This window comes from Bacillus sp. A01H (assembly GCF_045277205.1).
Classification (GTDB): domain Bacteria; phylum Bacillota; class Bacilli; order Bacillales; family Bacillaceae_G; genus Bacillus_A; species Bacillus_A paranthracis.
Window position 1 is genome coordinate 3,999,292 of sequence record NZ_CP117702.1, and the last position, 115,343, is coordinate 4,114,634.

A 115,343-nucleotide genomic window follows, 5' to 3' on the forward strand; every position below is an offset into this window, starting at 1 on the left:
GCCACGTATGCCCAATTACACCATACGGTCTAAAGTGTAGGAAATATTCAAAGTCAGGCGCCATACTACCTAATATAAGAGCCGTTACTGAAATATGTTGAGAATACTTTTTTGCAAAAGGAAGAACTGCTGCTGGATGTGCAAATGTAAACGGCATGTTTTAACTCCTTTTTATAATTACAATAGATTACATACTATCATAACGACATGAATAATCTCCATGCAATATTTATTTTCACATTGGAATATGATAGTTTAAATGATATAATCCACATAAAATATTCAGAAAATAAGGAGGGATTCACGTGTCATTAACACTTGTCTTTTTTCTTGTTCTGTTTACCTTGTTTTTAAGTACATACATTGGCTTCTATCTATGGAAGCACTACAAAATTATAAAATATATACCTGCTCTCGTTGGTTTTATAAGCATTCTTTTTATTTTCATATGGAAGAGAATGACTTTCGGCTGGGAAGGTCTTGGCTTTGGCGCACTTCAATATACAATACTATTTGCAAGTTGTCTTACCCTTGTATTTGCTGCTTTTTTAGAATCAAAATCCGTTATGAATTGAGGTTTCTATATTGATTGACGTACCCTTTTTACAAAATGTCACATTAAAAAAAGAAAATATCCCTAGTTTCTCCGCATATCCTTACTGTTTACCCGCTATTCGAACATTACAATCACTAGCTTTCCATCCAAATGTAACATTCATTATTGGAGAAAACGGAACGGGGAAGTCAACATTACTCGAAGCGATTGCAATTGCTTTAGGATTTAATGCAGAAGGTGGAACGAAAAACTTCCGTTTTAGTACAAACGATTCACATTCATCTTTACATGAACATCTTCGAATTTCCAAAAGTTTCAATACACCAAACGATGGTTTCTTTCTTCGTGCTGAATCGTTTTATAATGTTGCTTCTTATATTGATGAAATGGATGCCGATTCAGAAGCACGTGGAAATCCAATTATTGACTCATATGGTGGTACTTCACTACACGCCCAATCACACGGTGAGTCATTTTTCTCCTTATTTATGAATCGTTTTTCAGGACAAGGCTTATACATTTTAGATGAGCCCGAGGCCGCTCTATCACCAATGAGACAACTTTCTATGCTCATTCGAATGCATGAACTAGCGGAACAAGGTTCACAATTTGTTATCGCAACGCATTCTCCTATTTTAATGGCTTATCCTGAATCCACTATATATTCTTTAACACAAGAAGGGATTCATGAATCCACATTAGAAGAAACTGAGCATTACCAAACGACGAAACTTTTCTTTGAAAATCGTGATCGATTATTTCATCATTTATTTGAATCATAAAAAAAGAAGCAGCGATTGCTGCTTCTTTTTTATAGTGCTTCTATAAATAATGCTACTCCAATACCGCCGCCGACGCATAGAGAGGCAATTCCTTTTTCTAACCCGCGTCTTTTTAATTCATGAATTAAACTTACAGTAATACGAGCTCCTGTACAACCGATTGGATGTCCAAGTCCTACACCACTACCGTTTACATTCACTTTTTCACGATCTAAACCTAATTCTTTCTCTACAGCTAAGTATTGTGCAGCGAAAGCTTCATTAATTTCCAGTAAATCTGCATCTTCTAATGACCAATCTACTTTTTCTAACCCTTTACGAATTGCTGGTGCTGGTCCAATACCCATAATTTTAGGATCTACTCCAGCTACTGAATATCCAACAATTCTAGCTAACGGTTGTAAGCCTTTTTCTTTCGCTTTTTCTTCGCTCATTAATACTAGAACCGCACTTCCGTCATTCAGGCCAGATGCATTCCCTGCCGTTACAGATCCGTCTTTACGGAAAGCTGGTTTTAATCCTGCTAATTTTTCTGCTGTAATGTCAGCACGTGGATGTTCATCCTTTGAAAATACTACTTCTTTTCTACGTTCTTTTATTGTAATAGGAACAATTTGATCGTCAAAGTATCCAGACTCGATTGCCTTCAATGCCAATGTATGACTACGAAGCGCAACTTCATCTTGTTCCTCTCTTGTAATTTCATATTGTTCAACTAAATTTTCCGCTGTTTCCCCCATCATAATATGATGAATTGGATCTTCTAATACTTCCCACACCGTATCACGAATTTCTCCGTGTTGTAGGCGTTGTCCCCAGCGGTGTTGTTTTAATGCATAAGGGCTTGAACTCATTGCTTCTACTCCACCTGCAACGACAACTTCACTTACACCTAATTGAATTTGCATTGCAGCCGACATAATTGCTTGCATACCTGAAGAACATTGGCGTTGGATTGTATAACCTGTAACTGTGTCAGGAAATCCTGCCGCTAATGCAGCCGTTCTTGCCGTATTTGCTTCATCAGTTCTTTGAATACAATGACCTAAAATCACTTCATCAACTTCGTGTGGTTCTACCCCGCCTCGTTTTACAGCTTCCTGAAGTACAGGAACAGCTAATTCTACTGGCGTTACATTTTTTAGCGCTCCCCCAAAAGTTCCAATTGGCGAACGAACTGCAGCTGTAATAACAACATTATGCATTTTGCACTTGCCCCTCTCTTATGTACCCTAGTCAGTTTTTAGGTGAAATTCCATAAGATGTATGTCTACACTTATCATACTATAAACATACTAAAAAATCAAAATATTTAATATAATAAAAATAGAAGGAATTAACCTTCTATTCTGTTAATGCATATAGAAATTTTTGTAAAATTCTCTCAGTTGTTTTATTCAAATTCGGTAACTTATCTACAGGAAAATATTGAAGCTGTAATCCTTCATGGTCAAGCCTTAATTCCCCGCTCACATGATGCCCCTGATACAGATGAATGACATTAAAAATTTCATCTCCATTTGGATATTGGAAGTACACTTCTTTTCCCGAAAGAACCCCGATAAATTGCATAATTTTCGCATTTAGTCCCGTCTCTTCAAATAGTTCTCTACGAGCAGTTTCTTCTGTAGTTTCTCCTAGCTCCATCGCCCCGCCAGGTACACCCCAATCATATGTATCTGAACGATATTGAAGCAATACTTCTTGATTATCATTTAAGATAATAATTGCTGATCCTACTAGAATAAGCGGCCTTGTACCAACGACTTTGCGTAACTCTTCAATATACCCCAATATGTAAACTCTCCTTTCCTCACCCTCCCTTATCATAACAAAATTTTTCTCCTTTTGTTGATGTAATTTTAAAGAAAAAAGGAAGCTTTCGCTCCCTTTTTTCACCTTTATTTCTTAAAACTTTCATATTTTACAGCTTCAAAAGCTTCTTCTATTTCATCATTACGATAATGGACATATGTAAAACGCCCTAATTCTACTAATCTTGCTATTTCTTGTAACGCTTTATGTTGCTCATATGTTTCCTCAAGCTTAATATGTACATAAAATTTCATTAAAGGATGTTCATATAAAGGTTCTCCCACCTCTACATATACATCTTCCACCCCTTGTACAACTCTTACATAACTTGCAAATTGATACAGTGCTTCTCTGTCTGAAACGATTTTTAATGTATACATATATTCTCCCCCTTTCCTTTACTATATCAAAAAGACAGCCAAACCATGTTATAGAACTATGAAATTTTTTCGACTTGTAATAAACAAGGCGTTTATCCATACATAGGATCTTTTCCCAACATATATTATAGAAAGAATTTTTTCAGTTGAGGTGTTCCTTATGGATCCATACGTCAATATATGTATTTGCATTACGCCAGGCGCCGATATTTCTGATGACCGTATTGCAAAAGATTTAGCAGTTGCAGAATCAATTTGGCACCCCATTACATTTCAAATTCAAGAAGTAATTGTTTTAAATGAACTTTTTCGTTTTTCTGACCGTGAAATTAGTTATAAAGATTCTATTCAAAGTCAGGAAAAATTAGCATCCTTTTTTCAAACTTGTGTAAATGAAGCTCCTGAATGCGACCTTTACATTTGTTATATTGGCAGTGATTATTTCAAAGAAACAGCAGTAATTGCCTGTGCCTACTCTTTAGCAAAACAACAGCAACTTACAGGGTATATCGTTTTAACAAACTCGGCTGCTCCTATGAAAAATATATATACGCTCGCTCATGAAATTGGTCATATTTTATTTACAAGACGTGTTCACGGAAAACTTACTCACGCAGATCCTCATTCCCCAACTGGCTCGGAGCACCATCCTTCTCCAACAAATCTTATGTATCCGATCGTCCCTCGCCCTGAAAATGTCCATATTCAGTCTCTATTAACGAACGAACAAAAAGCTCTCTCTTTACAAAGCTCTTTATTGCAAAGAAAAAAACAGTAACGATTTTGTTACTGTTTAAAACAATAGATTCCAATTAATAAACTACATTCCGGCTGCAACGGATGCAAATATACAACTAAACATAAATACAATTACTTTAAAAATCTCTATATAATATTTCTTTGGAAATAATTTTTTGCATATCCGGAGCAGCCACTTTCCTATTAAACTGAAGAACAAAACATAACCTGATGTGTCATCTAATAAAGTATCGAAATAGTCATCGTGTACCTTTTTAGAAAAGGTAGTATATAGCCCAAAAATCGTTAAACCTAAAAATGTAATAGACAATATACCTAGAAATATACTTTGCATATTTGTTCTCCTCTTAATAAAAAATTCAGTTCGTTCGCTATTAATATAAAGCTAGCTTACAGTTTTTTTCTCCTCAATTTTCAAAGACCATCTCATTAATACATATAAACTTCCGTACAGAAGTAACGGCTCTAACATTCCCCAATATGGGTTGTTCTTCCCTAATTCTTTAAATACAAACATAATGAATAGCGGGACAATAACAGCTAATATCCCAATCCAGCCAAGTATGTACGCTTCCCCAATTAACAGTACTAACAAGATAACTCCAGCTAGTATATAACTTTGTATAGTCGTTAATTGTAATACAGGTGTCCCATACCATTTATTCATAAACATTAATAATACTAGTAATAAAATTGGTAGCAAAGATGCCACATAAAGAATGCTAAACTCTTTTATTTTACTCTTAAATGAAGACATTTTAAAAGCAAATATAATTCCTACAATCGTAATCATTAAAACAATTGGGTATCCAATTAATTGTACATTCGTTAATGTAAATTCATGATTTGGGCTTTCAAATAAAATATTTGTAAGTAACCAATACCCGCCAATACCAATTATCATTCCTAAAATATTCTTTATACTCCCGCCTTTATCTTTCTCCATCTCTTTCGCTAATTCTTCCGCATACTCTTTTGGTGAATCACCAAATATATCACTTACCGTCTTTCCCTCTTTCTCACCTTCTATTAAATGAAGCTCTGCATCTTCTAAAAAGGCATCCACATCTTCTTCTTTCATTCCTTTTGTTGTTAAATACACTTTCGTATCGATTAAAAACTTTTCTCCTTCTTTAGAAATCTGCATGATACTCCCTCCCTTATTTAATCGCTTCTCTTCTATTCGTCTTCATCATAATTTCAACAAAAATTAAAATAAACAAACTTCCGTATAAACATATAATTTGAAATAACATTGGAACAAGGTCTTCTGATGTAAATGTTTTAAACACTAACATAATAGAAAGCGGGATGATTAAATATAAGTTTTTAAACCATCCATTAAAATATATATTTATTGCTACTGTAATGATGAAAATACTACCAGCTAATATATAACTTTGCATTTGGGTGAATATAAACATTTTTGTAGGATAAATCACATCTAATATCGTTACAGCCCCTATTAGAAACATTGGTGTGATTATGACTAACGACCACATAGCAAACCATGTTTTTGTAAAACTTGTTACGAAAGTCATTTTGCGAAGTAGAAAATTAGGACCTATCACAACTAAAATTAATGACAAACTATATCCAACGCACTGAATAAGTGACATCTGTAATAGTCCGTTATTTACTATTAGAACAGAAGCAATAATCCAAAACGATACGATATTCATTACTGTAAAACCAATTTGCTTCCACGTTTCCTGTCTATCTCTTTCCATCACTTTTACAAGTTCATTTGCGTATTCTTTCGGTGAGCTTCCGAAAATTTCTTCTACGCTTTTTCCATTACTCTCACCTTCTATTAAATGAAGTTCTGCGTCTTCAATAAAGCTTTCAATATCGCTTTCTTTCACACTCTTTGCAGTCAAAAACAACCTCATATCTAATAAAAACTTTCGTGCTTCATTTGATAGCATTATTTTCTTCTCCCCTTCCCTTCAAGTAGACGTTCCACACTACTTTGCATCGCTTCCCAGCGATCCATAAATTCATCCAGTGCATCTTCGCCATCTTCTGTTAACGTGTAATACTTCCGTTTTGGACCAGATGGGGATTCCTTCATTACACTTTTTATGAATCCTTCTTTTTGCATTCGTATTAATAACGGATAAATACTTCCCTCACTCGCCATTGTAAAGCCATACTTTGCTAGCTTCTCACTCATTTCATAACCGTATATTTCACCTTCAGAAATAATAGCAAGTAAGCATCCTTCTAAAATCCCTTTCAGCATTTGACTTGTCGACATAATTCAAATCCTCCTACTATCTTGTTTTACAAGATAGATAAGCGTAAGTATCTTGCTTTACAAAATAGTATAGCAGAGACTATTTTGCAAAACAAGATAGCTAACAATATTTTTCCAAATCTTTGCAGGATTTTTCTTATCCACTCTCTAAATAGAGCAATATGAGAACTTTATTACGAAGGGATGTTTTTCATCATGGTTACAAATCGAGTTGTTTTTTTAACAGGTGCTGCAAGTGGTATTGGATATGAAATGGGAAACGCTTTTGCAAAAGAAGGGGCAAAAGTTGTTATTACCGATCGTCTTGAAGAACGTGCAAAAGAAGCTGCTGAACAACTACAAAAAGAGGGCTTTCAAGCTATCGGCTTAAAATGTGATGTTACATCCGAAGAAGAAATAGAAGCATCCATTTCTCAAACTGTTACTCATTTCGGTTCATTAGACATATTAATTAATAATGCAGGCATGCAACACGTTTCACCAATTGAAGATTTTCCAACCGAAAAATTCGAGCTACTAATTAAAATTATGCAAATCGCTCCTTTTATCGCCGTTAAGCATGCCTTTCCCATTATGAAAAAGCAAAAATATGGCCGAATTATTAATGTAGCTTCCATTAATGGCCTCGTTGGATTCGCTGGAAAAGCTGCTTATAATAGCGCAAAACATGGTGTAATTGGATTAACAAAAGTTGCCGCTTTAGAAGGGGCTACTCACGGAATTACTGTTAATGCGCTTTGTCCCGGTTATGTCGATACCCCTCTCGTACGGAATCAATTACAAGACTTGGCCACTACACGAAATGTACCACTTGAAAATGTTTTAGAGGATGTCATTTATCCACTTGTCCCACAAAAACGCTTATTACAAGTACAAGAGATTGCTGATTATGCGATGTTTTTAGCGAGCGAAAAAGCTAAAGGTATAACTGGACAAGCTGTCGTTATCGATGGTGGTTATACTGCTCAATAAAAAATAAAGTTTGCTCACGAAGAGCAAACTTTATTTTTTATCGCGAGGATCATCATACTGTAGTAATTGCCGTGGCAACTTCTCTATTGCAACAATTACCCCATCTAATTTACTTTCAATTCGATGAAGTAAATATAATGTTACAACAATTGGAAACCCTACATTACCTATCATCTTGATCCACTCTTCCATCTTTTTCTCCTCCTTTCATTATATAAATAAGAAAAAAGAACACATTTAGGCATAGAAAAACAAGCTATTATGTATTAGCTTGTTTTTTCGAACAATGATGCAATTTCTCGCTTATAATCTCCACGTATAATACCTTGCTCAGTAATAATACCTGTAATTAATTCATTCGGTGTTACATCAAATGCAGGATTATAAACAGTAGTTCCAACTGGCGTTACCTGTTTCCCAAAAATTTTCGTAACTTCTGTTTCATCTCTTTCTTCAATAACAATTTCTGCACCTGTTTGTTTCGTAATATCAAATGTAGATAGTGGAGCTGCAACGTAGAACGGGATATCGAAATACTTTGCTAATATAGCTAAATTCATCGTTCCGATTTTATTTGCTGTATCCCCATTTGCGACAATTCGGTCCGCTCCTACAATAATTGCGTTGATTTCTTTCGTTTGAATAGCATGAGCTGCCGTATTATCTGTAATAAGTGTTACATCAATACCTGCCTGTTTTAATTCCCAAGTCGTTAAGCGACCGCCTTGTAAAACCGGTCTCGTTTCACATGCATATGCATGTAAATGTACACCTTTTTCTTTCCCAATATAAAACGGTGCTAATGCAGTACCATATTTAGCAGTTGCAATACTGCCAGCGTTACAAATTGTTAAAATGTTATCACCGTCTTTAAAGCATGTTAATGCATGTTCTCCAATACTTCGGCATACCGCTTCATCTTCTTGCTGAATACGAAGCGCTTCTTCTTCTAATATTTTTTGCGCTTCTTTTATTGTAGTAATTTCTTGAATAGATTCTCTCATACGATCGATTGCCCAAAATAAATTGACTGCTGTCGGGCGTGACGTCCCTAAATAATTACAATCTCTATTAAACTTCTTTTGAAATTCTTCAATATGTAAAGTAGTATATTTTTTTGATGCAAGCGCCAAGCCAAATGCAGCTACAATTCCAATTGCAGGTGCTCCTCGTACTTCTAGCATGACAATACTTTTCCATACCTCTTCAATCGTCGTTAATGTTTTGTATTCTGTGCTATGCGGCAACTTTGTTTGATTTAATACTGCAATGGCATCACCTTTCCAACTGACAGACCTCGGAATCGTAACAACTGTACTCATGCTTTTACCCCTCCAGAAACTGTCTGTTGGAATAATGATCGGAACAGTTGAATATCAGCGTTTTTAGATTCATATTTTATTAGTTCTCTACCTAAGGATAACGCTTGTTTCTTAGCTTGAATTCTCGTTTCTTTATTTGCTATTTCATCTAAATCAGCTACATGTGCTAAGCCAATTGTTCTTCGGATAAGCTCACATCCAGCAAATCCGACCACATCCGTAAAAATATTTTGCAAAATAATCGGCAACCATTGTTTCTCTTTCGTATATGCTTCTACACCTTCTCCAATCCATAACTTCGTAAAAGTGTCTACGAAATAGCTCCATGTTTTCTCAATATGGAAAAATAGCACACTTCTCTGTTCTTCCTCTCTAGATAGAGCATTTAATAATAGATTTGCAATAAATTGCCCGATGTCAAATCCAAATGGACCGTACGTTGCAAATTCTGGGTCAATCACTTTCGTTTCAGAAGGTGATGAAAAAATACTTCCAGTATGTAAATCTCCATGAATGAGTGCCTCTTTTCTCGTTAAAAATTTATATTTATATTGCGCTACTTTTAGTTTTAAAGTTTTATCACTCCATAGTTCATCTACAGCCAATTGTAACTCCGACTCATAATCATTCGTATCGTAATGCCCAAACGGATCTGTAAACACTAAATCTTCTGTAATTTTGCAAAGGTCTGGATTTACAAATGTACCTTCTAGTACCCTTTTCTCTTCTGACTGTAAACCAAAATCTGAAGTATAAAATAAAACATTCGCTAGAAAACGACCGATATGCTGGGATAGAAGTGGATACTCTTCTCCATCTATTAATCCTTTTCTTGTAATAGTTAATTTTGATAAGTCTTCTATGATTGTTACCGCTAATTCTTCATCATGACTATACACTACCGGCACATATTCCGGCACATACTTTGCAAAAATTTGCAGCGCCTTACTTTCAATCGTCGCTCTTTTTATAGACAACGGCCAGCTCTCACCAACTACTTTCGCATATGGTAGTGCTTGTTTTGTTATAATAGACTTCTCTCCATCATCTAATTTGAACACGTAATTTAAATTTCCATCTCCAATTTCATGACAAACTACATTTGCTTTCTTTTCAAAATAGCCATGTTCTTTCGCATATTGTACAGCGGTTACTTCTGTTAATGAATAATATCCCATCGTCTTCTCCCCCTTTTTTTAATTCAGAGGTTTTTCTAACACAAAAAAACCTCTTTCCACTAAGAAAGAGGTTTGAAGTTTATCTTCTCCCCTCTTATCTGCCAGAAAGTTTTACTTTCTGCTGGAATTAGCACCGTGCCTTTTGGCGTCATAAACGCCCCATTTCACAATGGTATTACGGTCGGTTGCTGGGCTTCATCGGGCCAAATCCCTCCACCTGCTCTTGATAAGAGTTGTATAATTTTTTAGAATTTTTAACTTTATGTTGAAGACTATACCAAGAATAAAAATCACTTGTCAACATTTTATTTGTATAATTCTGGACGTCGATCCGCAAAAACTGGAATTCCTTTGCGTACTTCTTTAATTTTCTCGAGTGTAAACTCTCCAAATAGAATTGATTCTTCTTCATTTGCTTCTACAACAACTTCGCCCCAAGGATCGACAATTAAAGAATGGCCAGCAAACTCATTATTTGGATCCTTCCCTGCCCTATTACATGCTACAACATAACACTGATTTTCAACTGCTCTTGCTTGTAATAGTAAACGCCAATGCGCTAAACGAACTAATGGCCATTCAGCTACAACAAATAAAACTTTTGCACCTTTAGCAGTATGAACGCGCATCCACTCCGGAAAACGAATATCATAGCAAATGGTGCCGGCGCACTCTACATCATCTAACTTAAATTCACCAGTACGATTTCCAGCGATTAAATATTTATGTTCATCCATAAGCTGAAATAAATGCACTTTACTATATTCATTGACTAGTTCTCCTTTATTCGTTACAACATACATTGTATTTGTAACACCTTGTTCTGTTTGCCTTGCTATAGAACCACCAACAATATGTACACCATATTGTTTCGACCATTCTATCAACTTTTCTTTCGTTTCCAATCCATCCCTATCTGCAATTTCAGAGAGTCTCGTTAAATCATAACCTGTTGTCCATAGTTCTGGTAAAACAATAACATCTGGTCTTTCTTTCATCGCTTCACTTATTTTATTTTTAGCATTCTCAATATTTTTTTCTACATCTCCAAAGACAATATCCATTTGAATACATGCGACTTTCATTTTTTCAGCCCCATTCTTATTTTTTTCTTTACAAAATACTGGAAAGATTATATCATTTGTCACTAGAATTGTAACAACTTTCAAAAGAGGTGGAAAGTATGAAATCATTTCAACCTTCTGAGATAGTAACATCATTGCCAACACAATTTTTCGCTTCACTTGTTGCAAAAGTTAACAAAGTTGTAGCAGCTGGTCACGATGTTATTAATCTAGGTCAAGGTAATCCAGATCAACCAACACCGCAGCATATCGTAAAAGCTTTGCAAGATGCTGCAGAAAAGACCATTCATCATAAATATCCGCCATTTCGCGGACATGAAAGCTTAAAAGAAGCCGTGGCAACATTCTATCAACGTGAATATGATGTAGTAGTAAATCCGAAAACTGAAGTTGCTATATTGTTTGGTGGAAAGGCTGGATTAGTAGAATTACCAGTTTGCTTTACAAACCCTGGTGATACAATTCTCGTTCCCGATCCAGGCTATCCAGATTATTTATCAGGAGTTGCTTTAGCGAAAGCACAATTTGAAACAATGCCGCTTATTGCAGAAAATAAGTTTTTACCAGATTATACAAAAATTGACGACTCTATTGCCGAGCGTGCAAAATTAATGTTTTTAAACTATCCAAATAATCCGACCGGTGCTACTGCATCAAAAGATTTCTTTGATGAAACCATTCATTTTGCTAATAAACATAATATATTAGTCGTTCATGATTTTGCTTACGGTGCGATTGGATTCGATGGTCAAAAACCTGTTAGTTTCTTACAAGCAGATGGTGCCAAAGATACAGGAATCGAAATTTACACATTATCGAAAACTTTCAATATGGCTGGCTGGCGCATCGCTTTTGCGGTAGGGAATGAAAGTGTCATTGAAACCATTAACTTATTACAAGATCATATGTATGTTAGTATTTTTGGTGCCATTCAAGATGCTGCCCGCGAAGCACTATTAAGTTCACAGTCTTGCGTCATAGACCTTGTAAATAGTTACGAATCTCGAAGAAACGCTCTTATTTCAGCTTGTCACTCAATTGGTTGGAATGTAGACATTCCAACAGGGTCATTTTTTGCATGGCTTCCTGTTCCAAAAGGATATACTTCTGAGCAATTTTCTAATATTTTACTAGAAAAAGCACATGTCGCAGTTGCTCCTGGTGTTGGATTTGGTGAGCATGGTGAAGGGTACGTCCGCGTTGGTCTCTTGCATACAGAAGATAGATTACGAGAAGCCATTAATCGAATCGATAAATTAAATTTTTTCAAAAAGTAATTGACAACATGAAAAATATCTGACAAAATTCAGTTATCTTAAAAATTTAAACATTTCTAAATACTTCTTATCAAGAGCAGGTGGAGGGACGAGCCCGACGAAACCCGGCAACCGATCTACAATTGTAGACACGGTGCTAATTCTCGCAGCATTACGCTGACAGATAAGGAGCTGGTTGTAAAAAAACCTCTCCTTAGCTGAGAGGTTTTTTTATTTAACTAGGAGGTTATAACAATGAGCGGAATTATAGCGACATATTTAATCCATGATGATTCACATAACTTAGAAAAAAAAGCTGAACAAATTGCACTCGGTTTAACAATTGGCTCTTGGACTCATTTGCCGCATTTATTGCAAGAACAATTAAAACAACATAAAGGCAACGTCATTCATGTTGAGGAATTAGCTGAACATGAACATACCAATTCGTATTTACGTAAAAAAGTAACACGCGGGATTATTAAAATTGAATATCCGTTATTAAATTTCAGTCCAGATTTACCAGCTATTTTAACAACTACATTCGGAAAGCTATCCCTTGATGGCGAAGTAAAATTAATTGACTTAACTTTTTCAGACGAGTTAAAAAAACATTTTCCTGGTCCAAAATTCGGGATAGATGGTATTCGAAATCTTTTACAAGTACATGATCGTCCCCTTTTAATGAGTATTTTTAAAGGAATGATTGGACGAAATATTGGGTATTTAAAAACGCAATTACGCGATCAAGCAATTGGTGGTGTAGATATCGTAAAAGATGATGAAATATTATTTGAAAATGCATTAACACCACTTACGAAACGCATCATATCTGGAAAAGAAGTTTTACAATCCGTATATGAAACGTACGGACATAAAACGTTATATGCCGTAAATTTAACAGGACGAACTTTTGATTTAAAAGAAAATGCGAAACGTGCAGTGCAAGCTGGAGCCGATATTCTATTATTTAACGTATTCTCTTACGGACTAGATGTACTACAATCACTTGCAGAAGATGATGAAATCCCAGTTCCTATTATGGCACATCCTGCTGTAAGTGGTGCTTATTCAGCATCCAAGTTATATGGAGTTTCATCACCATTATTACTTGGAAAGCTACTCCGTTATGCTGGGGCTGACTTTTCATTATTCCCATCTCCATACGGAAGTGTTGCGCTAGAAAAAGAGGAGGCTCTTGCTATCTCAAAATATTTAACTGAAGACGATGTATTTTTCAAGAAGAGCTTTTCTGTTCCGTCTGCTGGTATTCATCCTGGTTTCGTTCCCTTTATTGTACGAGATTTCGGTAAAGATGTTGTTATTAATGCTGGCGGCGGGATACATGGACATCCAAATGGGGCGCAGGGCGGCGGTAAAGCTTTCCGTGCTGCAATTGATGCTACTTTGCAAAATAAACCACTCCATGAAGTAGATGACATAAATTTGCATAGCGCACTACAAATATGGGGAAATCCCTCTCATGAGGTGAAATTATGAGTATTCAAGTATTTTGTGATTTCGATGGCACGATTACAAATAATGATAACATTATGTCCATTATGGAAAAATTCGCACCACCAGAAGCTGAAGAAGTAAAGAATAAAATTTTATCACAAGAGCTATCTATTCAAGAAGGTGTTTCTCAATTATTTCAATTCATACCTACTAATCTGCACGATGAAATTATTCAATTTTTAATAGAGACTGCTGAAATTCGTAACGGTTTTCATGAATTTATACAATTTGTAAATGAAAACAATATTTCCTTTTATGTTATATCAGGTGGAATGGATTTCTTCGTCTATCCACTCTTACAAGGACTCATTCCAAAAGAGCAAATTTACTGTAATGAAACAGATTTTTCAAATGAATACATTACGGTGAATTGGCCTCATCCTTGTGATCGTCTTTGTCAAAATCATTGCGGATTATGTAAATCATCACTCATCCGTAAATTGAGTGATACGAATGACTTCCATATTGTAATTGGAGATTCAATTACCGATTTACAAGCTGCGAAACAAGCGGATAAAGTGTTCGCTCGTGATTTCCTTATTACAAAATGCGAAGAAAATCATATTTCTTATACAGCATTTGAAACGTTTCACGATGTTCAAACTGAATTAAAACATTTGTTGGAGGTGAAATTATGAAACAACTTTTTCGTCAATGGTATGACTTAAGCGAGATAAAAAAAGAATTAACAACACGAAATTGGTTTCCAGCAACGAGTGGTAATATTTCTATAAAGGTTAGTCATGAACCACTCACTTTTCTCATTACAGCAAGCGGTAAAGATAAAACAAAAACGACTCCAGATGACTTTCTACTAGTAGATCATCTAGGGGTTCCCGTATTAGAGACTGAATTACGCCCTTCAGCAGAAACAATCTTGCATACACATATTTATAACAATACGAATGCTGGGTGTGTCCTTCATGTTCATACAACTGATAACAATGTTATCACAAATTTATATAGTGATGCAGTCACACTTCAAAATCAAGAAATTATTAAAGCTCTCGATATTTGGGAAGAAGATGCAACAATTCACATTCCTATTATCGAAAACCATGCTCATATCCCAACGCTTGGAGAAAACTTCCGCAAGCATATACAGGGAGATTCGGGGGCAGTATTAATCCGTAACCATGGTATTACCGTATGGGGCCGAGATAGCTTTGATGCAAAGAAAAGATTAGAAGCTTATGAGTTTTTATTCCAATTTCATATAAAACTATTATCAATTCAAGGAGGCGTTTCTAATGGCGCAAATTCGTATTCATGAAGTAAATACTCGCATTGAAAATGAAGTGGAAGTATCTAAATTTCTACAAGAGGAAGGCGTTTTATATGAGAAATGGAATATTTCCAAACTTCCTACTCATTTAAAAGAAAATTACTCATTAACAGATGAAAACAAAGCTGAAATATTAGCTGTGTTTTCAAAAGAAATTGCTGATGTTTCAGCACGCCGAGGTTATAAAGCACATGATGTAATTTCACTTTCAAATAGCACACCTAACCTTGACGAATTATTAATTAATTTTCAAAAAGAACACCATCATACTGATGATGAAGTTCGCTTTATTGTTAGTGGTCATGGCATCTTTGCCATTGAAGGAAAAGATGGGACATTCTTTGACGTTGAACTTGAGCCAGGCGATCTCATATCTGTTCCTGAAAATGCAAGACATTATTTTACCTTGCAAGATGATCGTCAAGTTGTAGCTATTCGTATTTTTGTTACAACTGAAGGTTGGGTTCCAATCTATTAAGGTAGTTAGTTGAATAAAAGGTCTTGGACCCCCTTTTCCAACCTTTTATTCACTCTACATATATACATCCTCCTATGGAACAGGCTTATTTCATTTTGAAATAAGCCTGATTTTTTATGGTTCTAACCGTATTATTCCTTCTTTTCAGTACAATCTCTCCCTTCAATTTTTCAAGTATATTTATTAATACTTTTTGAACATTTATTGAACTTTTTTTGAATTTTTTCTGAAAATTCTGTTTTATATATGATATACTACAATTAACTAAGAAGGAAAAAATATCGCAAACAGAGGGGGATAATCATGAGTTTACTTATCGCACTTATACTAGGGGTTACGTGTGGAGCACTTCCTATTATTCTAGGAGCTATTATGGAAGAATTAGAAGTTGGTGTTTTAGGTTTTGTTGCATCTTGTGTAAGCGCTTTATTTTTCGGGTTGTTCGGTGCTATTCCTGTTTCAATTCTGTGTGCATTTTATATAATACGCCATGCTCGTACAAAACAATTTGGTCCTAATCACATCGCGCAAGTTATTCCATTCCCAATGGAACGATGCCGCCGGGCTTCTAGCTTATAATTACAAAATTAAAAATAAAAGTCCTCAAATGAGGACTTTTATTTTTTTTCTTCTAGAAATTGAAACAATTCTTGTAGGTGCAAAGCGTCTTCACTATAGCTAACAGATACATGATATATACCATCAATCTCCGCTTCCATGTAAAGGTCAACTCCATCTCGATCATATTTCAATGCCAAATAAAATTCCATTTCTTCTAGCATCTTTTTTGAAGTTCGAATAACGTAATGCCCTTTCTCATCTCTTCCATATTCGAAATTCGGTTCAAAATCATATTTTTGTTTAAAAGCTTCTTTTTGTTTTTCATTAATTTGTATACATGTTGCTCTTTGTACAGTATCAATCATCTCATCAAATTTTTGAAGATCCATCTCATTTACCCCCTTACATATTTTTTGTATAACACTTGTGTTCCGCTATTTTCTTCCCCATCTTTTATTAGCTCTTCATACAATTCCTTCGCCAAACTTAAACCTGGTACTGGTAATTGTAATCTTTCAGCCTCATCTAACGCGATCTTCATATCTTTCATAAAATGCTTTACATAAAAACCTGGTTCAAAATCTCCCTTTAACATTCGAGGAGCTAAATTACTTAATGACCAGCTACCTGCTGCTCCCGTTGAAATACTCTCCAATACTTTATCAGGATCTAATCCAGCCTTTTTTGCATAAGCAACAGCTTCACATACTCCAATCATATTAGAAGCAATCGCAATTTGATTGCACATTTTTGTATGTTGTCCACTTCCAGCAGTCCCTTGCAACTGAATATTTGTTCCTAGTTTTTCAAATAACGGTAAACATCTATCATATATTTCTTTCTCTCCACCGACCATAATTGCGAGTCTTGCTTCTTTCGCACCAACGTCTCCTCCAGATACAGGTGCATCTAACGTATATACATTCTTACTTTTACCGGCTTCATTAATACGTTTTGCCAATGTTGGTGTAGATGTCGTGAAATCAATTGCGATCGTACCTTCATTTGCATTCTCCAAAATTCCATCTATCCCAAAGTACACTTCTTCTACATCATGTGGATACCCAACCATAGTCATTACAACATCAACTTGCTTTACTAACTCTTTCGGTGTATCACACCAATTTGCACCATCTTGTACTAAAGAGTCTGTTTTCGATTTTGTTCTATTATATACATATACTGTATGACCGTCTTGCATGAAATGACGCACCATACTTTTTCCCATTACACCAATACCAATGAAACCAATTGATACATTTTTATGTTTCATTTTCTCATCCCCTTTGTTCTAATAAATCACTTACCATCTTTCGGAAATCTTTATTGAAGTCATCATCCATACTATTTTTCACATTTGAAAATAAAATAACAAAAGTCCCTTTTTCTTTATTAAAATTATTGAAAGTGTTCCAACCAGATAGTACACCATGATTATGAAAATAATCCGGATATATGTAAAAACTAAATGCATATTTTCGTTCTGTTGAAGGTGAAAACATCGCTTGTATACTTTGTTCAGAAAGAAGTTTTCCATTTATAATTGCTTCGTCTAATTTCTTCATATCTCCAACTGTCGTATACATCTCACCACAACCATATAGCCAATCTATGCCTACCTTCTGCGCTGGTACAAGCTCTTGATTTTTTTTCACATAACCCTTTGTAAAATTTTTATCTCCAGGTACCATATTTCCCATACCAGATTCATACATATCTGCTTTTGTAAATATATTTTCTTTTATATAATCTCCTAAAGGTTTTTTCGATATATGTTCTATTATATAGGCAAGCACCATATAATTATAATCTGTATATCTCCAACCTGTTCCTGCAGGAAATTCTAAATTTTGACGTCCAATCCAATTAATTAACTGTAAACGGGAAGCAGCATTAACATTGCCTTTTGCGTGTTCAGGTAAACCAGAGGTATGCGTTAATAAATGATATAACGTAATATTTTTATTCTCCGGAAATGAAGGAATATATTTATTTACATTATCTTGAATATTTAGCTTACCTTGATCCTGCAGTTGTAAAATAGATGTAGCCACAACTGTTTTCGTAATAGAACCGATACGATATTTTGTGTGAGGCGTATTTTCTATTTTATTTTGAACATCAGCATACCCATATCCTTTATTCAATATAACATGCTCTTTATCTGTTACCAAAACTGTTCCATTGAATTGCTTTCCGACTAAATATTGATCTAATTTTTGAGATATGCTAGCGTAATCAATTTGCTTTTCTTTTTCTTCTTCTATATTCTCTTGTACTTCTGATTCAACAGCAGGATTCACCTTAGTTGTTAATTCTTTATTTTCCTTTATATTAGAATTATAGAGAAAATAGTATACTCCTCCACAAACTAAAGCACATATTGAAACTATCATCATTATTTTTTTTATCATTTTGTTCCTCCATAATTCCTTCGTTCAAAATCCCCCCTACACTCTATTATCAAGTAATAAAAAAAAATCGCAACAATTTGTTGCGAAAAATCACTTTTTTTCTTTTCTATATACACACACTTGATTTTTCCCATTTTTTTTCGCTTCATATAATGCAATATCCGCTCGTTGCATTAATTCTTCTCTTGTAATCCCTTTTTCATATAATGCAACTCCAAAGCTCGCTGTTAATTTCGAAATCCCTGAGAATTGCTTTGTTTCAATGAAAAATCGTAATGATTCCGCAACTTGAAATGCTTCTTTTTCTACTGTATTCGTTACTAAAATAATAAATTCTTCTCCTCCCCACCTAGCAAATACATGTTGCTGCTCCACTTTAGATTTCATGAGCTCTGCAAGCTCAATTAATGCTAAGTCACCAAAATCATGGCCATACGTGTCATTTACTGCTTTAAAATTATCTATATCAAATAAAATAAGTGCTATGTTTTCATTATTACGCATCGCATTATCCCATTCTGCCTCGAGTATTTGTTGGAATTTCAAACGATTATAAATCTCTGTTAACGAATCTATCATAGCAAGTCTTTCTTGTTCTTGATAGATTTCATCTAATTCGGTAATCTCTGTACACTTCACAATAAATCTTGATAAATCTTCTGGCAATGGTGTCGCACGCAATAAAAAAGTTGACACTTCCCCTTCATAGTTGGACATCTTAATTCTTCTATCATATGATAATGTATCATCTAACCATGTTATATCATGAGTTGTTGAATAGTATCCATTTTCTCTAATAAGATGTTCAGCAAATACTAAATGTTGCTCACGATAAGCAAACAAATTTTCATATCCGAAAAACTCTAAAAAATTTGTATTACAATCAACAATCTCATCGTCTTCTACTATAAATAATAGATCATTTCGAAAATCAAACATCGTTTGAAGTAGTTCTTGTTGCAAACTTACTTGCCGCACTAAAGAAAGCTGATATAAACTTTTATTTACTTCCTCTAACACCATTTGCGGAGTCACAGGGGCTATCACAATATTACGTATTCCTAACGTAAGTACCTCTGCAAACTCGCTTGTTATTTGTTGATCCCAAATGACAATAAATGTACTCTGTGGATTATACATATTCTTTATATATTTTATTTGAGAAAAATCTGTTACATACATAATTACAATATGTGGTTTAGTCCTCTGAAATAATACTTCTCCTTCTTCAAAACTATTTGCTATAAACATACATTTTGGATGGATATTTTCTATCGTTTGTTGATGTGTGCATCCATTTTCTATATAAAGGACATTTAACTGAAGATCTTGTAATACATTTTGGAAAACCGTATTCTCTAATAAAAAATGTAGTATGTTCATCACTAGTCTTCACTCACTTCATATATCTTGTTCTACAGAATTCCTCACAAACATTTTATAAAAAACTGTTCTCTAAAAACTTTAATGAGTGAGGGATACATGTTAACAAGCTAATTGAGAATGTTATCTTTGCTTTTTCACTCTATAAATTCCTTTTTTAGTGTATGATTATAGGAATTGTATCGTTTGTATGAATGCCCTAGCTTCCGCTTGAAAACTTGACAATTAAAATAAAGATATTATATTCTTAAATTCGATAACTTACAAAATGTAAGTAGAATATATTACATGTATTTTTTTCATAATTTGATATGTAATTTGGAGGATATATAATGACAAATGAAAACTTTTTTAATGTTTTATATGAACGCACATCTACACGTGCATTCAACCCAGAGAAAGAAATTTCATCTACAGAGTTACACGAGATTTTAAAGGGAGCTGCTCAAGCACCTTCCGCTTGGAATTTACAGCATTGGAAATTCCTTGTATTCCAAGGTGAAGATGTACAGAAACGATTACATCCAATTGCTTATAACCAACAACAAATTCTTGATGCTTCTGCTGTAGTCGCTATTTTAGGTGATTTAGAAGCTTATAAAAACGTTGAACCCGTTTATGGTCCAATTGTAGAACAAGGATTTATGAAAGAAGAAGCAAAAGAACGCTTAGCTAAAAATATTGAGTCTGCATATGCCCGTGAGCAATTCCCAAGAGATGCAGCCTTTTCAAATGCATCTTTAGCAGCAATGCAACTTATGCTTGCAGCTAAAGCAACTGGCTGGGATACTTGTGCGATTGGTGGTTTCAACCCACAAGCACTTACAGAAGAATTCAATGTTTCATCTCGCTACGTACCAATTATGCTTATTACAATTGGGGAATCAACTTTAAAAGGCCATCCTGCACCACGAATGAGCGTAGAACAAGTGAGTGAATGGGCAAAATAATAAAGTGAAACTTGAATCAGTGTGAGGGTCTTACTGCCCTTTCATACGAATAAAAAAGAAACGAAGGTAATTTCATTACCTTCGTTTCTTTTTTTATTCTGTCACACATCCGTAATACTAAAATGTATGATTCGACATCCACACATAAAAAACAGTAAATTTCAGCTATTCGCATACATATAAATGACGTTTCGTGTCGAATTTTGTTAAAGTATCGAAATATAACCGTGTGTTTTTGTTACAATTATGATACAATGATAACAAATAGATAACAAGAGAGGGATTTTCATTGAGTTCATACGGAAGCTTTATTGCACTTTTATGTTACATAGTAACTGTACTGCTTCTATATTTTATTGGCGATGCTGCAAATATTTCAGTTTTACAATTTCCAAAAGAAGAAGCATTCCAATTAGAATCAGAAAAACATACTGCACGATCCATTGTACCGCTACTGTTAGCTCTTCCTGTATATATCATCGTTTTATATAAAAGCAAAAAAGTGTAAAGGCTACCTATTTCATTCATTTCGGTGGTCTTTACACTTTTTTGTGATATCTATCCTATTTTAAACATCATTCCGTAATAAACACCCAGCTAGTCTTTTAAAATGAGAAATTCCCCTAGAAAAAATTCCACTCTCTGTCCAGTCACTCACTACCGAACTTACATAGATTATAAGTGTGAAGGGGGTGATGAGGATTATGTTTGGATCATTTGGATGCTGTGATAACTTTAGAGACTGTCATCATCATGAAAGAGAGTGCAGACATCATGAGAAAGAGAAAGAGAAAGAAGTAGTTAGACCACAACAACCAGCTGTATGTAACGTACTTGCTAGCATTTCAGTTGGAACAGAGCTTTCTCTATTAAGCGTTAAAGGTGTTGGATCTTTCAACAATGTAATTTTTGAAGGTTTCTGTAACGGTGTTGCTCTTTTCTCTGCTTTAGCTCGTAATAACAATGACAAAGATAACAAAGATAACAATAAAGACGATAAGCACAATCAAAACCGAAATACTTTTACTGGTATTTTACGTGTATGCCCAGCTGATATCGTTGCTATCGCTATCTAATTTTGTTCCTTATCTTCAAAAGTAAGAAAATAAGTTTTACTTTTCTCATAGAAAAAACCTGAGACCGATTTCAAATCGACTCAGGTTTTTTTATTGATTATATACTTTTAACTAGTTCAACAACTTCTTCAGCAGTTGACATCATTAATGCTTTTTCTGCTAATGTTTCCATTTCTGCTTTTGACAACTTGCTTAGTTGTGTTCTTGCAGGAAGAATAGATGTTGCACTCATACTGAACTCATCTAAACCTAATCCTAATAATAATGGGATCGCAAGTGAATCTCCCGCCATCTCACCACACATACCAGCCCATTTGCCTTCTTTATGAGCAGCATCGATAACCATTTTTACAAGACGTAAAATAGATGGGTTATATGGTTGGTATAAGTAAGATACTTGTTCGTTCATACGGTCTGCAGCCATTGTGTATTGAATTAAGTCGTTTGTTCCGATAGAGAAGAAATCAACTTCTTTTGCAAATTGATCTGCTAATACTGCTGAAGCTGGGATTTCAACCATCATACCCACTTCAATAGAATCAGAAACAGTTGTACCCGCTTCTACAAGTTTCGCTTTTTCTTCTAATAGGATTGCTTTCGCTTGACGGAACTCATCAAGAGTTGCAATCATTGGGAACATAATTTTTAAGTTACCGTATACGCTAGCACGAAGTAATGCACGAAGTTGTGTACGGAACACATCTTGCTCATCAAGACATAAGCGAATTGCACGGTATCCTAAGAATGGGTTCATTTCTTTTGGTAAATGTAAGTATGGAAGCTCTTTATCTCCACCGATGTCAAGTGTACGAACAACAACAGGTTGACCTTCTTTTACACCTTCAAGAACTGCTTTATACGCTTCGAACTGCTCTTCTTCTGTTGGAAGATTATCACGGCCCATGTATAAGAATTCTGTACGGTATAAACCAACGCCTTCTCCGCCATTATCGATAATACCTTGTACATCATTTGGTGTTCCGATATTTGCAACAAGCTCAACGTGATGTCCATCACTTGTTACAGTAGCTTGATCTTTTAATTTTGCCCATTCAGCTTTTTGCTCTTCAAATTTCGCTTTCTTTTCTTCAAACGAGCGAAGAGTTTCTTCTGATGGATTAACAATTACTTCTCCATCTAAACCATCGATGATTACGATATCGCCGTTTTGGATTTTCTCCATAACAACTTTCGTACCAACAACAGCTGGAATTTCCATAGAGCGAGCCATAATTGCAGAGTGAGATGTACGTCCACCGATATCAGTTGTAAAACCTTTTGCATACTTACGGTTTAACTGAGCTGTATCAGATGGTGTTAAATCTTCAGCAATAATGATTACTTCTTCAGAAATTGTACCAGGATTTGAGAAGTTAATGCCTAGTAAATGTGCAAGAACACGTTTTGTTACGTCACGAATGTCCGCAGCACGTTCTTTCATATATTCGTTATCCATGTTTTCAAACATAGAAATAAACATTGATGCAACTTCATCCATTGCAAATTCAGCATTTACTTTTTCACTATTTACTTTATCTTTTACTGGGTTTACTAGTTCTGGATCATTTAACACTAATAAATGTGCTTCAAAGATCGCAGCTTTGTCAGCACCTAGCTCAGCAAAAGCGTGGTCTTTAATAGCTTCTAATTCAGTTTTTGCTTTCTCAAGCGCAGCTTCTAAGCGTGCAATTTCTGCAGCTTCGTTTGTAATTGATTTCTTTTCGATGTTAAATTCAGGATTTTCAAGTCTGAAAGCCTTTGCAATAGCAATCCCACTTGATGCAGCGATCCCTTGAATGTTAAGAGTCATTATTCTCCTAATCCTTCGTTTTTCATAGTTTCTTCGATAGCTGCTAGTGCTTGAGCTGCATCATCACCATTTGCAGTGATTTTAATTTCCGCGCCTTGTTGAATACCTAAAGACATAACGCCCATGATTGATTTTAAGTTAACGTTCTTTCCGTTATACTCTAAGTTAATGTCAGAACCAAATTTGCTTGCAGTGTTTACAAGTAGAGTTGCTGGACGAGCATGAATTCCTGAGTCGCTAGTTACTTTAAAGATTTTTTCCATGATAATTTATCTCCTTTAAATTACAGTATTTTTTTAGTTGTATAGACGTGAGTACTACATCATCTATTGTATATAATAGGCGATGTTCGGTCAACCACATCACCTATTATAATTATAAACATTTTGCGTCAAATTCCTACTGAATGTCAATAATAGCGTTTTCGCCCTTCTTAACATTTCCATCTTTTTTCAATTCGACTTGCTGCCCTTGCTGTAAATTCGTAAATACAATTGGTGTAATGATAGATGGTGCATTTTCTTTTACAAATGCAAGATCTACTTTTAATAATGGTTGTCCTTGTTTCACTTTGTCACCTTGCGCTACAAGTGCTTCAAAACCTTCACCATTTAATTTTACAGTATCAATACCGAAGTGGATTAAAATTTCTTTTCCACCTTCAGATTGAATACCAATTGCATGCTTTGTAGGGAATACGTTGACAATTTCACCATTAACTGGAGAAACTACTGTTCCTTCTGTTGGCTCAATTGCAAATCCATCTCCCATCATTTTTCCTGAGAATACTTGATCCGGCACTTCTGTAATAGGTAGGATTTTCCCTTCAATTGGTGAAACGATTGTTTCGTTTTCATCAACTTTTTGAGGAGCTTCTTCTACTTTTACAGGCTCTGCTTTTTCAACATGAGATGTACGACCTGACATAATATCATGAATTTGTGATTTTAATGTGTCAGATTTCGGTCCAAAAATAGCTTGAATGTTATTTCCAACTTCAAGTACACCAGCTGCTCCAAGTTCTTTCAAGCGATCTTTATTTACATTCTTTTGTTCGTTAACTTGAACACGTAAACGAGTAATACAAGCGTCTAAAGAAGCAATGTTTTCTTTACCACCAAGTGCTACTAATACTTCACGAGGAAGTTCACCAGCTTCTGCTTTTCCTGCACCTTCATTCGCATTTGCAACTTCACGGCCAGGTGTTTTTAAATCCCATTTACGGATTGCAAATCGGAATCCGAAGTAGTAAATAACCGCTAGTACAAGACCAACAATAATTACCCACCACCATGCCGTACGGCCTGGTAGTACACCGAATAATAGGAAGTCGATTAAACCACCAGAGAATGTCATACCAATTTTAACACCTAAAATTTGCATTGTCATAAATGATAGACCAGCGAATACAGCGTGAATTCCGAATAATACTGGTGCTACGAATAAGAATGAAAATTCAAGTGGCTCTGTAATACCTGTTAAGAAAGATGTTAATGCAGCAGAACCTAAAATACCAGCTGCTAATTTTTTATTTTCTGGACGTGCTTCATGGTACATTGCTAAAGCTGCCGCTGGAAGACCGAACATCATGAACGGATACTTACCAGTTGTAAATGTACCTGCTGTTAATTCTACACCGTCTTTTAACTGTGCCATAAAGATTTTTTGGTCACCACGAATTAATTCGCCAGCCGCATTTGTATACTGACCGAATTCGAACCAGAACGGTGAATAGAAAATGTGATGTAATCCAAATGGAATTAATGAACGTTCAATTAAACCGAAAATAAATGCTGCTAACGTTCTATTTGCATCAATCATTTGATGTGAGAACGTGTTTAAGCCACCTTGAATGTATGGCCAAACGAAGCACATGATAATACCTACTATTAAAGAGAATGTTGCAGTTGCGATCGGTACGAAACGCTTACCTGCAAAGAAACCTAAGTATGATGGTAATTCAATGTTGAAGTATTTATTATAGCAATATGCCGCTACTATCCCGACGATAATACCACCAAACACTCCAGTTTGTAGCGTTGGAATTCCTAATACGTTTGCATACGCTGGATCTGCAAATCCAACTTTTACTGGGTCTGCTCCAGAACTTGTTACTTTCACTAGCTTATCTACTTCTAAGAACACACTCATCGTTTTGTTCATAATTAAGTAGCCAACGAATGCTGCTAAACCAGCTACTCCGTCTCCACCAGCTAAGCCAATTGCTACCCCAACTGCGAATAGTAATGCAAGGTTAGCGAAAATAATATCACCAGATTGTTCCATAATTTTTGCTACCATTACGAACCAATCTGCTTTTAAAGCAGGAATAACATTTGTTAACTGTGGATTTTGAAATGCATTACCAAATCCAAGTAAAATACCTGCTGCCGGTAAAATCGCTACTGGAAGCATAAGCGCTTTTCCGACTTTTTGAAGAACACCAAAGATCTTCTTAAACATGGAAACCCTTCCTCTCTTATCTATATTGATACCTTCCGACAAACGCCAAAAAGGCATGAGGAAAAAAAGATAGAACGATAGCTATACAAAGGGTAGTATATCCCTTTCTCTAGCTTACATTCCTTACTTTTCTCCACTCATGCCTGATCGAATCAGTAACACGTGTCAAAAATAGGTTTACGTATAAGTTCACTATAATTAAGGCAAACGTTTTCGTTTTATACCTTAATGTGTTTGTCGAAATTTGTATAACTTTGCAATAGTTATTATACATAACTATTGTAAGCGATTCAATGATTTTTTTTAACGTTTTCATTTTCGACAAAAATATATGTCATTTTACACATGCTCTGCCTTCACTAAGCGCTGCAGGTGCATCGTTAAATATATACTCTCTGCTTCATAAACAGGAAGTTGCAATTCTTTTTGCATAACCTTAACTAGCTTCCAAGCTAAATTATAACAGACAGGATATTCCGCCTTTAATAAATCAGCAAAACTTTGCGATTCCTCTACTTTTTCTCCTTTTTTCACCCTCTCAATAGCATATTGAAGATGACGAATAAGGCGTAAATAGTGAATACTTTCTTGGTCTAATGTAATTTGTAAGTTCGTCTCAATTAAAGATACAAGCTGTGCGATGAGACGGGAGTTTTGATTAACTGAAGATAAATCTGAATTTGTAAGTGAACTGTAAATATGCAGTGCAATAAACCCGATTTCTCCTTCTGGCAATGTAATTTGCAAACGAGAATTTAAAAGGTTTACAACACCTTCAGCAATTTTATATTCCTCTGGATAGAGCATTTTCGTTTCAACTAAAAAAGGATTATCAATTGTAAACCCTTGTTTTAAACGCTTAATTGCAAAAGAAACATGATCTGTTAAAGCGATATGAATATGTTCATTCAATGGGGATTTTGCTTTTTCTTGAATATAGAACATAATATCATTCATTAATTCAATTAATTTTTCACTCACATGTGGAACTAGCAGTTTGTATTGTTCACGATCACGTTCATTTTTTAGAACAAACATTTTTTCAATTTGTTCTTGCTCCAATACATCTTTCGCTTTTTTCCCAAATCCAATTCCTTTACCAATCACTACTACTTCCTCATGTTCAGGATGGCTAGCAATGATGACATTATTATTTAAAACTTTTTTAATTTCTAGATAATTACTCATATAACACCACCCTCGTACTTAAATAGCCTGCTTTTATGTTACAGAATATTCTTCTTTGTCGTCAATGTAAAACATCTACCATTTCATAAAAATTCATTTTTTAGACATGTTTATATATGATGCGTATAATGTAAGAGCAACTGTACATAGAAAGGAGATAACAACATGATTAAAATGTTTGTAAGTGATATCGACGGTACAATGATGCAACACGGAGGTTTAATTGACGAACAGGATATTGTAGCACTTCGTAGTCTTGCTGAACAAAATGTGATTCTTTGTTTCGCTTCTGGCCGACTTGATAATGAAATTGCAGACTTAATGAAAGCTGTAAATACAAATTTCCACCGCATTAGTGTTAATGGTGTTTTTGTATATACAAATGAAAATAAGCAGCTATTATCTGCAACTTTTGATTCCAGCATTCTTCCTGAATTGTTACACATGACGAATGAAGATCCTTATTTCCGTTATGTTAGTGATGAACATAATTACTACATTGAAGAAAAAACACCGTTTATTCACGAACTTGAGCAACAAGTAACGATGACTTCTGTCGAAGAACCAAATTTATTACAGAAAATAGATGATACAATTTTCCCGAATAAAATTTCTGTCGGTGGCACAAAGGAGAGCTTACAACTCCTTCAGAAAAAAATTGATGAAAAATTTCATGGAAAAGTTAGTACGTTCATTTCAGCAGAACAATGCTTAGATGTAATGCCACCTAATATTAGTAAAGGTTCTGCTATTTCTGTTTTATTAAAAGAGTTTCAATTACAACCAGAGGAAGTTGCTTGCATAGGGGATTCTTATAATGATATTCCAATGTTTGCTCTAACTCCTCACAGTTTTGCTATGGCTCAAGCAGATGACGCAGTAAAAGAACACGCTCACTATGTAGTAAATACAGTTAAAGAAGCTGTTAACCACGTAATTGCTCATAATAAAAATACGACTCACTCCTTGTAAGGATGAGTCGTATTTTTTCTTTACATGTTAAACAATTTGACATTTACTGTACTTCACAAACTGAAATATATTATTTGTTACGTGCGATGTTTGTAATAAACTTATAACGATCTCCACGATAAATACATTTCACATACTCTAACGGTACTTCACCTTCTGAATATGACCATTGACGCATGACAAGCACTGGCGCCTTTTTAGGAATATGCAGATGTTCCGCTTCATTATCCGTTGCAATTGAAGCTTCAATTGATTGAGTAGCGCTAACAAGTTTGAAGCCCAGTTTTTTCTCTAAATGTTCATATAAAGATTGTTGCAATATTTCTTCGTTAATATCTTTTACAAGAGCTGGCGACAAATATGTCGTCTCAAAAGCAATCGGTTCATCGTCAGCTAAGCGAATACGCCTCACTTCATAAACCGACTCTCCCTCCTGTATTCTCAGCCGGTCTGCTATTTTCACAGTAGCTGGAACTAGGCGGAAACTTAATAATTGACTACTTGGGTTCATCCCACGAGAAATCATATCTTCCGTGAATCCTGTCATTCCTTGCAGTTTTTGTTCCACTTTCGGAAGTTGGACAAACGTACCGATTCCACGTTTCCGATATAAATAACCTTGTTCCACTAAATTATTAATCGCCTGTCTGATTGTCATACGACTCACTTCGAACTTATCGCAAAGTTCATTCTCAGATGGGATTTTATCTCCCGGCTTCCATTCGCCGTCCTCAATTAGCTGTTTCACCCACTCTTGAATCTGATAATAGATCGGAAATGGTGAATACTTGTCGATGTTCATCAGCAATCGCCTCACTGCATAAAGATAGAGCTTCTTGATCAGCGATTACGGTTACATTCGGATGACGTTGTAAAACTGTAGCAGGACACGCTTCACTATATGCACCTTGCAATAATTCTTTAACAGCTTCTGCCTTTTTAGAACCCATAGCAACAAGTAGAATTTGTTTCGCTTTCATAATGCTTCCAATTCCCATTGTAATTGCATGAGTTGGCACATCTTCTTCTTTTTCGAAGAAGCGAAGGTTTGCTTGGCGTGTAGATTCTGTTAATTCAACAATGTTTGTTGGAGAATTAAACGGTGTTCCTGGTTCGTTAAATCCGATGTGACCGTTTTCACCGATTCCAAGAATCTGTAGGTCAACTGGGTTAGCAGCTAGAATGCCCTCGTAACGTTTGCACTCTTCCTCTAAATCACTTGCCATCCCGTTTGGTACATAAGTTTGTTTAAATGGAAGATGATCAAACAACTGTTCTTGCATGAAATAGTGATAGCTGTTTTTATCTTCATGTGGTAAATTTACGTACTCATCTAAGTTTACAGTGGTTACACGGCTTGTATCAAGTTTATTTTTTCGCATTTCTGCATAAATACCTAATGGAGAGCTTCCTGTAGCCATTCCTAATGTTGGATTTTCTTTTGTTTTTACAACTTCTTCAATTAATTTATAACCTGCTTCTGCTAGTTCTTCTGGAGTTTTTACAACAAGAATATTCATTTCATTACTTCCCTTCCTTCATATGAATTCCTAAACGAACCGTATCATATACATGTAAATCTTCATTCATCACAACAAAGTCTGCATCTTTTCCTACCGCTAATGCACCTTTATTATTTAATCCAAACTCTTCTGCTTGGTTCACTGATGTCATTAGTACTGCATCTTCGATTGAACAACCTGTAAATTCAATTACATTTCGGAAAGCTTGATCCATTTTTAGAATACTACCAGCTAACGTTCCATCTTCTAATCGAGCACTACCATCTTTTACATGTACTGGCTGTCCGCCAAGCTCATATAATCCATCTTCAAGACCTTTTGCACGCATTGCGTCAGTAATAACACTTACTTTTTTCGGTCCTTTTAATTTATATGCTAATTTCACCATATCTGGGTGAATGTGAATACCATCTGTAATTACTTCAACCATTACATCTGGATTTAATAACACATGACCAACAACTCCTGGTTCACGGTGATGTAATCCACGCATTTGATTGTATAAATGCGTTGCATGTGTAATGTTTCTATTTTTTAGTTGCGCATCAATTGCATCTGTATGCCCCATTGTGCCGACAACACCAGTTTCAGCAAGATACTGCTCAAACTCTAACGCTCCTTCTTCTTCAGGTGCGTATGTTACTAATTTAATTAAATTTCCGCTTGCTTCCTGCCATTGTTTAAATTGTTCAATATTCGCAGGAACAATATGTTCAAGTGGTTGTGCACCTGCACGTTTTTTTGAAACATACGGTCCTTCTAAGTGAATATATTCGAAATGCGCTCCTTTTTCTTTCGCTTCCTTCGCAGCATGTAGTGCTGCTTCAATTGCTTCTGGAGCTTGTGTCATTGTTGTTGGGAAGTAAGTTGTAACTCCTTCTTTTAACATTTCTTTCCCTAGAGTTACTAACCCATCGCTATTTGCATCCATCGCATCAATATCGTATCCACCATGAATATGAACATCAATCATACCTGGAATCACAATTTTCCCTGCCGCATCTAAAACAGTTTCATTTTCTTGTGATACATATTGAGCCATCAAACCAATTTCTTTAATTGTTTCTGCGTAACGAATAAATCCGTTTTCTACTACTTCTTGACCTGTATAAATTTTGGCATTGATGACAACTTGCGTTTTCATTTTCATCGATCCTTTCCCATGAAATACCTACTTGTTATTATTACCTTATTCGCCTAATTCCATCTTAATATATGCACGAGTAGTTGTCTATACATTCTAATGAAATTTCCTCTTTGCTTAACAAAAAGGAAGCTTAGTACGTCTCTCGCAATTATAATATATGTTATTCATTTTTTCCAAAAAGGAACTATATCATCTAACGTATGAATCACTTAAGTAATGGCATTAATCCGCTAGACCCTATTGTAATATGTTCGCCGTCTGTTTCCATTTCTACCGTACGTCTATTTGTTCCATACATCATTATACCACGCCGTTTTAATCGTCTCACTACACTTTGATGCGGATGCCCATACGGATTTTTGCTACCATAAGAAAGAATCGCGAACTGTGGTTCTACCTTCTTTATAAACCTTTCACTTGTTGAAGTATATGAGCCATGATGTCCCACCTTTAGCACATCTGCATGTACATCAAATTGCTTTAATATTTCAGTTTCCGTCCGCACATCAGCATCACCCATTAGTAAAAAATCTGCCTTACCATACCGAACCTTTAATACAATTGAAGATTCATTATTTTCATCTTTGGACTTCCCATTGTTTAATACTTGTATGGAAACATGCGGATCTAGCGGTATGTATTGGCCCTCTTTTACTGAAATGAAAGGGATTCCCCTTTTCTTTATATGATTTCGATACGTATGATAAGTAAGAGAACTATATGTTTTTCCACTATCTAATATAAGTGATACCGGCATTTGCTCTACAATCGGAATGAGCCCTCCAATATGATCCATATCAGGATGAGTACTGACGATAGCATCTAAATGGTTAATTCCTTTTTCAATTAGCTTTTGGATGATAACCTCACCAGCTTCATAAGGTCCTCCATCAATTAACATCGTTTGTCCATTTGGCAATATAATAAGTGTTGCATCACCTTGCCCAACTTTTAAGAAACTCACTTTCATTTTACCAAAATGTTGCCGCTGCATATGTAAAGGAGACGCGGTATGAATAGACATCATATACCTTTTTGCCGATACACTATTTAAAGAAAAGCATAACAAAACAGAAACTAATAATAAAATACTTCGTATACCTCTCATAACTCGTCTCCTTTTTTCAATTAGTATGGCACGGTATATAATTGATATACAAAAAAAGCTTAGCAAAATGCTAAGCTTTTATTTCGATATCTCTTGTAAAGAACCAAAGAATAAATCCGCTTCATTCATTTGTTCGTTTTCTTCAGAAAGCGGAGGTAAATCATCTAATGTTTTTAATCCAAATGTGTCTAAAAATTCTTTCGTCGTTCCATATAAAATCGGACGCCCAGGTCCTTCTGCTCTTCCCATTTCTTTTATAAGTAAGTGTGATACTAACGTTTGTAACGCCTTATCAGTTTTTACTCCTCTAATCTCTTCCATTTCAGTTCTTGTAATGGGTTGACGATATGCAACAATTGCTAACGTTTCTAGCGCAGCCTGAGAGAGTGAAGCAGCTGTTGGGATATCTATTAGTTTTTGATAGTACGACGCATGTTCTTTCTTTGTAGCAAAACGATATACTTTTGCATACTGTACAATTTGCAAACCTCGGTGTGCACCTTCACATTCTTTTTGCATTTCTTCTAAAATATCGATTACTTCGTTTCCTTCAATTTCAAGGACTTTTGCTATTTGTTCAGGAGAAATCCCTTCATCACCAGAAACAAATAAAAGCCCTTCAATGATTGATTTCTGTTCTGTTCTATCCATCTTACGAGCTCCTTCCTCCTATTTTCTCCATAAAAATACACATCAAAAAACCGAATCACAATCAATGCGTTCGGTTCAATATTTTTTCTCTTGTTCCAAACGATACATTCAAACCTAGCATGAGATATACTATTTCTATCCCATTTTCCATACTAACTCTATGCAGATTTAGTATAGCTTGATACGAAAATTTCATCAAAATTATGTTCTTGTTCAATTACGATTTGTTGATTTTTCATAAGCTCAAGAACCGCTAAAAATGTTACAACCATTATTTCCCGTTCATCATCAACAAACAAATCATAAAAACTTTGACGACCACCTTGTATTTCTAACAGCTTTAAAATATCCGTCATACGCTGTTCAATTGGTATTTCTTGACGAGTAATACGTGTTGTCACAGGTTTCTTTGCTTTTTTACGGCGCATTAATTTTTGAAATGCCGCTAGCATATCATATAACGTAACATCAAGAGGCAAGCTTGTCTCCTCTTCTTGTTGCAACGATGTAAAATCAATTGGCGGACGTGTATATAGCTGTGCTCTTTCTTGTTCTCTTTCTTTTAGTTCAGTAGCAACTTGCTTATATTTCTTATATTCAATTAACCTCTCCATCAATTCTTGACGAGGATCATCTATAAAGTCATCACCGTTATCAAGTACATCTTCTTCATGTTTCGGCAACAACATTTTACTTTTAATTTGTAATAACGTTGCAGCCATTACTAAATACTCACTTGCAACATCTAATTGTAGTTCTTTCATCGTATGAACATAAGATAAATATTGCTCTGTAATTTCCGCTACAGGAATATTATATATATCAATTTCATAACGATGTATTAAATGTAACAATAAATCTAAAGGCCCTTCAAAAGCCTCTACTTTAAAATTATACTGCACAAAGCATCCCACCACATTTTTTCTATAACAACATAAGTATAGAGCATACTCATGTTCTATCCAACCTTTTTAAGAAATTTAATTAAAAATAGACCTATGCCTATGGCATCATGCCCACCACTTCATATGATAACAGTGTAGTAAGAACAATGTAGGAGGTCAAAAAACTATGGGTCACGTTGATTGTGGTTTTAGCGGTGGATTCGCATTACTTGTTGTATTGTTTATTTTACTCATTATTGTAGGGGCAGCTTGCTTCTGCTAATATGAACAATAACGACTAGGGAGAAATTCCCTAGTCGTTTATTGTTCATATTTCTATGATAAACTTATACTTATAACCGTTAGATAGGGGCGAAGAAAATGTATCCTACGGAATACATACAGTTTTTAATTCATTTTCACGGAGATTATGATTATTTTGAATGCCACGAAATACTGGAAGAATATTGGAAAACAAAACCGAGAGGAAATCGGGATCATTATTTAGTCGGCCTCATTCAAATTGCAGTTTCTTTATACCATCACAGACGCTCTAACTGGAATGGCGCAGAGAAGATGATGAAAAGCGCCATAACGATTTTAGAAAAAAACAGTGCACATTTACTTCGTTTAGGAATAAATGAGGCACAACTTCTGTTCTTACTCAAAGATAAATTGCAATCTATCCAGAAAAAAGAAAGTTTTACACCGTTATTTTTACCATTGTCGGATACAACATTAGAAAAGTACTGCATAGAATTATGTCAGAAACAAAACCTTCCTTGGAAAGACGTGAATGCTACTTCTAATGAATTTATAATACATAAGCACACATTACGTGATCGAACAGAAGTCATCGCTGAACGAAACGAACAATTACAAAAAAGAAAGCAGAGATAATAAACTACTTATCTCTGCTTTCACGAATGTATATTTTGTTCAAGCCCTTTACACTTTTTGCAAAAACTTGCTGTTTGCTCATTTCCGCAAATTGTAAATTCAAGAAATTTACTCTTTAACTCTTGAACCATCTTCGTCCCAATACCCATATGACGGTGAGATGGATTCACACTCAAATGCTGAATTTCCAAAACTTGATTCTCTTTTTTTACAATCCCCATTATCCCAACAAAATCTTCGTTTTGTTTCCACAAATACAATTGCCAATCATCCTTTGCTTCATAATCTTTCATAGTCAATTGTAATGTTTTCACATCTTTTTCAGTTGGCATAAATGAAAGAAGCCCCATTGCAATCTTTTCATAACTTTTTTTAAAACGAATTAACATAACCCTTATCCCTTCTTACAAAAGTTACAAACTATTAAATCCCCTCAATCACTCTTTTCATATCACATTCATTTTACAATATTTTCAACAGAGTGAGAAGAGCTTAAAACAACTTGATAATCATACAAAGCGAAAAGAAGAAAGTCAAATATACGTTTCATTACTATTTTTGTTAAGTAGATAAAAGAAGAAACACTGTTATATGAAAGTGAAAAAAACATCCACCGCTCATTATCACTTCACTATTCATCACCTTAGAGCAGATGAATTCTAGCAAAATGAATGTAATAAACAACTTTTATTGAAATGTGGAATCTAATGTATTCTATGTAATTTGTTAATATTTTGTTCTCATAAGCGACTTATTTTCACTACAATCACATTACTACTTGTATCATGTACCGTAAACGAAATACCCATTCCTATTAAAAAAAGAGAGCAATAGCTCTCTTTTCTCATTCACTTATTCTTCCCAAACTTTAACTTCTTTCATTACATCACCTTGACGCATGTTTAATACTGTTTCAATACCGCTTGTTACTTTACCGAATACAGTATGTACACCATCTAAGTGTGGCTGTGGCTCATGAACGATAAAGAATTGGCTACCGCCTGTGTTACGGCCAGCATGAGCCATAGAAAGTGATCCTACAAGGTGTCTATGAGGATTTCCATCAGTTTCACATGGGATAGAGTAACCTGGGCCACCCGCACCCGTTCCTGTTGGGTCTCCACCTTGGCTTACGAAGCCAGGAATAACGCGGTGGAATGTCACACCATCATAAAATCCTTGCTCTGCTAGTTTTTTAAAGTTTTCTACTGTTTTTGGTGCCTCTTCTGGGAAAAATTCCAAATCGATTTTTTCACCATTTTCCATTACTATGTATCCTAAAGTTTTCATACGTATATGTCTCCTTTCAACTATCTCAGCACTATATTACCACATTCATGACTAGAAACAAAAAGAATCCGACAATCTACATACTTCTTTTTTGAAATGTGGAAAAAGCTAGGTGACAAATAAGAAATATATACTATAATAACTGTGTTGCCCGAAAATTTTAGAAAGAGAAAGGGAGCGATTTTTCGTGAAAACGAAATTACTAGCTCTGCTATTAGCTGTAGCAGTATTTATTATGCCAACAGCTTCGTTTGCAGACATCATCGAAGGAGAATCAATTGTTACACTAGGAGAAAACTTGTCTGAACAACAAAAACAAGATCTGTTAAAAGAAATGAAAGCACCAAAAGATGCTACAATTATTACTGTGTCTAATGCGGAAGAACATAAATTTCTAGAAGGGATTGTTCCAAAAGCGCAAATTGGTACGAGAGCAATTTCCTCTTCTATGATCACATACACAAAGCCAGGTTCTGGTCTCATTGTACGTTCAAAAAACATTAATTCAATAACAGATGCAATGTACACAAACGCACTTATTACAGCAGGTGTGAAAGATGCAGAAATTCAAATTACTGCACCATTTAAAGTTTCTGGAACTGCTGCTTTAACTGGTTTAATGAAAGCCTATGAGACAACATCAAACAAAGCAATTCCTGAGGAAGTAAAAAAAGTAGCCAATGAAGAAATGGTGCAAACATCCCAGCTCGGCGATAAAATTGGTGAAGAAAAAGCAGTTCAACTTGTTGCGAAAATTAAAGAAGAAATTGCGAAAGAGCAGCCAAAAACGACTGAAGATTTACGTTCATTAATTAAAAAAATTGCGGATCAACTTGGTATTACATTAACGGATGAACAGTTAGATAACTTAGTTGCTCTATTTGATAAAATGAAAAATCTTAACATTGATTGGAATCAAGTTGGCAGTCAGTTAAATAAAGCAAAAGAACACGTTTCTGCCTTTTTAGGATCTGAAGAAGGGCAAAGTTTCCTAGATAAAGTGAAAGATTTCTTCTCAAGTATCATTGATTTTGTTAAATCGTTATTCAAGTAAAAAGAAGCTCGCTAGTAGCGAGCTTCTTTTTTATACAAGTAACGGCAATTTCATAATAGCTTCTTCAACCGAACGAACAATATGATTCGCTTTCTCCTTCACATATGGATGAGCATGGTGCAGAGTAAATGAATGCGGGGTTACTTCAAACATAGAAATATCATTGAAAGAATCTCCAATGCATGCAACTTCATTTGCTTCAATTTGCAAATGTTCCATTAGTCGTCTTAAAGCACTCCCTTTACTTACTCCCCTTGGCATAATGTCAACATAGCGTTTACCAGACATAAAAACTTCCGCTTCATTCTGAAATGTATCTCGTAATTCTTGATCTAATGCTTCAATTGTCTCTTCTTCCCCAAAAACAAACAATTTCGCAGGATGTACAGTTTTACCAAATTCCTCTTCTAACGCTTCAATTTCAGCGATATGCACGCCCATATACGCTTCAAAATTATGGTGATGTTCATTCTTCCTTTTTGTATATCGCTGCTCATTTGCACAAACAATATCCGCTAGTCCTTTTTTATGTATATATCGATATATTTCCTGGGCAACCGTATTTTCAAAACTCGATTCATAAAACAAATTCCCATCCGGAAGTAACATTGTCGCTCCATTTAAGCCAGTTGTGTAATATGGGAATTCAAACCTATTTACGACTTCATCAATTCGATGAGTAAAGCGGCCTGAGGCAAAACAAATATTTGTCCCTTTTTCAGCTAACCAACAAATTGCACGTTCATCTTCTTTTTGCATATGATTTACATCGTAAACGAGCGTGTCGTCTAAATCACTTACAAATAATTTAATCATGTCCTCTTCCCCTTCCATACACAATATCTACTCTAAGTGTACACAAAAAATGTTTGATTTTTGTTAAAAAACAATAAATTTTTGCTAAAAAAATAAACGGGTTTATAATCCCGTTTATTTTTGTCTTTTTACATTTTGAGGTCTTACAATACTTGGTCGTACTTTTAAACTAGACATCGTCGGACGGAGTAGAATTTTTGTTAATGCGCCCCAATCAAATGGTAAAAACGGCCATAAATAAGGGGTTTGCAAACTTTTTATAGACGTTAAAAATAAAATCAATATCGTCATACCAATTACAAAGCCCATCTCATGGAAGAGACCTGTTAAAATAATAACAAATAATTTTCCAACCTTATTCCCTAGCCCTAATTCATAGCTCGGTGTTGCATAAGCACCGATCATAGAAACTGCTACATACAAAATAACTTCTGGTACAAACAAACCTACATCGATTGCTATTTGACCAATTAATATGGCAGAAATTAATCCTGCTGCTGACGATAACGGCGTTGGAGTATGAATGGCTGCCATCCTTAAAAATTCAAGTCCTACTTCTGCCATTATCACCTGTAATAAAATTGGTAAATGTGTCATCTTAGTCGGTCCAATAAAAGCAAGATTTTCTGGTAAAAGAGTTGGATCAAATACAAACACTAACCAAAACGGTAGTAAAAACAAGGAGAATAAAACACCTAAAAAGCGTACCCAACGTAAAAATGTTCCGACAGCTGGATTTTGTCTAAACTCTTCTGCATGCTGTAAATGATGAAAATATGTTGTTGGCGTAATCATAGCACTCGGTGATGTATCAACTAGTACTAGAACATGTCCTTCTAATAAATGATTTGCTGCTACATCCGGTCTTTCTGTATATCGAATAAGCGGGAATGGATTATAGCTTTGCTTTACAACAAATTCTTCCACTGTTTTATCCGCCATCGTAATGCCATCGATATCGATGTTATTTAATTCTTGTTTTATAATCTTTACTAAATCTGGATTTGCAACATCTTGTACATATGTAATACAAATATCCGTTTGCGATCGATCCCCTACTCGAATAATTTCATTTCGAAGACGTGGATCTCGAATTCTTCTACGAATTAACGCTGTATTTACAACGATATTTTCAACAAATCCATCCCTCGCACCGCGTACTACTTTTTCAGTATCTGGCTCTGTCGGTGTTCGTCCTGGATAGCTACGAACATCTATCACGAACGCTTCTGTTTCGCCTTCCACAAATATAACAATAAGCCCTGATAACGCTTGAAGCATTACTTCATCCATCGTTTTCACTTTACTTACTTGCTGATGAATTAAACGATTCTCTAAAAGCTTTACAGTATCTTCTTCAACATCCCTTATTTCATTCGTATCCACAGCTTCTTCTAAAATAGGAATAATATAATTTGTATCACAAAGTCCATTTACGAATAACACTGCAATTTCTTTATTCAAAATTTGAAATTTACGAATACCAACATCAAATGTGACGCCTAATCCAGCCGTTTGTTTTAAATAATTTTCATTGTCACTTATGAAAGTTGAAATCGGAATATCTATTTTTTTAGGCTTCGTCATAAAATCCACTCCTTTCCAAAATTAACTGAATTGCTTTTTTCGTAATTGGTGAGCCTCTCTCCCATTCATCGTTTCCACACATCTTACCAATATCACCCACACCAACAATGACGGGAACATTCAAATCATCTAAACAATAAATTGTATCTCCGCTAATTCTGCCAATTTCACCATCTGGAAGTCCAAATTTATCAACACCATATTCCGTTAAATTCCCGTTCCGATCTACACTTACATCTACACGTGCCCATTCCCAATGGTGTGTATTAGACGCTACTGCCAAAATCCCAAGTACATCAATTTGTTTATGCGTGGCTACATATTTTAAAGCTTTTTCACCAGATCCTTCTCCAATAAATCCACTGTCATCAAACATGACAAATACAGGGTCATATGGCGTTTGCATAATAAGCTCAACAACTTTCTTCCCTGTCAATTTGGTTGGATTACTTTGTGATGCTGAAATACACCTTCCCCCAAATTCCTTCGTTAAAAGCTCAATTGTTCGCTTTGCATATTCATCTCCATCTGTGACCAAAACAACCCTTCGTCTCATTTGATTTATCCTTTCGGTTTACATATAAGTGCTACAAAAAATGAAAATAATATTGCTGCTGAAATACCTGCAGACGTTAAACTAAACATACCCATACCAATCCCTATATATCCGTGTTTCTCTGCAGCATGCATTGCCCCGTGTAATAGGGAATGTCCAAAACTTGTAATAGGAACTGTCGCCCCAGCACCAGCAAACTTTATAAGCTTATCGTACAATCCGAATCCATCTAAAACTGCTCCTATCACTACAAAGGTAGCCATTAAATGGGCTGGTGTTAACTTTGCGAAATCTAACAATACTTGCCCAACTACACAAATAGCGCCTCCTACAAGAAATGCATATATATAATCCACAATTCACTCTCCCTTCACTCTCTCAAATACGACACCATGTGCAATTGTTGGAATTGTTTCTTTTTGCTGCATCATCATCGGGCTTAATAACGCACCAGTAGCAACGACAAAAATTCGTTGTAAATTCCCTTTTTGCATCTCGCTTAATAAATGACCATATGTGACAACAGCTGAACAAGCACAACCACTACCACCAGCAAATACTTCTTCTTGACCGGGATCATAAATCATTAATCCGCAATCGTTATATATATGCCCAATATCATAACCTTCTTCCAGTAACAGTTGTTTCGCAATTGGTGTCCCAATAGCTGATAAATCACCGGTAACAATCAAATCGTAATCGGCTGCACTTCTCTTCAAATCCTCAAAATGTTGCTGAATTGTATGAGCTGCAGCAGGTGCCATCGCCGATCCCATATCTAAAGGGTTCGCAATTCCTAAATCTTGCACTTTTCCAATCGTAGCCGCCTTGATTTTAATGGCACTTTTTTCTTTACTAATTAATATGGATCCCGCACCTGTAACAGTGGAATTTGCTGTTCCTGGTTTTTGTCCCCCATACTCTGTTGGATAACGAAACTGTCTTTCAGCTGTTGCATTATGACTACTTACCGTCGCTAAAACACGATTTGCGAATCCGCCATCTATAAAGGCTGATCCGACCGCTAAAGTCTCCATCGAGGTCGCACAAGCACTAAACATGCCTAAAAAGGGAATTCCCCACTTACGCGCAACGTAATTTGCTGTTACTGTTTGATTTAATAAGTCACCCGCTAAAAAGAAATCAATTTGTGATGTTTCTACATTTGCTTTTTGCATGACTTGTTGAATAGAATCTGACATTAATCTTCGTTCCGCAAGCTCCCAGTTTTCCTCTCCGCAATGTAAATCATCATATGAAATATCAAATTCCTTTCCAAGAGGGCCTTCAGCTTCTTTTGGACCGACGGCAGTACCGGTTGCATTCACATAAATATCATTTTGAAATACCCACGTTTGTTTTCCTGTCAACCTCATACTAGCCCCTCCTTTAAGACATAAAAATTTTAAAAGTATATCTTATTAACCCAATAATGTACGCACCGACAACACCAAAAACGATTACACTTCCCGCTAGCTTAAACATGTTTGTAGCAACCCCAAGTACAATTCCTTCACTCTTATGCTCTAACGCAGCACTTGCCATAGAATTCGCAAATCCCGTAACAGGTACGGCCGAACCTGCTCCAGCAAATTGACCGATTTTATCATATACACCACAACCTGTTAAAATCGCCGATAATAGTACAAGAGTTGCGACTGTTGGATTCCCTGCCTCTTGTTCACTAAAATGAAAATAATGTATATAAAATTTCATCAATACTTCTCCGATTGTACAAATGAATCCACCTACAAAAAATGCCTTAACACAATTTATAAAATAATTTGGCTTCGGATGGTATTCCTTCACTTTATTTACGTAATCGTCCTTTAGTTTTCGCCCTGTCATTTATATATTGCCTCCTACTTTACGAAATAAATCCAGTGAAACAACGAGCCTATTACTTTTCCAAGTACAAGAGCAACGAGTAAAACAACAATCTTCCCCTCTACCCCTACTCGTTTCGCTAAAATAGGTAGAACATTTAACACTTCCGTTAATGCGGCAGCGAGCATTCCAATGAATGTACCACAAAATATTCCTAATATAACAAGCCAATATTGCGACGTTTGAAATGTAATGTTTTTCAAACTACACCAAGCTCCTGTTAACGTACCTGCAATAACTGCCCACTCAAAATATTGAATGTGCTTTCCACTTCTCGTTAATTGAGCTAGACGAGGGATTATACCAAGTACAGCTAAAAACGCAACATATCCGCTACCTACAGCAATTCCTCCTGCTAAAGCAATTAAAATAACGAATCCAGACTCAATCATCGGTAAGTTGTTTCATATTATCCTTGTTTTCATGAACAATTACATATTGGTCAAGTGATTGCTGGTATTGGAACATCTCCACTTCTAACGGACTCGGCTCTTCATTAATACGCTTTTGAAATACATGATTAAAAAATAAAACCATGCCTAGCCCAAGACCTAATGAATAAGGAATTTGAAATAAAAGTGGTTGCGCCTTAAATTCTCCCGTAATCATGTAATATAACCGTTGGTGCACTTGTTGCATGCTTACATCTTCATGAAAATATATGATGGCAAGAGCTGCTCCAATGAAAAGTAACAACCATACAAGTCCGAAAAAAATCGGATGTACTTTCTTTTTTTCATATATAATTTCAACAAGAGTTTGTCCAGAACCGAGTAAATTAATTTGTATATGAGCGGTTTTTCGCCTAATAATCTCAATTATTTTCATAACATCAATTACAACATGCGTTTTATCACGCGCTGTAATTTTATAAATTACCTCATCCTGTAACGACTGAACTACTGCAGCATCTCCGGCAAGTTGAGCAACATCTCCCAGCTTTACTTCATACGTAGGAGAAACTTTTAATCGATTACGCATTTTAATATAAATTGTTTGTTCCAATTTCCATTCACCTCTTCACTCTTCCTCGTAGTTGTAGTATGGTTATTCAATTTTTTTCTAATACAATTTTTTCATAAAAAAACATCTGTACCATTTCGGTACAGATGTTTTTTAGTTTATGCTTTTTTCTTAAATAAATTTGCAATGCTTAATGCGAGCCCTCCCCAAATGACTACTATTCCAATAACCATCATCATAATCGCTGATCCACTCATTATGAAACACCTCGATCTTTCCATTCTTTTTCAAGCTTAGCAGAATCTGAATGTATTTGTGCATTCCATTTCTTTAAACTAATGATTAGCGCAATGATAAGGAACGCTGCTGCAATTGACCAACCATATGTTACGACAAACTCCGTTGGGTAACCTCCATAGTTCTTTTTAATATTTTGGATTGTACCATCAATTAACATGTACCCTAACATAAGCGGAGTAATAACGAGTAAACTCACTCTCCAAAACGTCCCTAACTTAATATCAGATACGAAGTTTGCGTGATTTTGATAAACTGGTAAACGACGTAAAATGAGTCCTATCGTAACTACTTCCGCTAGAGCAATTGTAATTAATCCGAAGTTATTAGCGAAGTAATCCACAACATCTAGGAACATAAGCCCGCCACGTGTCGCAAAAACGAGAGAAACGAGTACGAGAAGCGTCCCCATAATTCCAATTGTTTTTTGGCGACTTAAGCTGAACTTTTCAGATACAGCAGCAAAACATACTTCCGCAAGCGAGATGAGGGATGTAATTCCGGCAACCGTTAATGATAAGAAAAATAATACGCCAAATAAAGGTGACATCGGTAATTCATTAATAATTTGCGGGAATACTACGAACGCAAGCCCTACACCAGCACTTGCCACTTTATCAACTGGTACTCCCATATTATTTGCCATAAATCCAAGAGCCGCAAAGACCCCAATCCCTGCTAATAATTCAAATCCTGAGTTTGCAAATCCAGTAATAAAGGCATTATTTGTTGTATCTGAGTTTTTCGGTAAATAACTAGAATACGTAATCATAATTCCAAATGCTAAAGATAAGCTAAAGAAGATTTGACCGTAAGCAGCAAGCCATACTTTTCCGTCAAAAATACGACTCCAATCTGGTTTAAAGAATGCATCTAATCCTTGCATTGCACCTTCCATCGTCACTGCACGAACTACGATAATAAGGAACATAACAACTAGTAAAGGGATGAAAATACGGTTCACAACTTCGATTCCTTTTTTAACTCCTTTAAAAGCAACACCAAGCACAATAATCCAAACGAGAGCTAGTGGAATTAATACTTCCGGTACGAGCCCTCCAAACTGTCCCGGTTTATCTGCAACATGTAAATACTCTTTAAATAAAAATGATTCCGTATCTTTCCCCCATGCGCCAGTAATTGCAAAATACGTATATGAAATAGACCAAGCAATAATTACTGCATAATATGTTGAAACGATAAATGTTACACACATTTGCCACCAACCGATAAATTCAGCACGCGGATGAATACGGAAGAACGTAAGTGGTGCTGAACCACGGTGACGGTGCCCAAGAGCAAATTCAAACGCCAATAATGAAATACCAGTCGTTAATAATGCGAATAAGTACGGTAAAAAGAATGCGCCTCCCCCATTTTCATACGCCGTATAAGGAAAACGCCATATGTTTCCTAATCCAACGGCAGAGCCGACCGCTGCAAAAATGAATCCAGCCCTCGTTCCCCATTGTTGCCTCGTTTCCATATTTCCTTCCCCCTTTGTGACAAGTTCATAATTGGATTATATTTTAAATTTACTAAATTATCAATAAATTCTGTTAATTTTTAAGAAAGTTTACAATCTCCTCCTATTAAAGTCATAAAAAAAGATCGAATAGATAACTATTCATCTATTCGATCTTTCATCTGTTTTAATATTTTCTTTTCAAGTCTTGAAACTTGCACTTGCGAAATACCTATTCGCTCTGCTACTTCTGATTGAGTTTGGTCTTTATAATAGCGTAAATATACAATTAAACGCTCTCTCTCATCTAATTCTCTAATTGCTTCTTTTAAAGCAATTTTATCAAACCATTTCGTTTCAGATTGATCTGCAATTTGATCTAAAATAGTAATTGGATCTCCGTCGTTTTCATACACCGTTTCATGTATGGATGAAGGGGCACGACTTGCTTCTTGCGCCAGAACCACTTCCTCTGGCGTTAGTTCTAACGCTTCAGCTACTTCATTAATCGTTGGAGCCCTTCCGAATTCTTTCGAAAGCTCATCTCTCATCTTTCGAATTTTGTTTCCTGTTTCTTTTAAAGACCTACTTACTTTCACTGATCCATCATCACGTAAAAACCGTTGTATTTCGCCAATAATCATGGGAACTGCATATGTTGAAAATTTCACGTCGAAAGATAAATCAAATTTATCTACCGATTTTAAGAGTCCAATACATCCAATTTGAAACAAATCGTCTGGTTCGTATCCGCGATTAAGAAAACGTTGCACAACCGACCATACGAGACGCATATTACTTTGAACAATTGTATCTCTTGCTTGTTGATCTCCATCTTGACTTTTTTGAATTAACGCTTTTAGCTCGTGGTCCTTTAACTGAGGTTTCTTCTTCTCATTTTTGACCTCTATGTCCATAGGCTATTCTCCTTAATTGCATAGAGCGTTACTATTTGATAAGTATTTTGTCAAATGGATTGTTGTCCCGAAAGATTCGTTTGAAATAACTTCTACTTCATCCATAAAATTTTCCATGATAGTAAATCCCATTCCGGAACGCTCTAATTCAGGTTTAGTTGTAAAAAGGGGTTGTCTCGCTTCATCTAAATTAAAGATACCAATCCCTTCATCTCGAATCGTGAGTTTCACCATTGCTTCTTCCAAAATTACAGAAATATAAACAACACCTTCTGCATTTCCTTCGTACCCATGAATAATTGCATTCGTAACCGCTTCTGACACAACTGTTTTAATCTCTGTAAGTTCTTCCATCGTAGGATCTAGTTGTGCAATGAAAGCAGCTACTGTAACGCGAGCGAACGATTCATTTTGACTTAACGCTGAAAATTGAAGGTTCATTTCATTTCTCATTTATGCCACCCCCAACGTCGCGAGCGCATGCGCTTCACTTTCTTCTAAGCGAACAATTTTAAATAAGCCCGACATTTCAAATAAACGTTTAACAGGCGGTGAAATTGCACAAACAACCATTTCTCCACCTAATCCCTTTACATGCTTATATCGGCCTAATATAACACCTAAACCAGAACTATCCATAAACGATAAGTTCTCTAGGCTCAAAACAATATGATGAACACCATGTGTCTCAATCATATCTGTTACTTTCGTTCGCAACTCTTCAGCAGTATGATGATCTAATTCACCCGCTAGCCTCACACATAGGACGTCACGTTTTACTTCTAATTGCATGGAAAGACTCACACGATTTCCTCCTTATGCTCAAACTTTACTCATTTACATACATAAAGATTTTCGTGATACAACATAAGAATCCTTCCTACTGACAAAAGAAGAACTATTTCGCCATAAAGTGAAACCATTCAGCAATTATTTACTTACATACGAATAGAAAAGCGGCAAAATGTTTGCCGCTATTTTGATGTTGAAAACATCCCAAAACTTCTTTTAAATAACTCCCACCAGCTCGCTGCAGCAACATCTTCTTTTGCTACAATTGTTTGTTTTAATAAAACATCTTGATCTTTTTTTATAACAAGTGTACCAAGCGCATCGCCCTTTTTAATCGGCGCTTTCACTTTCTTTTCAGCAATTACTTCTTGCTTTACCTTGTCCATATTTTCGCCCTTCTTCATAAGAAGAGATACATTATCTGACGCAACTAAATCTACTTTTTCTTTTTTCCCTTTTCCTACTTGGACAGTCTTAATTTTTTCGCCTCGTGTATACAATTTCTTTGTCATATATTGACCAAATGCGTAGTCAAGAAGCTTCGTTACTTGATTGTTCCGTTCTTTCGATGTAGGTGCTCCCATAACAACTGAAATAACACGCATCCCATTCTTTTCAGCCGATGCTGTTAAACAATATTTTGCTTCTGTCGTAAAACCCGTTTTTACACCATCTACTCCAGGATAAAAACGCACTAACTTATTCGTATTAACGAGCCAAAACTTCTTATCCGTATCTTCACGTAAATAGTCTTCGTATTTTCCTGTGTATTTGCGAATAAGTGGGTACTTCATCAATTCTTTCGCCATTATAGCCATATCATTTGCTGTGGAATAATGATCTTTAGCCGGAAGACCTGTCGGATTTTGAAAATGAGTATTTTTCAGTCCTAAATCTTTCGCTTTTTTGTTCATCATATTTACAAAACCTTCTTCTGAACCAGCGATATGCTCTGCTACTGCAACAGACGCATCATTTCCAGATGCAATTGCAATACCCTTTAGCATTTCATTTACGGTCATCTCTTCTCCAGGCTCTAAAAAGATTTGTGATCCACCCATTGAAGCTGCATGCTCACTTGCTCTCACTTTATCGGTCAGTTTTAGTTTTCCTTTTTCAACTTGTTCCATAATTAATAGCATTGTCATAATCTTCGTCATACTAGCAGGCGGTAATTTCTCATTTGGATTTTTATCAAACAAAACTTTACCTGTATCTTGTTCAATTACGATTGCTGACGACGCTTGTTCTGCTAACTTCGGCGTTGTTTCTTCTGTTTTATCCTGCTTCGTCTTCTCAGATTGTGCGAAACTAACTGAAGTACCAGAAAGCAATAACATGAAACAAACAAGTATTCCAAAAACTCGCTTCATGACTAACCCTCCATTCTATATCAAACCTATTTTTTCCAATTCACTGTTTTTTAATACCATATTTTTCTAACATTTTCAGTTGACAAACAAATTCATCACCTTTATTGTATTAAGTGTATTATTCGCAATAGTACACTTAATACAAGTTAGAAAGGAGACATTGCTCTTGCATATTCAACTTGATCCAAGAAGCAACACTCCGATATGGGAACAAATTGTTCAAAATATAAAAGAACTCGTATTAAAGAACATGTTAGCTCCAAGTGACAAACTACCTTCTGTACGAGAACTCGCTTCTTTACTCGTTATCAATCCAAATACAGTGAGTAAAGCGTATCAAGAGTTAGAGCGACAAGGGATTATTGAAACATTACGAGGAAAAGGAACATTTGTATCCCAATCGATTACCCCAACATTAGACGAAAGGAAAATCGCTATGGTTGAAAAGCAATTTCATCAATTACTATTAGAAGCCTCTTATCTTGGTGTTACGAAAGATAAAATTCATGATTGGATAGATTCATACTATAAAGAGATTGGAGGAAATGCGGATGCTGAAAGTGACAAGCTTGAAGAAAACAATTGATAATCAAACGATTTTAGATGATGTTTCTTTCACATTGCAAAGAGGGAGTATCATCGGATTACTCGGAAGAAACGGTGCGGGGAAAACAACTTTATTACGAACGATGGTCGGCATTTTAGACCCTGATGAAGGGACTGTTACATATGAAGATACAAACGTGCATCAGTGTCCTGAAATAAAGCAAAAAATCGTATATGTTCCGGATTCTACTAACATATTGAACGGATATACAGTAAAAGAAATTGTAAAGTTTTACAAAGAGGTTTATACCGCATTTGATGAAGCATATTTCTATGAACTGTTAGAACGTTTTAACTTACCAAACAAAAGAATTCGTAGTTACTCAAAGGGAATGAAAGCACTGCTCGCCATCATTTTAGCTGTTTCTACAAAAGCAGAATATATCATTTTAGATGAACCGACAAATGGACTTGATCCTATCGTGAAAAGGCAAATTTTACAGTTTCTCGTTGGAGAAGTTGCAGAAAAAGAGATTACCATTTTCATCTCCACTCACCATTTAGATGAAGTGGAACAAATTGCAGATACAATTATTATATTAAAAGGCCATACTATAGCTTCTATTACATCACTAGACGATGCAAAATCACGATTTGCCAAAATACAAGTTGCTTACGAACGTTCATTACCTCAAAAACTAGAAAACTTAAGCAATATTAAAATATTAAATCAAACAGGAAAAGTATATACAATCTTAATCGAGGGAAATGTAGCTACAACACTGGAAAAGTTTTATAAAGAACAACCACTGCTCATTGAAGAATTAACAATGTCGCTTGAAGATGTCTTCGTTACGACACTGGAGGAGGATGGGTATGTTTCATAAGGCGTTATGGATGTGGAATTGGAAGCGCGGGAAATATGCTGTGTTACTATTCTTCTTTAGTTCGCTTTATCTTTTATCTTTAGGATACTATAGAAGTGCTCAGATGGAACTCGATAAATATTACGAATTACAAGAAAAAGGTAAACAGTATTATTATTTTTATATCTTTTCTTCAGGAGAAGGTAATAGTTTTTGGTTAACTGTTCTTATCATTGCTTTAGCCTGCTTATTGATAGGATGGGAACGTAGCAACCAATCTAATACACTACTTATGACGATGCCGTTTAAAAGAAAAGATGTTTTCTTATCTAAATGGGCTTTTGGTTCATTTTGTATTTTAGTCTCGTTACTTATCAATTGGATCCTTATGTATGTTATTTATAGAACAACGATTCATTTTGATTATCAATCTTTTAGTCCATTTCATCGATACTTTCTTTATGCGATTGTTTCTTATGTAGCAGTATACACAGCTGCATTATGCATCGGTACTTTTACTGGAAGTGTTGTTTCACAGCTTGTTTTTTGTATTCCGTGGCTACTAATGGGACTTACATTTATTCCGCTAATATACACTTTTACGCTAAACCATTTAGAGGCTACCAATACTAAAAGTAATAAATTAGATCAACACCTTTATGAATTCAACCAAAAAACAAATATAGTTGCACCAATATATCGTTTTTCTATTGATTATAATTATAATCCAGAATACCGAAAGCAGGACAACGATTCAACTACTTTAAGAGATCCAGCATCTCATCACTATTATTCAGCTAAATCGATGTTAGTCCCTATTTTTTATACAATAGTTTACTTACTACTTGGAACATATTTATATACACGATCGCCAAATGAAAACAGTCAAAAGATATTTATTTTCCAAAAGCATTTACGAATATGTATATGGGGGACAACCATTTACTTTGCATTACTAGGTGGCTATAAAATCAATCAATTTTTTTTCTTACCTAACTACTATATCAGTTTGTTTCTCGCTGGAATCATTACTTATATTGCATTATCACGCTTAACAAATTATAAAGTTTTTTAAAGGAGAGATCCTATGTTTCAAAAAGCACTGTGGCTAAGAACGTATCAACAAAGTAAATATGTTATATGGTTATTTTGGCTCGTCAGCTTCTGTACTTTATCATATAAATACTATATGACTTCTATTCAACAGCAATATTTTCTAAATATGAACAAAAAATGGAAAGCTATATATCATTACAATTTTGATTTAACACTTCTAGATTCTATCATGCTGTTAGGTAGTTTGCTAATCGTTCTAGCTTGTACGTTAATTGGATGGGAAAGACAAAATAACGCTAGCGACTTGTTATGGTCTATGCCCTTTAAACGTTCGCACCTTTATATAACAAAGTGGTTGTTTGGAATCTGTAATATCGCCGCTGTTGTCGTTCTAAACTGGGGACTATTTGCTATTATGAAAAAGTTGACTTTTCATAATAAATATCAAGTATTCTCCCCCTTTCATCGTTACTTTATATACATGTTAATTGTATTAATTGCTATTTATACACTTGCCTTATGTATAGGAACAATCGCTGGAAATGTGATATCGCAAGGATTTCTTACTGCAGCTATATTAATCTTCCCAGCGTTACTTCCATCTCTAATATCAGGAGTCATTGCTGTTCACTCGAGTGCCGACTTTCATGAGAACAATGGTATTATACATAATGTTATGGAAAACATACGTATTTCTAGTCCAGCAGAAGATTTTAATATTTACTTTAATTATGATCCACAAAGCGCTTATACTGATCAAAATGGAGTACGTCATAACGAACCAAACTTTACAAAGATTCCACCGGCAAAAACATTGATTGGACCTATTGCACATATTATTCTTTTATTACCACTCGGTATATATTTATATGCCCGTTCAATCAATGAGCGAAATGGTAACTACTTATTATATCCAAAACTACAAAAAGTAGTTTTGGCTTGTGCGATTTTCTTTGGGGGGATCGTTGGAGGTTTAATACTAAGTCGAGCGCACTCATTGTCCAGCTTTTACATCGGATTTTTAGTAACTAGTTTCATTACGTATTTCTTCCTACCTAAAATATTAAAATGGAAAGTCTCTTGGAATTTTAAATAAAATAGCCTCCTCTCGATGAGGAGGTTATTTCACATTTTCTCTTCTTTTCCCATACTCTTTTTCTTGTTTCGTTCCAAACCCGTCACCATTTGCGACAATTTGATCTGTTGGAGCAACTATACTTTCAGCAATTCTCCATTCTCCACCTTGTTGAATAAACACTTGCATAAAATAATTCATTCCATTTAATTGATACGGATTTTCTTTTTTTACTTCATAACGCGCTGCAACATAATACACTTGCACATTCTCAGCCTCAAACTTAGAAATATATTGTGATAATCTCGGGATGTACTGTGATGCTTTCTGAAGTGGAAGTTGTTTTACTTTTACAAGAGAAGATTTCGTTACATTGCTTATCGTATCTTCATGCCGAATGTTATCACTGTGATGAAATAAAATAGCATTCTGCATAGAGCGAATCCATAGTTTTGAATATAAAACAGGTTGCTTATTTGAAATATGTTGTAATTCTTTTTGAACGACTTGAAGAGGTGTTGCGGCATCCGCGAATTGATGAAAGCAGAAAAAACTTCCAATCATAATGAAAAGCGTACAAATACGTTTCATTATTTTTCACTCCGATTCTTTTTAATTAAAGTATTGGAGTTTCAAAATGTTTTTATTCAAAAGAAAAAGGATAGGAAAGCTGTCGCTCCCTATCCTCATTTATTATAATACGCGGCCAAATAGCTCTAACACCATTTCTATTTCTTGGTCGCTCCAACCTTTAAATCTCTCTTTATAATATTCTTTTCGTACAGCTTCTAGTTTTTCAGTTACTTCTCTTCCGTGTTCTGTAATTTCTAAGTACACGATACGACGATCTGAATTAGAACGTTTTCTTTCTACTAATCCTTTTCGTACAAGACGATCTGTAACAGCAGTAATATGACTGGAGGTTACGTTTACTTCACTCGCAATTTGCGAAGCCATCTGTGGACTGTTTAAAAATAACGCGCGTAATACAGAAAATTCATTATATGGCATATGTTCTGCAAAACGTGTATTAATATCATTTTGTAATAAACGTATCATCTTTCGAAATGATCCGGATAACTCTAAAATCAGTGTTTCTCTTTTTTCGTTCACTAGCCTCGTCCCTTTTTTATCATATTTACACATATTATAATCTATAAATACCCTCGTTGTATATGCTTTCTTTCTTTAACATTCCCATTTATGTAACTTTTTCATACAAATTTCTTTTTTGTTCACACATATACATATAAAAAGGATGGTGATGGAAGATGCAAGGTGGAATGAATCCTTATTTACACAATGTACGCACAGCTAATACTGGTAAAGAAGCGACTATTACTGTACAAGGTGAGGGTGTTGTCAAAGCGAAACCAAATGTTGTTATACTAACACTTGGCATTCGAACTGATAGTAAAAATGTGAAACAAGCGCAAGAAGAAAATGCAGTACAATCAAAACAATTGCTGGATGCACTTAAACAGCTTGGTATCGCTGATAAAGATATAGAAACGATTTCTTATACGATCACTCCTCAATACGAGTATGTAAATGATAAAGCATTACTACAAGGATATCGGGTGGAACATTTGTATGAAATTACCGTTTTAAATGTACAAAAAGCAGGGGAAGTATATGATATAGCCGTTTCAAATGGAGCAAACGTAGCAAAAGGTTTACGGTTTCGAATATCTCACCCAAATAAATATTATGAGCAAGCTCTCATTCAAGCCCTGCAACAAGCTGTAGAAAAAGCTCGTGCTATTGCGAGTACATACAATTTAAACATTAATCCCGTTCCACTCTCATTCGTTGAAGAATCTGCTCAATTACCAAGGGAAGTCGCGTCCTATGCTACTTTACATGCACAAGCGTCTCCTCCCATTCAATCGGGAGAATTAGAAATCATTTCTACAATACGGGCGATTTTTACGTATTTATAAATAATTTCATTTATAAGTAAACGTTATCATTTTCCTTGTTGTAAAAACATGATGTTCTGATATAATAAAGGACGGTGAGCTCTTACGAAAGAGATATCACGGGTGGGAGAGGGATATGAAAAAGAAGGTTTAACATGAAAGGAATACTTGAAAGAACATTTAAATTAGGTTTACACGAAACATCACCAAAACAAGAAGTTTTAGCTGGAGTTACGTCATTTTTTACGATCGTATATATTATGATTGTAAATGCATCCATTTTATCCGATGCTGGCATTCCTCTTGAAGCTGGAATTTTAGCAACTGTTTTCAGTTCATTTGTCGGATGTCTGCTCATGGCATTTTGGGCAAATGCACCTGCTATTCTTGTCCCTGGTATGGGTGTAAATGCATTCTTCACGTACACTGCTGTCCATACGCTCGGATTAACTTGGCAGGAAGCATTAGCAGCTGTCTTCATCTCTGGTATTATTTTTGCAATTGCTGCGTTTACACCAATCGCTCGCGTGCTTTCAGTATCGATTCCAAAGTCACTAAAGGAAGCTATCACTGTCGGCATCGGATTATTTTTAGCATTTATCGGATTGCAAAAAGGTGGTTTAGTCGTTTCGAATCCAAATACTGCTGTTGCAATGGGTAAATTAAGTAGCCCTGTCGTTCTTGCGACCGTGCTTACTCTTATCGTTGCACTCGTATTATTTATTCGTAACGTACGTGGAAACTTTTTATGGACGATTGCAATAGGAACTGGTATTGCATGGCTGTTTGGCCTTGTTGATACAAGTCAAATCGGAAATAGTTCATTCTCATTCGCTAATTACGGCGATGTGTTTGGGGCTATGTCATTTGGCAAACTTTCTTCCTTACCATTTTGGATTGCAACATTCTCCTTAAGCATGGTGCTTATTTTTGAGAACATGGGACTTCTGCACGGTTTATTAGAAGATGACCGTAAATTCCCACGTGCTTACCAAGCCAATGCAATTTCAGCAATGACATGTGGTCTATTTGGCACAAGCCCTACCGTATCAACAGTAGAGAGTGCCGCAGGTATTACTGCAGGCGGAAAGACAGGTCTGACGTCTATCGTTACAGGGTTGTTATTCTTTGCATCACTGTTTGCACTTCCGTTTGTCAAACTAATTCCTGATAGTGCCATTGCACCAATCTTAATTATTATTGGCGGCCTGATGATTACAAGCATTCAACAAATTCCTCTGAACGATTTTTCAGAAGGATTTCCAGCGTTCTTAATTATCGTCATGATCCCGCTCACATATAGTATCGCTGATGGCATTGCGTTCGGATTTATTGCTTATCCTATCTTAAAAGTTGCTCTTGGAAAGCGTAAAGAAGTCGCACCGTCTATGTATATCATTACATGCTTATTCTTAGCCATGTTCGTATTACATGCTATTGGTTAAGTAAAAACACCGAGGAATTTTCCCTCGGTGTTTTTTACTTAAACCATCCTTTTTTATAAAACCAAGCCATCATGCCGCCACCAATTAGTGCCATAATAAGTAAACAAATAAAATAACTATATTGTCCACCGAGCTCTGGCATATGCGTAAAGTTCATTCCATATACTCCCGCAATAAATGTTAATGGCATGAAAATAGTCGAGAATACAGTTAATGTTTTCATAATGTTATTCATATGATGCGAGTTTAATGAAAAATAGCTATCTCGAATATCTGCTGTTAACTCCCGGCTTGCTTCAATCATTTCGGTCAATTTAAGCAAATGATCATGTATATCTTTAAAATAAATTTCATGATCACTTATACCGTAAAAACGAGTCGAATTTAAAATACGATACAATAAATCACGCATCGGAATAATTGTACGTCTTAACTTCGATAAATCTGCACGTATATCAAATACTTCTTCTAGTACACTTCCTGCCGTTTCACCCGTTAAATTATCATCAATTGCATTTAAATGATCCTCAATGTAATATACAGGCGCAAAATAGTCATCTACAATTTGATCGATAATTGTATGCGCTACGTGCAGGGGACTATTTTTAATACGCTTCTTTTCTCCAAGCGTTTTCCATACTCTTTCAATTGCATTGTTATGAGAAAAGTGGAAAGAAACAATATAACGATCACTAATAAATAAATCAATCTCGTGAGGTTCTAATCCATCCTCACCAAATGCATGAAGAACTAAAAAGTTATATCCATCATAAAAATCAACTTTTGGCCTCTGTACATATTCTATGCAGTCTTCAATTGCAAGGGGATGGAACTTAAAATGATCTTGCAAAATGTATGTATACTCTTCTTTCGTTGGCTTATATAAATCTAGCCAATACCATACAATATGGTCTTTCTTTGTTTCCTCTAGCGAAACATCATATAATACTTCATCTGTTTTTGTTATTGCACAAATTCTAATCATATTTTCACCCATTATTATTATAAACAAAAAATAGTAAAAAAAGCCAAGGAGAAACACTCCCTGGCCCTTCTTTATTATTCAGTAACGATGCCGTGCACTAATGTTGGTGCATCTACATGCTCTTTAGAGATCTTCATGTTCTCATAAATTTTTGCTTTTACGTCTTCTACATTTTCACGGTTTGCGTAAATGGTAACAAGGGATTCACCTTTTTTCACGCTGTCCCCTACTTTTTTACGAAGCATTAAGCCAACTGCTAAATCAATTTCAGATTCCTTCGTCGCACGTCCTGCTCCTAAAAGCATTGCTGCTGTTCCGATTTCATCTGCAACGATTTCTGATACATAACCGTCTTCCTTCGCTTCCACTTCAATTTTAAATTGTGCTTGTGGTAATTTAGAAGGATCATCAACAACAGATGCATCGCCGCCTTGCGCTGATAAAAACGTTTTAAATGATTCTAGCGCCTTACCGTTGTTCATTACTTCAATTAATTTCTCACGTGCATCTTCTAGAGATGAAGCTTGTCCAGCAAGGTATACCATTTGACTTCCAAGCGTTAAACATAACTCTTCTAAATCTTTCGGTCCTTTACCTTGTAATGTATCAATTGCTTCTTGTACTTCAAGTGCGTTACCAATAGCCTCACCAAGTGGTTGACTCATATCAGAAATAACAGCCATCGTATTACGACCAACGTTATTACCAATGCGCACCATTGCTTCTGCTAAACGTTTTGCATCTTCATCTGTTTTCATAAATGCACCTGCTCCAGTTTTTACATCAAGAACAATTGCATCTGCACCAGCAGCAATTTTTTTACTCATAATTGAGCTTGCAATAAGCGGAATTGAGTTTACTGTTGCCGTGACATCACGAAGTGCATACAATTTTTTATCCGCAGGTGTTAAGTTTCCACTTTGACCAATAACTGCGATTTTATTTTCATTTACAAGACGCATGAATTCATCATTTTCGATTTCAACATGGAATCCTGGAACTGCTTCTAATTTATCAATTGTACCACCAGTATGTCCTAGACCACGTCCAGACATTTTTGCAACCGGTACACCTAAAGCGGCTACTAATGGACCTAATACAAGTGTTGTTGTATCACCAACGCCACCTGTCGAGTGCTTATCTACTTTTACTCCTTCAATAGCTGATAAGTCGATTGTATCACCGCTATTTACCATTGCCATCGTTAAATCTGCACGTTCTTGATCGTTCATATCTTGGAAGAAAATTGCCATTGCAAGTGAACTTACTTGATAATCAGGAATATCACCATTTGTATATCCTTCAACAATAAAGTTAATTTCTTCTGTCGTTAATGCATGTCCGTCACGTTTTTTTGCAATTAGGTCCACCATTCTCATTGTGAGGTCACCCCTTCATTTGTTTTACGATTGCTTTTACTAATGCTAAGAAGTTAGCTTTAACACGTTCTGTCGTTTCGATTACTTCATCGTGGTGAAGTGGCTGATCTAAAATACCAGCTGCCATATTTGAAATACAAGAAATACCAAGTACTTTCATACCAGCGTGACGCGCTACAATTACTTCAGGTACTGTTGACATACCAACTGCATCTCCACCAAGTGTGCGAAGCATACGAATTTCAGCAGGTGTTTCATATACAGGACCTGTCATTCCAACGTATACCCCTTCTTGTACTTTAATATTTAAGTCTGCTGCAACTTGTTTCGCCATTTCGCGAAGCTCTACTGTATATGATGTAGACATATCAGGGAAACGTACACCCATTTCAGAATCATTTGGTCCGATTAATGGATTTGTACCCATGAAGTTAATGTGATCTGAAATTAACATAAGATCGCCTGGTTCGAATGATGTATTTACACCACCAGCTGCATTTGTTACAACAACTGTTTCTACTCCTAGTTCTTTCATAACACGAACTGGGAATGTTACTTTTTGCATATCATATCCTTCATAGAAGTGGAAACGTCCTTGCATTGCTACTACTGTTACACCTTGAAGTGTACCGAATACTAGTTGACCTGCATGGCCTTCTACAGTGGAAACTGGGAATTCAGGGATTTCACTGTAAGGTACTGTTACTGCATTCTCGATTTCATCCGCTAATACACCTAGTCCAGATCCAAGGATTAGTCCTACTTGTGGTGTCTCTTGAAATTTCTCTTTTAAATATGAAGCTGATTTTGTAATAAGTTCACGATTCATTTGTTTATCCCCCTATTTCTTTAGCTCGTTTAAGAAGCTTGTTCCGTATTCTGGCATTTTCACACCGAAGTTTTCTGCTACAGTTGCACCAATATCAGCAAATGTTTGACGAAGTGGTAACTCTTTTCCGCCTTCTTTCATGCTTGGGCTATATGCTAATAACGGTACATATTCACGTGTATGATCAGTACCATGATGCACTGGGTCATTACCGTGGTCTGCTGTAATTAATAATAGATCATCTTCTTTTAGTTTTTCGAATACTTCTGGAAGACGTGCATCATATTCTTGCAGAGCTTCTCCGTATCCTTGTGGATCACGACGGTGACCGAATAATGCATCAAAGTCAACTAAGTTTAAGAAGCTAAGACCTGTAAAGTCCATATTTAATGTATCTACAAGCTTATCCATTCCATCCATGTTAGACTTCGTACGAAGTGATTCAGTTACCCCTTCACCATCATAGATGTCAGAGATTTTACCGATAGCAATCACATCATAATCACTATCTTTTAATTCATTCATTACTGTACGGCCGAATGGTTTTAATGCATAGTCATGACGGTTCGGTGTACGTGTAAAGTTTCCAGGCTCCCCAACGAATGGACGAGCAATAACACGGCCTACCATGTACTTCTCATCTAACGTTAATTCACGTGCAATTTTACAAATTTTATATAACTCATCAAGCGGCACTACTTCTTCGTGTGCTGCGATTTGTAGTACGCTATCAGCAGAAGTGTAAACAATTAAAGAGCCTGTTTCCATTTGTTCTTGACCAAGTTCATCAAGAATTTCAGTTCCAGAAGCTGGTTTATTACCGATGATTTTACGGCCTGTTTTTTCTTCTAATTCATCAAGTAATTCTTTTGGGAATCCTTCTGGGAACACTTGGAATGGTGTATCAATGTAAAGACCCATGATTTCCCAGTGGCCTGTCATTGTATCTTTACCAGTAGATTTTTCTTGCATTTTTGTATAATATCCAAGTGGTTTTTCTACTTTAGAGATGCCTTTCATTTCACGAATGTTACCAAGACCTAATTTCACCATGTTAGGCATTTGTAACCCATTCATATGTTCAGCAATGTGACCAATTGTGTCAGATCCTAAATCACCAAATTGTTCAGCATCTGGTGCTTCACCGATTCCAACAGAGTCCATTACGACTAGGAATATACGTTTATATTTATTCATAACTGCGACCTCCTATAAGTTCAGTTCTACTTCTTGTAGTATGTTCAAAACGCTATAAAGTGAAACTGTTCTCCATAAGAATTATCTTTCGTTCTCATTATCAAACAGTACTTCTTTAAATCATTCTCTAACCTATTTCGTTTACCTTGAAACGACTCAAAAACATTTCTAGTTTTTTCTAAGTCAGATATCAGACATCTGATACTGATATCATAACATGTTTACGCTTTCTTTTTAATACATTTTCGTAGAATTTCTCATTTTCTTCACACTTCTATTGTAATCCATTATGCACAGAAGTGCTAATCATTTTATGATTTATTTCTTCATATAAAGTGAAATTTTAATCAGTAGCGGTTTTGTTCTTTCCCACTAATCATTTTCAGAATAAAAATAAAAAAAGCAGCTCTAAAGAGCTACCTTTTTATTTTACTTCTACTGTTTCTTCTTTATGTTCATGCAATTCGCCTTTTTTAACATGAACTTTCACTTTGTAAGAACCCTTTTCTTTGAAAGTATGTTTCGTTTCATACTCCCCTTTATTTCCTTCTTTTGCTGGAATGAATTCGTGTTTTTCCACACCATCTTTCCAAATTTCAAGTTGTACTTCAGCACCAGTTAAAGCTTCTTCTTTTTGTTTTAAATGAACTTTCATTGTTGATTCAGCATTTGCTTTTATGTCACCAGCCATAAGGTGAATCATTGTATCGCTTTTATGATCACCATGTCCTGCACCATGATCACTATTTTCTTTTTTCGCATCTTCTACTTTCGCATTTCCTACAGCCACTTTTACTTCTGGCATAACATGCATTTCACGCGCATTTGTGTGAGCGATAATATGGTATACGCCATCCGTCTCGAACGTTTTCTCTACAGCATAAACACCCTTTCCTTTATGCTTACCTTCTAGCATCTCGTGCTTTTCGTCGCCAGCTTTCCAAATTTCAAACTTTACATCATCAGCATCTGTTACCTTTTCTTTTCCTTGTGTAACAAGTGCTTGTACTTCTGTTTTTTCACCAGGTTTAATTTCTTTCGGATTTGTTTGAACTGCTACTTTTACAGCTTCTAGTTTCTGTTCTTTTTTCGGTTCTTCTTTGTTTGTATTACAGCCAGCCAATGCTAGCATCGCGATAAATAAAGTCATAATAAGTTTTTTCATCATCATTTCCTCCTTCATACTTTATTTAGTATAGAGGAAATACATTGTAATATTCTAGTCTTCTGCTGAAAACAATGTACGAAATGTTTGTGAAGTTTCTGTGAAGTGCTATAGCCTTTTGAATCTATGAAAAAAGAGCATAGTACCTATGCTCTCGGATGAAACTGTTTATATACATCTTTTAATCTAGTTTTTGAAACATGCGTATAAATTTGTGTCGTTGAAATATCTGCATGTCCAAGCATTTCTTGCACAGCACGTAAGTCTGCTCCATTTTCTAATAAATGCGTAGCAAAAGAATGACGCAATGTATGAGGTGTAAGCTCTTTTTCAATATTTGCTTCTTTCGCTAATCGTTTTAAAATTTTCCAAAATCCTTGTCTTGATAATCGATTGCCATGATGGTTTAAAAAGAGTGCATCTACTACTTTTTTCCCCATCAATTCTCTTCTTCCCTTTTCAATATACTTTTGAATCGCTTCCGTCGCTAAACTTCCTAGTGGAATAATTCTTTCTTTATTCCCTTTCCCTATGCATCGAACAAATCCCATCGTTAAATGTACATCTTCTAAATTTAATGCAATTAATTCTGAAACACGAAGTCCTGTTGCATACAATAACTCTAGCATCGCTTTATCACGAACCCCAAAAGCGCTCGTCATTTTTGGTGTCTGCAGTAACGCCTCTACTTCATCAACTGACAATACTTTCGGTAATTTCCGTTCTCCTTGCGGCGTTTCAATATGTACGGATGGATCGTGCTCTACCGCTCGTTCACGAAGTAAAAATTGGTGAAACGAACGAATCGATGCAATATGACGTGCTAATGTTTTCGAAGATTTTCCGTTTTCTTTTAAATGCTGCAGAAAGTTAACAATGTGCAAGCGTGTCACTTCGTGAAAGCTTTTCGCTTGTTCTACATTTTGTAAATACTTTACATAACTTTTTAAATCACGTTCATAAGATACTACTGTATTTTTCGCTAGTCCTTTTTCAACAACCATATAATGAATAAAATCTTTTAATTGATCTTCCAATCTACACTACTCCCCATTTTCATAGAAAAACATCATTCTATTTACGAAAGCATCCTTTGCCGGCTCTTCATTCCCTGATACTTTTTCTACAGTCTCTTCTTTTGGCTTTTCATAACGATGATAGCTTTCATATTCTTCATTTATCCATAGTATAGCGAAATAAAACAAAATCGTACAACTTGTAAATAATAAAAATACTTTTATCCCATCAAAAGTTAATTTTAAAGCTCGGCGCATTGTAAATTCCTCCAAAATATAAGTTATTACAACATATGCCAAGCTTTCACCAATTTATACCTTATTCAAATAAAAAACCTCTTCCTAGTTAAATAGGAAAAGGTTATTTTTCATCCGTTTCATTTTCTTGACAATTTTTACAAATCCCATGGAATGTTAAACGATGATCCTTCACCTTAAAGCTCCAGTCATGTTCTACTTTCCTTTCCACTTCACCAAGTAAATCTTCTTGTATTTCTTGTACAGCACCACATTGTGTACAAATCAAATGATGGTGGAAACGCTGCGCACCTTCTTGGCGTAAGTCATAGCGTGAAACACCGTCTCCGAAGTTAATCTTATCGACAACTTTTAACTCAGATAATAGTTCTAAAGTTCGATAGACGGTTGCTAATCCGATCTCTGGCGACTTTTCTTTTACAAGGAGGTAAACATCTTCTGCGCTTAAATGATCTTCTTCATTTTCTAGCAGCACACGAACTGTTGCTTCACGTTGCGGTGTTAATTTGTAGCTCGCTGCATGTAATTGCTTCTTAATTCGTTCAATTCTTTCTTCCATTCGGTACTACTCCCTCCTCGCCACTCTTACACCATTATATCAGAAGAAGGGCTTCTGTCAAAAGAAAAACAATAAAAACAAATTGATAATTATTCTCATAAAGTATTTATTGTTTATTAATAGCCTCAACGACTTCTTTCATTAAAACTGGTGATGCATAAGCCTCTACACTAGAAGCAAGAGCTAACACCGCTCCAATTACAAGAAAGAAGCATGTATAACGGATCAATAATGGTAATAGCGGCTCAGTTATTTTGCGGATAAATTGATGCCTAATCATGCGTAAGGAAAAACTTGCGGCAATTGTTGTCATAACGAGAAATACTGGGATGATAATGAGATTTTGTGGCAATACAGAAACGAATGCTAATAATAATCCATTCCATCCATGCTGACTTACTAAGAAACCTACTGTAAATCCGACAACTACTCCTTTTGCAAATAATAAAATAAAAATGAGTGGCAATCCAATAATTGAAATCCCTAAAATCCAAATAAATCCAATGTATTTTAATTGTGAAAAGTAACTTTCTCGAAACATTTCGCCTGCAATAGCAAATTCTCCTTTAGAAACTTGTCCAAAAAAACGTTGCAAATAAAATGATAAATCTTGTTTTTGATTTAATTGTAAACTATTTACAAGAATCGCTCCAAATATTACTCCCATCAATAACAAAACAGCGTTAAATATATATAATGAAGAGTTTTCCTGTATGTGAGACATTACACGGTCTTGCCAAGTTTTTCTCCACATTTTTCTTCCCTCCGTTCACACTCTTACTAAAAATGTATGAAAGAAAGAAAAAAGTATGACGAATTAACATTGAAATTCCGCTCTACTTTGCTAAACTAAAAAGTAGAGAATAGGAGGGATTTCTCTTGAAACCATTATTATTAGATTTTCCAACATTATTTCAAACTGAACGCTTACAGGTTCGTAAGCCATTTCCAGGTGATGGTGCAGAAGTGTATGAAGCAATACAAGCTTCTCTAGAAGACTTAGTACCGTGGATGCCAATTAACGCTGAAACAGAAGAAAGTGCTGAAGAAATCGTTCGTAACGCTCACGGACAGTTTTTACTTCGTGAAACACTTGATTTTCACTTATACGATAAAGTATCTGGTACATTCATCGGAGCTATAACGCTCAAGCCTGAAAACTGGGATATTCCAAAGTTTTCACTTCACTTCTGGCTACATAGCGCTTATACAAAACAAGGCTATATGACCGAAGCTGTGAAAGGTGCCATTCAATTTGCCTTTGATAAGCTAAGCGCTCGAAGAATTGAAATTCGTATTGATGCAACAAATACAAATGCATGTAACTTAGCAGAACGTTTAGAATTTATTCTAGAAGGTACAATGGAAAATGATTTCATAGCACCAGATGGTAGCTTACGTGATGCACGCGTATATGCAAAAATTAATTAAAAACACTCGCCTTTGGCGAGTGTTTATTTTTGTAGTTGTAAATATTGTACTGCAAACATCGTCTTCGCATCGTGAATACGAAGATTTTTCATAAGAGTAGTTGCTTCTTCTAATGATACTTCCATTAATTCCACAAACTCATCTTCATCTAACGCAGCTTTATTTTCTTTTTTCGTCAAACCTGTCGCTTTATATACATATAAAATTTCATCTGCAAATCCTGGAGATGTATAGAAAGAAGTAATAAGCTCCATATTTTCACATACATAACCTGTTTCCTCTTCTAATTCACGAACTGCTGTCACCTCAGGTTTTTCACCTGGTTCTAACTTGCCAGCCGGAATTTCTATAATCGCCTTTTCAAGCGCTTTACGATACTGCTCAACAAGCACAATTTTCCCCTCATCAGTAATAGCAATAATAGCAACTGCACCAGGGTGATTTACAATTTCACGTTTACTCATTGCTCCATTTGGTAATACTACATCATCAACACGAACTTTTATAACTCTACCATCAAAAATCGGCTCAGTTTTTACTGTTCTCTCTGCAAGATTACTCATACTACTTCATCTCCCTGTTCTATTTCCTATTCTTTCCTCATACATTTTACCACATTGAAAGGAGCGTGATAGAAATGAAAGTTTATATTTTACCAAATCGCGTCACTTTAGTCGGAAAAGCATGGCAAATTCGCCATAAGCTAAAACAATATGGCAAAGAGTATACAACTGTACAAGAGTGGATTACAGCAACTAAAAAGTAAACGTTTGTCAACCTCTTTTCCCTTGCGTACAATAAGAATAAGGAGAAGACCTGCGGTAGTATGTCAACTTAGAAATAACAAAGTTTAAAGTTGTCAAAGGTCAATTTGTTTAAAAAAGGCATCACAAAACTAAACCAGTAACGAATGTAATTTACTGGAAAATAATGAAAGGTAGCGATGACAAAATTTTATGTCATTCTTTCACACACCTTCCAGGCGTAAAAAGTTGGTGGCTACGTAGTAGCGCATCCACCAATCGCACAAATTTTCTTGCGGTTAGAACGAGTGCACGTTTGTGTTGATGTTTTGGTACTTCATTATATTTTTTCACGTAATACTCTTGATAATCTGATACATGCTTTCTTACTGAATTGGCGGCTTCAACTAAGTAATAACGCAAGTAATGATTACCTGTACGGGATAATGAAGTATCTTCGGCTGTAAAACGACCGGATTGGTGCTTTCGCCAGTATAATCCAGCGTATTTGGCTATTTTTGTTTCATCGTCAAATCTTTCGATTTGGCCAATTTCAGCAATGATACCGGCAGCGAAAACAGGGCCTACTCCAGGAATAGATTCAAGTGTTTGGGTCAAACCAGCCATGATTTTTTTAATAGACTTTTCTAATTCCTTGATTTGCTGTTGAAACGTACGAATGACTGCGATGGATGTACCTAAGATGACATCTATTGAATCTTCTACAACCTTATCCAAGCGATAAGAAACTTTCACAGCTTTGTGAATGGATGCTGCTACGCATTTTGGATCACCAAAACGGTTTCGACTTTTTTTCTGTAGGAACTCAGCGAGTTCTTCTAAAGGCATATTAGCGAGTTCCTCTAAGCTGAATTTTTCAAGAAATAGTTCTGTCATGGCGCTACCGAATACGGAAGTATCCACCTCTTGTGAAAATGTATTACATTTAAAACTTAGGTGTTGAAGAAAGTGTTGTTTTTCTTTCGTTAACATTTTGACAAGTTGGTATCGTGATCGAGTTAATTGCTGCAGTGCCACGTACTGGCTTTCTTTTACGATAGACATTTGATTACGGCCAAATCGTAAGTAATCAGCAATGACAAAGGCATCAATCTCATCGGTTTTATTCATGTCAGAATAACTTTTCTTAAAATTTGCGACTTGCTTTGGGTTTAGGAGAAATACTTTTGCTCCAAAACGCTGTAAATCTATATCATGGTGAAGAAACATAGAAGGATGAAAGCTGTAAACAGAGGTGGATTCTAGACCAATCTTAAGGATGTCGACCTCTTTACCTGCAACACACTGTAATAATTTTTCTTTGAGTGTAGTAGCTCCCGGTAGGTCATTACTGACCGAAAAAGAATCCAGTTTTTCTCCATCACCATTTAAAAAGCAAACTTTCATATCAAACGAACTTACATCTAAACCAACAAATAATCTCATGTAAGAGACCTCCCTTCTATATTAGAATCATTTCTTGGACGTCTCGAGATATCTCTAGTGTGTACGCCGACCAACAACCTCGTGTATGAGAGCTAGTCCTGAATCGAAAGCCGCCCTAGAGCTACTATCATCTAGGTTCGAGGGTCAGGCTGCTCAGCCTGCGAGTAGGGAGTCCCGCACGTTCACTGAGAAACACTCTTCAAATGTGGTAAATCCACAGGAGGTGAAAGAATTGTCCCAAATGATCCTAAAATCATTATCTAGAAATATCTTGGGACGTCCAAGTATTTTTATTTATAGGGCTCTTATTAAGAAGAAAATCTAAGCCTGTAATAGGGCTTAAATATTAATATACGAGGAGGTTGACTTATGAAAAAACGTCAATTAGGAAACTCAGATTTATTTGTGACAGAAATGGGACTTGGCTGTATGTCTCTCGGTACATCTGAAAAAGAAGCCTTGCGTATTATCGATGAAGCAATCGATGTAGGAATCAATTTTTTTGATACAGCGGATTTATATGATTATGGATTAAACGAAGAATTTGTTGGAAAAGCCTTAAAAGGAAAACGAGACCAAATTATTCTTACAACGAAGGTTGGGAATCGATGGACAGAAGAAAAAAACGGCTGGTCTTGGGATCCTTCTAAAAATTACATAAAGGCTGAAGTGAAAGAAAGTTTACGTAGACTTCAAACTGATTATATTGATTTATATCAACTTCACGGCGGGACGATTGAAGATCCTATAGATGAAGTAATTGAAGCCTTTGAAGAATTAAAAAAAGAAGGTATCATTCGCCATTACGGTATTTCTTCAATACGTCCAAATGTCATCCGTGAATATGCAAAACGTTCAAATATCGTTAGTGTACTAATGGAATATAGCCTTTTGAATCGTCGCCCTGAAGAATGGTTCCCACTTCTAAATGAACATCAAATTAGCGTCATTGCTCGCGGACCACTTGCAAAAGGAATATTAACTGATAACAATACAAGAAAGATAGAAAGAGTAAAAGAAAAGGATTACCTTTCTTATTCTTACGATGAATTATATGAGACACTCGCGAGTGTAAAAGAATTAATCGGGGAAAGCTCTTTAACAGGAACAGCTATTCAATATTGCTTACATAACGAAACTGTTGCAGCTGTTATACCTGGTGCAAGCTCTATTGGGCAATTACGAGAAAATGTACAAGCTAGTAAACAAACACAGTTAACAACAGCAGAATATACACAGCTTCAGCAAATTGTGAAATGTGATACGTACGCATTACACCGATAAAAAGACGCTACCATACTGGTAGCGTCTTTTTATAACGTATCATATTTATCAGGATTCGTTCCTACATGTAAATTACGATTTAACGTATTAATTTGAGTCATCTCTTCTTCTGTTAATGAAAAGTCAAAGATAGAAAAATTCTCCTGAATGCGAGATGGTGTAACAGACTTAGGAATCGTCACAATCCCGCTTTGAATATCCCACCTTAATATAACTTGCGCAGGTGTTTTTTCATATTTAGTAGCAATGGCCTGAATAATCGGGTGCTGAAATACTTCTCCGCCCCTCATTAATGGACTCCATGCTTCCATTTGAATTTGCTCACCTTGACAGAAATTACGCAATTCAAATTGTGTTAACATCGGATGAAGTTCCACTTGGTTTACCATCGGCTTTATTTTGCAATTTGGTAATAGCAGTTCTAAATGATGTTTATGGAAGTTAGAAACACCAATCGCGCGCACTTTACCTTCTTCATACAGTTTTTCTAATGCTCGGTACGTATCAACATACTTCCCTCTTATTGGCCAATGTATTAAATATAAATCTACATAGTCCATTTGTAATTTTTTTAAGCTTTTCTCAAACGCCTCAAGTGTTTCCTCGTATCCTTGATCATCGTTCCAAACTTTTGTTGTAATAAAGATGTCTTCTCTCGGAATTCCTGATTCACGAACCGCTTCTCCGACACCGCTTTCATTTTCATATACAGTTGCTGTATCAATCGAACGGTATCCAACTTCTAGCGCTGTTTTTACTGCTTGTTTTACTTCGTCGCCTTCTTTCGCTTTATAAACGCCTAAACCAATCATCGGCATTTTTACGCCATTATGAAGTGTAGTTGTTGGAATGTGCACAGTCGTCTCCCTTTCATCATTACATTTTTTTATAAGCCACCACTTTATTTGAACAAGATTCAACCAAAAAGTCAAAACATATGTACAGTTTACATAATAAACTTATATACTTTCTAAAATAATGCGAACTCATTAATTAACATTATTTTCCATCCATTTCTTCGCTTTTTCATCAACATTACGTACAAACTCAGTTTTCCCTTCCGAATATAACGCACCATCATATGTATACTTTTCAGCTAATTCTTTCTTTAAAGTTGCATATGCCTCAGCTTCTTCACAATGAGCCATCATATAATCACGAAATGCTAAATGCCTTACTATCTCAGGGTTTCCTTTTTCAAACACGTGTAAGTGATACGAGCGTTTTTCCTCCGTTCCATGAATAAAATAACGGCGTCTTGAAATACCATTCTCCCCTTTTACGATATAGCCAAGCTCTTCAAAACGTTCATTCCACCTATCTACTCTGTCGATACTCTCTACTTCCATAATCATATCTATAATTGGTTTCGCTGCCAGTCCTGGCACCGACGTACTTCCAATATGATGGACCTTCACCTTTTCTGGCATCGCCGCTTTTAATCTTTCAGCCTCCATTTGAAATTTTTCACCCCAATGATTTTCATGCGGAACAACTACAATTTTTCTCATTCTAACTCCCCTTTTCTTACAAGCTCGTCAAAAAAATGATCAGCGTTATTCACTGATCATTTTCGTTATTATTTAAAGTCTTTCCAAGTAAGGTTACTTTCACTTAACAGTTCTTCAAATGATTTATTCTTTTCACGTTCTTTTTGTTCTTGGCGCTTTCTTTCCTGTTCAGCTGCCACTTTTTCCTCTTCTCTCACTTGCAACTCTTTCTTCTTATTCTTTAATTGCTGCATGAGTGAATCATTTAATTGATCACCTAATGTAAGCGACTCTTTCTTTTGTTGATTCACTTGCGCTTGTCTTTGCATTTGTCTTTGTTTCTTTTTCTTCATACTACTCACCTTTTACTTTTTTCTCCATTATAGTAGATACACAATGAACTCGACAATAAAAAAGGTCCTTTACTCTATTATTCACTTTTTGTAAATATGTTAATTTTTCGAAAAAACTATTTTTTTGTATAGATATAATCCTATGAATCTATTAAAATTATGTCGTATGATGTCAGATTATAAAAAAGGAGAATTAGATTATGTGGAAAAAAATCATTCCTGCTGTTGCCGTTTTAAGCACCATTACTTTTTCAACCGTATTTGCTGCTCCCCCATCCCAGACTCCAGCTGAACAAAACCGCTACATAGACGTACAAATGCTTGGTATTAATGATTTCCATGGACAACTAGATACTGTTAAAAAAATTAATAACAAAGAAGCTGGTGGCGCTGATTACTTAGCTACTTATTTAAAAGAACGTAAAAAGCAAAACCCGAATACACTTCTCGTACACGCTGGCGATATTGTCGGAGCTAGTCCACCAGTTTCAGCATTGTTACAAGATGAACCAACGATTGAATTTTTAAATGACTTAAAATTTGATGTTGGTACAATCGGTAACCACGAATTTGATGAAGGTATTGATGAAATGAAACGTCTCATTTACGGTGGCTATCACGAAAAAACAGGGAATTTCAAAGGTGCAAATTTCCCTTATGTCGCTGCAAACTTCTATAATAAATCCACTGGCCGCTTATTTTTACCGCCATTTACTGTAAAAATGGTAAATGGTGTGCCTGTAGGATTCATTGGCGTAGTTACAACTGATACACCAAATGTCGTGATGCCTACTATGCTTAAAAATGTAGAAATCACTGACGAAGTAGAAGCAATTAATAAATCAACGCAGCAATTAAAGCGTCTTGGCGTTAAATCCATTGTCGTCCTTGCTCATGTCGGTGGAACAACAGATGAGTCTGGTGTGACAAATGGAGACCTTACTCGAATTGCAAATGAAACAGATCCGGAAATTGATGTTATTTTTGGTGGGCATAGTCACACGTATGTAAATGGTACTGTAAATAATAAACTAATCGTCCAAGCGAACTCTTACGGAATGGCTTTCTCAGATGTAGATGTAACAATTGATCGTAAAACAAAAGATATTGTAAAGAAAAAAGCTGAAGTTGTTACAACATACCATGAAGGTGTAGAACCTGATAAACAAGTAAAGAAAAAACTAGATCAATATAAAGAAAAAATTGCACCGCTTGTAAATGAAGTTGTCGGAAAATCTACAGCACCTATCGACCGTAAACAAAATGATGCTGGTGAGTCCACTCTTGGAAATTTAGTTGCCGATGCCCAGCGCCAAACGATGCAAACTCAAATCGCACTTATGAATCCAGGCGGCATTCGTAATGACTTAGATGCTGGCGATATTACATGGGGCGAATTATACGGCATTCAGCCTTTTGGAAACCAATTAATTAAAGTAGATTTAACAGGTCAAGATATTCGCGACATTTTAAATCAACAATGGCAAAAAGGAACGACGAGAATGCTTCAAATTTCAGGTATTCAATATACGTGGGATGCAAATAAACCAAACGGTGAAAAAGTTACAAATATACGTTTAACAAACGGTGAAGAATTATCTCCATCTAAAACGTATAGCGTAGTGGCAAATGCCTTTTTAGCTTCTGGCGGTGATGGATTTGTATCATTTAAAAATGGTAAAAATCCAGAGACTGGTCCAAACGACTTTGAAGCGCTAGTCGATTACGTAAAACAATTAAAAGAACCTATTCAGCCAATTATCGATGGTAGAATTCAAAAAACAAATTAAGTACACTCATAATAAACAATCTTAATTTTTCATCGTAAAAGATACACATAAACCTTTTATCCGTCATATATGTGAAACCTAAAAAGGATACTCGTTCTTACAATGAACATAGTATCCTTTTCTTTATTTATCAATATGTGATGTGTTGTTAAAATCATATTGTTGTAAAAATTGTTGTAACGCCTCTTCTACAAGTTTAGATTTTTGAATTCCTTTCGATTCTGATATAACGTCTAGTTTTGCTAATATTTCTTTATTAATAGAAAAGGTACGTTTCTTTTTTTCTGTACTTATATTCATCATGGGGGCAATTACTTCTTCTTTCTTTCTTAATAACTCATAAATACTTTGTAATTGTTCATAAATTAATAGTTGATAATCCGTTTTCGCATATTGAAGGGCTGTCGCTTCTTGGAGTTGTAAGTGACGCGGTTCTTCTCCATCTCCTACAAAAATACGCTTTTTCTGTTCTCCATCATATTCGTATCCAATCAATCTTAATTTCTTCGATAATGTATACGGGCTTATTTCAAGACGTTTTGCTATAATAGCGATGGATTCACGCCTATTTAAACAATCGATAATTTCTCCAATCGTCACAATTTCCCTCCTCCCATATTGAAATGACACTAGTATGGTATGTTACAATGATTTTCTAACAGTATATGCAAAACGAATAGCCTGTGCGATTCATACGATTTTAGAAAAGGAGGTTTTCAATATGCTTTTTCGTAGCAATACCCCGCAGTTCTATAATGAAAATAAAAAACTCATTCCCAATAGTATCGCTACGATGGAAAGCGTTATGATTAACAACCGAAAACAAACTCTCCTTATGCGCGGGCAAAACGTAGAGCAGCCTATTTTATTATGCTGTCACGGTGGACCAGGCATGGCACAAATCGGATTTATTCGTCATTTTCAAAAAGAATTGGAGAAACACTTCATCGTAATTAATTGGGATCAGCGCGGGGCAGGTAAATCCTTTTCAATGAAAGATTTCGGAGCAAATTTTACAATCGAACAATTCATTTCCGATGCAAAAGAAGTGATTCAATATGTACTTAAAAAGTTCAATAAACAGAAACTATTTCTCGCTGGTCATTCTTGGGGAAGTATTATCGGGCTTAACATAGCACACTATTATCCACAATATATCGAGGCTTATATCGGTATTGGGCAAATTGTACATATGAAACAAAACGAGGAATTACTATATCAGCATTTAATTCGTTCTGCAAAAAAATATAATCATAAAAAAGCATTAGCGTCCCTTTTAAAATTAGGAAAACCGCCATTTTTAGATACGAGACGCCTTATTATTCAAAGAAAATGGCTTGGCACATTCGGAGGTGCAATCCAAAACGGATCTTCCTTTTCTTTCATACGAAAAGGCTTCTTTTCTCCCGAATATACACTATTAGATTGGTTCAAGTTTCTCGCAGGAAATTTAAAATCTGGCGTTTTATGGGAAGAAATGTTGACAATCGATTTCTTTTCTTCTATTACGAGTTTATCTATTCCAGTTTATTTTTGTTCTGGTCGCTATGATTATCAAACTCCTTATGCACTCGTTCAGGAATATTGTGATGTAATAGAAGCACCGATAAAAAAGATGATTTGGTTCCCAAATTCAGCACATTCTCCCGATTTAGAAGAGCCAGAATTATTCGCTCGTTCTTTACAATCCATTAAACAAGAGCTAGCTTTTCACCATTAGTAACAAAAGGCTCTTTTACATTTCATAAGAAACAATTTATAATAATATGTCGCAACTATGTATAAATCTAGCAAGGTGATTCATATTTCCTTGCCTTAACACAATAAAATTTTGGGGAGATTACATTTATTATGAATGCTGTACTCATTGCAGTAGCAGTTATGCTATTGCTTAGTTTGTTACGTGTCCAGGTCATTGTCGCCATCATTGTTGGAGCTTTAACAGGCGGACTTATCGGTGGACTCGGTATTTCAGAAACGATTAACACTTTTACAACTGGTCTTGGAAACAGTGCTCCAATCGCTTTAAGTTATGCAATGCTTGGTGGTTTCGCTATTTCTCTTTCCAAAACCGGACTTCCAGATGCTATGATTCAAACTGCATTAAAGTGGATTGGCAATGAACAAGACACGAAAAAACAAGTTTACTCTAAAATACTTATTCTATTTATCATTTTAACGATGGCTTGTTTCTCACAAAATGTGATTCCTGTTCACATCGCTTTCATCCCCATCTTAATTCCAGCACTTTTAAAAGTATTAAATGAGCTGAAAGTGGATCGCAGACTTGTTACATGTATTATTACATTCGGATTGATTACTCCTTATATGTGGATTCCAGCAGGATTCGGAAAAATTTATCATGATGTATTACAAACAAATGCTGCGCAAAGCGGTCTTACATTTGATGTCGCACTTATTCCAAAAGCAATGACCATTCCAGCAATCGGTATGATTATCGGATTATGTGTGGCAGTATTTATTACGTACCGAAAACCTCGTACGTATGAAACAGAACAAATTCATACTACTGAAAATGAAATCGTTCCCTATACAAAACGAAGCATTACTTTCGGGCTAGTATCTATCTTAGCTACATTAACTGTTCAATTAGCAACAGAATCAATGATTTTCGGCGCTCTAGCGGGGATTATCGTTTTATCAGTTAGTGGTAGTCTACCTCTTAAAGAAGCTGATGCAATTTTAACAAGCGGAATGCGTATGATGTCCTTTATCGGATTTGTTATGATTTCTGCCGCTGGGTTCGGAGCTGTTCTTCGAAAAACAGGACATGTTGAATCTCTTGTACAAACGAGTGCACATATAATTGGGAATAACAAACCACTCGCTGCATTTCTTATGCTTGTAATTGGACTGCTCGTTACGATGGGGATTGGATCATCTTTTTCAACCATCCCTATTTTAACAACAATTTTTGTACCTCTTTGTATTCAGCTTGGATTTAGTCCAATGGCCACCATTGCAATTATCGGTACAGCCGGAGCGCTAGGAGACGCAGGATCTCCAGCATCAGATAGTACACTTGGACCAACATCCGGTTTAAATGCTGATGGTCAACACCATCATATATGGGATACGTGTGTACCAACTTTTTTACATTACAATATACCGTTACTTATATTCGGCTTTATTGCCGCAATTACATTATAAAAGGTGCGTTTTATACGCACCTTTTACTTTTTTATTTTTCCCTTTAATTGTTGCAATGCTATTTTCCCATTTTCTTCGATACAACTTTCCATTTGCATAAATGACGGACCTGCCCACTCACTGTCTATACTCCCGTTCAGTCCAATAATTTTCAATTTATCCGGTATACGGATATTTAATTTTTTTGCTGCTCGAATTAACTCAAAGGTAATCTTATCACTTGAAGTTACAATTCCATCTATATACGGATAAGTTTGCAATAATGTAACAAACTGTTTATTCGTATACCCTTGTACACATTCTTCTCGATAAGAGATTCCTTCCTCCCAAACAGCGTCTAAAAATCCTGATATGTACTCTTCCATTTCTTCACTATCTTCGCCCTCACCGAAATAAGCAAGAAAGTGACAACCTTTTTCTTTTAATAAAGAGACCGCTCTTTGGCCACTTTCATAATAATTTGCATAAGATTTTTTTCATCAATCACAACAAACGGAAGTGGGATTTCTCCTATACTTTTAAAAACGGACCTTGTTAAAATAACACCTGCAACGTTATTTTCCTTCAACATATGTATGTATCTATCTTTATTCTCTATATTACAAACAATAATTTGATATCCTTCTTTATACGCTATTTCCTCAATACAATGTAGCAAAGTGATGTTTGATGGGTCATATAGATTATCTACAAGTAATGCAATTATCGTTGAATTCTCTTTAAATAGTGGCTTTGCTGCACTATTTGGCCTATAACGTAATTCCTCAATTGCTTCCTTTACTTGTTTTACTGTGTCCTCATGAACGTATCCTTTTTCATTTATAACTCGTGAAACGGTTGCGACTGAAACACCTGCCAATTTTGCAACATCACGTATAGTTGCCACATCGTCACCCCTTAATATGGTAATAGATTACAATTTTACGGTAACCTAAATTACAATATTCGTCAAGGTTAATAATTTATATTTCTGAAAATTGTTACATCATTACACTAAACTATATTCTAATTGAATTTCATGTAAAATCGGGATATTATCATACCCGATGCGCGGAATTTCTTTCTTTATTTTTCGTGCCTCTTCCACCGCATTTACATATAAATTCGTCATCAAAAAATTACGTTTTTGGTAAAAACGTAACGCATTCATATTATCATTTGTTGTTATAAGCCAAACCTTCCTGCACCGTTCTTCTTCTGCAACTCGTAATACACAATCCACAAGTTTTGTCCCTATTCCTTTTCTTTCTTCAAAGCTATCTAACGATACAATTTCGCACATATTTCCGATCAATTCATACGTTACAATTCCGATTATTCTGTCTTCTGAGAGCGCAACAAATCCTGGCAACTCTTCTAATTGATGTCCCTTACCACGTGAAACCATCAATGAACTCCCCCAGTTCTCACACATGAACATTCGGATTGTTTCTTTCATCGCTGGCGTAATTTTTTGTATATGCACCATTTCCTATTTCTCCCCTTTTCTATCCTTGTGATACAATATAAGTGTATCACATGTAACGGTATTTGGAGGATGAGGTAAAGTATGAAACGTTTTTTTGCAGCATTGTTTACTATACTAGGTGCGATAACTGCCCTTGGGATTTTCTTTACAAATAAGGTGATGTACTTAAAGAAAAAAACAGAGGAAGAAATACTCGAAAGAGAAACGAAAAAACATTTTCGTATAGAAGATTTTGAAGCTCTTCATAAAGAAGAAATTCATATTCCTTCGCAATTCGGATATGATCTTCACGGATATTACATTCCTGCTGGTCATTCCAATAAGTTTATGATTTTCTGTCACGGCGTAACTGTAAATAAAATGAACTCTGTAAAATATGCAAGGTTATTTTTAAACAGAGGATATAATGTCGTTATTTATGATCATCGTCGTCATGGTAAAACTGGCGGAAAAACAACAAGCTATGGATACTATGAAAAGCATGATTTAAAATCTGTAGTTGACTGGCTAAAAAGTCGTTTTGGAACAAATATAACACTCGGTATTCATGGTGAATCGATGGGAGCTGCAACACTTCTTCAGTACGCAGGACTTGTAGAAGATGGTGCTGATTTCTATATTGCAGATTGTCCTTTTTCTGATTTCTACGGACAATTACAACATCGTTTAAAGGTTGAATTCCATTTACCGAAATGGCCTTTATTACCTTTAGCAAATGCTTTCTTAAAAGTGCGTGACGGTTATACGATTCGTGAAGTTTCACCAATCGATTGTATAAAAAACATTAACAATCCCGTCCTCTTTATTCATAGTAAAGATGATGATTATATTTTAGCTGATATGACGAAAGCGCTCTATGAAGCGAAGGAAAACAATAAACAACTTTATATTGCAGAACACGGCGCACACGCTTGCTCTTATAACGAAAATAAAGAAGAGTATGAAGCAGCCGTTGATCAATTTTTAAACTCATATGTAAAAGAAACAAAAAACAGGCTTGCATAAGCCTGTTTTTTTATTGCGCTAAAACGTCTGTAACTTGTTCCATATTTTCAGAAATCCACTTTATTGCATCATCTAGCGTTGGAAATTCTGTCGTTTGAAATGTTACCTCATCTTGCAGTAACCAAACATCCTTTGACTCTTGTCCTACACCAGCAATGGACCAGTGTAACAAACTATATGGATGATTATCATTCAAAAATGAAGCCCACGTGCGCTCATTTGCAATATTTCGTAATGTACGTAATTGTTTATCCATCTTTCGTCACCTTACTCTAGTCAGTTATAAAAAACATTATAACACTCTCTTCTCTTCCAAAGAAAGTGCTCTTTTCATATTGTCAAGTACTTCTCTTGATTATATGATGAAATTAAGCGTTTGGGAAGGAGGGATAGCGTTGGCTAAAGTACAAATTAAAGTAAATGATAATGGCTCTTTTCGCGTTACAGGGGACGTGGAATTAGTTGATTCACAAGGGAATGTATTCCCAGCAAAACCGGCATTTTCTTTATGCCGTTGTGGTTTATCAAAAAATATGCCTTATTGCGATGCTTCGCATAAAGGTAAATTCGAATCTGTTGTTAGAGCACCAGAGGCAGAATAATTTTACATGTGACATGCACATTTTTTTGTGCATGTTTTTTCTTTTTAGCAACTCCGTTATATCCCTTCTCCTTACAACATTTCTAATACTTTTGTCTCCATCTCAGCCTACATATATTTTCACACAATTCTTCACATTCGAATACTTTTTACTAGCCTTTTATTTTTTTTGTGCTATAATTTGAGCAAACAGCATCCTTCGGGGTCGGGTGAAATTCCCAACCGGCGGTGATGAAGTGCAAACTTCTAAGTCCGTGACCCGTTTTCAACTCGAAAACGGTGGATCTAGTGAAACTCTAGGGCCGACAGTATAGTCTGGATGGGAGAAGGATATGTTTTCTAGTAATTTTATATAGCGAATACACTTTTATTTCAGTATGCATATTTTTATAGATTCAATTCAAATCTATATATATGTTTTATTTTGTATACTTATCTTTCTATGCTGAAATAAAAAGATACGACTAGCGTTTGAAAAATTTGATATTTTTGCTAGGTTTCTTCCTTATGCCAAAATATCAATCATCGTTAGGTTTCTTTCCTATACTTTCGTATTCGAACTATATTTCTAGAAATCACGTCTCCCAAACCCCAAGGATATTAAAATCCTTGGGGTTTTTTGATTTTTTTTAGGAGAGGTGAAGAAAATGACAGATCAAGAATATATGAGGATTGCTCTGCAATTAGCAGAAGGAACATCTGGGCAAACAAGTCCAAATCCTATGGTTGGTGCTGTTGTTGTAAAAGACGGAAACATCGTCGGTATGGGAGCTCATTTACGTGCTGGTGAAGAACACGCAGAAGTTCATGCTCTTCATATGGCTGGTGACAAAGCAAAAGGAGCCACCGTGTATGTAACACTTGAACCGTGTAGCCATTTTGGAAAAACACCACCTTGCTGTGATTTACTGTTAAAAAAAGGAGTTAAACGGGTGGTAATTGCTACTCTTGATTGCAATCCTCTCGTTTCTGGTAATGGAAAACGGAGATTAGAAGAAGCTGGCATCGAAGTAACTACCGGTGTTCTTGAAGCAGAAGCGGTTTTATTAAATCGTTACTTTTTTCACTACATGAAAACGAAACGCCCATTTGTAACAATAAAAACAGCGATGAGCTTAGATGGAAAAACAGCAACTGTAACTGGTGAAAGTAAATGGATTACAGGTGAAGAAGCACGGGCTGATGTTCATCAATATCGTCATACACACGATGCAATTCTTGTTGGAGTGAATACAGTTATAGCTGATAATCCGCATTTAACAACAAGAATTCCTAACGGGGGGCAAAATCCTATACGCGTTATTTTAGATACCCATTTACGAACGCCACCATCTTCTCATGTCATAACAGATGGTTTAGCACCGACATGGATTATAGTTGGTAAGGATGTAAATCCAGAGAAAATAGCTTCTTATGAATCTGAAAATATAGCTATATTCCAAATAAAAACGAAGCAAATTGAAATACAGGATGTTTTACACCTACTCGGCGAAAAACAAATTCTTTCTCTTTTCGTCGAAGGTGGGCAAACAGTTCATGCAAGCTTCTTACAAACAAAGCATTTCAATGAAATTGTAACTTATATAAGTCCCAAATTAATTGGTGGAAGTAATGCCCCTACTTTATTTGGTGGAAATGGTTTTTCAACATTACAAGATGCACTTTCCTTGGAAATTCAAGAGATGAAACAAATTGGCGATGATATAAAAATTGTTGCAAATGCTCGAAGTGAGGTGACGGAATGTTTACAGGAATTGTAGAAGAATTAGGAACGATTGCAAACATGCAACAAAGCGGCGAAGCGATGAAGTTAACGATTCATGCCAATAAAATTTTATCAGATGTTCACTTAGGTGATAGCATCGCGGTTAACGGTATTTGCTTAACTGTAACAAGCTTTACACCTACTTCATTTACAGTTGATGCAATGCCCGAAACGATGCAATCAACATCACTTCGCCTGCTCAAATCACACTCTAAAGTAAATTTAGAGCGAGCAATGGCTGCAAACGGACGATTCGGTGGACATTTCGTTTCAGGACATATCGATGGCATCGGAACGATATTAAACAAAAAACAACACTATAATGCCGTCTATTACAAAATAGCTATTTCTGATGAATTGCTACGCTATTGTTTGCATAAAGGGTCCGTTGCTGTTGATGGAACGAGTTTAACAATATTTGATATAGACGAATCTTCCATTACAATTTCACTCATCCCGCACACAGTAAGTGAATCTGTTATCGGAGAAAAGAATGCCGGTGACATCGTAAACATTGAGTGTGACATGATTGGTAAATATATCGAACGCTTTATTTCTAAACCAGTAAAACGAACAGGTTCAATGACCGAAAGCTTTTTACAAGAAAACGGATTTCTATAAGGGGGAAGCATTATGTTTCATCGTATTGAAGAAGCTCTAGAAGATTTAAAACAAGGAAAAGTCGTGATCGTATGTGATGATGAAAACCGTGAAAATGAAGGCGATTTTATCGCTTTAGCAGAGTATATTACGCCAGAAACAATTAACTTTATGATTACACATGGACGCGGTCTCGTTTGTGTACCAATTACAGAAGGGTACGCAGAACGTCTACAATTAGAACCAATGGTAGCTCATAATACAGATTCGCATCATACTGCATTTACAGTGAGCATTGATCATGTTTCTACAACAACTGGGATTAGTGCCCACGAACGTGCAACTACGATACGAGAAATGTTAAATCCTGCATCAAAAGGTGCTGATTTCAATCGTCCCGGACATATCTTTCCATTAATTGCGAAAGAAGGTGGTGTCTTGCGCCGGGCTGGTCATACAGAAGCTGCTGTCGATTTAGCACAGCTCTGCGGAGCAGAACCAGCTGGCGTCATTTGTGAAATTATTAATGAGGACGGTACGATGGCACGGGTACCTGATTTACTACAGTGCGCAAAACAATTTGATATAAAAATGATTACAATAGAAGATTTAATTGCTTATCGCCGCCACCATGAAACATTAGTGAAGCGAGAAGTGGAAATTACATTACCTACAGATTTCGGTACTTTCCATGCAATTGGCTATTCTAATTCCTTAGATTCGAAAGAGCATATTGCACTCGTAAAAGGTGATATTTCAACAGGAGATCCTGTACTTGTACGCGTTCATTCAGAGTGCTTAACAGGAGATGTATTTGGCTCGTGCCGATGTGATTGCGGACCACAACTCCATGCTGCACTTGCTCAAATTGAGCGTGAAGGAAAGGGCGTTCTTCTTTATATGAGACAAGAAGGACGAGGCATTGGGCTTCTGAATAAGCTTCGCGCTTATAAGTTACAAGAAGAAGGATTCGATACTGTAGAAGCAAATGAAAAGCTTGGCTTCCCTGCTGATTTGCGGGATTACGGTATTGGCGCTCAAATATTAAAAGATTTAGGTTTACAACATTTACGATTATTAACGAATAACCCAAGAAAAATTGCTGGCTTACAAGGTTACGATTTAGAAGTAATCGAGCGTGTACCGTTACAAATGCCAGCAAAAGAAGAGAATAAAACGTATTTACAAACGAAAGTAAACAAATTAGGACATTTACTAAACTTATAATTAAAGGAGAGATTTATTATGGTATTCGAAGGTCATTTAGTTGGTACAGGATTAAAAGTTGGGGTTGTTGTTGGACGTTTTAATGAATTCATTACAAGTAAATTACTTGGCGGCGCTTTAGACGGATTAAAGCGTCACGGTGTAGAAGAAGCTGATATCGATGTTGCTTGGGTTCCTGGTGCATTTGAAATTCCTTTAATCGCTAAAAAGATGGCGAATAGCGGGAAATATGATGCTGTTATTACGTTAGGCACTGTCATTCGTGGTGCTACAACACATTACGATTACGTTTGTAATGAAGTAGCAAAAGGTGTTGCATCTTTATCACTACAAACAGACATCCCCGTTATTTTCGGTGTATTGACGACTGAAACGATCGAGCAAGCGATTGAACGCGCGGGCACGAAAGCTGGTAATAAAGGCTATGAATCCGCCGTCGCTGCAATTGAAATGGCTCACTTATCAAAACAATGGGCATAAAAAAAGAGGCTGCGGCCTCTTTTTTTATTTCTTCACTTTTCTCCGTACATCTTTTATTAATTCATCCATTGTCTTTCCTTCTGTTTGTATACGAAGCGTCTGTGCTGTTTTCCATACATTCTCTCTTTTCTTCGCTTCTTCTATAATAGTAATTTCTTTTCGTACTTCCTTTAAATCTTTCCCTTCTGTTTTCAATCCAAAATGTTCAGCTTTCGTTCGAAAATGTTGTTCAATTCGTTGTTGCATCTCTTTTTGTTCAGGATTTTCGGCGGCCTTAACTGGATCAGCGCTTATCGCTTTTAGTAAAATGAGACAAGTCATAATCGCTAATATATATTTGTGCATGTAAAATCCTCCAACCCAATGTAAATTACATATTTACTATGTACAATTGGGGCTTGGAAAATTCGTCCACCAAAATTCTTTTTTTCGCTCAAAAGCCACTAGTATCAAGCATTCACAACTATTTATTACATTTTATTTACAAAAAAAGCAAACTCTTTTATAAGTTTGCTTTTTTCTATCTTATAATGCACATTCCTCAATCTCAAATCCTAAATCTTCAATCATACCCCAGTCTGCAGTCGGTTCTTGTCCAGCTGTCGTTAAGTAGTCTCCAACAAAAATAGAGTTTGCTGCAAATAAACCAATTGGCTGTACAGAACGTAAATTGATTTCACGCCCTCCTGAAATACGAATTTCTTTCGTTGGGTTTACAAAGCGCATCATCGCCAGTACTTTTAAACATTCTACTGGTGTTAACTCTTTTTGTCCTTCAAGCGGCGTACCCTTTACAGCAACAAGGAAATTACATGGAATTGAATCGGCATCTATACGTTGTAATTCGAATGCAATTTCAGCACGCTCTTCTATTGTCTCCCCCATTCCAAAGATCGCTCCTGAACATGGTGAAATACCCGCTTGTTTCGCTTTTTGAACTGTATCAACACGATCGTCATACGTATGAGTGGAGCAAATACTTTCGTAATTATTCGCATGTGTATTTAAGTTGTGGTTATAACGGTGTACACCCGCTTCCGCTAAACGTCCTGCTTGATCTTCGTTTAAGAAACCTAAACAACAACAAATCTTTAAATCTGTCGTTTCACGAATCTCTTTAACTGCTCCAATTACGTGATTTACCTCTTTATCAGTCGGACGACGACCAGATGCCACAATACAATACGTACCCGCTTTACGGCGAATTGCTTCGTGCGCTCCTTCTACAATCTTTTCCTGCGTTAGCCATGCATATTTATCAATCGGTGCTTCTGAAATAATAGACTGTGAACAATATCCGCAATCTTCAGGGCATAATCCAGACTTCGTATTAATAATCATATTTAATTTTACTTTCTTACCAAAGTGATGGTGGCGAATGATATACGCAGCATTCATAATTTCTAAAATCTCTGTATCGTCAGCCTCTAATATCGCTATTGCATCTTCTTTCGTAATCACTTTCTCTTCTACTACGTCGTATGCAAGTTTTTTCCAATCTCTCTTTGTTTGTACTTGTTTCATTTCATCTCTTCCCCTCTTTTGTTATATGCACAAATAAAGCATGATACGTTGCCATTATCCCTTCATTTCCCGTGAAGTCTCTTTCGTATATGCGAAGCATCGCACGAAAGAGTGAGGGACTTTGACAATATGATTCTTCATTACTATTGGTCGCTCCTACTTTACGAATAGAATGTAGAAACTCCCTAACTTCTGTAAATCTCTCTATGTAACACGTTTCAGAAACATGTACATCCCCTGTTTCCATCTCACATATATGGCGCAACTGATTTTCCGAATAAAAACGTTGCCCAATCGATGTTTCATTTTGTATATTTTTTTCTTCTTTCGCCCGCTGGAACGAAGCATGCAATTCTTGAAATGTTTCCTGTCCAAATGTTGAAAAGAGTAATATCCCCTCTATAGATAAATGACGAAATAAATTTCTTATCACTTGTTTTAAATCATTTAGCCATTGAAATGTGGCATTTGAAATAATGACATCATACGTTTCTTCTAGTCGTAATCTTTCGATATCCTCACAATAAAATGTTACATTGTTTATATTTTGTCTAGTTCTCGCAACTGCAATCATACTTTCGGCAAAATCAATAGCTGTAATTTGTGCTTTCGGAAATAAGTTTGATAATTGCTCTGTAACATATCCTGTCCCGCATCCAAGTTCTAAAATACGTATCGATGAATTTGCACTATATCGCCGATTCAATGTAGAAAGTAATGAATGCGCCATCTTTTTTTGTACATTTGCATATTGATCGTAGGATACAGCTGCCACGTTAAATCGTTTTTGTAGTAACGTTTTGTTAATCATGTCGTATCCCCTCTACAAATTGAATGATTTCATTTGCGCAATATTCGAAATTCGTTACGCATAATGCATGTCCAGCCTCACTTACTACCTTGAGTGTGGCAGTTTCATTCTCAGCCATACTACATGCTGCAGACAATGGGCATATTACATCCCTCTCTCCGTGAATAAGTAGTATAGGGACGTTAATTTCTTTCAATGCTGCTCTCATATCTGTTTCTATTAAATAATCCAAACCGAATTGTAAAGACTGCATAGAATCACCTTTAAAATGTTTTACGATGTCTTCAAAACTTTTATTCTCTTTCAACTCATCTTTCGTAAACATATTTTCATAGAACCGCTTGAGCGTATCTTCTTTCCTTCTCTCCAAATTTCTTTTCAGCCGTTCTACATGCAAAGTATTCCATCCACTACTATAGTCACTTGTATTTGTAAATTTAGCAGTACCACCAATTAGCACGATACCCTTTGCCTTAATTTTTTTATAAGCTTGAATTGCCGCTAATGCTCCTAGTGACCATCCAACTAAAATTACATTTTCATCCTGTGCTACATCTATAATCCTGTTCGCAAACTCACTTTGTTCTTTCACGTTACGCCAATTAATGCATTGAACAGGATATCCTTTAAAATGGGGAAGTACTAAATCCCAAATATTTTCTTCCATTCCCCATCCAGGGATAAAAATAATCTTCAGCTCTTTCATACGAAAAGCTCCTCTTCTTTCGCAATGTGAGTAATTCGGTCAATAGCCCATTTTAAATCAGCTATTGTATGTTGCGATGTAACTGCAAAGCGAATTCGAGAACTATTAATCGGTACAGTTGGCGGACGAATTGCAATAGCTGCAATACCTACCTCTTGTAACCTTTTGCTAAACCGTAAAGCATTTTCATTTGAACCGACTACAATCGGTATAATATGAGTTGAACTATTCCCTATATCAAATCCAGCTTCTCGTAATTTGCTCCTGAAGTATTCTCCATTTGCTATAAGATTCTCTCTTCTCTTATGATCTTCTTGTACAATTTCAATTGCTTTTTGCACTGCTCCTAACGTACTTGGCGGTAAAGCTGTAGTAAAAATAAAGCTTCTCATCATATTTTGTAAATAATCTATATAAATTGCATCACCTGTCAAATACGCACCATAACACCCTAAAGCCTTGCTAAACGTCCCCATATGTATATCAATTTTTTGAGAAAGATCTTTTTCTATATGAGACAACCCTGCTCCATCAATTCCATATATTCCACTCGCATGCGCTTCATCCACTAAAATAATTGCCCCGTATTTCTCTTTCAGCTCTACTAACTCCCTCAAATACGCAGTATCACCATCCATACTAAAAACAGTATCTGTTACGATTAATTTCCGCTTTTCAGGTGACGCTGTTTTCAATAACTTCTCTAAATGATCCAAATCATTATGACGATACCTTTTATGCTCTGCCCCACTTAATATAATTCCATCAACAATGCTTGCGTGATTTAATTTGTCACTAAACACAATATCGTGACGACTCACTAATGAAGAGATCACTCCAATATTTGCGGTATATCCACTATTCACAACTAAGGCTTTTTCAGTGCCTTTCCAATCGCATATACTTCTCTCAACCTCTTCATACAGTGAATAGTTTCCTACCACGAGCCTTGATGCTGTCGCCCCAGTTCCATATTTTCTTGTACATGCGATAGCAGCTTCTTTTAACCTTTCATCTCCAGCTAACCCTAAATAATTATTTGACGCTAAATTTAGCATCCTTTTCTCATCTCGAATAAGCCATGTCTCTTCTGCTTGTTCTGTTACATGCAAATTACGATACTGCTCTCGCTCATGTAATTGTTGCAATTTAGATTGAAGATGTGTGCGCCACGTTTGATTCATTTCGGATAAGCTCCTCTAATTTTGAAATCATTATATATTCTTTAGCAGATTCCAAGACTTCTTCTCTTGTAAACTCACCTGCAAAGAATGGTAATAAACCTAAAACCGGTACCCCACTTAGCTCTTCAATCATTTCTTTATTTTCTTGCACTCTTTCCATTTCGCATTCTTTGCAGCCAGATAAAATGACACCTGCTACTGTTAAACCATATGCCTTTGCGTAAGCGATCGTTAAAACTGTATGATTTACTGTTCCTAATGTAGGGCGTGCTACTACAATAAGTGGAAGTTGTAATTCTTTTGCGAAATCAATTACTAAAGCATCCTCTGTATATGGAACAGCTAATCCACCTGCTCCTTCTACAAGTAGACTATTAAAATCTTTCAATCGTTCATTATAGTGATGAATAATGTCTTTTAACGTTACTGTCCTTCCAGCTCTTTTCATGGCAAGTCTCGGGGCAAGCGGCTCTTCAATAGAGTAAGGGCAAATTTCATCTTCTTTTGTCGGTACACCTGATAATGCCTTTAGCCTTGCTGCATCTCCTTCTGGATTTGATGCAACATGTCCACTTTGTAACGGTTTATAGACCCCTACGTTATACCCAAGTTCTCTAAATACACCTGCTAATGCACCTGCAACTACAGTTTTTCCCACTTCAGTATCCGTTGCTGTTATAAAAAAACCGCTCATTATTCTCCCTCCGTAACATCCGAGATTGCTTTATACAAAATACGTAACATATCATCAATCTCATCAATTGTAGAAGCAAGAGGGGGCATAAACACAATCGTATTACCGAGCGGGCGCAAAATCATACCTAGTTCTCTTGAGCGTTTACATACTTGAACACCGACTCTCTCTGTCCATTCAAACGCTTCTTTCGTTTCCTTATTCTTCACAAGTTCAATTCCAACCATTAACCCGCATTGACGAATGTCCCCTACATGTTTATATGCAAAGAGGTCTTCTAATTGCGTCGCCACATATTCTGTTTTACGTGCCACCTCTTCTATTAAATTTGTTTTCTCGTATAGTTCTAGATTTGCAATTGCTACCGCACACCCTAACGGATTCCCTGTATAACTATGTCCGTGGAAAAATGTTTTTTGTTCTTCATAGCCTCCTAAAAAGGCATTATAAATTTCATCTGTCGTTACAGTAATTGCAACTGGTAAATATCCGCCTGTTAAACCTTTTCCGGCTGTCAAAATATCCGGTGTTACATTTTCATGTTCACATGCAAACATTTTTCCAGTACGCCCAAATCCAGTCGCTACCTCGTCTGTAATAAATAGAACATTATATTTTGTACATAAATTACGTAGCCCTTTTAAGTATCCTTTTGGCATTGTAATCATACCGCCAGCACCTTGCATTAAAGGTTCTACAATAACCGCCGCAATCTCTTCATGTTTATCTTTCAGCAGCTCTTCCATTTCTTCTAAATGTTTTTTTACAATTTCCTCCTTATTATTTCCATAAGGAGAACGATATGTATATGGATAAGGCATTTTAATTGCTTCAAATAAAAGCGAACTATACACTTGGTGAAACAAGTCTATTGCTCCCACTGAAACAGCTCCAATTGTGTCACCATGATACGCTTCTTTTAATGTAACAAATCTTTGTTTCTTCGGTTTTCCTTTATGCTGCCAATATTGAAAGGCCATCTTAATTGCAATTTCAACAGCGCTAGAACCGGAGTCTGAATAAAACACTTTCTTCAAACCTTCTGGTACAACTTCAATTATTTTTTCGGCTAATAAAATAGATGGAACGTTAGCAAGCCCTAACATAGTAGAATGGGAAATTTTATTTAATTGCTCACGAATTGCCTCATCTAGTTCTGGCACTTGATGTCCATGAACATTTAACCAAATAGACGAAACACCGTCCCAATATTCATTTCCATTTACATCGTATAGCTTTCTTCCCTCTCCCCGTTCAATAATGACAGGATCTTCTTCTAAATAATCCTTCATTTGTGTAAATGGATGCCATACATAGGCTTTATTTTTCTCCGATAACTCTTCATATGTATATGATGGTTTGTCAGTCGTACTCTTACTAAAAGTCACAATTGTCACCCCTAATGTTAACTAGTTTATAAATATAGTTAACATTAAATCTAAATGACTGTCAATTATTTTTAAATCAAGTAGTTCTTAAAAAAGAACAACTTATCATAAGATAAGTTGTTCTACTTTCCATGTTGTATCTTTCCGATTTCTAAAATAATCTCTTCGTCTTTTTTTCCTTCTGTTTCAATTCCAAGTTGTTTTGCATGTTCAATCAATAGATCATGGCGCTTCTCAAATCTTGCGGTATTTACTTCTTTCGCAACCTCTTCTTTTGTTTTTCCTTCCGTAGAAACCCCTAGTTTATCAGCTGCTTTTTCCATCGACTTCTTCTCTTCAGCTTCTTTCGCTTTCTTCACTTCTAACTGCTGTATTTGCTTTTGCTTCGCCTGCTCTGATTCAGCTGCAAAAGCTGTGTAAATGCCAGCACTTCCGCCAATGACTAGTAAAGTGGTAAAAAGAATTATTTTTTTCTTCACTCTTTCCTCCCCTTTCAAATTCATTATAACGCACATTTTCATAGGATTAAAATCGTTCTCCTTTATTTCCCTAAAAAATCATTGAATATTTTTATTGACATGTGAGACGAATATATGATAAAAATTTAACTAACATCATATGAATCGGCATTGATAGGATTTAGTAGTATTTCGATTTCTGCTTTCAGAGAGCTGGTGGTCGGTGCGAACCAGTACAGAGCGAATTATGAATTACCCCCTGGAGCTTCTTTTGCGAAACGTAAGGAGTAGTGAAAGACGGTTATAGACCGTTATATCTAAAGAGTGGTGAAACGACACTGTTTCACAATTTAGGGTGGTACCGCGAACTTTTCGTCCCTGCATATGTTGCAGGGGCGTTTTTATTTTATGAGCGCATATCATACGACCCTTTATTTTGTGATACATTCATTTCACAAGCTAGGGTGGTACCGCGATTTCTTCGTCCCTGTATAATTATATGCAGGGACGTTTTTTTATCCATTCATTTCCGTATCATATTAAAGAAACAACAATTACCGGTAATTTGTCACAAAATTCTAAAATTTAGAAGGAAATAAACAATATTGGCGAATTTTATATAAAAAAGAGCTATTTTAGATTACTTAGGAGGGGAAAACAATGGTTTCAAAAATTGAATCTGTTCTTTTAACAGTATTTATCTTTTTCTGCATTGGCTTTAGTGTTATTCAATTAGAAGTTTCACCACACATCCCAATTTTATTTGGTATCGTTTTTTTATTAGCATTTGGATTTATGAAAAAAATTGATTGGTCTACGATGGAAAAAGGAATGATAAGTAGTATTTCAGCTGGTATTCCATCTATTTTTATATTCTTACTTGTAGGCGTATTAATTAGTGTTTGGATCGCTGCTGGAACAATTCCAACTTTAATGGTATACGGCTTCCAGCTTGTATCCCCAAAAATTTTCATTCCAACTGTTTTTGTTGTTTGTGCAATTGTTGGAACAAGTATCGGTAGTGCCTTTACAACTGCCGCAACTGTAGGACTTGCCTTTATGGGCATGGGTAGTGCTCTCGGATACGATCCTGCTCTAATCGCTGGTGCAATTATTTCTGGTGCATTCTTTGGAGATAAAATGTCTCCTTTATCTGATACAACAAATTTAGCGCCAGCTGTAACGGGTGTAGATTTATTTGAGCATATTCGTAACATGCTTTGGACAACAGTTCCAGCTTTCATTATTGCTTTTATCGCATTTTTCATTTTAGGAAGCGGTACTAGTGGAGACGTTGACTTCACAAACTTCATTAGCACATTAGAGAAAAATGCAACGATTTCTATCTTTACACTTATTCCAATTTTATTACTGTTCCTATTCGCATTTAAAAAAGTTCCAGCAGTTCCAACATTACTTGCTGGAATTATAGTAGGGATCATTATCCTATTTATATTTAAACCTAGTACTTCTTTAACTGATTTAATGAAAATTATGCAAGACGGTTACGTTTCTAAAACGGGTATGAAAGATATTGATAGCTTATTATCTCGCGGTGGCCTGCAAAGTATGATGATGTCAATCGCTCTTATTTTCCTAGCTCTTTGTATGGGAGGATTATTACAAGGAATGGGTATTATTACGCAGCTAATGAATATCATCTCTAGCTTCGTAAAAACTAGCACACGCTTAATTATTTCTACTGCTTCAACTGCAATCGGTGTGAACTTCTTACTTGGTGAGCAGTACTTATCTATCGTTTTAACAGGACAAGCATTCGCTAATAAATATGATGAAGTCGGTTTAGAACGTCGTAATTTATCACGTGTATTAGAAGATGCAGGTACAGTTATTAACCCGCTCGTACCATGGGGAGTAAGTGGCGTATTCTTATCGAACGTCCTTGGCGTTCCAACTTTTGATTACGTTCCATTCGCAATCTTCTGCTTAGCTTGTCCAGTTGTAACAATTATCGTCGGCTTTACTGGATTTGGCCTTTCATGGAAGAAGGAAAAAGCTGTAACACTTTCATAATATATCAAAAAGGATTACCTGAATCGGTAATCCTTTTTATATTTCTCCACTATCTATTTGCTTTCTTTCTTCTAAATAACAGAAGGAATCCTGCTCCAACAAACGCCAAACCTGCTCCAATTGTAGAAACAACACTTGTACCTGTTTTCGGTAAATCACGTTCTTCTTTCTTTTCACTTACAGTTGTTGTTTCTTTTACGTTTTGATTATCCGTTGTAGTTTGTCCAGATCCTGTATTATTACCTTCATCTGTTGGTGGTGTCGTTGGATTTTCTCCATTATTTCCTTCACCTGTTGGTGGTGTCGTTGGATTTTCTCCATTATTTCCTTCACCTGTTGGTGGTGTCGTTGGATTTTCTCCATTATTTCCTTCACTTGTTGGTGGTGTCGTTGGATTTTCTCCATTATTTCCTTCACCTGTTGGCGGTGTTGTTGGATTCTCTCCACCAGTTTCTTTATCATCATCGTTCTTCTTCGTTATATCAATTGCATATTTAGCAAATTCATTTTCAGATGGTCCAACATATGATATTTTTCCATCTTTCTTTATATACTTTTGTGCATTTGGTGAAGAATCGAATGTTGTATGTAATTTATCGGCAACAATCGGTTTAAACGTCCAATTTTTATCTGCTGCTGGATCAATAACTGGCGTTTCTTGCATATACTTCACAATGATTTGACGCGTTTCATCTTGTGATTGGTATACAACCTCCCCTTTGCTTACACCCGGGAACGTTTGGCTACTTCCACGATAGTTATTTGTAGCGACGATAAACTCTTGATTGTCAGCTACTGGCTTACCTTCATATGTCATATTTATAATACGATTCGTATTAGCATTTATAACTTTTCCATCTTTATCGTATTTCGCTGGTTGTGTTACATCAATTTCGTATTTTAAGCCATCTAAAATATCAAAGTTATATGTAGGGTATCCGATATTTACTAATGGCTGTTCTTCTGTTTTCTTTGGATCAATTTGATTAAACTGACCTGCAGACATTTCAAGCCATTCTTTTACTTGTGCCCCATTTACTTTTACAGCATATAACGTATTTGGATATACATATAAATCTGCCACGTTTTTAATCGCTAACGTTCCAGCTGGAATATCCGTATAATATGTAGCACCGTTTCGGCCACCCGCTTTAAATGGTGCTCCTGCAGATAAAACTGGAATTCCTTTATATTTGCTGTACTGTCCATTTTCAGCAAATAACTTTTCTACATACCATTTTTGTGCATTTGTCACAAGTTGTACAGAAGGATCATCTTGTACTAATGAGAAATAACTATTAATTGGCGCTGTCGTTTTTCCTACAGCAGTATTCACATAATCAATTGTCGCTTGGTGATCATCTTTAATTTCATTAACTAAATTTTGATCAGATTGTACGAGTGGGTTTCCTTTACTATCAGCAATCGGACGAAGTTGTGGCTTCGATTGCTCTTTTTGTACTTCCCATTTTCCATTTACTTTTTTCAATTGCATATCTATAATACCTAAGTTACTTCCAAAGACACCAGGCATTACAACTGGAACACCATTAAATACGTCCTTCACTTCAGTATGTGAATGTCCCATTAATACCGCATCTACACCAGGAACTTCTGTTAAATAATACGATGCGTTTTCCATGCCAACGTTGTAACCACTCTTATCAACACCTGAATGCGCTAGTGCAACGATAACATCGGCACCTTCTGCTTTCATTTTTGGCACCATTTTTTTCGCTGTTTCAACTATATCTTTTGCTTTCACTTTTCCTTCTAGATTTGCTTTATCCCAGTTCATAACTTGAGGTGGAACAAATCCCATTACGCCAATTTTCACTTTTTGTTTTTGACCTGATTCATCTTCTACTTCTTTTTCAAAAACATGATATGGTTTAAAGTAATTTTGATCATTCTCTTCATTATTATCTTTATCATCTTTATAGACGTTCGAGTTAATAACCGGGAATTCTGTTTTACTAATTACTTTGTTTAAATAATCTAAACCGTAGTTAAATTCATGATTCCCAAGAGAGATGACGTCATACTTCATTAAATTCATTAAACGATATAATGGGTGCGTATAACTAGGATCCACAGGCTTCTTCGGATCATTTATTTTATTCGCTACATAATCTCCAAGCGGTGTCCCTTGTAATGCATCCCCATCATCAAACAGGACAGAGTTCTTCGCTTCTTCACGCGCTTTATTCACAAGTGTTGCAGTTTGCACGAGACCTACTTTATTATCGGTTTTCGTTTGATAATAATCGTAATTCATTAAGTTAACGTGAATATCTGATGTTTCTAGAATTCGTAAGTTAACCGTACTCTCCCCAGTTTGCTCATCCGCATGAGCTGTTGCTGGCAATACTTGCGGCGCTATAACACCAATAGCAAGAGTTGCTCCAGCTAGCATTTTTTTTGACTTTTTCACAAAAAATCCCCCTTATACAATTACCAAAGAATAATGAAATGAATTTCTAGCATTCTCTAACCACATACCTTTTTTCTTCTAGTAGATACACGATTTTCATTTCACCCTACGCTAACGAGTAGTCTCCTTAAACGATCCATTAATGGAGACTAGCAATTAACGGGAGATAAAGCTCCCACTATGTAGAATTTCACCTTATCTGACATTATCATATATAATGTACTTTCATATCGTCAATATTTTTTGACATACTTCTACAAATTTTCTGTAAAGTTATTGTAAACTTTTCATAAACATATAATATGCCCTTACATTGTTAATACTGCTGAATATGATACAATTACCAATTACAAGGAGGATGAATTATGAAAAAAGTCATCTTAACAATTGTTTGTCTCCTCCTTCTAATCATTTCTTATTCTTATTTTGAAAAGAACGATGAGACAAAACAAAATGAACCCGAAGAAAAAACAGAAAAAACATCTACTCCAAGTTGGATTGATAAGCAAACAAACGATTCCTTTTATCATCTCGTACTAGGTGATTCGCTCGCCAAAGGATATGGATCGACACAAGGTGGATTTGCTGAATTAGCCTCTAAACAAATAGAAGCACAAATTCATAAACCAATTACTGTAGAAAACCTTGGGATAAACGGTCTTACAACAGATCGTCTCGCTAAAAAGGTTGAATCAGAAGATGTAAAGCAAAAAATTAGAGCAGCCAATATTATTACAATTAACATTGGGGGAAATAATTTATTTCGCTTAAATCGTGATGTCGGTGTTATAGACGGTATTAAAATGTTAAATAAAGAAAAAGCTCATTTTGAAGCGGATGTAAAAAATATTGTAAAGACAGTCCGAGATCAAAATCCGGATGCTTTACTCATTCTTTCTGAACTCTATAACCCGTTACAACTCGATGACTCCATCGCAAGTTATGCAGATATGTTTTTAGACGGATGGAATGAATCCGTTTATTCCATTGCAAAAGCAAATCAACCATCTATCGTTTTACCAATTCGCAAATTAATATCGAATGATAAGAAAGATTTACTCTTTGACCAAGTACACCCAAATGATAAAGGCTATTCGATTATTGCCGATTCCTTTACAAAAAAAGTGTTGGCCTACAAATATTAAAATTCGCATGAAACAATTCTATTTTTATAACATGTCTTTTTTGTTACAATGAGAGTGGAAGGGGGCCTTTATATGGAATCACGCGAGTGGGAACGTATTGTTGATCATCTTCTTTCGCTAGTGCCTCTTTTTTATCGCAAATTTATGCTTCCTGGAGAATTTTCTTCTCAAAGACATATGCCGCCATCACATACACAAGTATTACTGCTTCTGCATGAAAATGGCACATTAGCAGTTTCCGAAATCGGCAAGCGGCTAGCGATTTCACGGCCTAACATGACACCTCTATTAAACAAACTGATCCAAGAAGAACTAATAGAGCGTCATTATAGCGAAAAAGATCGACGGGTCATTTTAATTTCCCTGACAGCTGAAGGGAAATTGTTAGTAAATCAGTATCAACAATTCATTTTAGACAAATTAAAAGAAAATTTCCAAACGTTATCTGAGGAAGAACGTGAAAAACTCATTCACTCTCTTCAAACCATTCAAAATTTAATTTTGAAAACAAACGTATAAAGCTGCTTCTAAATAGAAGCAGCTTTATGATTCGTAATAATTGCCATAGTATACATTTGAATATGGCCATGTCGTTAAATATGGTTTTTGATCTTGCGTAGGTTGTTGCGATGGTATTTGCGGTAGTTGTTGTTGTCGATATAATTCATATTGCCTACTCGTATCATAAACCGGATAATAATTTACATATGGATATACTTGCGGTACGTAATAATAATACATTCATTCTCTCCTCCTTTTTCTTAAACATATTCAAAGGAGAAAATGAGTGTGACACTCTTTATATTTGCATGAGTGGTTCTCTCGCTCTTTTCTTTCTGTTCTTCAAACGTAACTTACGGTTCTTTTCATATAAATAATGCACAACGAAATATGAAACTACACCAAACACAACCCCTAAAATCGTCATTCCAATTAATACATACACTTCACTCTGTAATAAGCTCTTTAATATCGTAAAAATGTGACTTGAAAACAAGTCCGATATTGTAAAGGGTTCATGATGTATTTTTTGCACATGAAATGGATAAATCATTTTCCCTAGCGCATACGCAAGCGGAAATAAAACTACTGGGAGAAACGATATTTTTCCAATAATATTGCCAATCACCGCGGCAGGAAAAGATCCCTTTGCTAACCTGACGATTGGATAAAATATTAAATAGACGAGCGATGCTGTATATATAACCAACATCTCTAAACCAAAACCAATCGCAAAACCTAACGATACTTTCTTCGCTCCTTCTGGTGATCGAAGCAACTTATAATATTGAAACTTTAATATTCTCCACATCCGCTGAAAAAACGAATATGTTTTCTTAGTTGTTTTCACTCTCATCATCTCTTTAACTATATTTTTATACCTAGTATGCCCTTACACACCCCGAAAAACAAATTTCATTTCCTCTTTTATTATAGATGATATCGAAATAGTTAACTAAATATACATATGACATTTCACTGTCAACCACCCCCACTGAGATAAAACCTTTCAGTGGGGGCTTGAGTTCGAACGCTAGGTCTTTTCGTCTATCGCTAGACAGTTTGACGCTCTAGCATTCATGCTACCCTAAGGTAACACCCCAAGTATGTTTTTGGTTGGTACTGACAACAAACGATTGTTTTCCCACTTGCACCACCCTTTCGAAAAAGAGCCGTTCTCCCTTATGGAAGAAGCCACCACTGGGATGAATCCAGCGTGTGCTACAAGCCCCGACAAGTCGCGTACACATGGATGGTTGACGCACCCACTAGGCTATGCGCGAAGCAATAGCCTTACGTTTTTGCACTTCTAATAGAATCGGCGTTTTCACTTTCAGATTGTCATCCAGTTCTACAATTTTTGATTTTTTCAATGTATTCAGCGCACCATTAATATCAGCATGGATACATGTTCCTGCTTTACTTTGGTACAAACCACGCGTAATTCGTTTGCCACTAAAGCGATACTGCGTCTTATCATCCTTAGACCAAACTGGAACCGGATCCTTATCAAGAAAACTAGCTTTTGAAGTATAGCTTTCTTCTTGTTTGAAAAAGCGGATGCCTTCTTTTATGCATTTATTCTCAATTGCTGCCATCAATTTCTCAAATGGGATTTGCACAAATGTTTGATTATTCTTTTTCCCCATATGAGATTTTTGTTTCCAACCAGCGTTATACCCTACAACAATCGTATCTATATCGAATTCTTTCACTTTTTTGAACAATAGGCCTACTGTTTGTGCAATGTAACCGTTTATTTGTCTTTCTCGTTTATGCCAAAGTGCAGCAATTTTATTCGTTACAAGACGTTTAGAAAGCCCGTTTTCCATATTTTTCAGTTGTAGATTACGTATCGTTTTGTTGAAGTACTGGTTAATGGATTTTAGTTTTTTTCCATCAATTAAGAAGGCATAACCTGTATTGGTTACGCAACTTACTAATCTATCTACACCTAAATCGCAACTCAAAGCGTTACTCGTAGTCGTGGGTTGTTTCTTCACTTGAGAGACGTGCATTTCATATGTATAATGCACCTCAAAGAACCGACCTTTTTGCTTTGGTACAATCTCAATGTAGGAGATGTTTTTATTTCTTAAGTTTTTTGGCATACGTATTTTAATGGAACCGAATTTTTTTCTAAATGCAACATTCATCGGAACCATCCAATATCCGTTCTCATCCACTTTTGGCACTTGATAGATTTCAATGATTCGTTTGTCAGTGGAACGAGAATAATTCGGAAACTTCGGACGACCTGTGAACTTATCAGGATGTTTCTTCCACTGTTCCAACGCTTTAAAAAAGCTCTTCATTTCTGTAAATAAGGCTCTACGAATCGCTTGAACAGAGTTTGATTGAACGCCCGAGTAGTTCATATCAGCCTGCATGGCATTGTCCACTTCTTTTACAGTAGCCATTTTATTATCGTTCAAATAACTTTGTTTTATCGTGTACAACCCAACATTTCGCAGTGCTTTTGAACTATGCGCCATGCGCTGAAGTAAACGAAATTCTTTTGCAGTAAGGCAAGCTCGTCCGATATTCTGTTTCTGCGTGAACCGTTGCATGGTTTCTCTTTTCTTTTGTTTCCGTAATACTTTCACTACCTTCTTTCTAGCCATTGTTTTCACCACCTTTCTTAGAAAGTTCATTAAGCGTATTCATTACTTTTGGCTTAAGTAGCTGAATGATAATCATTATCTAATTTCGTTGCCTTACAATCTATTCCCTTCTTATCTACATAATATTGTAGGACAAAAAGAAACAAACATTCGCCCTCAAAAATTGTTATGAACGAAACAAAAGCGTTCAGCCTACCTACTGACGGCAATTCATCTCCACCTGAATTATTGGGTTTCACCCGTAACACAAATCAGATGGAGTCTTCTTGCCGGAAGAGATAAAAAAGTGCACCTCAAATTGTTATTCGTGTCTAACAATTGCGGTACAGTTCAAGTTGAGCAGCTTTGTTCTTATTTATTCTCCTAATGTTTGTCCCATTTCATTTATTTTTATATCAAGACGAAAAAAGCACTTGTTGCCTTTAATCGACAATCAAGTACTTTCAGTTCATATTGTTTTTAAGTTGCACTAGATTTTATCTTAACCTTAAAACTTGTATATCTTAACAATTAATATCCATTTTCTTTTCTGTTCACTTCAAATATATTTTGCTTTAGCTGTATTAGTATTTATGTTTTTATAGCTGTACAGTAACAGACACTTAAAAAACATGACTGTATAAACTACCCCTTTAAAGCTAATATCTCTTCTCTATTATAGTCGATCATTGCTAAAAAGTACTCGTCAAAATTCTCAAATCTATCTATTTCTTCACCCGCAAACCAAATTATCTCTCCTGGTCTAGAAGAATTAGGTAAACATAAAACAAATAAATCCCTATCAAATTCCGAAACTGCTATTGGTAATAGCTCCGGCCTTAAAACACCGCTTTCTTCTAAAACAACATCATCTATAGCTTCTAATAGTACCTGAGCATAATCCATTATAGCTGATTCCTTTAATTGCTCCGTACCAAATAAATCCACCGTTTGATAAAAACCTGCCCATCCATTGGCATATTGAAGAAATTCTCTATACATTAAATCAAGTTTATATCCCAATTCTTGTTCAATAATGCGAATAGATTTTTCATTTGCTCCCACCTCCGGAAAATGGTTTGGCCATATTTTTTCTACATCTTGTTTCATTAGCTCCTGCTTCACTAAAATCATTGTAGCTATCTTATCTTTCCAATTATTCATCGTCTACTCCTCCTCTACAAACTTAAATTTTGTAGGTTTATAACCAATTGAACATATTTTTATATTCTACACCCACTATAATATTTTCTGCATATAAAGGCTTAATCATTTAATTCGTTATCCTCTCTTACTTAATAAGTTTAGAGTTTTTTAATAATATACCAACTATCGACTAATGGGGGGGAGGTAATTCTTATGCAACACCTTGAAATACATATTTCCCAATGCATTGTCGTCATATTTGAATATTAATTTAAAATCATAAGTTTTTATGTGAAACTTTTTAGATTACTAAAAAACCTTGAAAGACATATAGCCAATCAAGGTTTCAATAGAATTTTACCCAATTCCATAGTATAGATTATTGATTCTTTTATTTTCTTAAAATATATACTTATATGCATAAAGTTTTATGCTAGTAGATATATAGCTGTACTAATCACTAAAATACCTTCTTAAAAATCTACTTTTTCTCCCGAATCAGTATAAACAAAATACTTTTTATTATTTTCATTTAGTAAAGTAATATCTGTGCCAATTGGCATATTAAAAATATTCATTACCGCTGGTTCTATTTCAATAATAGTTCCCCAATCACAAACTGACATATTTGATGCATCAGCAAGATATTCATCTGTATCTATTTCCGACAAAAATCTCCATCCATTATCGATAGCATTAACTGGTTGTTCTTTAATACACCATTTCACATTCCCTTTATTTTGTAAAATATTCTTAGATACAACGCTACCACCTAATCCACTACTCTTTTTCAAACAATCATCTCCAAAACTTTTTTCATATCATCTGTTCCACGTTCTTCAATTAAATCTCTTAATGAATATCCATATTTATTTTCATCATTAATATTCGGTCGTTTTCCCAAACATTTTACTATTAAATCATTTCCCTCCTTTGTTCTTTTTTTTAATACTTCTTGACATAAAGACCATATTGCAGAATTACCAAATTTTTTATCTTTTAAATTCAAATCTACCCCCATATCAACCAGCCTACAAGCTACTTCAACCGCACCTTGACAATTAATATTTGCTGCTAAATAGTGAAACTCATTACAGCCATCATTAGAAATTATATTAACCTTTGCACCATTATCCAATAGAAAGTTTGCTATATCAAACTTTCTACTAATTAATGATTTTTCAAGTAAACTAATACCATTTTTATCAATTGAATCTACAATCTCTTCAATACAGTTTCCCTCAATTTTTAGCTTCTCTAAAAATAATTTAAGATTCCCGAATTTTATAATAGTCCCATAATCAGCTTTATTAATATCCATTTATACTATCACCCTCTCATTCATACTTATGACTTCGGTTAGTACTTGGCAATTCCGGTCGATAGTTTTCAGGGTTTCTATACCACTTTAAGAACTCTTCTTTTGTAATAATCTCATTCATATACAATTCATGCATATCAGAATATTTCTCTCCTGGTATATGCCCCATATCCCATTGACCACTTCTTGTTTTAGATTTATCCCAAATTATTTCTACACCTGATGGATCATAAACTTTCCCATCGATAGAATCTTTCGCATTTTCCCACACTTCTTCAACCTGACCTTTTCCATAACTAGGCCTGCTTTTACTATATGGTTTTTTAGTAACGATACTATCCTCTGTAGCTTTTACAGTATCCTTAACTCCATTGACTTTCTCCACAGGTACTTTTTTAGCTTTATTCACAGCCTCAGCAGCCTTAGCTCATTTTAACTCCTTTACCTACTTTAGCTATCTTTCCAAAGGGTGTAAGCCCTGCTACTGCCATTCCTCCAGCAAATACTCTATCCAAAGTAGATAGTTTTTCGCCAGTAGATGGATCAATCCCATCCCAAGCACGACGAATATCATACTCACCACTTATTTCACCTACTATATCCCTAGCAAGTTTTTCACCATCAAAATCCTCTTTTTCTGACGATAGTGGTCCACACATCGCTCCTTGTTCCATTGTAACATTTTGATTATCTGTATTGCGGAATTTTTCAGCAATTCTTTTCAAATCTTCCTCTACTTTTACAAGTGAATGAATAGATGCAAAAGCTTTTGGTCTCGCATCATTGAACAGTTGAATGAACTGTTGATTAGAGGCACCAATCCACTGAAAACACAACTGATCTATTTCATTACATAAATTATTATGTATAGATTCTAATGCGATTCGGGTATTACTTGCACGATTCGCAACTTCTTCTAGCATTTCAGGTGTTACTTTAATTTGAACCATTTTTTCCCTCCCTCTCCCCATTAAAATTATGAGACAAAAAGAAAAAAATGTAAATATAGAAATTTCAGAATATTTAAAAATATTCATGTTACATAAAACCTGCTTAACGGCAAACGAAGTGTATGTGAAGTAAAAGGCCTTCCTGGTAAACTAGGCACAAATGAAAAATTTAGTAGCTGTTTCTCTAATAGATATCCTCCCTCTATCCATGTAATTAAGTACATTCAGTATATACTCAAAGTAATATCTTTTTACCGTATTTACTTTCTCTTCTAAAAAGAATTTAACCATAAAAAACACCCCAGTTTTTATTCGTATCTAGCAACTGGGGTATACATCCTTTAGGAAAGCTCTTCTACATTTTTAAATAAACTTACTAATAATGCTTTTTGCGCATGCAATCGATTACCAGCTTGCTCAAATACGATAGACTGTGATCCATCTATAATCTCGCCTGTTACTTCTTCTTCACGATGGGCAGGTAAACAGTGTAAGAAGCGATATGTTTGCTTCGCATGCTTAACAAGTTCGTTATTAATTTGGTATGGTTGAAACAACGTATATTTCTCTTCTTCGCCCTCTTGCCCCATGCTCATCCAAACGTCAGTATAAATGAAATCTGCTTCATTCACCGCTAGTTCAGGGTTATGCAAAATTTCAATTTCAGCTCCTGTTTCCTTGGCAATCGCTAACGCTTTTTTTACAATCTCTTCATTCGGTTCATACCCTATAGGTGTTGCAACAGTCATATGCATTCCAACTTTTGCACTCGCTAACAACAATGAATGACATACATTATTTCCGTCACCTACGTAAGCCAATTTTATTCCTTTAAATGTATTTGTTTCTTCATATATTGTCATTAGGTCTGCCAATGCTTGACAAGGATGATGGTCATCCGTTAATCCGTTAATAACAGGTATGCTCGATTCTTTTGCAAGCTCTTCTACATCCGCATGTGAGAATGTACGTATCATAATCCCGTCAATATACTGTGATAATACTTTCGCAGTATCTGAAACGGTTTCTCCTCTTCCCATTTGCATCTCTTTTCCACTTAAAAACATACCATGTCCCCCGAGCTGTACCATTCCTGCTTCAAAAGATACACGAGTACGAGTTGAATGTTTATCAAAGATAAGACCTAATATTTTGCCTTGCAGCAAAGGCTCTTGCTTATTCTTTTTTAAATATATTGCGAACTCAATTAAAGAAATAATTTCTTCTTTCGTTAATTCTTCTAGTGTTAAAAGGTCTTTCGTATTTAATTTCGGTACTTGTACAGTTGACATGAAAATTCCCCCTTATATAATTGATACGTTTTTTGTACAAACTACTTTTTTTATCATATATACTGCCTGTTTTAACTCTTCATTCGTTACAATGAGTGGCGGTAATAGTCTTATAACATTAGGTCCTGCTTGTAATACGAGAAGTCCCTGTTTTTCTAGTTGTTCTATAAAACTTGCAACTTCATGCGTACATTCAATTCCAATCATAAGCCCTTTACCACGTATATTTTGGATACATTCGACATGTCGTAATTCCTCTTGCAACTTCTGTAATACGTACTCGCCCTTTTCCTTTACTTCTTTTAAAAACGATGATCTTTTAATTATTTGCAATACTTCTTTCGCCGCAGCCATTGCAACATAATTTCCCCCAAACGTTGAACCATGTGATCCTGCAGGAAACGATATTCCAAGTTCTTTCCTACCAATCATCGCTCCGACAGGAATCCCGTTTCCAAGCGCCTTAGCAGTAGTAACGATATGAGGTGTTATTCCCATTTGTTCGTAAGCAAATAATGTCCCTGTTCTTCCGATTCCTGTTTGGACTTCGTCTATAATAAATAAGGACCCGAACTTCTTACATAATGCTTCAATCGCTTTCAAAAAAGATAGATCAGCAGGTATGACTCCTCCCTCTCCTTGAACAACTTCTATCATTACTGCCGCAACTTCTTCATTCATTACTTCCTCTAATGCCTTTATATCGTTAAAAGGTGTATGTAAAAAAGAGGGAAGGAGCGGACCAAATCCTTCTTTCACTTTATTTTGTCCCGTCGCACTCATCGTTCCGAATGTTCTACCGTGAAAAGATTGCTCGCATGTTACGACGAGAGATTTTTCAGTATGCTTACGGGCTAGCTTCAAAGCAGCTTCATTCGCCTCTGCCCCGCTATTACAGAAGAACACATAATCTAATGCTATGTTTTCTGTTAATAATGACGCCACTTCTTCTTGTAAGCTGTTTGTAAACAGGTTAGATATATGCCATATTTCATGCAGTTGCTCTTGTACAGCTTTCATAACAGTAGGATGACAATGTCCTAAATTACATACACCAATTCCTGATGTAAAATCTAAATATTGCTTACTGTTATTATCAATGACTTTCGTTCCTTTTCCCTTTACAAACTCAATCTTTCTTCTCCCATACGTTTGAAAAAGATGACTTGTCATGCAATACTCACACCCCTCGTTACCGTCGTTCCGATACACTCACCTGTAACCTCGGTAAAATCCTTCATCCCATTTACGATACTAATCTTTTGCACTCCCATTTTTAATGATGCTAGTGCTGCCTGTACTTTCGGAATCATCCCACCGGTAATAACACCGTTTTCTATAAAATTAACAATCTCAAATTCGTCGGTTTTCTTTACTAACTTTCCTTCATGCAATACCCCATCTACATCTGTAATAAAAATGAGTTCTTTTGCAGATAATGCGGCCGCAATCCCAGCTGCAGCGGTATCCGCATTTATGTTATAAATCTCATTATCATTTATGCCGACCGGAGCAATAACAGGAATATAATTCATATTTATTAATCCTTTTAGTAAGGCCGTTTCGACATACCTTACTTCTCCCACATATCCTATCTCCTCACTGACAGGTTGAACTTGAAGTAGATTGCCGTCACATCCTGAACAACCTACCGCTCGTAAATTATGCTTTTGTAAATTCATTACGAGTTTTTTATTCGTACTTCCACATAACACCATTTGAACAACATCCATAACTTCTTTTGGTGTTACCCGTAATCCATCTCTTTTTTCTACGTTGATGTTACAATCTTTTAATTGGGCATCAATTTCTGGGCCACCACCATGAACAATCACTACTTTATACTTCTGTTGTAATTTCTTTATGCAATCAAAAAACACATCATTTAATTGATCCAACATACTACCGCCGCATTTCACTACAATATAATCGCTCATCTTCCCTCTCCTTATGTACGATAACAAGCGTTTATTTTCACATATTCATAACTTAAGTCACAGCCCCAAGCTGATCCGGTTTCTTCACCTAAATGTAAATACACATCAATGACTATTTCATCTTCTTGTAATCTCTCTTTCATTTCCTCTTCAGAAAACATTTGAGGTTCACTATTTTTCAGCACAACGATAGATTGAAGAGTAATATCAATTGTATTTGGATTAATCGCTACTTCACTTTGTCCAATGCTGCTAATAATTCGCCCCCAGTTTGGGTCTTCACCATGTATTGCTGTTTTCACAAGACTCGAACCGACTATTTGTTTTGCGATTTTCTTTGCCTCTTCATTCGTTTGAACTCCTAGCACATTTACTTCTATTAACTTCGTAGCGCCTTCACCATCTTGTGCAATTTTTTTTGCTAAATCTTCACATACCTTCTGTAAGGCAAATATGAAAGTTTCCCAATCTGCATGTTCCATATCGATTGGTTTCGTTTCTGATAATCCACTTGCCATAGCGATGACCATATCATTCGTAGAAGTATCGCCATCCACCGTAATTTGATTAAATGTATGATTCGTTATTTGTGATAATGCGGTTTGCAATACGTCATGCTCTATATGAGCGTCTGTCGTAATAAAACTTAGCATCGTTGCCATATTTGGATGAATCATCCCTGAACCTTTCGCAACACCAGCAATCATCACTTTCTTTCCATCAATCATCATCTCATAGCAAGTTTCTTTCGTTATAAGATCCGTCGTTAAGATTGCTTCAGAAAAAGAATGAGCTTCATTTTCTTCCTTCGCCGGGATAAGAGTTGCAATTCCCTTTCGGATTATATCCATCGGCAACGGAACACCAATTACACCTGTTGAAGCTACTGCAACATAATTTTCTTTCACTCCAAAATGTTCCGCCCCTAATGCACGCATCTCGTATGCATCTTGTAATCCTTTCATCCCTGTACAAGCATTTGCATTTCCACTATTGACGATAATAGCTTGTAATTTCCCCTCAGTCGTTATACTATCCTTCGTTACTTGCAAGGGGGCTGCTTGTATTTGATTTGTTGTATAAACAGCAGCACATGATGCCGGTACATCACAAATGATTGCCCCTAAATCCTTCTTCTCCTTTTTCAAACCAATTGCAGTGCCAATTGCCGAGAAACCTTTTGGTGTTACAATCGAACCATTTTCTAATTTTGTAATAGACGCTACTTTAACCATCATGTCCCCCTTATAAATAAAGCGGCATATATTGTAAACCTGTTGTTTCTTCTAGTCCCGCTATTATATTTGCATTTTGAATCGCTTGCCCAGCCGCACCTTTCATCATATTGTCTATAACAGAAACGACTGTCACGCTTCCTGTTCTTTCATCGTAAGCTATCCCCATATCACAATAATTTGAGCCCCTCACTTCTTTCGGACTTGGAAACTCTCCTTGCATGCGAATTCGAACAAAAGCTGATTGTTCATACGTCTCTTCATATAATTTTTGAAGTTGTTCTATTTCCATTTCTCGCTTTACTTTCGCATAAAGTGTAACCATAATCCCACGTGATATCGGTATTAAATGTGTACTAAATGTGATTGGCTTCGTTTTTCTATTCCATTCCGCGAGCATTTGCTCAATCTCAGGAACGTGTTGATGCTCATTTACTTTATAAATACGCAAGTTATCGTATAACTCAGGAAAGTGAGTCATCGTTGTTGGCGTTTTTCCTGCTCCAGATACTCCTGATTTCGCATCAATGATAATGGAATCTTCTTCAATTATGCCGCTACGAACTAACGGTAATATCGCTAATAATGCAGCTGTAGCAAAACATCCTGGATTTGCAATTAAATTTGCCTTTTGAATTTCGGACCTTTTCCATTCACTTAACCCATATACAGCTTCCCTAAGGACTCCTTCTTTTGCAGCTGCCCTTTTATACCACTGTTCATATATGAAAGGATCTTTCATACGAAAGTCTCCAGATAGGTCAATTACTTTTAAGCCTACTGCTAATAATTTGGGAGTTAACTCTGCTGATACTCCTGCTGGGGTTGCTAAAAATACAATTTCTGCTTCCTTCTCTATTTCCTCCACATCAATTTCTTGTAACGTATGAACAAGAACATTTTGAAAATGCGGATATACATTTGTTATACACTCACCAACTTGTGAAAAAGAATGGAGAGATACTATCGAAAAATATGGATGTTGCTCTAATAACCGAATTAATTCAATACCTCCATACCCAGTTGCTCCAATAATCGCGACCTTCATATGCTCCTCCTCATATCGATTCTTTAAATTAAGTATGATTATAATATTGTATATTTATAGAGTCAATTAAATATTTATAAATTTTATAAACTTAAAAAACTTAATTTTACTAGAAAAATAATATGCACAACCGAATTTTTATACAAAAATAGTGCATAGTAGTTTTTTTATTTCACTTCAAGTACAATAAAACAATACATACGTACATACAGGCGGGGAAAACATGAATGAAAAATTAATTGAGAAAATGATTATAAAAAGTTTTCAGCAATATCAATGTAGTCCTATGTCAAATGAGGATCAGGAAATGCTTGTTAAACATATTCAAGCAATAATTCATTCAAATACTAAAATTGATGTATACGAGGCAGTTGAGGATATCGTTTACGATTATGTGACTGGAAAATAAAAAAATAGGAGATTTCCATATGGAAATCTCCTATTTTTTACTTAATGATTTACCTGCAACACGCTCAAATAAACCTGGGAATAATGCATAAAGTTTCGGACCAATGCCCATCCATTTCGGTAAATTTACTTCACGCTTTTTCGTTTGCATTGATTTTACAATTTGCTCTGCTACATATGTTGGTTTTAACATGTATCGTCCCATATTTTTCACATATGTACCGGATTGATCAGCTATTTCAAAAAAGTTTGTATCTATCGGACCTGGATTAATCGCTGTTACGAAAACATTCGTACTGGATAACTCCATGCGTAAACTATTGGTAAATCCTAATACTGCATGTTTCGTCGCTGCATACGCACTTGATTTCGGCGTTGCAATTTTCCCAGCAAGTGAAGCAATATTAATAATATGCCCTTCGTTTCTTTTCACCATATAAGGTAGAACTGCTTTCGTACAAGCTACTAATCCAAATACATTTACTTGGAACATATCTTTCACTTCATCCATTGACGCATCTTCAAACGTTTTAAAAATACCAAATCCCGCATTGTTTACTAATATATCAATACGTCCCACTTCTTGTAATACCTTTGAAAAAACAGATTTTATCCCCGTCTCTTCACTTACATCTAATACATAATAATAGCAAGGCGTATTATAAGTTTCTTTAATTTTGTCTGCTAGCGCTTTTAATTTCTCTTCTGTTCTAGCCATTAATACTGGAGTCGCTCCCTGCTCTGCAACTTGCATTGCAACTTGCTCTCCAATTCCACTAGAAGCACCTGTAATGACGATTACTTTATTTTGTAAACGTCCCGTCATTGCTGTCACCTACTTTGCATAATAAATCAATTGTTGCGAAGATTCATCAATCATCACTTGTTGATTATATGCTAAAAAGTCTAATTGTCCAACCGTTTCTGAAATAGTAAGTGGCAATTGTTCCTTATATAATACCGGAAATAGTTTTACACATACTTCAAATGCTGTCATTGGTTTTTCCTTTAATAACTCAAGCACTTTAAATGCACGTGTTTCTTGCTTTTGTAATCTCGTTTCAATAAGTTGTTTCACATTTAGAACATCTTCTCCATGTCCTGATAAAATGCGCGAAATATTCATTTCACTTAAACGCTTTAACGTTTGATTGTATTGTAATAATGGGCGTGCCCTTTCTGTTTGTCCTTCATATGGTGGTTCTAATATTGGATTCGAAGAAATATGACTAATGAGAGCATCCCCGCCAATTAATATTCCATCAGATTCTCTATATAATGAAATATGAGTGGAAGCATGACCTGGTGTTTCAATTACTGTAAAACCAGGCATTGAATCAATACGATCTCCCTCTCTCACAGTATGCGTTAACGATCTATTACAAGAATATTTCAGTGTCCTTGTCGTCAATAACGCCTCGTCTTTCAAAAATGCTGCTGGAACACCAAATTGTAAAGCCGTCTCTCTAAAAAAATCATGATATCGCTTTAAAAATTCTGGATTTTGCGTGATCCACGGCTCATTCCAAGGGTGTCCAATAATGTTCGTCTTCTCAGAAAATATATTTAAAAGCCCACAATGATCCGCATGATGATGCGTAATAACTACTGTTTTAATATCTTCTATCGTATATCCTAATGTACCTAACTGACTTTCTAACGCATTTCTTGCCTCTTCTGTATTCGTCCCTGTATCAATTAATGTTAATGTCTCCCCCTCAACTAAAAACACATTCACAGTTTCAACTGCAAATGGCACAGGAATCTCCATTCGATGAATCGCCGTCATGCTTAGCCCCCCTGTCTCTTTCCGGTTCAAAAATGAATACTTCTTCAGTTTACAACTTCCTTATATATTTGTCATTATTTTCAGATAAAAAGAGGTGTTTCCTAGAAAAAAACGAATGTATGTACATTTATAAGAATTTCTAACCAAAATTAAAGGAGGAACATCATGTCTATTCAAAACATTTCCTTTCTCGGTGCGGGCTCTATTGCTGAAGCGATTATTGGTGGCTTGTTACATGCAAATGTTGTGAAAGGCGAACAAATTACTGTAAGTAATCGTTCTAATGAGACAAGGTTACAGGAGCTACATAACAAATACGGTGTCAAAGGTACACATAATAAAAAAGAACTACTTACTAATACAAATATTCTTTTTCTAGCAATGAAGCCAAAAGATGTTGCAGAAGCGCTTACCCCTTTTAAAGAAGACATACATAATAACCTGCTTATTATTTCGTTATTAGCAGGTGTTTCTACTCATTCAATTAGAAATCTACTTCAAAAAGACGTTCCGATTATTCGTGCCATGCCAAATACATCTGCAGCTATTTTAAAATCAGCTACTGCTATCTCATCTTCAAAACATGCAACAAAGGAACATATTCAAACTGCCATAGCTTTATTTGAAACGATCGGTCTCGTCTCTGTTGTAGAGGAAGAAGAGATGCATGCTGTCACTGCATTATCCGGAAGCGGGCCTGCTTATATTTATTACGTAGTAGAAGCGATGGAAGAAGCTGCAAAAAAAATCGGTTTAAAAGAAGATGTTGCAAAGTCACTTATTCTCCAAACAATGATTGGTGCTGCTGAAATGCTAAAAGCAAGTGAAAAACACCCGTCTATTTTGCGAAAGGAAATTACCTCTCCTGGTGGAACGACCGAAGCGGGCATTGAAGTATTACAAGAACATAAATTTCAACAAGCGCTTATTTCCTGTATTACACAGGCAGCGCAACGATCACATAACCTTGGGGAAACGTTAGAACAATTAACAAAAGAAAAATAAAAAATGGAGCTCAATCTTACTTGAGCTCCATTTTTTATAAACATATATTTTTAGTTATTCGTCTTCCCAAAAATCTCTTCTTGCAGACGGCGACCAGTCGGTGTTGCTGCAAGTCCACCTTCAGCTGTTTCACGAAGTGCTACTGGCATCGTTTGTCCGATTCTAAACATCGCCTCAATCACTTCATCACATGGAATCGTACTCGTTACACCAGCTAATGCTAAATCAGCTGAAATCATCGCATTTGCAGCTCCTGCTGCATTACGTTTTACGCAAGGTACTTCTACAAGTCCTGCAACAGGATCGCATACTAAACCAAGCATGTTCTTTAATGAAATTGCCATCGCTGTAGCTGCTTGGTCTTGTGTTCCACCAGCCATTTCAACTGCAGCTGCAGCTGCCATTCCACTTGCTGAACCAACTTCAGCTTGGCATCCTCCCGCTGCACCAGAAATACAAGCGTTATTCGCAACAACCATACCGAAAGCTCCCGCTGTAAATAAGAATTCAATCATTTCTTCACGTGTAGGCTGCAATTTTTCTCTTAGTGCAAATAGTACACCTGGCACTGTTCCAGCAGACCCTGCTGTTGGTGTTGCACAAATAATTCCCATCGCTGCGTTTACTTCATTTGTTGCAACAGCTTTACTCACTGCGTCCAAAATCGTATCTCCAGATAAGCCTTTTCCACTCTTCATATACGCCTGAACTTTTACAGCATCTCCACCAGTTAAACCAGTTGGTGATTTCACTCCGCGAATACCACGTTCTACCGCTTGCTCCATCACGACTAAGTTCTTTTCCATACCAGCAATTACTTCTTCACGTGAAATACTTCTTGTTTCCATTTCACATTGAATCATAATTTCTGCGATTTTTACATTTTGTTCTTTAGCTTGCGCCACTAGTTCCGCTGCGTTCCGAAACATGGTGTGTCCCCCCTGCAATTATTCCATAATAGTTACTTGACAAATATTTTGTTGCGCTTTTATTTCTTCAATCACTTCATCTGCTAATATTTCATCTGTTTCGATGACCATAAGCGCTCTTCTTCCTTTTTCCTTACGAGAAACACTCATTGTACTAATGTTAATCTCGTGTTTCGCAAGGATTGAAGCTACTGCTGCAATAGCACCGAAGCGATCGTTATTTACAATAAGTAGTGCTGGACTCGTGCCTGATAATTGAAGATCGAATCCGTTTAATTCTACAACTTCAATTTTACCGCCACCAATTGAGCAAGCAACAACTTCAATTTCTTCTTCACCTTTATACAAACGAATTCTCGCTGTATTTGGGTGAGGTGCATTGGCATCCTCTTCAATAAATTCCACTTCAATTTCGCGCTCTTTTGCTATCTCTAGCGCCTCTGGAATACGTAAGTCATCTGTTTCAAACCCTAATATCCCACCTATTAGCGCTACATCTGTACCATGCCCACGATACGTCTTTGCAAATGATCCATATAATGAAATGCTTACTCTTTCTGGTTCATGACGAAACAGCTGGCGAGCAACTTGCCCCATTCTTGCTGCGCCTGCTGTATGTGAACTTGATGGACCAATCATAACTGGACCGATAATATCAAATACTGAGCGATACTTCATCATAACTCCCCCTAAACCTCTATGAAAAAATTTTTTACTATTCTATTAAGCTACCAAATCGGTTGCTTTTCCAGTTGTACTACGAATTTGTTCCGCTATACGAATTGGATCGTTTTTGAATAACAGTGAAGCGATATATCCTGAAATAATACCAGTTATAATATGAAATAAGAAACTTAGCATTACCTTCATTTACACATAATATAAGATAATCTACAGTAAAGTCTTGTAGCAATCCAAAGTTTAACACAGAACCCCTTACAAGCATAGCATAAACAAGTGAAACGCCCATTGCTTTCATACCTTTTGATGCCTTAAAGCTAAAAAGTGAAAAAGGCTTCATACAAATAATAGTAATGTCCTTCCTATTATAATTTCCATGTTGCCCTCTCACAATTTATTCAACTTCACTTGTTATGATAAACGTCTCAAACACATGTAGCCTACAGTAAATTATAATCTGTCCTCATTATAGCTTGTTTTTAATAAAACGCTTACTTTTAATGAATTTTAAAAGTTCTGAATAACAATCCATTTTTGCTATTTGTACTACTTGTATGTCGTCCGACTTATATAACAGTTTTTCTAAACAATCGATACTATGTTGTTTCATCTTATATCTTTACATCATTAAAACCTTCTGTTTCATCCTATATAAGCATAAAATGATAACAGTTTTATTTTTATTTTTTTTTAGAAATAAAAAAATGGCAACCTTTCGTCACCATTTTTTCACAACATTATTATCTGTCCACTGGAAATGATTTTAAATCTGTAGCTATTTCTGTATTAGAAAATAGCTCTCTTGCCTCTTTCAATAATTCCTTATATGTATCCCCTTGATAACGAGAACTAATATGAGTTAATATTAATCGTTTTGCATTTGCCTGAAGTGCAATACTCGCAGCTTGCTTAGATGTGGAATGAAAATAATCATAAGCTTGTTGTTCATCTTCTGCTGCAAAAGTTGCTTCATGAACAAGTACGTCAGCGTCTTGTGCTAGCTCTCTACTCGCTTCACAATATCTCGTATCACCTAAAATGGTAATAATTCTTCCCTTTTGAGGTGGGCCGATAAAATCTTTTCCGTTTAGTATCGTACCATTTTCCAATTCAACCACTTCTCCATCTTTTAAACGTTTAAAGAGTGGACCTGGTTTCACGCCCATCTCCAGCAATTTATCGACTAAAAGGGCGCCTTGTATATCTTTCTCTATAATACGATACCCAAAACATTCAATACCGTGTGACAATCTTTTCGTTTCCACATGAAATTCATTATCTTCAAACACAGTACCTTCTTCTGTTATCTCAACAATTTCAAGCGGGTATTTTACATGTGTCGTACTTACTGATAATGCGACTTCAATAAATTGTTTAATTCCTTTTGGTCCATACACTGTTAAAGGTGTAGTCCCTCCTTGGAACGAACGGCTTCCTAATAAACCAGGCAATCCAAAAATATGATCACCATGTAAATGCGTAATAAATATTTTTTCAATGCGGCGTGGACGTACTGATGTATGTAATATTTGATGTTGCGTCGCCTCGCCACAATCAAATAACCAAGTCTGTCCTCGTTCTTCTAACAATTGCAAAGCAATTGCTGAAACGTTCCTTCCTTTCGAAGGAACACCTGCACCAGTTCCTAAAAATACAAATTCCACTTTCTTTCCTCCAGCTCTTTATATAATCTACCTTTCATCTTACGGAATGTTATTTCAAATGGCAAATCGAATTTACATAACCAATCATCTAGACAACTATATATCACGAACGTTATACTCAAAAAACTTAGCAATCGTTCGTGTTTTATGTTAAAATGATTATACTACATTTTAAGGGAGCGTTTTATTATGAAAGAAGCATTTCGTTTACAAACTGATTTTTCATCTTCATTTGATCGCTGGGTAAGTTCTTTCGTGTCTGATCACCCAGCACAATTAGAATGGACGACTTTGAAAGAATTAATCCATGAATATACAACAACACATACAAATGACTCGTTACCAACATATATTTCTTCAGCTTTAACATATTATGCACAACGTGTTTCAACAACAAATCGTTCAGAAATTGTTATTTTTGAAAATGCTACAATCTCATAATCTATAAAAAAAGCACTGTAATCAGTGCTTTTTTTATGTTTATTACGGTATTTATTTTCCAAACTTATTTCCAAAAACCCCCTCTTATTTCCTACTATATAGCCAAGATGAATCTATTTGAGTTTTCAAAAAAATATATTGACACTACAAAATTTCAGTGCTAACATTCAACGTGTAATTGAATATGGTCTCTGTTAGGTGAGGCTCCTGTATAGAGAAACGCTGCTGCCCAAAAATGTCGAGAGACGCCAATGGGTCAACAGGAAAGGTCGGAATGAAGGCCTTTTTTAACGTAGCTGGTTTCAGTACCTATGCTATACAGTGCTAAAACTCAACGAGGGAGAGGTGCGTATATTTTGTCATACACAAAACTGTTTTAATCTATATTTACTAACAGTCTTTGTCGTGGACTCTTTTAACTACAAATTCAGACCTTTACTCGTTTTGAGTAAAGGTCTTTTTACGTATATATGCACCTTACTATGAAACAAACATAGCATATTCAGAAACTACTAAATTGTACGGAGGTGAGGAACAGTTGGCAATTGATGATTCGGCCCAGATACCCATATGTTTTACGTTAATATTTCATCATGTAGGTAGGAAAGAAACTGTTCCTCCTAATTTTAAATAGTCGAGTAACAGCTTGTTTCCTCCTTCATGAAAAAGGAGGAACTACCGATGTTAAATTTACAAAAACAAGAAACGAAACATTCATACGATCAAGATTGTATGAAAACAAATCACAAATTATTAGTGGAAGTCGCAACGCAGGATGCAAACAAAGCGTTACGACTTTTAGAAACAACAGAAAATGGACTCTCTAAAGAAGAAGCGTCTCGTAGACTTTCTTTATATGGCCTTAATGAAATAGCTCATAATAAAACATCACCGTGGTACATTCAATTTCTGCTGGCATTTAAAAATCCATTTATTTTTGTTTTATTAGCTCTCGGCGCACTTTCTTTTTTCACAGATGACATACAAGGAACGATTGTCGTATCTGTAATGGTAATGCTAAGTGCAACGATTCGCTTTTTACAAGAATTTCGTTCTCAAAAAGCTGCAGATCAGTTAAAGGCTATGGTTCGAACAACGGCGAGTGTCTTTAGAATAGATGGATTTGTACACGAAACAAAAAATGTAAAAAATTTAAAGCAAACTGATACAACGGAAATTCCAATTGAGGAACTTGTACCTGGCGATATTATTTCACTTTCAGCCGGAGACATTGTTCCAGCTGATGTGCGTATTTTATCGGCTAAAGATTTATTTGTGAACCAATCTTCTTTAACAGGAGAAGCACTTCCTGTAGAAAAATACGAAAACTGCTACCATACAGAAAATAAACATCTATTACCGAAAAGCACGAAAAAAAATTACAATCCACTCGATATGGAAAATCTTTGCTTCATGGGGACAAATATTGTAAGTGGTAGCGCAAGAGCGGTTGTCATCTCCACAAGTACCGATACGTATTTTGGCTCTTTAGCAAATAAAGTAATCGGTAAGCGCGTAGAAACAAGCTTTGATAAAGGTGTAAACAAAGTAAGCTGGCTTTTAATTACATTCATGCTTATTATGGCACCTATCGTTCTTCTCATTAACGGATTCACAAAAGGGGATTGGCAAGAAGCTTTCTTCTTCGCTATTGCAATCGCAGTTGGTCTAACACCTGAAATGTTACCAATGATTGTGACTGCTAATTTAGCTAAAGGTGCCGTTAACATGTCTAAACAGAAAGTAATTGTAAAACAGCTGAATTCTATTCAAAACTTAGGTGCTATGAACATTCTTTGTACCGATAAAACAGGAACTTTAACAGAAGATAAAGTTGTACTTGTTCGGCACTTAAATCCTAATGGTAATACATGTAATCGTGTATTACACTTTGCCTATTTAAATAGCTTCTATCAAACAGGATTGAAAAATTTAATAGATAAAGCCGTTATAAAACATACAGAAGAAAATCAAAAATTTGATCCATCTGTTTTTCAAAAGCTAGATGAAATTCCATTTGACTTTGCTCGTCGGCGTATGTCCGTCATTATAAAAAACAATTCAGGTGAACATACAATGGTCTGTAAAGGGGCTGTAGAAGAAATTTTATCTATTTGCAACTACACTGAAATAGATGGCAAAATTGCTTCTCTTACCGATGACATGCGCTTACATGTAAAACAACTAAGTGAAACTTTGAATAGTGAAGGTATGCGCGTTATTGCTGTAGCTTATAAAAAAAATAGACCAACAAATAATAAAGAGTACGCCGTACAAGATGAAAATGATATGATTCTCGCTGGATATATTGGCTTTTTAGATCCGCCGAAACCATCTGCCGTTACTGCCATTCAAGCATTACAAAAACATGGTGTACAAGTAAAAATTTTAACTGGTGATAACGAAATCGTGACAAAAAAGGTATGTAAAGAAGTTGGATTAAATATTGGCGAGCCTATCCTTGGTTACGAAATCGATGCTTTACCTGATAAAGCATTAGCAAAGCTAGTCGAAGAAACAACTGTTTTTGCTAAACTAAATCCAATGCAAAAATCCCGCATTATACGAGTATTACAAGGAAACGGACACACTGTAGGTTATATGGGAGATGGCATTAACGACGCCGTAGCGTTACGGGAAGCTGACGTTGGCATATGTGTTGATACTGCAACTGATATTGCAAAAGAGTCTTCCGATATTATTCTACTTGAAAAAAGTTTAATGATATTAGAAGCAGGTATTTTAGAAGGACGCACTACATTCGGTAATATTTTGAAATACATTAAAATGACAGCAAGCTCTAACTTCGGAAATGTATTTAGTGTGTTAGTAGCAAGTGCCTTCATTCCTTTCTTGCCGATGCTTGCCATTCACCTTTTAATTCAAAACTTACTTTATGATATTTCACAACTGTCTATCCCATGGGACAAAATGGATAAAGAGTTTTTAGAAAAACCAAGAAAATGGGATACTGCAAATTTACGGAACTTCATTATTTGCATCGGTCCCATTAGTTCCATATTTGATATCATCACCTATGTGGTCATGTGGAACGTCTTCAGTGCAAATACAGCTAGCGAACAATCATTATTCCAATCTGGTTGGTTTGTCGTTGGATTGCTAACACAAACTTTAATTGTTCACATGATAAGAACACAGAAGATTCCATTTATTCAAAGTACCGCATCAG

The 115,343-nt window shown here is 35.8% G+C and carries 129 protein-coding genes, 3 pseudogenes, 4 riboswitches and 1 other annotated feature (2 of these 137 only partly in view); of the genes and pseudogenes, 42 read left to right on the forward strand and 90 right to left on the reverse strand.

All coding sequences use genetic code 11. From position 1 onward, the window contains the following. Window positions 1-157: the beginning of a DUF4184 family protein gene (locus tag PSR14_RS21050; RefSeq protein WP_061535559.1), read on the reverse strand. Its footprint begins 572 nt before the window's first position; only the first 157 of its 729 coding nucleotides appear in the window; its start codon is at window positions 155-157; the stop codon falls past the left edge of the window. A gap of 148 nt (window positions 158-305) precedes the next feature. Between PSR14_RS21050 and PSR14_RS21055 the strand changes: the two genes are divergently transcribed. Then, the gene (locus tag PSR14_RS21055) at window positions 306-575 is read left to right on the forward strand and encodes a hypothetical protein (protein ID WP_000059970.1); all 270 of its coding nucleotides are present in this window, start codon (window positions 306-308) and stop codon (window positions 573-575) included. Between the two features lie 10 nt (window positions 576-585). Further along, complete coding sequence (locus PSR14_RS21060) at window positions 586-1,338, forward strand: AAA family ATPase (protein WP_000567994.1); 753 nt, start codon at window positions 586-588, stop codon at window positions 1,336-1,338. Between the two features lie 29 nt (window positions 1,339-1,367). Here the strand turns inward: PSR14_RS21060 and PSR14_RS21065 are convergent, their stop codons facing one another. From PSR14_RS21065 to PSR14_RS21075, 3 genes are all read right to left on the reverse strand, one after another. After that, a complete protein-coding gene (locus PSR14_RS21065; RefSeq protein ID WP_000552083.1) occupies window positions 1,368-2,543 on the reverse strand; it encodes an acetyl-CoA C-acetyltransferase in 1,176 nt (391 codons plus the stop codon). A 139-nt stretch (window positions 2,544-2,682) separates the two neighbouring features. Further along, window positions 2,683-3,132, reverse strand: coding sequence for an NUDIX hydrolase (locus tag PSR14_RS21070; protein ID WP_000540525.1), 450 nt, complete (start codon window positions 3,130-3,132; stop codon window positions 2,683-2,685). A 107-nt stretch (window positions 3,133-3,239) separates the two neighbouring features. After that, the gene (locus PSR14_RS21075) at window positions 3,240-3,533 is read right to left on the reverse strand and encodes a DUF3928 family protein (protein WP_000288327.1); all 294 of its coding nucleotides are present in this window, start codon (window positions 3,531-3,533) and stop codon (window positions 3,240-3,242) included. A gap of 160 nt (window positions 3,534-3,693) precedes the next feature. Here PSR14_RS21075 and PSR14_RS21080 point away from each other — a divergent pair, with 160 nt between their 5' ends. Beyond that, the gene (locus PSR14_RS21080) at window positions 3,694-4,311 is read left to right on the forward strand and encodes an ImmA/IrrE family metallo-endopeptidase (RefSeq protein WP_000371612.1); all 618 of its coding nucleotides are present in this window, start codon (window positions 3,694-3,696) and stop codon (window positions 4,309-4,311) included. Between the two features lie 42 nt (window positions 4,312-4,353). On the opposite strand, the gene PSR14_RS21085 is transcribed toward PSR14_RS21080, so the two are convergent. From PSR14_RS21085 to PSR14_RS21100, 4 genes are read right to left on the reverse strand one after another with little or no spacing between them, the layout of a single operon-like run. After that, window positions 4,354-4,626, reverse strand: coding sequence for a hypothetical protein (locus PSR14_RS21085; RefSeq protein WP_061535560.1), 273 nt, complete (start codon window positions 4,624-4,626; stop codon window positions 4,354-4,356). A gap of 51 nt (window positions 4,627-4,677) precedes the next feature. Next, entirely contained in the window at window positions 4,678-5,439 is a 762-nt protein-coding gene (locus PSR14_RS21090; RefSeq protein ID WP_061535561.1) for a DUF1129 domain-containing protein, read from the reverse strand. 13 nt (window positions 5,440-5,452) lie between these two features. Beyond that, complete coding sequence (locus PSR14_RS21095; RefSeq protein ID WP_061535562.1) at window positions 5,453-6,220, reverse strand: DUF1129 domain-containing protein; 768 nt, start codon at window positions 6,218-6,220, stop codon at window positions 5,453-5,455. Beyond that, complete coding sequence (locus tag PSR14_RS21100; protein WP_000107963.1) at window positions 6,220-6,552, reverse strand: PadR family transcriptional regulator; 333 nt, start codon at window positions 6,550-6,552, stop codon at window positions 6,220-6,222. The genes PSR14_RS21095 and PSR14_RS21100 overlap by 1 nt, the downstream gene beginning before the upstream one ends. Before the next feature lie 195 nt (window positions 6,553-6,747). Between PSR14_RS21100 and PSR14_RS21105 the strand changes: the two genes are divergently transcribed. Next, window positions 6,748-7,524, forward strand: coding sequence for a 3-hydroxybutyrate dehydrogenase (locus PSR14_RS21105; RefSeq protein WP_000258438.1), 777 nt, complete (start codon window positions 6,748-6,750; stop codon window positions 7,522-7,524). 30 nt (window positions 7,525-7,554) lie between these two features. Here PSR14_RS21105 and PSR14_RS21110 read toward each other — a convergent pair whose 3' ends face one another. From PSR14_RS21110 to PSR14_RS21125, 4 genes are all read right to left on the reverse strand, one after another. After that, window positions 7,555-7,716 carry a YvrJ family protein gene (locus PSR14_RS21110; protein WP_000393331.1) on the reverse strand — a complete coding sequence of 54 codons (162 nt, stop codon included), beginning with the start codon at window positions 7,714-7,716 and terminating at the stop codon, window positions 7,555-7,557. Window positions 7,717-7,790: 74 nt separating this feature from the next. Then, complete coding sequence (mtnA, locus tag PSR14_RS21115) at window positions 7,791-8,846, reverse strand: S-methyl-5-thioribose-1-phosphate isomerase (protein ID WP_000109054.1); 1,056 nt, start codon at window positions 8,844-8,846, stop codon at window positions 7,791-7,793. Further along, window positions 8,843-10,024, reverse strand: coding sequence for an S-methyl-5-thioribose kinase (mtnK, locus tag PSR14_RS21120; RefSeq protein ID WP_406644056.1), 1,182 nt, complete (start codon window positions 10,022-10,024; stop codon window positions 8,843-8,845). The genes mtnA and mtnK overlap by 4 nt, the downstream gene beginning before the upstream one ends. A 91-nt stretch (window positions 10,025-10,115) precedes the next feature. Continuing rightward, a riboswitch (SAM riboswitch) is annotated at window positions 10,116-10,257 on the reverse strand. A gap of 72 nt (window positions 10,258-10,329) precedes the next feature. Then, on the reverse strand, window positions 10,330-11,193 hold the full coding sequence (locus PSR14_RS21125) for a carbon-nitrogen family hydrolase (RefSeq protein ID WP_113732796.1): 864 nt from the start codon (window positions 11,191-11,193) through the stop codon (window positions 10,330-10,332). A gap of 14 nt (window positions 11,194-11,207) precedes the next feature. On the opposite strand from PSR14_RS21125, the gene PSR14_RS21130 reads away from it, so the two are divergent. From PSR14_RS21130 to PSR14_RS21155, 6 genes are all read left to right on the forward strand, one after another. Beyond that, window positions 11,208-12,386: a pyridoxal phosphate-dependent aminotransferase gene (locus PSR14_RS21130; protein WP_000834736.1), complete on the forward strand. Its 1,179-nt coding sequence runs from the start codon at window positions 11,208-11,210 to the stop codon at window positions 12,384-12,386. 64 nt (window positions 12,387-12,450) lie between these two features. Beyond that, window positions 12,451-12,556: riboswitch (SAM riboswitch) on the forward strand. A 64-nt stretch (window positions 12,557-12,620) separates the two neighbouring features. Then, window positions 12,621-13,865 carry a 2,3-diketo-5-methylthiopentyl-1-phosphate enolase gene (gene mtnW, locus PSR14_RS21135; protein WP_000014190.1) on the forward strand — a complete coding sequence of 415 codons (1,245 nt, stop codon included), beginning with the start codon at window positions 12,621-12,623 and terminating at the stop codon, window positions 13,863-13,865. Beyond that, window positions 13,862-14,521 carry a 2-hydroxy-3-keto-5-methylthiopentenyl-1-phosphate phosphatase gene (gene mtnX / locus PSR14_RS21140; protein WP_000027458.1) on the forward strand — a complete coding sequence of 220 codons (660 nt, stop codon included), beginning with the start codon at window positions 13,862-13,864 and terminating at the stop codon, window positions 14,519-14,521. The genes mtnW and mtnX overlap by 4 nt, the downstream gene beginning before the upstream one ends. Continuing rightward, window positions 14,518-15,156 (forward strand): methylthioribulose 1-phosphate dehydratase, encoded by a 639-nt coding sequence (locus PSR14_RS21145; protein ID WP_000811326.1) that lies wholly within the window; start codon window positions 14,518-14,520, stop codon window positions 15,154-15,156. Before mtnX ends, PSR14_RS21145 begins: the two co-directional genes overlap by 4 nt. Then, complete coding sequence (locus PSR14_RS21150; protein WP_000057311.1) at window positions 15,134-15,646, forward strand: acireductone dioxygenase; 513 nt, start codon at window positions 15,134-15,136, stop codon at window positions 15,644-15,646. Before PSR14_RS21145 ends, PSR14_RS21150 begins: the two co-directional genes overlap by 23 nt. A 303-nt stretch (window positions 15,647-15,949) precedes the next feature. Further along, complete coding sequence (locus tag PSR14_RS21155) at window positions 15,950-16,225, forward strand: hypothetical protein (RefSeq protein WP_000054669.1); 276 nt, start codon at window positions 15,950-15,952, stop codon at window positions 16,223-16,225. A 38-nt stretch (window positions 16,226-16,263) separates the two neighbouring features. On the opposite strand, the gene PSR14_RS21160 is transcribed toward PSR14_RS21155, so the two are convergent. The 4 genes from PSR14_RS21160 to PSR14_RS21175 all read right to left on the reverse strand — a co-directional run bounded on the left by PSR14_RS21160 (window position 16,264) and on the right by PSR14_RS21175 (window position 20,004). After that, a complete protein-coding gene (locus PSR14_RS21160; protein ID WP_000365613.1) occupies window positions 16,264-16,596 on the reverse strand; it encodes a DUF3909 family protein in 333 nt (110 codons plus the stop codon). 5 nt (window positions 16,597-16,601) lie between these two features. Beyond that, the gene (locus PSR14_RS21165; protein ID WP_098487379.1) at window positions 16,602-17,480 is read right to left on the reverse strand and encodes an NAD(P)-dependent oxidoreductase; all 879 of its coding nucleotides are present in this window, start codon (window positions 17,478-17,480) and stop codon (window positions 16,602-16,604) included. A 4-nt stretch (window positions 17,481-17,484) separates the two neighbouring features. Beyond that, the gene (locus tag PSR14_RS21170) at window positions 17,485-18,621 is read right to left on the reverse strand and encodes a serine hydrolase domain-containing protein (RefSeq protein WP_113733043.1); all 1,137 of its coding nucleotides are present in this window, start codon (window positions 18,619-18,621) and stop codon (window positions 17,485-17,487) included. Between the two features lie 90 nt (window positions 18,622-18,711). Continuing rightward, window positions 18,712-20,004, reverse strand: a complete 1,293-nt coding sequence (locus PSR14_RS21175) for a GGDEF domain-containing protein (protein ID WP_001023204.1) — start codon at window positions 20,002-20,004, stop codon at window positions 18,712-18,714. Window positions 20,005-20,336: 332 nt separating this feature from the next. Between PSR14_RS21175 and PSR14_RS21180 the strand changes: the two genes are divergently transcribed. The 3 genes from PSR14_RS21180 (at window position 20,337) to PSR14_RS21190 (ending at window position 22,030) form a co-directional block, all read left to right on the forward strand. Next, window positions 20,337-20,954, forward strand: coding sequence for a nitroreductase family protein (locus tag PSR14_RS21180; RefSeq protein ID WP_000180604.1), 618 nt, complete (start codon window positions 20,337-20,339; stop codon window positions 20,952-20,954). Window positions 20,955-21,243: 289 nt separating this feature from the next. Next, window positions 21,244-21,462, forward strand: a complete 219-nt coding sequence (locus PSR14_RS21185; RefSeq protein WP_000100487.1) for a hypothetical protein — start codon at window positions 21,244-21,246, stop codon at window positions 21,460-21,462. A gap of 196 nt (window positions 21,463-21,658) precedes the next feature. Continuing rightward, complete coding sequence (locus tag PSR14_RS21190) at window positions 21,659-22,030, forward strand: DUF3915 family protein (protein ID WP_000468014.1); 372 nt, start codon at window positions 21,659-21,661, stop codon at window positions 22,028-22,030. A gap of 97 nt (window positions 22,031-22,127) precedes the next feature. Here PSR14_RS21190 and ptsP read toward each other — a convergent pair whose 3' ends face one another. The 4 genes from ptsP to glcT all read right to left on the reverse strand — a co-directional run bounded on the left by ptsP (window position 22,128) and on the right by glcT (window position 27,491). Beyond that, window positions 22,128-23,840, reverse strand: a complete 1,713-nt coding sequence (gene ptsP, locus PSR14_RS21195) for a phosphoenolpyruvate--protein phosphotransferase (RefSeq protein ID WP_000174221.1) — start codon at window positions 23,838-23,840, stop codon at window positions 22,128-22,130. Continuing rightward, a complete protein-coding gene (gene ptsH / locus PSR14_RS21200) occupies window positions 23,840-24,103 on the reverse strand; it encodes a phosphocarrier protein HPr (protein ID WP_000411079.1) in 264 nt (87 codons plus the stop codon). Before ptsH ends, ptsP begins: the two co-directional genes overlap by 1 nt. Before the next feature lie 136 nt (window positions 24,104-24,239). Further along, window positions 24,240-26,303 carry a PTS glucose transporter subunit IIABC gene (gene ptsG, locus PSR14_RS21205; protein ID WP_098487377.1) on the reverse strand — a complete coding sequence of 688 codons (2,064 nt, stop codon included), beginning with the start codon at window positions 26,301-26,303 and terminating at the stop codon, window positions 24,240-24,242. 339 nt (window positions 26,304-26,642) lie between these two features. After that, window positions 26,643-27,491 (reverse strand): glucose PTS transporter transcription antiterminator GlcT, encoded by an 849-nt coding sequence (glcT, locus tag PSR14_RS21210; protein WP_098487376.1) that lies wholly within the window; start codon window positions 27,489-27,491, stop codon window positions 26,643-26,645. A 165-nt stretch (window positions 27,492-27,656) separates the two neighbouring features. On the opposite strand from glcT, the gene PSR14_RS21215 reads away from it, so the two are divergent. Further along, the gene (locus PSR14_RS21215; RefSeq protein WP_000594236.1) at window positions 27,657-28,463 is read left to right on the forward strand and encodes a Cof-type HAD-IIB family hydrolase; all 807 of its coding nucleotides are present in this window, start codon (window positions 27,657-27,659) and stop codon (window positions 28,461-28,463) included. Between the two features lie 70 nt (window positions 28,464-28,533). On the opposite strand, the gene PSR14_RS21220 is transcribed toward PSR14_RS21215, so the two are convergent. The 6 genes from PSR14_RS21220 to scpA form a co-directional block, all read right to left on the reverse strand. After that, window positions 28,534-29,265 (reverse strand): GntR family transcriptional regulator, encoded by a 732-nt coding sequence (locus PSR14_RS21220; RefSeq protein ID WP_012644586.1) that lies wholly within the window; start codon window positions 29,263-29,265, stop codon window positions 28,534-28,536. Beyond that, complete coding sequence (gene nagB / locus PSR14_RS21225; protein WP_001024206.1) at window positions 29,195-29,983, reverse strand: glucosamine-6-phosphate deaminase; 789 nt, start codon at window positions 29,981-29,983, stop codon at window positions 29,195-29,197. Before nagB ends, PSR14_RS21220 begins: the two co-directional genes overlap by 71 nt. 4 nt (window positions 29,984-29,987) lie before the next feature. Further along, the gene (gene nagA / locus PSR14_RS21230) at window positions 29,988-31,130 is read right to left on the reverse strand and encodes an N-acetylglucosamine-6-phosphate deacetylase (RefSeq protein ID WP_001983978.1); all 1,143 of its coding nucleotides are present in this window, start codon (window positions 31,128-31,130) and stop codon (window positions 29,988-29,990) included. Between the two features lie 208 nt (window positions 31,131-31,338). Next, window positions 31,339-32,241 (reverse strand): ComEC/Rec2 family competence protein, encoded by a 903-nt coding sequence (locus PSR14_RS21235; protein ID WP_098487375.1) that lies wholly within the window; start codon window positions 32,239-32,241, stop codon window positions 31,339-31,341. A 78-nt stretch (window positions 32,242-32,319) separates the two neighbouring features. Then, on the reverse strand, window positions 32,320-32,892 hold the full coding sequence (scpB, locus tag PSR14_RS21240) for a segregation/condensation protein ScpB (RefSeq protein ID WP_000376222.1): 573 nt from the start codon (window positions 32,890-32,892) through the stop codon (window positions 32,320-32,322). Window positions 32,893-33,050: 158 nt separating this feature from the next. Continuing rightward, the gene (gene scpA, locus PSR14_RS21245) at window positions 33,051-33,794 is read right to left on the reverse strand and encodes a segregation/condensation protein A (RefSeq protein WP_001199760.1); all 744 of its coding nucleotides are present in this window, start codon (window positions 33,792-33,794) and stop codon (window positions 33,051-33,053) included. A gap of 169 nt (window positions 33,795-33,963) precedes the next feature. Between scpA and PSR14_RS21250 the strand changes: the two genes are divergently transcribed. Beyond that, window positions 33,964-34,059 carry a YjcZ family sporulation protein gene (locus PSR14_RS21250; protein WP_000510194.1) on the forward strand — a complete coding sequence of 32 codons (96 nt, stop codon included), beginning with the start codon at window positions 33,964-33,966 and terminating at the stop codon, window positions 34,057-34,059. Between the two features lie 98 nt (window positions 34,060-34,157). After that, a complete protein-coding gene (locus PSR14_RS21255) occupies window positions 34,158-34,676 on the forward strand; it encodes a DUF309 domain-containing protein (RefSeq protein WP_000283586.1) in 519 nt (172 codons plus the stop codon). A 20-nt stretch (window positions 34,677-34,696) separates the two neighbouring features. Here PSR14_RS21255 and ribT read toward each other — a convergent pair whose 3' ends face one another. From ribT to PSR14_RS21270, 3 genes and pseudogenes are all read right to left on the reverse strand, one after another. After that, window positions 34,697-35,065, reverse strand: a complete 369-nt coding sequence (gene ribT / locus PSR14_RS21260; protein ID WP_000908397.1) for a GNAT family N-acetyltransferase RibT — start codon at window positions 35,063-35,065, stop codon at window positions 34,697-34,699. Window positions 35,066-35,133: 68 nt separating this feature from the next. Further along, window positions 35,134-35,315: pseudogene (locus tag PSR14_RS21265) on the reverse strand (hypothetical protein). Between the two features lie 213 nt (window positions 35,316-35,528). Then, on the reverse strand, window positions 35,529-35,966 hold the full coding sequence (locus PSR14_RS21270) for a peptidylprolyl isomerase (protein ID WP_000853792.1): 438 nt from the start codon (window positions 35,964-35,966) through the stop codon (window positions 35,529-35,531). A gap of 187 nt (window positions 35,967-36,153) precedes the next feature. Between PSR14_RS21270 and PSR14_RS21275 the strand changes: the two genes are divergently transcribed. Beyond that, window positions 36,154-37,020, forward strand: a complete 867-nt coding sequence (locus tag PSR14_RS21275) for a DUF1002 domain-containing protein (RefSeq protein WP_000850502.1) — start codon at window positions 36,154-36,156, stop codon at window positions 37,018-37,020. Window positions 37,021-37,050: 30 nt separating this feature from the next. On the opposite strand, the gene PSR14_RS21280 is transcribed toward PSR14_RS21275, so the two are convergent. The 14 genes from PSR14_RS21280 to dacF form a co-directional block, all read right to left on the reverse strand. Further along, window positions 37,051-37,854, reverse strand: coding sequence for a Cof-type HAD-IIB family hydrolase (locus tag PSR14_RS21280; RefSeq protein WP_001998169.1), 804 nt, complete (start codon window positions 37,852-37,854; stop codon window positions 37,051-37,053). 96 nt (window positions 37,855-37,950) lie between these two features. Next, window positions 37,951-39,423, reverse strand: coding sequence for a spore germination protein SpoVAF (gene spoVAF / locus PSR14_RS21285; protein ID WP_000165580.1), 1,473 nt, complete (start codon window positions 39,421-39,423; stop codon window positions 37,951-37,953). Next, the gene (locus PSR14_RS21290) at window positions 39,410-39,979 is read right to left on the reverse strand and encodes a stage V sporulation protein AE (protein ID WP_001254415.1); all 570 of its coding nucleotides are present in this window, start codon (window positions 39,977-39,979) and stop codon (window positions 39,410-39,412) included. The genes spoVAF and PSR14_RS21290 overlap by 14 nt, the downstream gene beginning before the upstream one ends. Window positions 39,980-39,984: 5 nt before the next feature. Next, window positions 39,985-40,335 carry a stage V sporulation protein AE gene (gene spoVAE / locus PSR14_RS21295; RefSeq protein ID WP_000384637.1) on the reverse strand — a complete coding sequence of 117 codons (351 nt, stop codon included), beginning with the start codon at window positions 40,333-40,335 and terminating at the stop codon, window positions 39,985-39,987. A gap of 3 nt (window positions 40,336-40,338) precedes the next feature. Continuing rightward, complete coding sequence (gene spoVAD / locus PSR14_RS21300) at window positions 40,339-41,355, reverse strand: stage V sporulation protein AD (RefSeq protein WP_001241148.1); 1,017 nt, start codon at window positions 41,353-41,355, stop codon at window positions 40,339-40,341. Between the two features lie 13 nt (window positions 41,356-41,368). Then, window positions 41,369-41,827, reverse strand: a complete 459-nt coding sequence (gene spoVAC / locus PSR14_RS21305; RefSeq protein WP_000147735.1) for a stage V sporulation protein AC — start codon at window positions 41,825-41,827, stop codon at window positions 41,369-41,371. 14 nt (window positions 41,828-41,841) lie between these two features. Beyond that, window positions 41,842-42,258 carry a stage V sporulation protein SpoVAB gene (spoVAB, locus tag PSR14_RS21310; RefSeq protein ID WP_000572932.1) on the reverse strand — a complete coding sequence of 139 codons (417 nt, stop codon included), beginning with the start codon at window positions 42,256-42,258 and terminating at the stop codon, window positions 41,842-41,844. Further along, on the reverse strand, window positions 42,251-42,871 hold the full coding sequence (gene spoVAA, locus PSR14_RS21315) for a stage V sporulation protein SpoVAA (RefSeq protein WP_000438355.1): 621 nt from the start codon (window positions 42,869-42,871) through the stop codon (window positions 42,251-42,253). Before spoVAA ends, spoVAB begins: the two co-directional genes overlap by 8 nt. Before the next feature lie 116 nt (window positions 42,872-42,987). Next, a complete protein-coding gene (locus tag PSR14_RS21320) occupies window positions 42,988-43,086 on the reverse strand; it encodes a methionine/alanine import family NSS transporter small subunit (RefSeq protein ID WP_000016826.1) in 99 nt (32 codons plus the stop codon). Beyond that, entirely contained in the window at window positions 43,086-44,612 is a 1,527-nt protein-coding gene (locus tag PSR14_RS21325; protein WP_000450064.1) for a sodium-dependent transporter, read from the reverse strand. Before PSR14_RS21325 ends, PSR14_RS21320 begins: the two co-directional genes overlap by 1 nt. A 137-nt stretch (window positions 44,613-44,749) precedes the next feature. Then, the gene (sigF, locus tag PSR14_RS21330) at window positions 44,750-45,508 is read right to left on the reverse strand and encodes an RNA polymerase sporulation sigma factor SigF (RefSeq protein WP_000350729.1); all 759 of its coding nucleotides are present in this window, start codon (window positions 45,506-45,508) and stop codon (window positions 44,750-44,752) included. Window positions 45,509-45,520: 12 nt separating this feature from the next. Beyond that, complete coding sequence (gene spoIIAB / locus PSR14_RS21335; protein ID WP_001243400.1) at window positions 45,521-45,961, reverse strand: anti-sigma F factor; 441 nt, start codon at window positions 45,959-45,961, stop codon at window positions 45,521-45,523. Next, complete coding sequence (spoIIAA, locus tag PSR14_RS21340) at window positions 45,962-46,312, reverse strand: anti-sigma F factor antagonist (RefSeq protein WP_000059133.1); 351 nt, start codon at window positions 46,310-46,312, stop codon at window positions 45,962-45,964. A 170-nt stretch (window positions 46,313-46,482) separates the two neighbouring features. After that, window positions 46,483-47,673: a serine-type D-Ala-D-Ala carboxypeptidase DacF gene (gene dacF / locus PSR14_RS21345; RefSeq protein ID WP_000831986.1), complete on the reverse strand. Its 1,191-nt coding sequence runs from the start codon at window positions 47,671-47,673 to the stop codon at window positions 46,483-46,485. A gap of 166 nt (window positions 47,674-47,839) precedes the next feature. Here dacF and PSR14_RS21350 point away from each other — a divergent pair, with 166 nt between their 5' ends. Genes PSR14_RS21350 through PSR14_RS21365 form a run of 4 tightly spaced genes read left to right on the forward strand, consistent with a single transcriptional unit; the run spans window position 47,840 to window position 51,237 of the window. Next, window positions 47,840-48,259, forward strand: a complete 420-nt coding sequence (locus PSR14_RS21350; RefSeq protein WP_000548033.1) for a GntR family transcriptional regulator — start codon at window positions 47,840-47,842, stop codon at window positions 48,257-48,259. Further along, a complete protein-coding gene (locus tag PSR14_RS21355; RefSeq protein ID WP_074531976.1) occupies window positions 48,225-49,106 on the forward strand; it encodes an ABC transporter ATP-binding protein in 882 nt (293 codons plus the stop codon). The genes PSR14_RS21350 and PSR14_RS21355 overlap by 35 nt, the downstream gene beginning before the upstream one ends. Further along, window positions 49,096-50,160, forward strand: a complete 1,065-nt coding sequence (locus tag PSR14_RS21360; protein WP_000468549.1) for an ABC transporter permease — start codon at window positions 49,096-49,098, stop codon at window positions 50,158-50,160. Before PSR14_RS21355 ends, PSR14_RS21360 begins: the two co-directional genes overlap by 11 nt. A gap of 12 nt (window positions 50,161-50,172) precedes the next feature. Continuing rightward, a complete protein-coding gene (locus tag PSR14_RS21365; protein ID WP_098487374.1) occupies window positions 50,173-51,237 on the forward strand; it encodes an ABC transporter permease subunit in 1,065 nt (354 codons plus the stop codon). A gap of 24 nt (window positions 51,238-51,261) precedes the next feature. On the opposite strand, the gene PSR14_RS21370 is transcribed toward PSR14_RS21365, so the two are convergent. Further along, window positions 51,262-51,807, reverse strand: a complete 546-nt coding sequence (locus PSR14_RS21370) for a hypothetical protein (RefSeq protein WP_000820919.1) — start codon at window positions 51,805-51,807, stop codon at window positions 51,262-51,264. 102 nt (window positions 51,808-51,909) lie between these two features. Next, window positions 51,910-52,329 carry a MarR family winged helix-turn-helix transcriptional regulator gene (locus PSR14_RS21375; RefSeq protein ID WP_001003315.1) on the reverse strand — a complete coding sequence of 140 codons (420 nt, stop codon included), beginning with the start codon at window positions 52,327-52,329 and terminating at the stop codon, window positions 51,910-51,912. Between the two features lie 158 nt (window positions 52,330-52,487). On the opposite strand from PSR14_RS21375, the gene PSR14_RS21380 reads away from it, so the two are divergent. Both PSR14_RS21380 and PSR14_RS21385 read left to right on the forward strand, forming a co-directional pair. Next, window positions 52,488-53,159, forward strand: a complete 672-nt coding sequence (locus PSR14_RS21380) for an SIMPL domain-containing protein (RefSeq protein WP_001161455.1) — start codon at window positions 52,488-52,490, stop codon at window positions 53,157-53,159. A 134-nt stretch (window positions 53,160-53,293) separates the two neighbouring features. After that, window positions 53,294-54,583 (forward strand): NCS2 family permease, encoded by a 1,290-nt coding sequence (locus PSR14_RS21385; protein ID WP_000676253.1) that lies wholly within the window; start codon window positions 53,294-53,296, stop codon window positions 54,581-54,583. Window positions 54,584-54,617: 34 nt separating this feature from the next. Here PSR14_RS21385 and corA read toward each other — a convergent pair whose 3' ends face one another. The 9 genes from corA to spoIIM all read right to left on the reverse strand — a co-directional run bounded on the left by corA (window position 54,618) and on the right by spoIIM (window position 62,695). After that, the gene (gene corA, locus PSR14_RS21390) at window positions 54,618-55,580 is read right to left on the reverse strand and encodes a magnesium/cobalt transporter CorA (RefSeq protein ID WP_001998197.1); all 963 of its coding nucleotides are present in this window, start codon (window positions 55,578-55,580) and stop codon (window positions 54,618-54,620) included. Between the two features lie 62 nt (window positions 55,581-55,642). Further along, window positions 55,643-56,947 (reverse strand): pyrimidine-nucleoside phosphorylase, encoded by a 1,305-nt coding sequence (locus PSR14_RS21395; RefSeq protein ID WP_001243079.1) that lies wholly within the window; start codon window positions 56,945-56,947, stop codon window positions 55,643-55,645. A 7-nt stretch (window positions 56,948-56,954) separates the two neighbouring features. Beyond that, complete coding sequence (locus tag PSR14_RS21400) at window positions 56,955-57,776, reverse strand: purine-nucleoside phosphorylase (RefSeq protein ID WP_001078446.1); 822 nt, start codon at window positions 57,774-57,776, stop codon at window positions 56,955-56,957. Window positions 57,777-57,788: 12 nt separating this feature from the next. Further along, window positions 57,789-58,973 (reverse strand): phosphopentomutase, encoded by a 1,185-nt coding sequence (gene deoB, locus PSR14_RS21405; protein ID WP_001046082.1) that lies wholly within the window; start codon window positions 58,971-58,973, stop codon window positions 57,789-57,791. A 424-nt stretch (window positions 58,974-59,397) separates the two neighbouring features. Beyond that, a complete protein-coding gene (locus PSR14_RS21410; protein ID WP_001993299.1) occupies window positions 59,398-60,141 on the reverse strand; it encodes a FixH family protein in 744 nt (247 codons plus the stop codon). Window positions 60,142-60,284: 143 nt separating this feature from the next. Further along, window positions 60,285-61,175 (reverse strand): site-specific tyrosine recombinase XerD, encoded by an 891-nt coding sequence (gene xerD, locus PSR14_RS21415; protein ID WP_000390084.1) that lies wholly within the window; start codon window positions 61,173-61,175, stop codon window positions 60,285-60,287. A 6-nt stretch (window positions 61,176-61,181) separates the two neighbouring features. Then, the gene (locus PSR14_RS21420) at window positions 61,182-61,412 is read right to left on the reverse strand and encodes a YqzK family protein (protein ID WP_001250432.1); all 231 of its coding nucleotides are present in this window, start codon (window positions 61,410-61,412) and stop codon (window positions 61,182-61,184) included. Window positions 61,413-61,515: 103 nt separating this feature from the next. Continuing rightward, window positions 61,516-61,971 (reverse strand): Fur family transcriptional regulator, encoded by a 456-nt coding sequence (locus PSR14_RS21425; RefSeq protein ID WP_000392655.1) that lies wholly within the window; start codon window positions 61,969-61,971, stop codon window positions 61,516-61,518. Window positions 61,972-62,077: 106 nt separating this feature from the next. Continuing rightward, entirely contained in the window at window positions 62,078-62,695 is a 618-nt protein-coding gene (gene spoIIM, locus PSR14_RS21430) for a stage II sporulation protein M (RefSeq protein ID WP_223290733.1), read from the reverse strand. Between the two features lie 155 nt (window positions 62,696-62,850). Here spoIIM and PSR14_RS21435 point away from each other — a divergent pair, with 155 nt between their 5' ends. Then, a complete protein-coding gene (locus tag PSR14_RS21435; protein WP_000803491.1) occupies window positions 62,851-63,402 on the forward strand; it encodes a GNAT family N-acetyltransferase in 552 nt (183 codons plus the stop codon). A 23-nt stretch (window positions 63,403-63,425) separates the two neighbouring features. Here the strand turns inward: PSR14_RS21435 and PSR14_RS21440 are convergent, their stop codons facing one another. After that, complete coding sequence (locus tag PSR14_RS21440) at window positions 63,426-63,965, reverse strand: NUDIX hydrolase (protein WP_098487373.1); 540 nt, start codon at window positions 63,963-63,965, stop codon at window positions 63,426-63,428. Window positions 63,966-64,039: 74 nt separating this feature from the next. On the opposite strand from PSR14_RS21440, the gene mciZ reads away from it, so the two are divergent. After that, window positions 64,040-64,168, forward strand: coding sequence for a Z-ring formation inhibitor MciZ (gene mciZ / locus PSR14_RS21445; RefSeq protein ID WP_000870299.1), 129 nt, complete (start codon window positions 64,040-64,042; stop codon window positions 64,166-64,168). Between the two features lie 193 nt (window positions 64,169-64,361). Here mciZ and PSR14_RS21450 read toward each other — a convergent pair whose 3' ends face one another. Beyond that, window positions 64,362-65,591 (reverse strand): IS110 family transposase, encoded by a 1,230-nt coding sequence (locus PSR14_RS21450; protein WP_098487274.1) that lies wholly within the window; start codon window positions 65,589-65,591, stop codon window positions 64,362-64,364. A gap of 369 nt (window positions 65,592-65,960) precedes the next feature. Between PSR14_RS21450 and lolS the strand changes: the two genes are divergently transcribed. Continuing rightward, window positions 65,961-66,875, forward strand: a complete 915-nt coding sequence (gene lolS / locus PSR14_RS21455) for an aldo/keto reductase (protein ID WP_000747193.1) — start codon at window positions 65,961-65,963, stop codon at window positions 66,873-66,875. A 29-nt stretch (window positions 66,876-66,904) separates the two neighbouring features. On the opposite strand, the gene PSR14_RS21460 is transcribed toward lolS, so the two are convergent. The 3 genes from PSR14_RS21460 to PSR14_RS21470 all read right to left on the reverse strand — a co-directional run bounded on the left by PSR14_RS21460 (window position 66,905) and on the right by PSR14_RS21470 (window position 68,718). Next, window positions 66,905-67,732: an aldo/keto reductase gene (locus PSR14_RS21460; RefSeq protein ID WP_000547999.1), complete on the reverse strand. Its 828-nt coding sequence runs from the start codon at window positions 67,730-67,732 to the stop codon at window positions 66,905-66,907. Between the two features lie 132 nt (window positions 67,733-67,864). Beyond that, a complete protein-coding gene (locus PSR14_RS21465; protein WP_001227170.1) occupies window positions 67,865-68,386 on the reverse strand; it encodes a GrpB family protein in 522 nt (173 codons plus the stop codon). Window positions 68,387-68,454: 68 nt separating this feature from the next. Beyond that, entirely contained in the window at window positions 68,455-68,718 is a 264-nt protein-coding gene (locus PSR14_RS21470) for a YqkE family protein (protein WP_000727549.1), read from the reverse strand. A 200-nt stretch (window positions 68,719-68,918) separates the two neighbouring features. Between PSR14_RS21470 and PSR14_RS21475 the strand changes: the two genes are divergently transcribed. After that, window positions 68,919-70,508, forward strand: coding sequence for a bifunctional UDP-sugar hydrolase/5'-nucleotidase (locus PSR14_RS21475; RefSeq protein ID WP_098487586.1), 1,590 nt, complete (start codon window positions 68,919-68,921; stop codon window positions 70,506-70,508). 123 nt (window positions 70,509-70,631) lie between these two features. Here the strand turns inward: PSR14_RS21475 and PSR14_RS21480 are convergent, their stop codons facing one another. Then, entirely contained in the window at window positions 70,632-71,108 is a 477-nt protein-coding gene (locus PSR14_RS21480; protein WP_000151910.1) for a ribbon-helix-helix domain-containing protein, read from the reverse strand. 121 nt (window positions 71,109-71,229) lie between these two features. On the opposite strand from PSR14_RS21480, the gene PSR14_RS21485 reads away from it, so the two are divergent. Further along, window positions 71,230-72,228 (forward strand): alpha/beta fold hydrolase, encoded by a 999-nt coding sequence (locus tag PSR14_RS21485; protein ID WP_000898953.1) that lies wholly within the window; start codon window positions 71,230-71,232, stop codon window positions 72,226-72,228. Between the two features lie 131 nt (window positions 72,229-72,359). After that, on the forward strand, window positions 72,360-73,679 hold the full coding sequence (locus PSR14_RS21490; RefSeq protein WP_000994774.1) for a Na+/H+ antiporter family protein: 1,320 nt from the start codon (window positions 72,360-72,362) through the stop codon (window positions 73,677-73,679). A gap of 23 nt (window positions 73,680-73,702) precedes the next feature. On the opposite strand, the pseudogene PSR14_RS21495 reads toward PSR14_RS21490, so the two are convergent. Both PSR14_RS21495 and PSR14_RS21500 read right to left on the reverse strand, forming a co-directional pair. Next, window positions 73,703-74,565 (reverse strand): annotated as a pseudogene (locus PSR14_RS21495) (LacI family DNA-binding transcriptional regulator). Between the two features lie 102 nt (window positions 74,566-74,667). Further along, window positions 74,668-75,147, reverse strand: a complete 480-nt coding sequence (locus PSR14_RS21500; RefSeq protein WP_000233414.1) for a GNAT family N-acetyltransferase — start codon at window positions 75,145-75,147, stop codon at window positions 74,668-74,670. Window positions 75,148-75,228: 81 nt separating this feature from the next. Here PSR14_RS21500 and PSR14_RS21505 point away from each other — a divergent pair, with 81 nt between their 5' ends. Continuing rightward, on the forward strand, window positions 75,229-76,152 hold the full coding sequence (locus PSR14_RS21505) for an alpha/beta hydrolase (RefSeq protein ID WP_000819219.1): 924 nt from the start codon (window positions 75,229-75,231) through the stop codon (window positions 76,150-76,152). 10 nt (window positions 76,153-76,162) lie between these two features. Here PSR14_RS21505 and PSR14_RS21510 read toward each other — a convergent pair whose 3' ends face one another. After that, window positions 76,163-76,408 (reverse strand): YqkC family protein, encoded by a 246-nt coding sequence (locus PSR14_RS21510; protein ID WP_000360809.1) that lies wholly within the window; start codon window positions 76,406-76,408, stop codon window positions 76,163-76,165. 139 nt (window positions 76,409-76,547) lie between these two features. On the opposite strand from PSR14_RS21510, the gene PSR14_RS21515 reads away from it, so the two are divergent. The 5 genes from PSR14_RS21515 (at window position 76,548) to ribH (ending at window position 80,825) form a co-directional block, all read left to right on the forward strand. Then, complete coding sequence (locus tag PSR14_RS21515; protein ID WP_001151582.1) at window positions 76,548-76,754, forward strand: CDGSH iron-sulfur domain-containing protein; 207 nt, start codon at window positions 76,548-76,550, stop codon at window positions 76,752-76,754. A gap of 190 nt (window positions 76,755-76,944) precedes the next feature. Next, window positions 76,945-77,088: riboswitch (FMN riboswitch) on the forward strand. Window positions 77,089-77,400: 312 nt separating this feature from the next. Then, window positions 77,401-78,513: a bifunctional diaminohydroxyphosphoribosylaminopyrimidine deaminase/5-amino-6-(5-phosphoribosylamino)uracil reductase RibD gene (gene ribD / locus PSR14_RS21520; RefSeq protein ID WP_048557604.1), complete on the forward strand. Its 1,113-nt coding sequence runs from the start codon at window positions 77,401-77,403 to the stop codon at window positions 78,511-78,513. Beyond that, entirely contained in the window at window positions 78,495-79,139 is a 645-nt protein-coding gene (gene ribE, locus PSR14_RS21525; RefSeq protein WP_000493913.1) for a riboflavin synthase subunit alpha, read from the forward strand. The genes ribD and ribE overlap by 19 nt, the downstream gene beginning before the upstream one ends. A gap of 12 nt (window positions 79,140-79,151) precedes the next feature. Further along, window positions 79,152-80,345 (forward strand): bifunctional 3,4-dihydroxy-2-butanone 4-phosphate synthase/GTP cyclohydrolase II, encoded by a 1,194-nt coding sequence (gene ribBA, locus PSR14_RS21530; protein ID WP_000468996.1) that lies wholly within the window; start codon window positions 79,152-79,154, stop codon window positions 80,343-80,345. 18 nt (window positions 80,346-80,363) lie between these two features. Beyond that, window positions 80,364-80,825 carry a 6,7-dimethyl-8-ribityllumazine synthase gene (ribH, locus tag PSR14_RS21535; RefSeq protein WP_000230889.1) on the forward strand — a complete coding sequence of 154 codons (462 nt, stop codon included), beginning with the start codon at window positions 80,364-80,366 and terminating at the stop codon, window positions 80,823-80,825. Between the two features lie 24 nt (window positions 80,826-80,849). On the opposite strand, the gene PSR14_RS21540 is transcribed toward ribH, so the two are convergent. The 8 genes from PSR14_RS21540 to PSR14_RS21575 all read right to left on the reverse strand — a co-directional run bounded on the left by PSR14_RS21540 (window position 80,850) and on the right by PSR14_RS21575 (window position 87,611). Beyond that, complete coding sequence (locus PSR14_RS21540; protein ID WP_000549777.1) at window positions 80,850-81,170, reverse strand: hypothetical protein; 321 nt, start codon at window positions 81,168-81,170, stop codon at window positions 80,850-80,852. Window positions 81,171-81,350: 180 nt separating this feature from the next. Continuing rightward, window positions 81,351-82,349, reverse strand: a complete 999-nt coding sequence (gene bioB, locus PSR14_RS21545; RefSeq protein WP_000815866.1) for a biotin synthase — start codon at window positions 82,347-82,349, stop codon at window positions 81,351-81,353. A 1-nt stretch (window position 82,350) separates the two neighbouring features. Then, the gene (gene bioC, locus PSR14_RS21550; protein ID WP_000608931.1) at window positions 82,351-83,160 is read right to left on the reverse strand and encodes a malonyl-ACP O-methyltransferase BioC; all 810 of its coding nucleotides are present in this window, start codon (window positions 83,158-83,160) and stop codon (window positions 82,351-82,353) included. Next, a complete protein-coding gene (locus PSR14_RS21555) occupies window positions 83,153-83,866 on the reverse strand; it encodes an alpha/beta fold hydrolase (protein WP_000661275.1) in 714 nt (237 codons plus the stop codon). Before PSR14_RS21555 ends, bioC begins: the two co-directional genes overlap by 8 nt. Further along, the gene (bioF, locus tag PSR14_RS21560; RefSeq protein WP_061535570.1) at window positions 83,863-85,050 is read right to left on the reverse strand and encodes an 8-amino-7-oxononanoate synthase; all 1,188 of its coding nucleotides are present in this window, start codon (window positions 85,048-85,050) and stop codon (window positions 83,863-83,865) included. Before bioF ends, PSR14_RS21555 begins: the two co-directional genes overlap by 4 nt. After that, a complete protein-coding gene (gene bioD / locus PSR14_RS21565; protein ID WP_061535571.1) occupies window positions 85,016-85,744 on the reverse strand; it encodes an ATP-dependent dethiobiotin synthetase BioD in 729 nt (242 codons plus the stop codon). The genes bioF and bioD overlap by 35 nt, the downstream gene beginning before the upstream one ends. Next, window positions 85,744-87,132: an adenosylmethionine--8-amino-7-oxononanoate transaminase gene (bioA, locus tag PSR14_RS21570; RefSeq protein ID WP_061535572.1), complete on the reverse strand. Its 1,389-nt coding sequence runs from the start codon at window positions 87,130-87,132 to the stop codon at window positions 85,744-85,746. Before bioA ends, bioD begins: the two co-directional genes overlap by 1 nt. 122 nt (window positions 87,133-87,254) lie before the next feature. Further along, window positions 87,255-87,611 (reverse strand): hypothetical protein, encoded by a 357-nt coding sequence (locus PSR14_RS21575; protein WP_000726889.1) that lies wholly within the window; start codon window positions 87,609-87,611, stop codon window positions 87,255-87,257. A gap of 141 nt (window positions 87,612-87,752) precedes the next feature. Next, window positions 87,753-87,973: a binding site (T-box leader), on the forward strand. A 277-nt stretch (window positions 87,974-88,250) separates the two neighbouring features. On the opposite strand from PSR14_RS21575, the gene nhaC reads away from it, so the two are divergent. After that, a complete protein-coding gene (nhaC, locus tag PSR14_RS21580; RefSeq protein WP_000253748.1) occupies window positions 88,251-89,624 on the forward strand; it encodes a Na+/H+ antiporter NhaC in 1,374 nt (457 codons plus the stop codon). A gap of 49 nt (window positions 89,625-89,673) precedes the next feature. On the opposite strand, the gene cpdB is transcribed toward nhaC, so the two are convergent. Continuing rightward, on the reverse strand, window positions 89,674-92,058 hold the full coding sequence (gene cpdB / locus PSR14_RS21585; RefSeq protein WP_048557603.1) for a bifunctional 2',3'-cyclic-nucleotide 2'-phosphodiesterase/3'-nucleotidase: 2,385 nt from the start codon (window positions 92,056-92,058) through the stop codon (window positions 89,674-89,676). Between the two features lie 365 nt (window positions 92,059-92,423). Here cpdB and PSR14_RS21590 point away from each other — a divergent pair, with 365 nt between their 5' ends. Then, a complete protein-coding gene (locus PSR14_RS21590; RefSeq protein WP_000755836.1) occupies window positions 92,424-93,203 on the forward strand; it encodes a GDSL-type esterase/lipase family protein in 780 nt (259 codons plus the stop codon). Window positions 93,204-93,275: 72 nt separating this feature from the next. Continuing rightward, window positions 93,276-93,722 (forward strand): MarR family winged helix-turn-helix transcriptional regulator, encoded by a 447-nt coding sequence (locus PSR14_RS21595; RefSeq protein ID WP_000445819.1) that lies wholly within the window; start codon window positions 93,276-93,278, stop codon window positions 93,720-93,722. Window positions 93,723-93,746: 24 nt separating this feature from the next. Here PSR14_RS21595 and PSR14_RS21600 read toward each other — a convergent pair whose 3' ends face one another. From PSR14_RS21600 to argC, 12 genes and pseudogenes are all read right to left on the reverse strand, one after another. Then, entirely contained in the window at window positions 93,747-93,944 is a 198-nt protein-coding gene (locus tag PSR14_RS21600; RefSeq protein WP_000291952.1) for a hypothetical protein, read from the reverse strand. 58 nt (window positions 93,945-94,002) lie between these two features. Beyond that, on the reverse strand, window positions 94,003-94,563 hold the full coding sequence (locus PSR14_RS21605; RefSeq protein WP_073540839.1) for a DUF2062 domain-containing protein: 561 nt from the start codon (window positions 94,561-94,563) through the stop codon (window positions 94,003-94,005). A 409-nt stretch (window positions 94,564-94,972) separates the two neighbouring features. Continuing rightward, window positions 94,973-96,328: an RNA-guided endonuclease TnpB family protein gene (locus PSR14_RS21610; RefSeq protein WP_000101508.1), complete on the reverse strand. Its 1,356-nt coding sequence runs from the start codon at window positions 96,326-96,328 to the stop codon at window positions 94,973-94,975. 624 nt (window positions 96,329-96,952) lie between these two features. Beyond that, window positions 96,953-97,471, reverse strand: coding sequence for an SMI1/KNR4 family protein (locus PSR14_RS21615; protein ID WP_001067166.1), 519 nt, complete (start codon window positions 97,469-97,471; stop codon window positions 96,953-96,955). A 455-nt stretch (window positions 97,472-97,926) separates the two neighbouring features. Continuing rightward, window positions 97,927-98,247 carry a DUF2185 domain-containing protein gene (locus PSR14_RS21620; RefSeq protein ID WP_000749724.1) on the reverse strand — a complete coding sequence of 107 codons (321 nt, stop codon included), beginning with the start codon at window positions 98,245-98,247 and terminating at the stop codon, window positions 97,927-97,929. Beyond that, entirely contained in the window at window positions 98,244-98,774 is a 531-nt protein-coding gene (locus PSR14_RS21625; protein ID WP_073540837.1) for an ankyrin repeat domain-containing protein, read from the reverse strand. The genes PSR14_RS21620 and PSR14_RS21625 overlap by 4 nt, the downstream gene beginning before the upstream one ends. 16 nt (window positions 98,775-98,790) lie before the next feature. Further along, a pseudogene (locus PSR14_RS21630) lies at window positions 98,791-99,724 on the reverse strand (WXG100 family type VII secretion target). A gap of 341 nt (window positions 99,725-100,065) precedes the next feature. Beyond that, window positions 100,066-101,016 carry an ornithine carbamoyltransferase gene (argF, locus tag PSR14_RS21635; protein WP_000108859.1) on the reverse strand — a complete coding sequence of 317 codons (951 nt, stop codon included), beginning with the start codon at window positions 101,014-101,016 and terminating at the stop codon, window positions 100,066-100,068. Between the two features lie 12 nt (window positions 101,017-101,028). Then, complete coding sequence (gene argD, locus PSR14_RS21640; RefSeq protein WP_000200513.1) at window positions 101,029-102,189, reverse strand: acetylornithine transaminase; 1,161 nt, start codon at window positions 102,187-102,189, stop codon at window positions 101,029-101,031. After that, entirely contained in the window at window positions 102,186-102,953 is a 768-nt protein-coding gene (gene argB, locus PSR14_RS21645) for an acetylglutamate kinase (RefSeq protein WP_001286784.1), read from the reverse strand. The genes argD and argB overlap by 4 nt, the downstream gene beginning before the upstream one ends. Before the next feature lie 11 nt (window positions 102,954-102,964). After that, the gene (gene argJ / locus PSR14_RS21650) at window positions 102,965-104,188 is read right to left on the reverse strand and encodes a bifunctional glutamate N-acetyltransferase/amino-acid acetyltransferase ArgJ (protein ID WP_142328669.1); all 1,224 of its coding nucleotides are present in this window, start codon (window positions 104,186-104,188) and stop codon (window positions 102,965-102,967) included. Window positions 104,189-104,198: 10 nt separating this feature from the next. Further along, a complete protein-coding gene (argC, locus tag PSR14_RS21655; protein ID WP_000861264.1) occupies window positions 104,199-105,236 on the reverse strand; it encodes an N-acetyl-gamma-glutamyl-phosphate reductase in 1,038 nt (345 codons plus the stop codon). A gap of 223 nt (window positions 105,237-105,459) precedes the next feature. Here argC and PSR14_RS21660 point away from each other — a divergent pair, with 223 nt between their 5' ends. Next, on the forward strand, window positions 105,460-105,645 hold the full coding sequence (locus PSR14_RS21660; RefSeq protein ID WP_001003229.1) for a YqzH family protein: 186 nt from the start codon (window positions 105,460-105,462) through the stop codon (window positions 105,643-105,645). 30 nt (window positions 105,646-105,675) lie between these two features. On the opposite strand, the gene PSR14_RS21665 is transcribed toward PSR14_RS21660, so the two are convergent. Further along, window positions 105,676-106,470 carry an SDR family oxidoreductase gene (locus PSR14_RS21665; RefSeq protein WP_000147807.1) on the reverse strand — a complete coding sequence of 265 codons (795 nt, stop codon included), beginning with the start codon at window positions 106,468-106,470 and terminating at the stop codon, window positions 105,676-105,678. A gap of 9 nt (window positions 106,471-106,479) precedes the next feature. Continuing rightward, window positions 106,480-107,433 (reverse strand): MBL fold metallo-hydrolase, encoded by a 954-nt coding sequence (locus PSR14_RS21670; RefSeq protein ID WP_000125138.1) that lies wholly within the window; start codon window positions 107,431-107,433, stop codon window positions 106,480-106,482. A 165-nt stretch (window positions 107,434-107,598) separates the two neighbouring features. Between PSR14_RS21670 and proI the strand changes: the two genes are divergently transcribed. After that, window positions 107,599-108,438, forward strand: a complete 840-nt coding sequence (gene proI / locus PSR14_RS21675) for a pyrroline-5-carboxylate reductase ProI (RefSeq protein ID WP_000027266.1) — start codon at window positions 107,599-107,601, stop codon at window positions 108,436-108,438. A 50-nt stretch (window positions 108,439-108,488) separates the two neighbouring features. Here proI and sdaAA read toward each other — a convergent pair whose 3' ends face one another. The 4 genes from sdaAA to rnz all read right to left on the reverse strand — a co-directional run bounded on the left by sdaAA (window position 108,489) and on the right by rnz (window position 111,712). After that, the gene (gene sdaAA, locus PSR14_RS21680; RefSeq protein ID WP_000489462.1) at window positions 108,489-109,367 is read right to left on the reverse strand and encodes an L-serine ammonia-lyase, iron-sulfur-dependent, subunit alpha; all 879 of its coding nucleotides are present in this window, start codon (window positions 109,365-109,367) and stop codon (window positions 108,489-108,491) included. Window positions 109,368-109,385: 18 nt separating this feature from the next. Next, the gene (gene sdaAB, locus PSR14_RS21685) at window positions 109,386-110,045 is read right to left on the reverse strand and encodes an L-serine ammonia-lyase, iron-sulfur-dependent subunit beta (RefSeq protein WP_000877446.1); all 660 of its coding nucleotides are present in this window, start codon (window positions 110,043-110,045) and stop codon (window positions 109,386-109,388) included. A gap of 45 nt (window positions 110,046-110,090) precedes the next feature. Further along, window positions 110,091-110,228, reverse strand: a complete 138-nt coding sequence (locus PSR14_RS21690) for a hypothetical protein (RefSeq protein ID WP_154214285.1) — start codon at window positions 110,226-110,228, stop codon at window positions 110,091-110,093. A gap of 560 nt (window positions 110,229-110,788) precedes the next feature. Next, window positions 110,789-111,712: a ribonuclease Z gene (rnz, locus tag PSR14_RS21695; RefSeq protein ID WP_000397443.1), complete on the reverse strand. Its 924-nt coding sequence runs from the start codon at window positions 111,710-111,712 to the stop codon at window positions 110,789-110,791. 189 nt (window positions 111,713-111,901) lie between these two features. Here rnz and PSR14_RS21700 point away from each other — a divergent pair, with 189 nt between their 5' ends. After that, window positions 111,902-112,153 carry a DUF3932 family protein gene (locus tag PSR14_RS21700; protein WP_000656493.1) on the forward strand — a complete coding sequence of 84 codons (252 nt, stop codon included), beginning with the start codon at window positions 111,902-111,904 and terminating at the stop codon, window positions 112,151-112,153. Window positions 112,154-112,336: 183 nt separating this feature from the next. After that, window positions 112,337-112,502: riboswitch (M-box (ykoK) riboswitch) on the forward strand. 332 nt (window positions 112,503-112,834) lie between these two features. Then, window positions 112,835-115,343, forward strand: partial view of a magnesium-translocating P-type ATPase gene (gene mgtA / locus PSR14_RS21705; RefSeq protein ID WP_113732762.1) — the 5' portion only. 197 nt of this gene lie beyond the right edge of the window; the window shows 2,509 of its 2,706 coding nt (coding positions 1-2,509); it begins with the start codon at window positions 112,835-112,837; its stop codon lies beyond the right edge, outside the window.

Bases quoted from the DNA above. Each gene is read 5' to 3' on its own strand.
- PSR14_RS21065 (WP_000552083.1), bottom strand. From the start codon at position 2,543: ATGCATAATGTTGTTATTACAGCTGCAGTTCGTTCGCCAATTGGAACT.
- PSR14_RS21075 (WP_000288327.1), bottom strand. From the start codon at position 3,533: ATGTATACATTAAAAATCGTTTCAGACAGAGAAGCACTGTATCAATTT.
- PSR14_RS21080 (WP_000371612.1), top strand. From the start codon at position 3,694: ATGGATCCATACGTCAATATATGTATTTGCATTACGCCAGGCGCCGAT.
- PSR14_RS21085 (WP_061535560.1), bottom strand. From the start codon at position 4,626: ATGCAAAGTATATTTCTAGGTATATTGTCTATTACATTTTTAGGTTTA.
- PSR14_RS21090 (WP_061535561.1), bottom strand. From the start codon at position 5,439: ATGCAGATTTCTAAAGAAGGAGAAAAGTTTTTAATCGATACGAAAGTG.
- PSR14_RS21095 (WP_061535562.1), bottom strand. From the start codon at position 6,220: ATGCTATCAAATGAAGCACGAAAGTTTTTATTAGATATGAGGTTGTTT.
- PSR14_RS21100 (WP_000107963.1), bottom strand. From the start codon at position 6,552: ATGTCGACAAGTCAAATGCTGAAAGGGATTTTAGAAGGATGCTTACTT.
- PSR14_RS21105 (WP_000258438.1), top strand. From the start codon at position 6,748: ATGGTTACAAATCGAGTTGTTTTTTTAACAGGTGCTGCAAGTGGTATT.
- PSR14_RS21110 (WP_000393331.1), bottom strand. From the start codon at position 7,716: ATGGAAGAGTGGATCAAGATGATAGGTAATGTAGGGTTTCCAATTGTT.
- mtnA (WP_000109054.1), bottom strand. From the start codon at position 8,846: ATGAGTACAGTTGTTACGATTCCGAGGTCTGTCAGTTGGAAAGGTGAT.
- mtnK (WP_406644056.1), bottom strand. From the start codon at position 10,024: ATGGGATATTATTCATTAACAGAAGTAACCGCTGTACAATATGCGAAA.
- PSR14_RS21130 (WP_000834736.1), top strand. From the start codon at position 11,208: ATGAAATCATTTCAACCTTCTGAGATAGTAACATCATTGCCAACACAA.
- mtnW (WP_000014190.1), top strand. From the start codon at position 12,621: ATGAGCGGAATTATAGCGACATATTTAATCCATGATGATTCACATAAC.
- mtnX (WP_000027458.1), top strand. From the start codon at position 13,862: ATGAGTATTCAAGTATTTTGTGATTTCGATGGCACGATTACAAATAAT.
- PSR14_RS21145 (WP_000811326.1), top strand. From the start codon at position 14,518: ATGAAACAACTTTTTCGTCAATGGTATGACTTAAGCGAGATAAAAAAA.
- PSR14_RS21150 (WP_000057311.1), top strand. From the start codon at position 15,134: ATGGCGCAAATTCGTATTCATGAAGTAAATACTCGCATTGAAAATGAA.
- PSR14_RS21155 (WP_000054669.1), top strand. From the start codon at position 15,950: ATGAGTTTACTTATCGCACTTATACTAGGGGTTACGTGTGGAGCACTT.
- PSR14_RS21160 (WP_000365613.1), bottom strand. From the start codon at position 16,596: ATGGATCTTCAAAAATTTGATGAGATGATTGATACTGTACAAAGAGCA.
- PSR14_RS21165 (WP_098487379.1), bottom strand. From the start codon at position 17,480: ATGAAACATAAAAATGTATCAATTGGTTTCATTGGTATTGGTGTAATG.
- PSR14_RS21170 (WP_113733043.1), bottom strand. From the start codon at position 18,621: ATGATAAAAAAAATAATGATGATAGTTTCAATATGTGCTTTAGTTTGT.
- PSR14_RS21175 (WP_001023204.1), bottom strand. From the start codon at position 20,004: ATGAACATACTACATTTTTTATTAGAGAATACGGTTTTCCAAAATGTA.
- PSR14_RS21180 (WP_000180604.1), top strand. From the start codon at position 20,337: ATGACAAATGAAAACTTTTTTAATGTTTTATATGAACGCACATCTACA.
- PSR14_RS21190 (WP_000468014.1), top strand. From the start codon at position 21,659: ATGTTTGGATCATTTGGATGCTGTGATAACTTTAGAGACTGTCATCAT.
- ptsP (WP_000174221.1), bottom strand. From the start codon at position 23,840: ATGACTCTTAACATTCAAGGGATCGCTGCATCAAGTGGGATTGCTATT.
- ptsH (WP_000411079.1), bottom strand. From the start codon at position 24,103: ATGGAAAAAATCTTTAAAGTAACTAGCGACTCAGGAATTCATGCTCGT.
- ptsG (WP_098487377.1), bottom strand. From the start codon at position 26,303: ATGTTTAAGAAGATCTTTGGTGTTCTTCAAAAAGTCGGAAAAGCGCTT.
- glcT (WP_098487376.1), bottom strand. From the start codon at position 27,491: ATGAGTAATTATCTAGAAATTAAAAAAGTTTTAAATAATAATGTCATC.
- PSR14_RS21215 (WP_000594236.1), top strand. From the start codon at position 27,657: ATGATTAAAATGTTTGTAAGTGATATCGACGGTACAATGATGCAACAC.
- PSR14_RS21220 (WP_012644586.1), bottom strand. From the start codon at position 29,265: ATGAACATCGACAAGTATTCACCATTTCCGATCTATTATCAGATTCAA.
- nagB (WP_001024206.1), bottom strand. From the start codon at position 29,983: ATGAATATTCTTGTTGTAAAAACTCCAGAAGAACTAGCAGAAGCAGGT.
- nagA (WP_001983978.1), bottom strand. From the start codon at position 31,130: ATGAAAACGCAAGTTGTCATCAATGCCAAAATTTATACAGGTCAAGAA.
- PSR14_RS21235 (WP_098487375.1), bottom strand. From the start codon at position 32,241: ATGAGAGGTATACGAAGTATTTTATTATTAGTTTCTGTTTTGTTATGC.
- scpB (WP_000376222.1), bottom strand. From the start codon at position 32,892: ATGGATAGAACAGAACAGAAATCAATCATTGAAGGGCTTTTATTTGTT.
- PSR14_RS21250 (WP_000510194.1), top strand. From the start codon at position 33,964: ATGGGTCACGTTGATTGTGGTTTTAGCGGTGGATTCGCATTACTTGTT.
- PSR14_RS21255 (WP_000283586.1), top strand. From the start codon at position 34,158: ATGTATCCTACGGAATACATACAGTTTTTAATTCATTTTCACGGAGAT.
- ribT (WP_000908397.1), bottom strand. From the start codon at position 35,065: ATGTTAATTCGTTTTAAAAAAAGTTATGAAAAGATTGCAATGGGGCTT.
- PSR14_RS21270 (WP_000853792.1), bottom strand. From the start codon at position 35,966: ATGAAAACTTTAGGATACATAGTAATGGAAAATGGTGAAAAAATCGAT.
- PSR14_RS21280 (WP_001998169.1), bottom strand. From the start codon at position 37,854: ATGGAAGGGGAAGAGGACATGATTAAATTATTTGTAAGTGATTTAGAC.
- spoVAF (WP_000165580.1), bottom strand. From the start codon at position 39,423: ATGACGAAGCCTAAAAAAATAGATATTCCGATTTCAACTTTCATAAGT.
- PSR14_RS21290 (WP_001254415.1), bottom strand. From the start codon at position 39,979: ATGAGACGAAGGGTTGTTTTGGTCACAGATGGAGATGAATATGCAAAG.
- spoVAD (WP_001241148.1), bottom strand. From the start codon at position 41,355: ATGAGGTTGACAGGAAAACAAACGTGGGTATTTCAAAATGATATTTAT.
- spoVAC (WP_000147735.1), bottom strand. From the start codon at position 41,827: ATGACAGGGCGAAAACTAAAGGACGATTACGTAAATAAAGTGAAGGAA.
- spoVAB (WP_000572932.1), bottom strand. From the start codon at position 42,258: ATGATTGAGTCTGGATTCGTTATTTTAATTGCTTTAGCAGGAGGAATT.
- PSR14_RS21320 (WP_000016826.1), bottom strand. From the start codon at position 43,086: ATGAGTGGATCAGCGATTATGATGATGGTTATTGGAATAGTAGTCATT.
- PSR14_RS21325 (WP_000450064.1), bottom strand. From the start codon at position 44,612: ATGGAAACGAGGCAACAATGGGGAACGAGGGCTGGATTCATTTTTGCA.
- sigF (WP_000350729.1), bottom strand. From the start codon at position 45,508: ATGGACATAGAGGTCAAAAATGAGAAGAAGAAACCTCAGTTAAAGGAC.
- spoIIAB (WP_001243400.1), bottom strand. From the start codon at position 45,961: ATGAGAAATGAAATGAACCTTCAATTTTCAGCGTTAAGTCAAAATGAA.
- dacF (WP_000831986.1), bottom strand. From the start codon at position 47,673: ATGAAGCGAGTTTTTGGAATACTTGTTTGTTTCATGTTATTGCTTTCT.
- PSR14_RS21355 (WP_074531976.1), top strand. From the start codon at position 48,225: ATGCTGAAAGTGACAAGCTTGAAGAAAACAATTGATAATCAAACGATT.
- PSR14_RS21360 (WP_000468549.1), top strand. From the start codon at position 49,096: ATGTTTCATAAGGCGTTATGGATGTGGAATTGGAAGCGCGGGAAATAT.
- PSR14_RS21365 (WP_098487374.1), top strand. From the start codon at position 50,173: ATGTTTCAAAAAGCACTGTGGCTAAGAACGTATCAACAAAGTAAATAT.
- PSR14_RS21370 (WP_000820919.1), bottom strand. From the start codon at position 51,807: ATGAAACGTATTTGTACGCTTTTCATTATGATTGGAAGTTTTTTCTGC.
- PSR14_RS21380 (WP_001161455.1), top strand. From the start codon at position 52,488: ATGCAAGGTGGAATGAATCCTTATTTACACAATGTACGCACAGCTAAT.
- PSR14_RS21385 (WP_000676253.1), top strand. From the start codon at position 53,294: ATGAAAGGAATACTTGAAAGAACATTTAAATTAGGTTTACACGAAACA.
- corA (WP_001998197.1), bottom strand. From the start codon at position 55,580: ATGGGTGAAAATATGATTAGAATTTGTGCAATAACAAAAACAGATGAA.
- PSR14_RS21395 (WP_001243079.1), bottom strand. From the start codon at position 56,947: ATGAGAATGGTGGACCTAATTGCAAAAAAACGTGACGGACATGCATTA.
- PSR14_RS21400 (WP_001078446.1), bottom strand. From the start codon at position 57,776: ATGAATCGTGAACTTATTACAAAATCAGCTTCATATTTAAAAGAGAAA.
- deoB (WP_001046082.1), bottom strand. From the start codon at position 58,973: ATGAATAAATATAAACGTATATTCCTAGTCGTAATGGACTCTGTTGGA.
- PSR14_RS21410 (WP_001993299.1), bottom strand. From the start codon at position 60,141: ATGATGAAAAAACTTATTATGACTTTATTTATCGCGATGCTAGCATTG.
- PSR14_RS21420 (WP_001250432.1), bottom strand. From the start codon at position 61,412: ATGCGCCGAGCTTTAAAATTAACTTTTGATGGGATAAAAGTATTTTTA.
- PSR14_RS21425 (WP_000392655.1), bottom strand. From the start codon at position 61,971: ATGGAAGAAAGAATTGAACGAATTAAGAAGCAATTACATGCAGCGAGC.
- spoIIM (WP_223290733.1), bottom strand. From the start codon at position 62,695: ATGTCTCACATACAGGAAAACTCTTCATTATATATATTTAACGCTGTT.
- PSR14_RS21440 (WP_098487373.1), bottom strand. From the start codon at position 63,965: ATGAGTAATCTTGCAGAGAGAACAGTAAAAACTGAGCCGATTTTTGAT.
- mciZ (WP_000870299.1), top strand. From the start codon at position 64,040: ATGAAAGTTTATATTTTACCAAATCGCGTCACTTTAGTCGGAAAAGCA.
- PSR14_RS21450 (WP_098487274.1), bottom strand. From the start codon at position 65,591: ATGAGATTATTTGTTGGTTTAGATGTAAGTTCGTTTGATATGAAAGTT.
- lolS (WP_000747193.1), top strand. From the start codon at position 65,961: ATGAAAAAACGTCAATTAGGAAACTCAGATTTATTTGTGACAGAAATG.
- PSR14_RS21465 (WP_001227170.1), bottom strand. From the start codon at position 68,386: ATGAGAAAAATTGTAGTTGTTCCGCATGAAAATCATTGGGGTGAAAAA.
- PSR14_RS21470 (WP_000727549.1), bottom strand. From the start codon at position 68,718: ATGAAGAAAAAGAAACAAAGACAAATGCAAAGACAAGCGCAAGTGAAT.
- PSR14_RS21475 (WP_098487586.1), top strand. From the start codon at position 68,919: ATGTGGAAAAAAATCATTCCTGCTGTTGCCGTTTTAAGCACCATTACT.
- PSR14_RS21485 (WP_000898953.1), top strand. From the start codon at position 71,230: ATGCTTTTTCGTAGCAATACCCCGCAGTTCTATAATGAAAATAAAAAA.
- PSR14_RS21490 (WP_000994774.1), top strand. From the start codon at position 72,360: ATGAATGCTGTACTCATTGCAGTAGCAGTTATGCTATTGCTTAGTTTG.
- PSR14_RS21500 (WP_000233414.1), bottom strand. From the start codon at position 75,147: ATGGTGCATATACAAAAAATTACGCCAGCGATGAAAGAAACAATCCGA.
- PSR14_RS21505 (WP_000819219.1), top strand. From the start codon at position 75,229: ATGAAACGTTTTTTTGCAGCATTGTTTACTATACTAGGTGCGATAACT.
- PSR14_RS21510 (WP_000360809.1), bottom strand. From the start codon at position 76,408: ATGGATAAACAATTACGTACATTACGAAATATTGCAAATGAGCGCACG.
- ribD (WP_048557604.1), top strand. From the start codon at position 77,401: ATGACAGATCAAGAATATATGAGGATTGCTCTGCAATTAGCAGAAGGA.
- ribE (WP_000493913.1), top strand. From the start codon at position 78,495: ATGTTTACAGGAATTGTAGAAGAATTAGGAACGATTGCAAACATGCAA.
- ribBA (WP_000468996.1), top strand. From the start codon at position 79,152: ATGTTTCATCGTATTGAAGAAGCTCTAGAAGATTTAAAACAAGGAAAA.
- ribH (WP_000230889.1), top strand. From the start codon at position 80,364: ATGGTATTCGAAGGTCATTTAGTTGGTACAGGATTAAAAGTTGGGGTT.
- PSR14_RS21540 (WP_000549777.1), bottom strand. From the start codon at position 81,170: ATGCACAAATATATATTAGCGATTATGACTTGTCTCATTTTACTAAAA.
- bioB (WP_000815866.1), bottom strand. From the start codon at position 82,349: ATGAAACAAGTACAAACAAAGAGAGATTGGAAAAAACTTGCATACGAC.
- bioC (WP_000608931.1), bottom strand. From the start codon at position 83,160: ATGATTAACAAAACGTTACTACAAAAACGATTTAACGTGGCAGCTGTA.
- PSR14_RS21555 (WP_000661275.1), bottom strand. From the start codon at position 83,866: ATGAAAGAGCTGAAGATTATTTTTATCCCTGGATGGGGAATGGAAGAA.
- bioF (WP_061535570.1), bottom strand. From the start codon at position 85,050: ATGAATCAAACGTGGCGCACACATCTTCAATCTAAATTGCAACAATTA.
- bioD (WP_061535571.1), bottom strand. From the start codon at position 85,744: ATGAGCGGTTTTTTTATAACAGCAACGGATACTGAAGTGGGAAAAACT.
- nhaC (WP_000253748.1), top strand. From the start codon at position 88,251: ATGGTTTCAAAAATTGAATCTGTTCTTTTAACAGTATTTATCTTTTTC.
- PSR14_RS21590 (WP_000755836.1), top strand. From the start codon at position 92,424: ATGAAAAAAGTCATCTTAACAATTGTTTGTCTCCTCCTTCTAATCATT.
- PSR14_RS21595 (WP_000445819.1), top strand. From the start codon at position 93,276: ATGGAATCACGCGAGTGGGAACGTATTGTTGATCATCTTCTTTCGCTA.
- PSR14_RS21600 (WP_000291952.1), bottom strand. From the start codon at position 93,944: ATGTATTATTATTACGTACCGCAAGTATATCCATATGTAAATTATTAT.
- PSR14_RS21605 (WP_073540839.1), bottom strand. From the start codon at position 94,563: ATGATGAGAGTGAAAACAACTAAGAAAACATATTCGTTTTTTCAGCGG.
- PSR14_RS21610 (WP_000101508.1), bottom strand. From the start codon at position 96,328: ATGGCTAGAAAGAAGGTAGTGAAAGTATTACGGAAACAAAAGAAAAGA.
- PSR14_RS21615 (WP_001067166.1), bottom strand. From the start codon at position 97,471: ATGAATAATTGGAAAGATAAGATAGCTACAATGATTTTAGTGAAGCAG.
- PSR14_RS21625 (WP_073540837.1), bottom strand. From the start codon at position 98,774: ATGGATATTAATAAAGCTGATTATGGGACTATTATAAAATTCGGGAAT.
- argF (WP_000108859.1), bottom strand. From the start codon at position 101,016: ATGTCAACTGTACAAGTACCGAAATTAAATACGAAAGACCTTTTAACA.
- argD (WP_000200513.1), bottom strand. From the start codon at position 102,189: ATGACAAGTCATCTTTTTCAAACGTATGGGAGAAGAAAGATTGAGTTT.
- argB (WP_001286784.1), bottom strand. From the start codon at position 102,953: ATGAGCGATTATATTGTAGTGAAATGCGGCGGTAGTATGTTGGATCAA.
- argJ (WP_142328669.1), bottom strand. From the start codon at position 104,188: ATGGTTAAAGTAGCGTCTATTACAAAATTAGAAAATGGTTCGATTGTA.
- argC (WP_000861264.1), bottom strand. From the start codon at position 105,236: ATGAAGGTCGCGATTATTGGAGCAACTGGGTATGGAGGTATTGAATTA.
- PSR14_RS21660 (WP_001003229.1), top strand. From the start codon at position 105,460: ATGAATGAAAAATTAATTGAGAAAATGATTATAAAAAGTTTTCAGCAA.
- PSR14_RS21665 (WP_000147807.1), bottom strand. From the start codon at position 106,470: ATGACGGGACGTTTACAAAATAAAGTAATCGTCATTACAGGTGCTTCT.
- PSR14_RS21670 (WP_000125138.1), bottom strand. From the start codon at position 107,433: ATGACGGCGATTCATCGAATGGAGATTCCTGTGCCATTTGCAGTTGAA.
- proI (WP_000027266.1), top strand. From the start codon at position 107,599: ATGTCTATTCAAAACATTTCCTTTCTCGGTGCGGGCTCTATTGCTGAA.
- sdaAA (WP_000489462.1), bottom strand. From the start codon at position 109,367: ATGTTTCGGAACGCAGCGGAACTAGTGGCGCAAGCTAAAGAACAAAAT.
- sdaAB (WP_000877446.1), bottom strand. From the start codon at position 110,045: ATGAAGTATCGCTCAGTATTTGATATTATCGGTCCAGTTATGATTGGT.
- PSR14_RS21690 (WP_154214285.1), bottom strand. From the start codon at position 110,228: ATGCTAAGTTTCTTATTTCATATTATAACTGGTATTATTTCAGGATAT.
- PSR14_RS21700 (WP_000656493.1), top strand. From the start codon at position 111,902: ATGAAAGAAGCATTTCGTTTACAAACTGATTTTTCATCTTCATTTGAT.